General features: G+C 65.6%; 107 protein-coding genes and 1 pseudogene (2 of these 108 only partly in view). 48 read left to right on the top strand and 60 right to left on the bottom strand.

What is annotated here, in order from left to right; genetic code table 11:
• Positions 1-1,641: the 5' portion of an LGFP repeat-containing protein gene (locus OG976_RS23760; protein WP_328354520.1), read on the bottom strand. It extends 432 nt beyond the left edge of the window; only the first 1,641 of its 2,073 coding nucleotides appear in the window; it begins with the start codon at positions 1,639-1,641; its stop codon lies beyond the left edge, outside the window.
• 172 nt (positions 1,642-1,813) lie between these two features.
• Positions 1,814-2,974, bottom strand: coding sequence for an acyl-CoA dehydrogenase family protein (locus OG976_RS23755; protein WP_328354517.1), 1,161 nt, complete (start codon positions 2,972-2,974; stop codon positions 1,814-1,816).
• A gap of 170 nt (positions 2,975-3,144) precedes the next feature.
• Between OG976_RS23755 and OG976_RS23750 the strand changes: the two genes are divergently transcribed.
• Positions 3,145-4,347: a phosphorylase family protein gene (locus tag OG976_RS23750; RefSeq protein ID WP_328354515.1), complete on the top strand. Its 1,203-nt coding sequence runs from the start codon at positions 3,145-3,147 to the stop codon at positions 4,345-4,347.
• Between the two features lie 27 nt (positions 4,348-4,374).
• Complete coding sequence (locus OG976_RS23745; RefSeq protein WP_328354512.1) at positions 4,375-6,657, top strand: molybdopterin guanine dinucleotide-containing S/N-oxide reductase; 2,283 nt, start codon at positions 4,375-4,377, stop codon at positions 6,655-6,657.
• A 1-nt stretch (position 6,658) separates the two neighbouring features.
• Here the strand turns inward: OG976_RS23745 and hflX are convergent, their stop codons facing one another.
• The 5 genes from hflX to OG976_RS23720 all read right to left on the bottom strand — a co-directional run bounded on the left by hflX (position 6,659) and on the right by OG976_RS23720 (position 11,561).
• On the bottom strand, positions 6,659-8,062 hold the full coding sequence (hflX, locus tag OG976_RS23740; protein ID WP_328354510.1) for a GTPase HflX: 1,404 nt from the start codon (positions 8,060-8,062) through the stop codon (positions 6,659-6,661).
• A 63-nt stretch (positions 8,063-8,125) separates the two neighbouring features.
• Positions 8,126-9,031, bottom strand: a complete 906-nt coding sequence (dapF, locus tag OG976_RS23735) for a diaminopimelate epimerase (RefSeq protein ID WP_328363948.1) — start codon at positions 9,029-9,031, stop codon at positions 8,126-8,128.
• Positions 9,032-9,038: 7 nt separating this feature from the next.
• Entirely contained in the window at positions 9,039-9,965 is a 927-nt protein-coding gene (gene miaA, locus OG976_RS23730) for a tRNA (adenosine(37)-N6)-dimethylallyltransferase MiaA (protein ID WP_328363946.1), read from the bottom strand.
• Positions 9,965-10,657, bottom strand: a complete 693-nt coding sequence (locus OG976_RS23725) for a hypothetical protein (RefSeq protein ID WP_328354508.1) — start codon at positions 10,655-10,657, stop codon at positions 9,965-9,967. The genes miaA and OG976_RS23725 overlap by 1 nt, the downstream gene beginning before the upstream one ends.
• A 10-nt stretch (positions 10,658-10,667) precedes the next feature.
• Positions 10,668-11,561, bottom strand: a complete 894-nt coding sequence (locus OG976_RS23720; RefSeq protein WP_328354506.1) for a DMT family transporter — start codon at positions 11,559-11,561, stop codon at positions 10,668-10,670.
• Between the two features lie 220 nt (positions 11,562-11,781).
• Between OG976_RS23720 and OG976_RS23715 the strand changes: the two genes are divergently transcribed.
• Positions 11,782-13,107: a DUF349 domain-containing protein gene (locus OG976_RS23715; RefSeq protein ID WP_328354504.1), complete on the top strand. Its 1,326-nt coding sequence runs from the start codon at positions 11,782-11,784 to the stop codon at positions 13,105-13,107.
• Here OG976_RS23715 and OG976_RS23710 read toward each other — a convergent pair.
• Positions 13,104-13,703: an Rv2732c family membrane protein gene (locus tag OG976_RS23710; protein ID WP_442930378.1), complete on the bottom strand. Its 600-nt coding sequence runs from the start codon at positions 13,701-13,703 to the stop codon at positions 13,104-13,106. The two genes, OG976_RS23715 and OG976_RS23710, sit on opposite strands and share 4 nt — an antisense overlap.
• Positions 13,700-15,268 (bottom strand): tRNA (N6-isopentenyl adenosine(37)-C2)-methylthiotransferase MiaB, encoded by a 1,569-nt coding sequence (gene miaB, locus OG976_RS23705; RefSeq protein ID WP_442930377.1) that lies wholly within the window; start codon positions 15,266-15,268, stop codon positions 13,700-13,702. The genes OG976_RS23710 and miaB overlap by 4 nt, the downstream gene beginning before the upstream one ends.
• A gap of 111 nt (positions 15,269-15,379) precedes the next feature.
• Here miaB and OG976_RS23700 point away from each other — a divergent pair, with 111 nt between their 5' ends.
• Genes OG976_RS23700 through OG976_RS23680 form a run of 5 tightly spaced genes read left to right on the top strand, consistent with a single transcriptional unit; the run spans position 15,380 to position 20,577 of the window.
• Positions 15,380-16,108, top strand: a complete 729-nt coding sequence (locus tag OG976_RS23700; protein ID WP_328363944.1) for an amino acid ABC transporter ATP-binding protein — start codon at positions 15,380-15,382, stop codon at positions 16,106-16,108.
• Between the two features lie 19 nt (positions 16,109-16,127).
• The gene (locus OG976_RS23695; RefSeq protein ID WP_328354496.1) at positions 16,128-16,943 is read left to right on the top strand and encodes a glutamate ABC transporter substrate-binding protein; all 816 of its coding nucleotides are present in this window, start codon (positions 16,128-16,130) and stop codon (positions 16,941-16,943) included.
• A gap of 13 nt (positions 16,944-16,956) precedes the next feature.
• The gene (locus OG976_RS23690) at positions 16,957-17,637 is read left to right on the top strand and encodes an amino acid ABC transporter permease (protein ID WP_328354494.1); all 681 of its coding nucleotides are present in this window, start codon (positions 16,957-16,959) and stop codon (positions 17,635-17,637) included.
• A complete protein-coding gene (locus tag OG976_RS23685) occupies positions 17,634-18,497 on the top strand; it encodes an amino acid ABC transporter permease (protein ID WP_328354491.1) in 864 nt (287 codons plus the stop codon). The genes OG976_RS23690 and OG976_RS23685 overlap by 4 nt, the downstream gene beginning before the upstream one ends.
• Positions 18,498-18,546: 49 nt before the next feature.
• Entirely contained in the window at positions 18,547-20,577 is a 2,031-nt protein-coding gene (locus OG976_RS23680; protein WP_328354488.1) for a 4-alpha-glucanotransferase, read from the top strand.
• A 40-nt stretch (positions 20,578-20,617) separates the two neighbouring features.
• On the opposite strand, the gene OG976_RS23675 is transcribed toward OG976_RS23680, so the two are convergent.
• Complete coding sequence (locus OG976_RS23675; RefSeq protein ID WP_328354486.1) at positions 20,618-21,895, bottom strand: alpha/beta fold hydrolase; 1,278 nt, start codon at positions 21,893-21,895, stop codon at positions 20,618-20,620.
• A gap of 60 nt (positions 21,896-21,955) precedes the next feature.
• Positions 21,956-22,780, bottom strand: coding sequence for an LLM class F420-dependent oxidoreductase (locus OG976_RS23670; RefSeq protein ID WP_328354483.1), 825 nt, complete (start codon positions 22,778-22,780; stop codon positions 21,956-21,958).
• 95 nt (positions 22,781-22,875) lie between these two features.
• On the opposite strand from OG976_RS23670, the gene OG976_RS23665 reads away from it, so the two are divergent.
• Positions 22,876-23,307: a DUF4189 domain-containing protein gene (locus OG976_RS23665; protein ID WP_328354480.1), complete on the top strand. Its 432-nt coding sequence runs from the start codon at positions 22,876-22,878 to the stop codon at positions 23,305-23,307.
• A 50-nt stretch (positions 23,308-23,357) separates the two neighbouring features.
• Entirely contained in the window at positions 23,358-23,588 is a 231-nt protein-coding gene (locus OG976_RS23660; protein ID WP_328354478.1) for a hypothetical protein, read from the top strand.
• Between the two features lie 23 nt (positions 23,589-23,611).
• On the opposite strand, the gene recX is transcribed toward OG976_RS23660, so the two are convergent.
• The 4 genes from recX to OG976_RS23640 all read right to left on the bottom strand — a co-directional run bounded on the left by recX (position 23,612) and on the right by OG976_RS23640 (position 26,689).
• Entirely contained in the window at positions 23,612-24,130 is a 519-nt protein-coding gene (gene recX / locus OG976_RS23655) for a recombination regulator RecX (RefSeq protein WP_328363942.1), read from the bottom strand.
• Positions 24,099-25,151: a recombinase RecA gene (gene recA / locus OG976_RS23650; protein WP_328354475.1), complete on the bottom strand. Its 1,053-nt coding sequence runs from the start codon at positions 25,149-25,151 to the stop codon at positions 24,099-24,101. The genes recX and recA overlap by 32 nt, the downstream gene beginning before the upstream one ends.
• A 167-nt stretch (positions 25,152-25,318) precedes the next feature.
• A complete protein-coding gene (locus OG976_RS23645) occupies positions 25,319-25,513 on the bottom strand; it encodes a DUF3046 domain-containing protein (protein ID WP_328354472.1) in 195 nt (64 codons plus the stop codon).
• 9 nt (positions 25,514-25,522) lie between these two features.
• The gene (locus tag OG976_RS23640) at positions 25,523-26,689 is read right to left on the bottom strand and encodes a glycosyltransferase (protein ID WP_328354470.1); all 1,167 of its coding nucleotides are present in this window, start codon (positions 26,687-26,689) and stop codon (positions 25,523-25,525) included.
• 41 nt (positions 26,690-26,730) lie between these two features.
• Between OG976_RS23640 and OG976_RS23635 the strand changes: the two genes are divergently transcribed.
• Positions 26,731-27,174 (top strand): limonene-1,2-epoxide hydrolase family protein, encoded by a 444-nt coding sequence (locus tag OG976_RS23635; RefSeq protein ID WP_328354467.1) that lies wholly within the window; start codon positions 26,731-26,733, stop codon positions 27,172-27,174.
• Here OG976_RS23635 and pspM read toward each other — a convergent pair.
• From pspM to pgsA, 4 genes are all read right to left on the bottom strand, one after another.
• Positions 27,171-28,001, bottom strand: a complete 831-nt coding sequence (gene pspM, locus OG976_RS23630) for a phage shock envelope stress response protein PspM (RefSeq protein ID WP_328354464.1) — start codon at positions 27,999-28,001, stop codon at positions 27,171-27,173. The genes OG976_RS23635 and pspM overlap by 4 nt on opposite strands.
• Positions 28,002-28,016: 15 nt before the next feature.
• Positions 28,017-28,829 carry a phage shock protein PspA gene (pspA, locus tag OG976_RS23625; RefSeq protein ID WP_328354462.1) on the bottom strand — a complete coding sequence of 271 codons (813 nt, stop codon included), beginning with the start codon at positions 28,827-28,829 and terminating at the stop codon, positions 28,017-28,019.
• Positions 28,830-28,935: 106 nt separating this feature from the next.
• Positions 28,936-29,268 carry a transcriptional regulator ClgR gene (gene clgR / locus OG976_RS23620; protein ID WP_328363940.1) on the bottom strand — a complete coding sequence of 111 codons (333 nt, stop codon included), beginning with the start codon at positions 29,266-29,268 and terminating at the stop codon, positions 28,936-28,938.
• 106 nt (positions 29,269-29,374) lie between these two features.
• Positions 29,375-29,980 carry a CDP-diacylglycerol--glycerol-3-phosphate 3-phosphatidyltransferase gene (pgsA, locus tag OG976_RS23615; RefSeq protein ID WP_328354459.1) on the bottom strand — a complete coding sequence of 202 codons (606 nt, stop codon included), beginning with the start codon at positions 29,978-29,980 and terminating at the stop codon, positions 29,375-29,377.
• Between the two features lie 85 nt (positions 29,981-30,065).
• On the opposite strand from pgsA, the gene OG976_RS23610 reads away from it, so the two are divergent.
• On the top strand, positions 30,066-30,560 hold the full coding sequence (locus OG976_RS23610; RefSeq protein ID WP_328363938.1) for an amino-acid N-acetyltransferase: 495 nt from the start codon (positions 30,066-30,068) through the stop codon (positions 30,558-30,560).
• A gap of 120 nt (positions 30,561-30,680) precedes the next feature.
• The gene (locus OG976_RS23605) at positions 30,681-31,529 is read left to right on the top strand and encodes an endonuclease domain-containing protein (RefSeq protein ID WP_328363936.1); all 849 of its coding nucleotides are present in this window, start codon (positions 30,681-30,683) and stop codon (positions 31,527-31,529) included.
• Positions 31,530-31,587: 58 nt separating this feature from the next.
• Here OG976_RS23605 and OG976_RS23600 read toward each other — a convergent pair whose 3' ends face one another.
• Entirely contained in the window at positions 31,588-34,113 is a 2,526-nt protein-coding gene (locus tag OG976_RS23600) for an FtsK/SpoIIIE family DNA translocase (protein ID WP_328354456.1), read from the bottom strand.
• Between the two features lie 202 nt (positions 34,114-34,315).
• Between OG976_RS23600 and OG976_RS23595 the strand changes: the two genes are divergently transcribed.
• Positions 34,316-34,630 carry a putative quinol monooxygenase gene (locus OG976_RS23595; RefSeq protein WP_328354453.1) on the top strand — a complete coding sequence of 105 codons (315 nt, stop codon included), beginning with the start codon at positions 34,316-34,318 and terminating at the stop codon, positions 34,628-34,630.
• 2 nt (positions 34,631-34,632) lie between these two features.
• Positions 34,633-35,448: a mycofactocin-coupled SDR family oxidoreductase gene (locus OG976_RS23590; RefSeq protein ID WP_328354450.1), complete on the top strand. Its 816-nt coding sequence runs from the start codon at positions 34,633-34,635 to the stop codon at positions 35,446-35,448.
• On the opposite strand, the gene OG976_RS23585 is transcribed toward OG976_RS23590, so the two are convergent.
• Positions 35,445-36,983, bottom strand: coding sequence for a hypothetical protein (locus tag OG976_RS23585; protein ID WP_328354447.1), 1,539 nt, complete (start codon positions 36,981-36,983; stop codon positions 35,445-35,447). The two genes, OG976_RS23590 and OG976_RS23585, sit on opposite strands and share 4 nt — an antisense overlap.
• 22 nt (positions 36,984-37,005) lie before the next feature.
• Between OG976_RS23585 and OG976_RS23580 the strand changes: the two genes are divergently transcribed.
• The 3 genes from OG976_RS23580 to OG976_RS23570 are packed head-to-tail and all read left to right on the top strand — an operon-like array spanning position 37,006 to position 39,454.
• Positions 37,006-37,545 carry a dimethylamine monooxygenase subunit DmmA family protein gene (locus OG976_RS23580; RefSeq protein WP_328354444.1) on the top strand — a complete coding sequence of 180 codons (540 nt, stop codon included), beginning with the start codon at positions 37,006-37,008 and terminating at the stop codon, positions 37,543-37,545.
• A complete protein-coding gene (locus OG976_RS23575) occupies positions 37,542-38,468 on the top strand; it encodes a PDR/VanB family oxidoreductase (protein WP_328354441.1) in 927 nt (308 codons plus the stop codon). The genes OG976_RS23580 and OG976_RS23575 overlap by 4 nt, the downstream gene beginning before the upstream one ends.
• A gap of 26 nt (positions 38,469-38,494) precedes the next feature.
• A complete protein-coding gene (locus OG976_RS23570) occupies positions 38,495-39,454 on the top strand; it encodes a heme-dependent oxidative N-demethylase family protein (RefSeq protein WP_328363934.1) in 960 nt (319 codons plus the stop codon).
• Here the strand turns inward: OG976_RS23570 and OG976_RS23565 are convergent.
• The 3 genes from OG976_RS23565 to thyX are packed head-to-tail and all read right to left on the bottom strand — an operon-like array spanning position 39,441 to position 42,808.
• Complete coding sequence (locus OG976_RS23565; protein WP_328354438.1) at positions 39,441-41,120, bottom strand: ribonuclease J; 1,680 nt, start codon at positions 41,118-41,120, stop codon at positions 39,441-39,443. The genes OG976_RS23570 and OG976_RS23565 overlap by 14 nt on opposite strands.
• Before the next feature lie 7 nt (positions 41,121-41,127).
• Entirely contained in the window at positions 41,128-42,030 is a 903-nt protein-coding gene (gene dapA / locus OG976_RS23560) for a 4-hydroxy-tetrahydrodipicolinate synthase (RefSeq protein ID WP_328354435.1), read from the bottom strand.
• 25 nt (positions 42,031-42,055) lie between these two features.
• Complete coding sequence (gene thyX, locus OG976_RS23555) at positions 42,056-42,808, bottom strand: FAD-dependent thymidylate synthase (RefSeq protein ID WP_328354432.1); 753 nt, start codon at positions 42,806-42,808, stop codon at positions 42,056-42,058.
• A gap of 73 nt (positions 42,809-42,881) precedes the next feature.
• On the opposite strand from thyX, the gene OG976_RS23550 reads away from it, so the two are divergent.
• The 4 genes from OG976_RS23550 to OG976_RS23535 all read left to right on the top strand — a co-directional run bounded on the left by OG976_RS23550 (position 42,882) and on the right by OG976_RS23535 (position 46,087).
• Positions 42,882-43,133, top strand: coding sequence for a hypothetical protein (locus OG976_RS23550; RefSeq protein WP_328354429.1), 252 nt, complete (start codon positions 42,882-42,884; stop codon positions 43,131-43,133).
• 86 nt (positions 43,134-43,219) lie between these two features.
• On the top strand, positions 43,220-44,128 hold the full coding sequence (locus OG976_RS23545) for a MetQ/NlpA family ABC transporter substrate-binding protein (protein WP_328354426.1): 909 nt from the start codon (positions 43,220-43,222) through the stop codon (positions 44,126-44,128).
• On the top strand, positions 44,125-45,462 hold the full coding sequence (locus OG976_RS23540) for an LLM class flavin-dependent oxidoreductase (RefSeq protein WP_328354423.1): 1,338 nt from the start codon (positions 44,125-44,127) through the stop codon (positions 45,460-45,462). The genes OG976_RS23545 and OG976_RS23540 overlap by 4 nt, the downstream gene beginning before the upstream one ends.
• A gap of 43 nt (positions 45,463-45,505) precedes the next feature.
• Complete coding sequence (locus OG976_RS23535; RefSeq protein ID WP_328354421.1) at positions 45,506-46,087, top strand: nucleoside deaminase; 582 nt, start codon at positions 45,506-45,508, stop codon at positions 46,085-46,087.
• Here the strand turns inward: OG976_RS23535 and OG976_RS23530 are convergent.
• The 3 genes from OG976_RS23530 to OG976_RS23520 are packed head-to-tail and all read right to left on the bottom strand — an operon-like array spanning position 46,084 to position 48,568.
• Positions 46,084-47,292, bottom strand: coding sequence for a winged helix-turn-helix domain-containing protein (locus tag OG976_RS23530; protein WP_328354418.1), 1,209 nt, complete (start codon positions 47,290-47,292; stop codon positions 46,084-46,086). The genes OG976_RS23535 and OG976_RS23530 overlap by 4 nt on opposite strands.
• Positions 47,289-47,771, bottom strand: a complete 483-nt coding sequence (locus OG976_RS23525) for a dihydrofolate reductase (RefSeq protein ID WP_328354415.1) — start codon at positions 47,769-47,771, stop codon at positions 47,289-47,291. The genes OG976_RS23530 and OG976_RS23525 overlap by 4 nt, the downstream gene beginning before the upstream one ends.
• Positions 47,768-48,568 (bottom strand): thymidylate synthase, encoded by an 801-nt coding sequence (locus OG976_RS23520; RefSeq protein WP_328363932.1) that lies wholly within the window; start codon positions 48,566-48,568, stop codon positions 47,768-47,770. Before OG976_RS23520 ends, OG976_RS23525 begins: the two co-directional genes overlap by 4 nt.
• Before the next feature lie 55 nt (positions 48,569-48,623).
• Between OG976_RS23520 and OG976_RS23515 the strand changes: the two genes are divergently transcribed.
• Positions 48,624-49,364, top strand: a complete 741-nt coding sequence (locus tag OG976_RS23515) for a dienelactone hydrolase family protein (RefSeq protein WP_328354412.1) — start codon at positions 48,624-48,626, stop codon at positions 49,362-49,364.
• Here OG976_RS23515 and OG976_RS23510 read toward each other — a convergent pair.
• On the bottom strand, positions 49,353-49,805 hold the full coding sequence (locus OG976_RS23510; RefSeq protein ID WP_328354409.1) for a hypothetical protein: 453 nt from the start codon (positions 49,803-49,805) through the stop codon (positions 49,353-49,355). The two genes, OG976_RS23515 and OG976_RS23510, sit on opposite strands and share 12 nt — an antisense overlap.
• Before the next feature lie 388 nt (positions 49,806-50,193).
• On the opposite strand from OG976_RS23510, the gene OG976_RS23505 reads away from it, so the two are divergent.
• A complete protein-coding gene (locus OG976_RS23505; protein WP_328354406.1) occupies positions 50,194-50,601 on the top strand; it encodes a hypothetical protein in 408 nt (135 codons plus the stop codon).
• Positions 50,602-50,697: 96 nt separating this feature from the next.
• Here OG976_RS23505 and OG976_RS23500 read toward each other — a convergent pair whose 3' ends face one another.
• The 4 genes from OG976_RS23500 to OG976_RS23485 form a co-directional block, all read right to left on the bottom strand.
• Positions 50,698-51,369 (bottom strand): helix-turn-helix transcriptional regulator, encoded by a 672-nt coding sequence (locus OG976_RS23500; protein ID WP_328354403.1) that lies wholly within the window; start codon positions 51,367-51,369, stop codon positions 50,698-50,700.
• Positions 51,366-53,366, bottom strand: a complete 2,001-nt coding sequence (locus tag OG976_RS23495; RefSeq protein ID WP_328354400.1) for an ATP-binding protein — start codon at positions 53,364-53,366, stop codon at positions 51,366-51,368. Before OG976_RS23495 ends, OG976_RS23500 begins: the two co-directional genes overlap by 4 nt.
• Before the next feature lie 502 nt (positions 53,367-53,868).
• The gene (locus OG976_RS23490) at positions 53,869-54,537 is read right to left on the bottom strand and encodes a response regulator transcription factor (RefSeq protein WP_328354397.1); all 669 of its coding nucleotides are present in this window, start codon (positions 54,535-54,537) and stop codon (positions 53,869-53,871) included.
• On the bottom strand, positions 54,521-56,773 hold the full coding sequence (locus tag OG976_RS23485) for a sensor histidine kinase (RefSeq protein ID WP_328354394.1): 2,253 nt from the start codon (positions 56,771-56,773) through the stop codon (positions 54,521-54,523). Before OG976_RS23485 ends, OG976_RS23490 begins: the two co-directional genes overlap by 17 nt.
• Before the next feature lie 498 nt (positions 56,774-57,271).
• Between OG976_RS23485 and OG976_RS23480 the strand changes: the two genes are divergently transcribed.
• A complete protein-coding gene (locus OG976_RS23480) occupies positions 57,272-57,952 on the top strand; it encodes a response regulator transcription factor (protein ID WP_328354392.1) in 681 nt (226 codons plus the stop codon).
• Positions 57,953-57,955: 3 nt separating this feature from the next.
• Here the strand turns inward: OG976_RS23480 and OG976_RS23475 are convergent, their stop codons facing one another.
• From OG976_RS23475 to OG976_RS23465, 3 genes are all read right to left on the bottom strand, one after another.
• Complete coding sequence (locus OG976_RS23475) at positions 57,956-60,169, bottom strand: hypothetical protein (protein ID WP_328354389.1); 2,214 nt, start codon at positions 60,167-60,169, stop codon at positions 57,956-57,958.
• Positions 60,170-60,281: 112 nt separating this feature from the next.
• Positions 60,282-60,512 carry a hypothetical protein gene (locus tag OG976_RS23470; protein ID WP_328354386.1) on the bottom strand — a complete coding sequence of 77 codons (231 nt, stop codon included), beginning with the start codon at positions 60,510-60,512 and terminating at the stop codon, positions 60,282-60,284.
• A 651-nt stretch (positions 60,513-61,163) separates the two neighbouring features.
• A complete protein-coding gene (locus OG976_RS23465) occupies positions 61,164-61,298 on the bottom strand; it encodes a hypothetical protein (protein WP_328354383.1) in 135 nt (44 codons plus the stop codon).
• Here OG976_RS23465 and OG976_RS23460 point away from each other — a divergent pair.
• From OG976_RS23460 to OG976_RS23435, 6 genes are all read left to right on the top strand, one after another.
• Positions 61,297-61,743, top strand: coding sequence for an RDD family protein (locus tag OG976_RS23460; RefSeq protein ID WP_328354380.1), 447 nt, complete (start codon positions 61,297-61,299; stop codon positions 61,741-61,743). The two genes, OG976_RS23465 and OG976_RS23460, sit on opposite strands and share 2 nt — an antisense overlap.
• A 77-nt stretch (positions 61,744-61,820) precedes the next feature.
• Positions 61,821-66,200 (top strand): FtsK/SpoIIIE domain-containing protein, encoded by a 4,380-nt coding sequence (locus OG976_RS23455; RefSeq protein ID WP_328354377.1) that lies wholly within the window; start codon positions 61,821-61,823, stop codon positions 66,198-66,200.
• A gap of 21 nt (positions 66,201-66,221) precedes the next feature.
• Complete coding sequence (locus OG976_RS23450; protein ID WP_328354375.1) at positions 66,222-67,238, top strand: WXG100 family type VII secretion target; 1,017 nt, start codon at positions 66,222-66,224, stop codon at positions 67,236-67,238.
• Positions 67,213-68,151, top strand: coding sequence for a DUF6777 domain-containing protein (locus OG976_RS23445; RefSeq protein WP_328354372.1), 939 nt, complete (start codon positions 67,213-67,215; stop codon positions 68,149-68,151). The genes OG976_RS23450 and OG976_RS23445 overlap by 26 nt, the downstream gene beginning before the upstream one ends.
• Before the next feature lie 135 nt (positions 68,152-68,286).
• Positions 68,287-68,550 (top strand): WXG100 family type VII secretion target, encoded by a 264-nt coding sequence (locus OG976_RS23440; RefSeq protein ID WP_328354369.1) that lies wholly within the window; start codon positions 68,287-68,289, stop codon positions 68,548-68,550.
• A gap of 78 nt (positions 68,551-68,628) precedes the next feature.
• Entirely contained in the window at positions 68,629-69,450 is an 822-nt protein-coding gene (locus OG976_RS23435) for a CHAP domain-containing protein (protein WP_328354366.1), read from the top strand.
• Here the strand turns inward: OG976_RS23435 and OG976_RS23430 are convergent.
• Positions 69,447-70,778 carry a hypothetical protein gene (locus OG976_RS23430; RefSeq protein ID WP_328354363.1) on the bottom strand — a complete coding sequence of 444 codons (1,332 nt, stop codon included), beginning with the start codon at positions 70,776-70,778 and terminating at the stop codon, positions 69,447-69,449. The genes OG976_RS23435 and OG976_RS23430 overlap by 4 nt on opposite strands.
• A 369-nt stretch (positions 70,779-71,147) precedes the next feature.
• Between OG976_RS23430 and OG976_RS23425 the strand changes: the two genes are divergently transcribed.
• The 3 genes from OG976_RS23425 (at position 71,148) to OG976_RS23415 (ending at position 75,315) form a co-directional block, all read left to right on the top strand.
• Positions 71,148-73,019 carry a DUF7937 domain-containing protein gene (locus OG976_RS23425; protein ID WP_328354360.1) on the top strand — a complete coding sequence of 624 codons (1,872 nt, stop codon included), beginning with the start codon at positions 71,148-71,150 and terminating at the stop codon, positions 73,017-73,019.
• Positions 73,020-73,816: 797 nt separating this feature from the next.
• Positions 73,817-74,584: an FHA domain-containing protein gene (locus OG976_RS23420; protein WP_328354357.1), complete on the top strand. Its 768-nt coding sequence runs from the start codon at positions 73,817-73,819 to the stop codon at positions 74,582-74,584.
• Positions 74,585-74,829: 245 nt separating this feature from the next.
• Positions 74,830-75,315 carry a hypothetical protein gene (locus OG976_RS23415; protein WP_328354354.1) on the top strand — a complete coding sequence of 162 codons (486 nt, stop codon included), beginning with the start codon at positions 74,830-74,832 and terminating at the stop codon, positions 75,313-75,315.
• An 83-nt stretch (positions 75,316-75,398) separates the two neighbouring features.
• On the opposite strand, the gene OG976_RS23410 is transcribed toward OG976_RS23415, so the two are convergent.
• Together OG976_RS23410 and OG976_RS23405 are read right to left on the bottom strand one after the other, a co-directional pair.
• The gene (locus OG976_RS23410) at positions 75,399-76,229 is read right to left on the bottom strand and encodes a M14 family zinc carboxypeptidase (RefSeq protein WP_328354351.1); all 831 of its coding nucleotides are present in this window, start codon (positions 76,227-76,229) and stop codon (positions 75,399-75,401) included.
• Between the two features lie 7 nt (positions 76,230-76,236).
• Positions 76,237-77,868 carry a hypothetical protein gene (locus OG976_RS23405; protein ID WP_328354348.1) on the bottom strand — a complete coding sequence of 544 codons (1,632 nt, stop codon included), beginning with the start codon at positions 77,866-77,868 and terminating at the stop codon, positions 76,237-76,239.
• 327 nt (positions 77,869-78,195) lie between these two features.
• Between OG976_RS23405 and OG976_RS23400 the strand changes: the two genes are divergently transcribed.
• Positions 78,196-79,872, top strand: a complete 1,677-nt coding sequence (locus OG976_RS23400) for a vWA domain-containing protein (protein ID WP_328354345.1) — start codon at positions 78,196-78,198, stop codon at positions 79,870-79,872.
• A gap of 233 nt (positions 79,873-80,105) precedes the next feature.
• On the opposite strand, the gene OG976_RS23395 is transcribed toward OG976_RS23400, so the two are convergent.
• Complete coding sequence (locus OG976_RS23395; protein WP_328354342.1) at positions 80,106-81,908, bottom strand: vWA domain-containing protein; 1,803 nt, start codon at positions 81,906-81,908, stop codon at positions 80,106-80,108.
• Between the two features lie 117 nt (positions 81,909-82,025).
• Positions 82,026-82,520 (bottom strand): hypothetical protein, encoded by a 495-nt coding sequence (locus tag OG976_RS23390; protein ID WP_328354339.1) that lies wholly within the window; start codon positions 82,518-82,520, stop codon positions 82,026-82,028.
• 595 nt (positions 82,521-83,115) lie between these two features.
• Between OG976_RS23390 and OG976_RS23385 the strand changes: the two genes are divergently transcribed.
• The 3 genes from OG976_RS23385 (at position 83,116) to OG976_RS23375 (ending at position 85,399) form a co-directional block, all read left to right on the top strand.
• Complete coding sequence (locus tag OG976_RS23385; RefSeq protein ID WP_328354336.1) at positions 83,116-83,871, top strand: hypothetical protein; 756 nt, start codon at positions 83,116-83,118, stop codon at positions 83,869-83,871.
• 350 nt (positions 83,872-84,221) lie between these two features.
• On the top strand, positions 84,222-84,581 hold the full coding sequence (locus OG976_RS23380; RefSeq protein ID WP_328354333.1) for a hypothetical protein: 360 nt from the start codon (positions 84,222-84,224) through the stop codon (positions 84,579-84,581).
• A 59-nt stretch (positions 84,582-84,640) separates the two neighbouring features.
• Entirely contained in the window at positions 84,641-85,399 is a 759-nt protein-coding gene (locus OG976_RS23375; protein ID WP_442930564.1) for an Rv3717 family N-acetylmuramoyl-L-alanine amidase, read from the top strand.
• Between the two features lie 5 nt (positions 85,400-85,404).
• Here the strand turns inward: OG976_RS23375 and OG976_RS23370 are convergent, their stop codons facing one another.
• The 8 genes from OG976_RS23370 to OG976_RS23335 form a co-directional block, all read right to left on the bottom strand.
• A complete protein-coding gene (locus OG976_RS23370) occupies positions 85,405-85,962 on the bottom strand; it encodes a DUF4190 domain-containing protein (protein WP_328354330.1) in 558 nt (185 codons plus the stop codon).
• Positions 85,963-86,132: 170 nt separating this feature from the next.
• Positions 86,133-86,636 carry a DUF4190 domain-containing protein gene (locus OG976_RS23365; protein WP_328354328.1) on the bottom strand — a complete coding sequence of 168 codons (504 nt, stop codon included), beginning with the start codon at positions 86,634-86,636 and terminating at the stop codon, positions 86,133-86,135.
• 56 nt (positions 86,637-86,692) lie between these two features.
• Positions 86,693-87,526, bottom strand: coding sequence for a hypothetical protein (locus tag OG976_RS23360; RefSeq protein ID WP_328354325.1), 834 nt, complete (start codon positions 87,524-87,526; stop codon positions 86,693-86,695).
• Between the two features lie 162 nt (positions 87,527-87,688).
• A complete protein-coding gene (locus tag OG976_RS23355; protein ID WP_328354323.1) occupies positions 87,689-88,567 on the bottom strand; it encodes a hypothetical protein in 879 nt (292 codons plus the stop codon).
• 67 nt (positions 88,568-88,634) lie between these two features.
• Complete coding sequence (locus OG976_RS23350) at positions 88,635-90,212, bottom strand: hypothetical protein (protein WP_328354321.1); 1,578 nt, start codon at positions 90,210-90,212, stop codon at positions 88,635-88,637.
• 60 nt (positions 90,213-90,272) lie between these two features.
• On the bottom strand, positions 90,273-91,379 hold the full coding sequence (locus OG976_RS23345; protein ID WP_328354319.1) for a PP2C family serine/threonine-protein phosphatase: 1,107 nt from the start codon (positions 91,377-91,379) through the stop codon (positions 90,273-90,275).
• Entirely contained in the window at positions 91,376-92,077 is a 702-nt protein-coding gene (locus OG976_RS23340; RefSeq protein ID WP_328354316.1) for a vWA domain-containing protein, read from the bottom strand. Before OG976_RS23340 ends, OG976_RS23345 begins: the two co-directional genes overlap by 4 nt.
• A gap of 180 nt (positions 92,078-92,257) precedes the next feature.
• A complete protein-coding gene (locus OG976_RS23335; protein WP_328354313.1) occupies positions 92,258-92,800 on the bottom strand; it encodes a hypothetical protein in 543 nt (180 codons plus the stop codon).
• Between the two features lie 496 nt (positions 92,801-93,296).
• Between OG976_RS23335 and OG976_RS23330 the strand changes: the two genes are divergently transcribed.
• The 6 genes and pseudogenes from OG976_RS23330 (at position 93,297) to OG976_RS23305 (ending at position 102,423) form a co-directional block, all read left to right on the top strand.
• The gene (locus OG976_RS23330) at positions 93,297-95,783 is read left to right on the top strand and encodes an outer membrane protein assembly factor BamB family protein (RefSeq protein WP_328354310.1); all 2,487 of its coding nucleotides are present in this window, start codon (positions 93,297-93,299) and stop codon (positions 95,781-95,783) included.
• A 76-nt stretch (positions 95,784-95,859) separates the two neighbouring features.
• Complete coding sequence (locus OG976_RS23325) at positions 95,860-97,596, top strand: hypothetical protein (protein WP_442930376.1); 1,737 nt, start codon at positions 95,860-95,862, stop codon at positions 97,594-97,596.
• A gap of 112 nt (positions 97,597-97,708) precedes the next feature.
• Entirely contained in the window at positions 97,709-99,331 is a 1,623-nt protein-coding gene (locus OG976_RS23320) for a hypothetical protein (protein WP_328354304.1), read from the top strand.
• 397 nt (positions 99,332-99,728) lie between these two features.
• Positions 99,729-100,241: a peptidoglycan recognition protein family protein gene (locus tag OG976_RS23315; RefSeq protein ID WP_328354301.1), complete on the top strand. Its 513-nt coding sequence runs from the start codon at positions 99,729-99,731 to the stop codon at positions 100,239-100,241.
• Positions 100,242-100,293: 52 nt separating this feature from the next.
• A pseudogene (locus OG976_RS23310) lies at positions 100,294-101,040 on the top strand (protein kinase domain-containing protein); the annotation flags it as partial.
• Positions 101,041-101,193: 153 nt separating this feature from the next.
• A complete protein-coding gene (locus OG976_RS23305) occupies positions 101,194-102,423 on the top strand; it encodes a glycoside hydrolase family 3 N-terminal domain-containing protein (protein ID WP_442930563.1) in 1,230 nt (409 codons plus the stop codon).
• Between the two features lie 97 nt (positions 102,424-102,520).
• On the opposite strand, the gene OG976_RS23300 is transcribed toward OG976_RS23305, so the two are convergent.
• Positions 102,521-103,567 carry a hypothetical protein gene (locus OG976_RS23300; protein WP_328354298.1) on the bottom strand — a complete coding sequence of 349 codons (1,047 nt, stop codon included), beginning with the start codon at positions 103,565-103,567 and terminating at the stop codon, positions 102,521-102,523.
• A 182-nt stretch (positions 103,568-103,749) separates the two neighbouring features.
• Positions 103,750-104,202, bottom strand: coding sequence for a flavodoxin family protein (locus OG976_RS23295; protein WP_328354295.1), 453 nt, complete (start codon positions 104,200-104,202; stop codon positions 103,750-103,752).
• Between the two features lie 355 nt (positions 104,203-104,557).
• Here OG976_RS23295 and OG976_RS23290 point away from each other — a divergent pair, with 355 nt between their 5' ends.
• Positions 104,558-104,986, top strand: a complete 429-nt coding sequence (locus OG976_RS23290; RefSeq protein WP_328354292.1) for an Ltp family lipoprotein — start codon at positions 104,558-104,560, stop codon at positions 104,984-104,986.
• A gap of 177 nt (positions 104,987-105,163) precedes the next feature.
• On the opposite strand, the gene OG976_RS23285 is transcribed toward OG976_RS23290, so the two are convergent.
• The 3 genes from OG976_RS23285 to dapB are packed head-to-tail and all read right to left on the bottom strand — an operon-like array spanning position 105,164 to position 106,781.
• Positions 105,164-105,553, bottom strand: a complete 390-nt coding sequence (locus tag OG976_RS23285; RefSeq protein WP_328354289.1) for a PPOX class F420-dependent oxidoreductase — start codon at positions 105,551-105,553, stop codon at positions 105,164-105,166.
• A 38-nt stretch (positions 105,554-105,591) separates the two neighbouring features.
• On the bottom strand, positions 105,592-106,011 hold the full coding sequence (locus OG976_RS23280; protein ID WP_328363926.1) for a hypothetical protein: 420 nt from the start codon (positions 106,009-106,011) through the stop codon (positions 105,592-105,594).
• Positions 106,012-106,046: 35 nt separating this feature from the next.
• Positions 106,047-106,781: a 4-hydroxy-tetrahydrodipicolinate reductase gene (gene dapB / locus OG976_RS23275; protein ID WP_328354286.1), complete on the bottom strand. Its 735-nt coding sequence runs from the start codon at positions 106,779-106,781 to the stop codon at positions 106,047-106,049.
• A gap of 36 nt (positions 106,782-106,817) precedes the next feature.
• Here dapB and OG976_RS23270 point away from each other — a divergent pair, with 36 nt between their 5' ends.
• Together OG976_RS23270 and OG976_RS23265 are read left to right on the top strand one after the other, a co-directional pair.
• Complete coding sequence (locus tag OG976_RS23270; RefSeq protein WP_328354283.1) at positions 106,818-107,774, top strand: haloalkane dehalogenase; 957 nt, start codon at positions 106,818-106,820, stop codon at positions 107,772-107,774.
• A gap of 45 nt (positions 107,775-107,819) precedes the next feature.
• A complete protein-coding gene (locus OG976_RS23265; protein ID WP_328354280.1) occupies positions 107,820-108,791 on the top strand; it encodes a PE-PPE domain-containing protein in 972 nt (323 codons plus the stop codon).
• Here OG976_RS23265 and OG976_RS23260 read toward each other — a convergent pair.
• Positions 108,768-109,280, bottom strand: a complete 513-nt coding sequence (locus OG976_RS23260; RefSeq protein WP_328354278.1) for an Lrp/AsnC family transcriptional regulator — start codon at positions 109,278-109,280, stop codon at positions 108,768-108,770. The genes OG976_RS23265 and OG976_RS23260 overlap by 24 nt on opposite strands.
• Before the next feature lie 95 nt (positions 109,281-109,375).
• Here OG976_RS23260 and ald point away from each other — a divergent pair, with 95 nt between their 5' ends.
• Entirely contained in the window at positions 109,376-110,491 is a 1,116-nt protein-coding gene (gene ald / locus OG976_RS23255) for an alanine dehydrogenase (protein WP_328354276.1), read from the top strand.
• Positions 110,492-110,573: 82 nt separating this feature from the next.
• On the opposite strand, the gene OG976_RS23250 is transcribed toward ald, so the two are convergent.
• The 6 genes from OG976_RS23250 to OG976_RS23225 all read right to left on the bottom strand — a co-directional run.
• Complete coding sequence (locus OG976_RS23250; protein ID WP_328354274.1) at positions 110,574-111,374, bottom strand: VOC family protein; 801 nt, start codon at positions 111,372-111,374, stop codon at positions 110,574-110,576.
• Between the two features lie 74 nt (positions 111,375-111,448).
• Positions 111,449-111,838 carry a YchJ family protein gene (locus OG976_RS23245; protein ID WP_328354271.1) on the bottom strand — a complete coding sequence of 130 codons (390 nt, stop codon included), beginning with the start codon at positions 111,836-111,838 and terminating at the stop codon, positions 111,449-111,451.
• Between the two features lie 10 nt (positions 111,839-111,848).
• Positions 111,849-112,739 carry a class A beta-lactamase gene (gene bla / locus OG976_RS23240; RefSeq protein ID WP_328354268.1) on the bottom strand — a complete coding sequence of 297 codons (891 nt, stop codon included), beginning with the start codon at positions 112,737-112,739 and terminating at the stop codon, positions 111,849-111,851.
• A 17-nt stretch (positions 112,740-112,756) separates the two neighbouring features.
• The gene (locus OG976_RS23235) at positions 112,757-113,782 is read right to left on the bottom strand and encodes a nitronate monooxygenase (RefSeq protein ID WP_328354265.1); all 1,026 of its coding nucleotides are present in this window, start codon (positions 113,780-113,782) and stop codon (positions 112,757-112,759) included.
• Between the two features lie 3 nt (positions 113,783-113,785).
• Complete coding sequence (locus tag OG976_RS23230) at positions 113,786-115,126, bottom strand: M16 family metallopeptidase (RefSeq protein WP_328354262.1); 1,341 nt, start codon at positions 115,124-115,126, stop codon at positions 113,786-113,788.
• Positions 115,104-115,343, bottom strand: the 3' portion of a protein-coding gene (locus tag OG976_RS23225) for a polyribonucleotide nucleotidyltransferase (protein ID WP_328354259.1). 2,010 nt of this gene lie beyond the right edge of the window; the window shows 240 of its 2,250 coding nt (coding positions 2,011-2,250); its start codon lies beyond the right edge, outside the window; the stop codon is at positions 115,104-115,106. The genes OG976_RS23230 and OG976_RS23225 overlap by 23 nt, the downstream gene beginning before the upstream one ends.

Genomic DNA, 115,343 nt, shown 5'->3' with positions numbered 1-115,343 from the left:
CGGGTGTGCGTCGCTCGCCTCGGTGTCGGGTTCAGGCTCGGCCGGAATCCGGGTCGGCGTGGTGTCGATGGAGTCCTGGTCGCCGTCGAACACGTCGTCAGGACCGGGCATGGTCTGGGTTCCCAGACCAGCGGAGGACCAGTTGAACCCGGAGGAACTCGGAACCTCAGCCAGGCCGCCGTCGGGATAGGAGGAGTACCGCGACGATTCCGAGTCGCCGGGCCAGCGATCGTCCTCGTCGTACTCGGAATCCTCGAAGTCGTCGTCGTCCTCGACGTTGGCGGCGCGGCGGCGTTGCAGCCACAGCAGACCCATGGCGAGCACGCCGATCAGCAGCACTGCCGGGATGATCACCAGCAGCCACCACCAGTGCCAGGTGAACGACTTGCCGGGCTTGCCGTCCGCGCCCGGCGCACCGGGCGTCTGCGGGGCGGTCGCCACGGGCACCTCGAGGCCCGACAACTGCCCGGCCAACTCCGGCGGCTTGGTAGTGAAGGCATTGGTGGCTTTATTAAAGGAGATCTCGCCACCACTGAACTTCTGGGTAACCGTGTCGCCGTCGGCGCTCTGCTCGCCGGTGGGCACGCCGAGCGAGCCCGTCGCGCCGCCGAGTTTGGCCCAGGCCGCGTTGATCGCACCGCGGACCACGATCGCGCCGTTGTCCGGCGTCCAGAAGATCACCGGCTTGTCCGCTGCGCTGAACGTGCTCACCCGGCTGTTGGGTGCGCCGCCGTCAGCCTCGGTGCCGGTCGGCAGACCGAGGTCACCGGTCGGGCCACCGGCCGACTCGTACTTCGACAGGATCGCGCCGGTCACCGCGTGGGCGCCGGTCGCCGGCGAGTAGAAGATCTTGCCGCCGGCGTAATCCTGCGCGGCGCCGTCGCTGCCGACGGTGTACTGCGCACCTTGCCGTGCGCCCAGCACACCGGAGATACCCCCGGCTTCCCGCCAGGCCTGGTTGATCAGCGTCGTCGGATCCGACGGGACCTCGACACCGGCGAGGTTCGCGGCCAGGTCAGGCGGGTCAGTGGTGAACACCTTGGAGGCGTCGTTGTAGGACACCGTGCCGCCGGTGAACGTCTGGGTGACAACGTCGCCGTCATAGGTTTCGTCGCCGGTGGGAGCGCCCAATGTGCCACCGGAACCGCCGAGCTTGTCCCACGCGGCATTGATGGCGCCACGCACAACCCATGCGCCGGTGTCTGCCGTCCAGAAGATCGCAGGCTTGTCGCTGGCGCTGAACGTGCTGACCCTGCTGTCCGGGCCGAGCAGGCCGGCCACCTCGTCGATGGTCGGGAAGCCGAGGTCGCCGTCGGCGGGGCCGCCGAGTGCCTGGTACTTGTCCAGGATCGCGCCGAAGAGAAGGTGAGCGCCGGTAGCCGGGGTGAAGAAGATCTTGCCGCCGGTGAAGTTCTGCGCGAATCCATCGCCGACCGGGTAGACGTCGCCGTCCTTGCCACCCACCGGCGACCCGTCTCCGCCGGCGGCCTGCCACGCCTGATCGATGGCCGCGTTGGCGGCATCGCTTTCCGGTGATGCCACCACTGCAGGAGCAACCAGCAGCGCCGCCGCAGCCGTCGCGACCACGCCAAGCGCTAGTCGCCCGACGCCTCTGCTGAGACGACTTCCAAGCCAGGTCATGTAACTCCCCTGCGTTCCGATCACGATTCCTCTAGTTATAGTCCGCGTCAACTCTGCGTCAGCAGAACACGACACGCGGCTATATCCGAGATACGGCACGCAGAAACCCCGGAAAACGGCACTAAGTCGTGACAAAACTGCAGTACGCGGCTACCGGAGCGGACGGCCGGGCCTAGACGCCCAGGCTGCGCCCGATGATCTCCTTCATGATCTCGGTCGTCCCGCCGTAGATGGTCTGCACGCGGGCGTCCAGGTAGGCGCGGGCCACGTTGTACTCGCGCATGTAGCCGTACCCGCCGTGCAGCTGAAGGCAGCGGTCGATGATCTTGACCTGGGCTTCCGTGGTCCACCACTTGGCCATCGCGGCCTGCTCGGCGGTCAGCTTCTCGTCGAGGTGCAGCCGGATGAACTCGTCGACCATGATCCGCACCGCCGTGGCCTCGGTGGCCAGCTCAGCCAGCAGAAAGCGGCTGTTCTGGAACGACCCGATCGGCTTGCCGAACGCCTTGCGCTCCTTGGTGTACTGGATGGTCTCGGCCAGCACGGCCTCGATGGCGGACGCGGCCATGATGGCGATCGAGATCCGCTCCTGCGGCAGGTTCTCCATCAGATAGATGAAGCCCTTCCCTTCTTCGCCGAGCAGGTTCTCCACCGGCACCTTCACATCGGTGAACGACAGCTCGGCAGTGTCCTGGGCGTCGAGGCCGACCTTGTCGAGGTGACGGCCGCGCTCGAAACCCTCCATGCCGCGCTCGACGACGAGCAGCGAGAAGCCCAGCGCACCCTTCTCGGGATCGGTCTGGGCCACCACGATGACCAGGTCGGAGTTGATGCCGTTGGTGATGAAGGTCTTCGACCCGTTGAGGATGTAGTGATCACCCTCTTTGACCGCGCGGGTCTTGATGCCCTGCAGGTCACTGCCGGTACCCGGCTCGGTCATGGCGATCGCCGTGATGAGCTCACCGGTGCAGAACTTCGGCAGCCAGCGCTGCTTCTGCTCCTCGGTGGTCAGGCGCAGCAGATACGGCGCGACGACGTCGTTGTGCAGCGAGAAGCCCAGTCCGCTGTAGCGGCCGGCGACCGTCTCCTCCACGACGATGGTGTTGTACCGGAAGTCGTCGTTGCCACCGCCGCCGTACTCCTCCGGCACCGCCATGCCCAGGAAGCCCTGCTTGCCGGCCTCCAGCCACACCCCGCGGTCGACGATCTTGTCCTTCTCCCACTGGTCGTGGTACGGCGCGACGTGGCGCTCGAGGAAGGCCCGGTAGGACTCGCGGAACAGCTCGTGCTCCGGCTCGAACAGCGTCCGGTCGTACTTGACGGCAGTGCTCATGGGTATACCTCCGGGGAATCGGTGTAATCGCTGGGCGTGCTTGCCACGAGAATAGACCAACCGAGTAGTTGGTCGAGAATCGGCCGGACGGGCGCGCTCCCCCGTTCACTCGGAGTTCGAACACCGGCGGTGTGACGCCGTTATCGTGTCGCCAAGTCGGGATGGTGGGCATGTGGACAACGGTTCAATCGAATAAGCGCCGCTGGTTGTGGGTTGTCGCACTGGCAGCCGGTGTGGGTGCGGGACTGCTGGCGTGGCCGGCCGCTGCCGTCGCCGAGACGGCGAGTTCGTCCGCATCGGCCCACCACGCCTCCAGCGGCCAGGTGCAGCGCCGCCCCGCCCGAACCAAGCCCGCGCCGGTCGCTCGTCCGGTCACCGCCAGTGCCGGGCACTCGGCGCGGCGCGCACCGACACCGGCGGTCAACGACCCGGGCACCGTCGACAACGCCGGCCCAGCGGGCCTGCCCGAGAAGCGGACGTTGATCCTGTCGGCGTTTCCCGCCGAGACCGACGCAATCCTGGCACGGACGACCCTGGACCCCGGCCCGTCGGTGGTCGTCGACGGGGCGCACTTCTATCTCGGCGACATGGGCGGCAAGAAAGTCATCGTCGCGATGACCGGTATCGGAATGGTGAATGCAACCCGCACCACCACAACGGCTTTCGAGCATTTCACCGCCGAAACGGGCACGACGATCGGCGCGGTGGTGTTCTCCGGTGTCGCGGGTGGTTTCGCAGGCACACAGATCGGTTCGGTGACCGTACCCGCCCGGTGGACCGCCGATGACGGAGCCACCTGGCACCCGGTGGACTCCGGATTGCTGGCCGCCGCCGGTGCGGTCTCGGTCGACCTGATGAGTACGGACAGTATTGGCGATCCGGCATGCCTGTGTAGCGGTCTGACGTCGGGCCTGCGGATCGACCTGGGCCGCGAGCCGACTGTGGTGGTCGGGGGCGACGGCTCCAGTGACGATAACAATGGCGGCACCGCCTTCCCGGCGATTCCATTGGGGGGTGCGGTTTTCGGACCTCAGCCCTGTGCAGCGCCGGACTACTCACCGCTGTCGACCGGCAACTTCGCCAGCGCAATCGGGCCATTTCTGGTCCGCGGCCTGCTCAACAACATCACCGGACTGCTGACCAACACCAACCCGCCTGTCGACGCAGTCGACCAGGAAACGGCCGCGGCACATCGGGTGGCCGACGCCTATGGTGTGCCGTTCCTCGGTATTCGCGGGATCTCCGACGGCGCCGGGGATCCGCTGAACCTGCCGGGAATTCCGTTCCTGCAGTTCTTCGTCTACCGCCAGATCGCCGCCGACAATGCCGCGATCGTCACGGAAGCTCTGCTGGGGAACTGGGCGGGCGCGTAGGCAGGGCGCCCGCTTACACTTTCAGCCATGGGCCGAGCCCCCACGAGTCTTACGCACTGGGGTGCGTTCAGCGCCAGTGTCGCCGATGGCGAGATCACCTCGGTGTCGGCCATTCCCGGGGACAGCGACCCTTCTCCCCTACTGGGCAACATTCCCGGGTCTGTGCGCCACCCGTCGCGCATCACCACACCGGCGGTGCGGCGCGGATGGCTGCGCGACGGACCCGGCCCCACGGCGGCACGCGGCGCCGACGAGTTCGTCGCCGTCGGCTGGGACGAACTGACCGAGCTGCTGGCTGCCGAGTTGCGCCGTGTCGTGGACACCTACGGCAACGAGGCGATCTACGGCGGGTCCTACGGCTGGGCCAGCGCGGGCCGGTTTCACCACGCGCAGAGCCAGGTACACCGGTTCCTGAAAATGCTTGGCGGCTACACCTTCTCCCGGCACTCCTACAGTCTGGGCGCCACCGGGGTGATCATGCCGCGGGTGGTGGGCACCCACGACGACCTGTTCAAGCGCTCGACGCAGTGGACCGTGATCGCCGAGCACACCGAGCTTCTGGTGTGCTTCGGCGGGGTCAACCTGAAGAACACCGGGATCAATCACGGTGGCACCACCGATCATCCGGCGCGCGCCGCACTGAACCGGTTCCGGGACAAGGGCGGCGCCATCGTCTCGATCAGCCCACTGCGTTCCGATGTCGACGGCGACTGTCAGTGGCTGCCGGCCACGCCCGGCACCGACGTCGCGATCATGCTGGCGCTGGCCCATGTGCTGGCCACTGAAGGCCTGGCCGACCGCGACTTCCTCGACACTTACTGCACCGGCTACGACCGCTTCGAGCGATACCTGCTGGGCACCGACGACGGCGTACCCAAATCACCGCAGTGGGCCGCACCGATCTGCGGCCTGGATGCCGAAACCCTGACGGCACTGGCCCGCCGGATGGCCAGGCAGCGCACCATCGTCACCGTCAGCTGGTCACTGCAGCGCCTGCGCCACGGCGAGCAGGCCCCGTGGATGGGTGTGACACTGGCGGCGATGCTCGGCCAGATCGGGCTTGCCGGAGGCGGATTCGGGCACGGCTATGGATCGATGAACGAGCCGGGGCTGCCGCCGCTACGCTTCCGATTGCCCTCGCTGCCGCAGGGCCACAACCCGGTGCAGACGTTCATCCCTGTCGCGGCGATCAGCGACATGCTGCTGCACCCCGGTGAGACCTTCACTTACAACGGGCTGACCCTGACCTACCCCGACATCAAGTGCGTGTACTGGGCCGGCGGCAATCCCTTTCACCACCACCAGAACCTGCCGCGGCTGCGCCGCGCGCTGGGCCGGGTGGACACCGTGGTGGTGCACGACCCGTACTGGACGCCGATGGCCCGCCACGCCGACATCGTGGTTCCCTCCACGACCGCCTTCGAGCGCGACGACTTCTCCGGTTCGCGCAACGACCCGCTGCTGGTGGCCATGCCGGCGCTCACCGCGCCGTACGCCGACGCCCGCGACGACTACACCACCTTCGCCGAACTGGCGCAGCGCCTGGGATTCGGTGAGCGGTTCACCGAAGGCCGCACCGCGCGCCAATGGCTGGCGCAAATGTACGAAATCTGGTCAGCGGAAATCGATTTCGCGGTTCCCGACTTCGACCAGTTCTGGGCCGACGGGTTCGTGCGGCTACCTGTCGAGGACGGCCTGACGCTGCTCGCCGACTTCCGCTCCGACCCGCAACGCCACCGGCTGGCGACCCCGAGCGGGCGCATCGAGATCTTCTCGGAGAAGATCGAGGGCTTCGGCTATCCGGACTGCGCGGGGCACCCACGCTGGTACGAGCCCACCGAGTGGCTCGGCGGTGAGCGCGCGCGTCGCTATCCGCTGCATCTGATCGCCAATCAGCCTGCCAGCAGGCTGCACGGCCAGCTCGACGCCGGCGCCACCAGCGCGGCCACGAAAATACAAGGGCGCGAGCCGATCCGGATGCATCCCGCGGACGCCTCCGAGCGCGACCTCGCCGACGGCGACGTGGTGCGGGTGTTCAACGACCGCGGCGCCTGCCTGGCGGGCGTGGTCGTCGACGAGGGCTTGCACCCTCAGGTGGTGCAGTTGTCGACCGGCGCCTGGTACGACCCGCTGGACCCGGCCGACCCGGATTCGATGTGCGTGCACGGGAATCCGAATGTGCTGACCGATGACATCGGAACGTCGTCACTGGCCCGTGGCTGCACCGGGGCAGCGGTGCTCGTCGACGTGGAGAAGTTCACCGGGGTGCTGCCGCCGGTTCGGGCGCATCAACCACCGGTGATCCGGTGACCTAGGTCGCGTACTGCCGAAGCCCGGCGGCCAGCGCCGCCGGCACCCGGGCCTTCAGGCGTGTGCCGGACTCGGTGTGTTCGGTCGCGTCGACGTGGCCGTCGTTATGCAGGCGTGCAACCAGATCACCGCGGTCGTAGGGAATCGTCACGTCGACGGTGATCTCGCGCGGCTCGACCAGTTCACCGAGCCGGGTGCGCAACCGATCGACACCCTCACCGGTGTGCGCGGAGACGAACATCGCACCCGGTAGCGCACGGCGAAGCTGGGCCAGGGTCAGATCCGCGGCGGCATCGATCTTGTTGACTACCAACAGTTCCGGTGCCGGAGCGGCGTGATGGTCGTTCTGGACTTCGCGGACAACCTGGCGGACCGCTTCGATCTGGGCCATCGGGTTGCTGTCGGAGCCGTCGACGACATGCACCAGCAGGTCGGCGTCAACGACCTCCTCCAGGGTGGAGCGGAACGCCTCGACGAGCTGGGTGGGCAGGTGGCGCACGAAGCCGACGGTGTCGGTCACGGTGAACTGCCGGCCGTCGTCGAATTCACCACGGCGCGTGGTGGGTTCGAGGGTGGCGAACAGCGCGTTCTGCACCAGGACACCGGCGCCGGTCAGCGCGTTGAGCAGGCTGGACTTGCCGGCGTTGGTGTAGCCGACGATGGCGATCGACGGCACGTCGCTGTGCAGCCGCCTGCTGCGCTGGGTGTCGCGGATCTGCTTCATGTCCTTGATCTCACGGCGCAGCTTCGACATTCGCTCGCGAATACGACGCCGGTCGGTTTCGATCTTCGTCTCACCGGGTCCGCGGGTGCCCACACCGCCGCCACTGCCGCCCGCGCCACCGCCCTGCCGTGACATCGACTCACCCCAGCCGCGCAGACGCGGCAGCATGTACTCCATCTGGGCGAAGGCAACCTGCGCCTTGCCCTCCCGGCTGGTCGCGTGCTGGGCGAAGATGTCCAGGATCAGTGCGGTGCGGTCGATGACCTTGACCTTGACGACCTTTTCCAGCGCGTTGAGCTGTGCGGGGCTCAGCTCACCGTCGCAGATGACGGTGTCGGCACCAGTGGCGATGACGACCTGGCGCAGCTCTTGGGCCTTGCCCGAGCCGATGTAGGTGGACGGGTCCGGCTTGGAGCGGCGCTGAATCATTCCTTCGAGCACCTCCGAGCCGGCCGTCTCGGCCAGTGCCGCCAGTTCGGCCAGGCTCGCGTCGGCGTCGGCGGCGCTGCCGTCGGTCCAGACCCCGACCAGCACGACCCGTTCGAGTCGCAGCTGCCGGTATTCGACCTCGGAAACGTCGGTGAGTTCGGTGGACAGCCCGGCAACGCGCCGCAGTGCGGCGCGGTCCTCGAGTGCGAGTTCGCCGAGACTCGGCTCGGCAGAGGGATCAGATGTGGTCATAACTGGTACCGATCGTGTCACGCCCACACAACGTCGCGCACCTCAATAACGTGCCCAGCGCGCTCAGAGCTGCGCCGCCCACCACGCGTCGGCCACTTCACCGTGGGCCACCAGCACCGACGGGCCGCGCAGGAAGCTGGTGGTGTCGGTGACTTCCACGCTGACCTCGCCGCCGGGAACCCGAACCCGCAGCACACCGGTCGGCGCACCCAGGTGGTCCAGCGCCGCGACTGCGGCGGCGACCGTGCCGGTGCCACAGGAGCGGGTCTCGCCGACCCCGCGCTCGTGCACCCGCATCGACACCGCGCCGTCGGCCGGCGGGCCGGAGCGCAGCGACTCGGGAATGAGGGTGGGCGGTGTCAGCACCTCGATGTTGACGCCCTCGGGGAATTGACCGTGGTCGAACTGCACGGGCGCGGCGACGTCCAGGGCGGCCAGCTCGGCCTCGGTGAGATCCGGGTCCAGGCAGGCCAGATGGGGGTTGCCGACGTCGACTCCGACACCGGTGAAGGTCCGGCCGCCGACGGTCGCGGTTCCGACACCGAGCCGGTTGACCTTGCCCATCTCGACGGTGACCTCGGCGTCAACGGCATCGGCGCGGTGCACGACCACCGGACGCGGACCGGCCAGCGATCCGACGACGAACTCGTCGCGCGCCTCGAACCCGCCGGCCCGCAGGTAGTGAGCGAACACCCGCACTCCGTTGCCGCACATCTGGGCGAACGAGCCGTCGGCATTGCGGTAGTCCATGTACCAATCGCCGGCCTCGACACCGTCGGGCAGCCGATCGAGCACGCCGGCGGCCACCACGGCCCCGGCGGTGGTGACCCGCAGCACGCCGTCGGCGCCCAGACCGCGGCGCCGGTCGCACAGCGCGGCGACCACGGCAGGTGCCAGGTCCAGGCGTGCGTCGAGGTCGGGCAGCAGCACGAAGTCGTTCTGCGTACCGTGCCCCTTGGCGAATGTCACCACGCGTTCAGGATACGTCGCGCCACTGGGCGATCACCTCGTCGGCGAGCCCGGGCGCCGACCCGTCGAGCCAGCGGATCCGGTGGTCGCGACGAAACCACGACCGCTGACGACGCACGTAGCGGCGGGTTCCGATGAAGGTCAGCTCACGGGCTTGCGCGATGTGTTCGGCGGCACCTCCGGCGTCCAGCGCGGCGATCACCTGCGCATAGCCCAGGGCCCTGGCCGCGGTGACGCCGTCGCGGAGCCCATGCTCCAGCAGCGAGCTGACCTCCTCGACCAGACCGGCGTCGAACATCGCGTCGGTGCGCTGCGCCAGCCGCTCATCGAGAACCGCAGTGTCCCAATCCAATCCGACGATCATCGTGTTCCAGCGCGCCGCACCGATCCGCGGCGCGGAGGCGGCAAACGGCTGGCCGGTCAGTTCGACGACTTCCAACGCCCGCACGATCCGGCGCCCGTCGGTGGCCAGGATCGCCGCCGCGGCCGCCGGGTCACGCTCAGCGAGTTCGGTGTGTAGCGCGGCCACCCCGACCTGGGCAAGCCGTTGCTCCCAGCGCGCCCGCACCTGCGGGTCGGTGGCCGGGAACGCCCAGTCGTCGAGCAGCGACTGGATGTACATCATCGAGCCGCCGACGATCACCGGCACCGCGCCGCGGTTCACGATGGCCTCGACATCGGCGACCGCAGCCTGCTGGTAGCGCGCGACGGTCGCGGTCTGGGTGACGTCGAGGACGTCGAGTTGGTGATGCGGGACGCCGTGGCGTTCGGCGACGCTGAGCTTGGCGGTGCCGATGTCCATCCCGCGGTACTGCTGCATCGCGTCGGCGTTGACGATCTCGACGCGGATCTGCCCGGCGAGCCGTTCGGCGACCTGCAACGCCAGCTGCGACTTTCCGGTGCCGGTCGGACCGATGACGGCGATCGGTCTGATCACTCGGTCATGGTCCAGACGCCAGCGAAGTACCCCACGCCATACGGCGCGCCGCGCACCAGTTCACGGGCCGAGCGTGGCCCGGGCCCGGCCAACCCGGCCAGGACCTGATAGGCCACCCGTCCGACGATGCTGTCGGGTAACTCCGCGAGCGCAAGGGTGTCACCGGTGGCCAGGGCGTCGTCGAGGGCAGCCTGGACCGGCTCGGCGTCCGGGTCGTAGCCGCCGGGGGCCGGCGGCGTGAGTGTGTTGGCGCCGTCGGCGACCACCAGCACCCCGACCGGACCCTCGACGGCGTCGAGTTCAGCGCGCAGCGACCGGCCCGCCGTGAGCGCGGCCGCGACGTCCAGGTCGGCGGCGTAGACGCGCACGTCGGCGCGGGCGGCGGGATTGACCTGCCCACGCAACCAGCCGGCGAACAGCGCGCACAGCGGCAGTGCACTGACCGTGTGCGGCGCATCCGGTGACAGCGCGACCGGGACGTCGACGCCGTACCCGGCGAATGTGCCGGAGGTGTCCGGCTCGATGACCGCGCCGACCGGGGCGACGCCGATCACGAACCACCGGTCGGGCAGTTCGGCGGCCGCGGCCAGAGCGGCGTCACGGAAGGCGGTGACCTCCGCGGCAGCCGCGCCGGCAAGCTGGGGAACCAGAACCGGCGCGGACGGGGTCACTGCGATGGCCGTCAACACGCCACACACGCTAGCGTCCCGCGTCTGCGCCAGGTGCCGCCGCGGGCTGTCCCGAGACGACCTCGCCGCGGGCCAGCGCCACTGTGGCCGCCACCATCACCACCACGGCGGCGATCAGGACCAGCCAGCCGGCCTCGCCGGGCCGCAACGTCTCGCCCAGGACGAAGACACCCAGGATCGAACCCACCATCGGCTCACTGACCGTCACCGCGGGCAGTGAAGCTGCCAGCGACCCGGCCCGGAAGGCCGACTGTTGCAGGGCAGTTGCCGCGACGGCCACCACCGCCCACGGATACAGCTCGGGAGTTTTCAGCACCGCCCAGATCCCGTCGGCCAACCGGTCCACGACACCCTTGGTGAGCACCGCGAACAGGCCCCACAGTGAGCCGGAGACCACGCCCAGCAGCGCCGCAGCGGCCGACCTCCCGGCCAGCACCCGCGCACCCACCAGGCATAGCGCCAGCACCGGGCCCAGCGTGGCGATCACCCACGCCCACAGCTCCCAGCCCGCCCGCGACTGGCCCTCGGTGGGGTTGCCGACGGTCACGATGACGGCCACGGCACCGGCCAGCAGCACCGCCCAGATCCACTGCCAGCGGGTCACGGCGCGACCGGCGTAGCGGGCGCTGATCGGCAGCGCGAATAGCAGCGAGGTCACCATCAGGGCCTGAACCAGCAGCACCGAGCCGAACCCGAGCGCGGCGGCCTGGAACACGAAGCCGCCCCCGGCGACCAGGCTGCCCAGCCACCACTTCCAGTCCTTGAGCAGATGCAGGAACAGCGCGACGTGGCCGACGGGCTCGTCGGTGACGGTCTGGGCCGAGCGCTGCTGGATGACGTCGCCTATCGCGATGCACAACGCCGCGCACAGGGCGAAAATGGTGGCGATTTCTGCCTTGCCCATGGTCTCTCCCCGGTCGTCGGAGAAGCCAGACTGCCCGGCCGCAGCGCCGGCGTGCAAGCGGGACCGGCGAACCCGGGGGCAAGTCAGGGACCGACCTGGTTCAATACCTTCGAGGAAGGCTGGCCTGAAAGTGGCCGGCCTTTCGTCCAGGCAGCATTGGCGCCGCGTCGCGCGGCAGGTGCGCGGGAACTACCGCGCGGAGGGTAGGTAACGCGAGCTCATGACGATCGACGAACCCCACGGCGGCGAAACTCCCAAGCCGGTTCCCCGACCGGGTCCTGCCCGGCCGGTGCCCCGCCCGCACCCGCCGGCCACCGCCGTAGTCGCACCGCCGACCAGTGACCCGCACCGGTTCGGCCGCGTTGACGACGACGGAACCGTCTGGCTGATCACCTCCGCCGGTGAACGGACCATCGGGTCCTGGCAGGCCGGCGACACCGAGGCCGCCTACGCCCATTTCGGGCGGCGTTTCGAGGACCTGGCCACCGAGGTCACCCTGATGGAGACTCGGCTGGCCTCCGGGACCGGCGACGCCCGCAAGATCAAGGCCGCCGCTGCCGCCCTGGCCGAAACACTGCCTACCGCAAGCGTTCTCGGTGACATCGACGCACTGGCCGATCGGCTGGGCGCGATCCGCGACCACGCTGAGGAGACCGCCGCGGCCGACCGGGCGCGGCGCGACGAGCACCGCGCCGCGCAAGCCGCCCGCAAAGAGGCCCTGGCCGCCGAGGCCGAGGAACTGGCCAACAACTCCACCCAGTGGAAGGCGGCAGGCGATCGGATGCGCGCGATCCTCGACGAGTGGCGCACCATCACCGGTCTGGACCGCAAGACCGACGACGCCCTGTGGAAGCGGTACTCGGCGGCCCGCGAGACGTTCAACCGGCGGCGGGGTTCGCACTTCGCCGAACTCGACCGTGAACGCGCCGGAGCCAAGCAGGCCAAGGAGAAGCTGTGTGAGCGGGCTGAGGAGCTGTCGGATTCCACCGACTGGGCCGCCACCGCGGCGGCGTTCCGCGACCTGCTGACGCAGTGGAAGGCGGCGGGCCGAGCGGCCAAGGACGTCGATGACACCCTGTGGCACCGGTTCAAGTCCGCACAGGACACCTTCTTCTCCGCGCGCAACGCCATCAGCGCCGAACGAGACGCCGAGTTCACGGCCAACGCCACCGCCAAGGAGGCGCTGCTGGCCGAGGCGGAAAAGCTCGACGTCTCCAACGTGGAGGCGGCGCGCTCCGCGCTGCGCACGATCACCGACAAATGGGACGCCATCGGCAAGGTGCCCCGGGAGCGACAGGCCGACCTGGAGCGACGGCTGCGCGCGGTGGAGAAGAAGTTCCGCGATGCCGCGGACTCGGGATGGACCGACCCGCAGGCTCAGGCCCGCGCCGAGCAGTTCCGGGCCCGCGTCGAGCAGTTCGAGAAGCAGGCCGAGAAGGCCGAGGCGGCCGGGCGCACCAAGGAGGCCGCCGAGGCCAGGGCCAGCGCCGAGCAGTGGCGGCAATGGGCTGAAGCCGCGGTCGAGGCGTTGGGCAAGAAGCGCTAAGACGCGCCGGTTTCGGTGGGCGGCGGCGGTTGATCCCCGCGTTCGCGGCGGTCGACGTCGTCGAGCAGTGACCGGGACTGGCGTTCGGCGGCTTCGCGGCGGCGCTGGTCCTCGGCGGCGAGCTGGACCGCGGTGCGGGTCCACACCACCCGGGCCCAGTGAAACGCCAACAGGATCACGGTGATCCACCCGAGGACCAGACCGATACCCGGGCCGGGGTGACCATGGGTGGCAGTCTGGCGCGACCACACCGCAAGCATCCCGAGGGCACTGGCCAGACCGCAGCCGATCAGGGCGAACCAGGCCAATACCCACCGTCGGGTGAGCAGCGCCAGCATGGAGAAGCCGACGCCGAAAACCAGTGCGAGCCAGGTGAATATCCGCGACGGCAGGGCGATGCCGACACTGATGGCCTTGTCGTTGCCGACCAGGACGTCGAGCCCGCGGGCGCCACCGGTGTGCGGCAGGATCAGCGACACCAACAGGACGAACACCAGGATCGCCACGACCAGGGCGCGGGCTCCGGGCTGGATCTCGCCGGCTACCTTGCGCTCGGCGGCCTCGATCTCGTCGCGGTAGGACTCGAAGTCGTTCATTGCCCACATCCCGTCGGTTCGCCCGCGGCCGGTCTGCCCACCGAGGGCAGGCCCAACCCGGTGGTGCGCGGTCGCTGGCCCGCGGCATGTGCGTCCCCGGCGCGGGTGCGCCGGTAGCTGAGCAGCGGCGCGTCGGCGATCAGGTGGTGCGGAGCCGCGCCGGTGACGGTGGTGGTGAGGATGTCTCCCGGGCGTACCTGCGTGTCCCCTGGGCTGAAGTGCACCAGCCGGCCGTCGCGGGCCCGGCCGCTCATTCGTGCGGTGCTGGCGTCCTTGCGGCCCTCGCCGGTGGCCACCAGGAGCTCCACCTCCGCACCGATCTGGGCGGCGTTCTCCTCGAAGGAGATCTGCTCCTGCAGTTCGATCAGCCGCTCATACCGTTCTTGCACAACGGCTTTGGGCAACTGTCCGTCGAGTTCGGCGGCCGGGGTACCGGGCCGCTTGGAGTACTGGAAGGTGAATGCCGCCGCGAAGCGGGCGGCGCGCACCACCTCGAGGGTGGCGGCGAAGTCGTCCTCGGTCTCGCCGGGGAAGCCGACGATGATGTCGGTGGTGATCGCGGCGTGCGGCATGGCCGCCCGGACGCGCTCGATGATGCCCAGGTACTTCTCGGCGCGATACGAGCGGCGCATCGCCCGCAGAACCCGGTCCGAGCCGGACTGCAGCGGCATGTGCAGCGCGGGGCAGACGTTGGGGGTCTGTGCCATCGCCTCGATGACGTCGTCGGTGAACTCGGCCGGGTGCGGCGAGGTGAAGCGGACCCGCTCGAGCCCGTCGATGTCACCGCAGCTGCGCAGCAGCGCGGCAAACGCGCCGCGGTCGCGGGGGGTGTCCGACAGTGCCATCGGCGACTCGCGCAAGCGCTCGCCGGCGGCGAACGACACCCCGTAGGCGTTGACGTTCTGGCCGAGCAGGGTCACCTCGAGCACGCCCTGGTCGACCAGCGAGCGCACCTCGGCCAGGATATCGGTGGGGCGACGGTCCACCTCCTTGCCGCGCAGCGCGGGCACGATGCAGAAGGTGCAGGTGTTGTTGCAGCCGACCGAGATGGAAACCCAAGCTGCATAAGCTGATTCGCGGGCAGCGGGCAATGTCGAGGGGAATTCCCGCAGCGACTCGGCGATCTCGACCTGGGCTTCGCGGTTGTGCCGGGCCCGATCGAGCAGCGCCGGCAGCGACCCGATGTTGTGGGTGCCGAACACCACGTCGACCCACGGGGCCTTCTTGAGCAGGCCCTCACGGTCCTTCTGGGCCAGGCAGCCACCAACGGCGATCTGCATGTCCGGGTCGGCCTGCTTGCGCGGTGCCAGGTGGCTGATGTTGCCGTAGAGCTTGTTGTCGGCGTTCTCCCGCACCGCGCAGGTGTTGAACACCACGACGTCGGCGTCTTCGCCCTCGGCGGCGCGGCGATAGCCGGCGGCCTCCAGCAGACCGGCCAACCGTTCGGAGTCGTGGACGTTCATCTGGCAGCCGTAGGTGCGCACCTGGTAGCTGCGTCCGGCCGACGAGCGGGCAGGATCGCCCGCTGCAGAGCCCTGGGTCAGCACCGATGTCACGAACCTCATCGTACGGAGCAGGTGGTGGCGTGGAGAAATCGCTTGAATCCGCCAACGGCGGGCAAACTGAGGGTTACCTGGGTATGGTCTGAATGTATGGGACGCAACGGCGAGCAGCCGATGATCTCGATCAAGGGCGTCAACAAGCATTTCGGTGACCTGCACGTACTCAAAGACATCAACCTCGAGGTCGACCGCGGCCAGGTCATCGTGGTGCTGGGGCCGTCGGGATCCGGTAAATCCACGTTGTGCCGCACCATCAATCGCCTCGAAACCATCGACACCGGCACCATCGCCATCGACGGTGAGGAACTTCCCGCCGAGGGACGCAAGCTGGCCGCGCTGCGCTCCGACGTCGGCATGGTTTTTCAGTCCTTCAACCTGTTCGCCCACAAGACGATCGTGGACAACGTCAGCCTGGCACCGCTGAAGGTCCGCAAAGTCGGCAAGGACAAGGCGCGCGAGAGTGCGATGGCCCTGCTGGAACGTGTCGGCGTGGCCAATCAGGCCGACAAATACCCGGCTCAGCTCTCCGGCGGTCAGCAGCAGCGGGTGGCGATTGCCCGCTCGCTGGCGATGAACCCGAAGGTGATCCTGTTCGACGAACCCACCAGTGCCCTGGACCCCGAGATGGTCAACGAGGTGCTGGAGGTGATGACCTCGCTGGCCGCCGACGGTATGACGATGGTGGTGGTCACCCACGAGATGGGCTTCGCCAGGCGGGCCGCCAACCGGGTGGTGTTCATGGCCGACGGCGCCATCGTCGAGGACGCCGTGCCCGATGAGTTCTTCGATAGTCCGCGCTCGGAACGGGCGAAAGATTTTCTCGGCAAGATCCTCAACCACTAAGGCGAAAGGAACACCCGATATGCGTTCCACCTCATGGCGTCTCATCGGTGCGGCCGTACTGGCCGTCGCGCTACCGTTTGCCGCGACCGCATGCGGCGGTGGCGGCGGCGGTGACGACAAGATCGTCATCGGCACGAAGTTCGACCAGCCGGGGCTGGGTCAGAAGAACCCCGACGGCACGCTGAGCGGCTTCGACGTCGACGTCGCCAAGTACGTCGCCAAGGAACTCGGCTACCCCGAGGACAAGATCGAGTGGAAGGAATCGCCGTCCGCGCAGCGCGAGACCCTGATCCAGAACGACCAGGTGAAGTTCATCGTCGCGACGTACTCGATCACCGACTCCCGCAAGGAGAAGGTCAGCTTCGCCGGGCCGTATCTACTCACCGGGCAGAGTCTGCTGGTCAAGGCCGACAACAGTGACATCACCGGTCCCGAGTCCCTGCAGAACGGCAAGAAGCTGTGCTCGGTCAGCGGGTCGACGCCGGCCCAGCGGATCAAGGACAAGTACCCGGGCGTGCAGCTGCAGCAGTACGACACCTACTCCGCCTGCGTGGAGGCCCTCAAGAACGGCGCGATCGACGCCGTGACCACCGACGAGGTGATCCTGGCCGGCTACGCCGCGCAGACGCCGGGGGCGTTCAAGATCGTCGGCAAGCCGTTCTCCGAGGAGCGCTACGGCATCGGGCTGAAGAAGGGTGACACCGCGTTGTGCACCAAGATCACCGACGCGCTCAAGAAGATGGAAGCCGACGGCGCCTGGAAGGCGGCGTTCGACAAGAACCTCGGCCCGGCCGGCATCGCCACGCCGGCGCCGCCCGTGCCGGACGCCTGCTGAGACTAGCGACAGCGTGGAGGTCTTCAGCGAGTATCGCCCCCAGATCTTCGAGGCGTTCTGGACCACCATCCAGCTGACGGTGTTCTCGGCGGTCGGCGCGCTGATCCTCGGTACGGTGCTGGCCGCGATGCGGCTGGCTCCGGTGCCGATGCTCAACTGGCTGGGTACGTCCTACGTCAACGTGGTTCGCAATACGCCGCTGACGCTGATCATCCTGTTCTGTTCCTTCGGTCTGGCGCAGACCCTGGGCATCACACTGGTCGACCCGAAGTCGCTGACCTCGATCGAGGACAGCAACTTTCGGCTGGCGGTGCTCGGGCTGACGGTCTACACCGCCTCGTTCGTCTGTGAGACGGTGCGCTCCGGGGTCAACACTGTGCCGCTGGGCCAGGCCGAAGCCGCCCGATCGCTGGGCTTCACGTTCGGGCAGAACCTGCGAATAATCCTGCTGCCACAGGCATTTCGTTCAGTGCTGATTCCGCTGGGCTCAGTGCTGATCGCGTTGACGAAGAACACCACGATCGCGTCGGCGATCGGAGTGGCCGAGGCGGCGCTGCTCATGAAGGAGATGATCGAGAACACCGCGGCGCTGCTGACGGTGGGCTCGATCTTCGCGTTGGGCTTCGTCGTCCTGACGTTGCCGACGGGGCTGTTGTTCGGCTGGCTCGGCAAGCGCCTGGCAGTGTCCAGATGAGCACAGCCTCAATTCTTTTCGACGCACCGGGACCCCGCGCGCGGATCCGCAACCGGATCATCTCGGGCGTCACGATCCTGATCGTCGCACTCGTGGCGTGGGTGGTGATCGCCAGGCTGGCCAGCAGGGGGCAGCTGACCGCGGCCAAGTGGGAGCCGTTCCTGACGGCCAACCTCTGGAAAACCTATGTGCTGCCGGGCATCGAGGGCACGCTCATCGCGGCGGGGCTGTCGATCGTGCTGGCGGTCGTCCTCGGTTTCGCACTCGGCGTGGGCAGGATGTCGCGCATCGGCGCGGTCAGCTGGGCATGTGCGGTCATCGTGGAGTTCTTCCGCGCCGTTCCGGTGCTGATCATGATGATCTTCGCGTACTTCCTGTTCGCTCTCTACGACACCTTCCCGTCCAAGCACCTGGCCCTGGCCGGTGTGGTGACCGGCTTGACCCTCTACAACGGGGCAGTCATCGCCGAGATCGTCCGTTCCGGTGTCGCTTCGCTTCCCCGCGGCCAGGGCGAGGCGGCCGCGTCGCTGGGCCTGACGTGGGGTCAGACCATGCGCTCGATCCTGTTGCCGCAGGCGGTCACCGCGATGCTGCCGGTGCTGGTTTCCCAGCTGGTGGTGGTGCTCAAGGACACCGCGATCGGCTACCAGATCACCTACGTCGAGATGGTGCGCCAGGGCACGGTAGTCGGATCGTCGTACGGCAATTACGTGCCCGCACTGATCGTCATCGCCGTGCTGATGATCAGCGCGAACTTCGCACTGTCGGCGGCTGCGACCCGGCTCGAACGGCGGCTGCGCCGCTCCAAGCGCGGGCCCGCGCCGATGCATGCGCAAGCCGAACTGGAGCCTGGCGACTGACGGTGGCGCCCGGGCGTGTGAAGGATGACGCCCGGGGTATAGGAACAGGATGCTTCCGCGCCCGAAACCGGTGCCCGAGGATCTGCGCCGGCTGGCCGCCGCACACGGGGTCGCCACGTCCTACCGCAACGAACGACGCGAGACGGTGCAGGTCGACGCCGATGTGGTGACCCGGGTGCTGGGCCTGCTCGACGTCGATGCCGGTACCGAAGCCGCCCGGCGCGTTGAGCTGGATACGCTGGCGCAGCATGCCGATGCGGGTGCGCTGGCACCGACCATCGCGGTGCGGGCGGACGGGCAGGCGCGGTCGCTACCGGGGGCAGCGCTGTTGGTCGACGAGGACGGCGAGCAGACCGAGGTGCGCGACGAGTTTCCCGCCGGGATGGCGACCGGGTGGTATCACCTGCACACCCGTGACGGGCAGCAGTCCACCGTGGTCGTGGCTCCCCCGCAGGTGCCGGTGGCCCCGGCGACCTGGGGATGGATGCTGCAGCTCTATGCGATGCGGTCGGCGAAGTCGTGGGGTATCGGCGACTGGGGCGACCTTCGTGAATTCATCGACTGGACCGCCGCCGAACACGGTGCGGGCGCTGTTCTGCTGAATCCACTGCACGCGCCCGGCCCGACCCATCCGGTGCAGCCCTCCCCCTACACCCCGTCGAGCCGCCGATTCGCCAACCCGCTGGCGTTGCGCATCGAAGACCTCGACGTCTACCGGCATGCCACCCCGGATAGTCGCGCGGAAGTCGACGCGCTACGGGTGTCGGCGACAACCCCCCGGATCGACCACGATCTGGTGTGGTCGGCCAAACGCGCTGCGTTGGAGATCCTTTGGCGTGACGAGGGCCGGCCGGACCCGCTGGATGACTCACCGGGTGGCGCGGGACTGGCCGATTGGGCCACCTACTGTGCACTCGCCGAACGTCACGGCGGGCGCTGGTCGCGCTGGCCGGTGCCGCTGCGCGACGCAGCGGGCGCGGCCGTGGCGGCGGCCCGGCGAGAGTTGGCTCCCCGGATCGCCTTTCACGCCTGGGTGCAGTCCCAGTGCGCCGAACAGCTCAGGGCGGTGCGGGACACCGCGCGAGACACCGGGATGGCGCTCGGGGTGCTGCACGACCTGCCCGTCGGAGTCGATGCCGACGGGGCCGATGCGTGGGCGCTGTCCGACGTGTTGGCCACCGGGGTGAGTGTCGGTGCGCCGCCGGACAACTTCACCCCGCCCGGCCAGGACTGGGGACTGCCGCCGTGGCGACCGGACCGGCTGGCCGCCACCGGCTACGGCGCGCTGCGGGAGATGTTGCGTGCCATCCTTTCCCACGCCGACGGTGTGCGGATCGACCACGTGGCCGGGCTGTGGCGGCTGTGGTGGATCCCGCCGGGCGATACCCCGGACCGGGGTACCTACGTGCACTACGACGCCGAGGTGATGCTCGCGGTGCTGGCGCTGGAGGCGCAGCGCGCCGGTGCGGTCGTCGTCGGTGAGGATCTGGGCACGGTGGAGCCGGAGGTGACCGAGGCGCTGGCGGCCAACGGGATGCTGGGGTCGGCGGTCTCCTGGTTTGTGCGCGACGAGTCCGACCCGGAGCAACCGTTGTTGCCGTCGGCGAAGTGGCCCGCGCGCGCCGCGGCGAGTCTGTCCACCCACGACCTGCCCACCGCGTCGGGATTCCTCAAGGGCGAACATGTGCGCGCGCGGGCAGAGCTGGGACTGCTCGACGACGTCGCGGCCGAGCAGCGATCAGCCGCGAGTCAGCGTGCGGAGTGGGTCGCGCTGTTGTGTTCCGAGGGGCTGCTGGCCTCAGCCGAGTCCGACGACGCCGCGATCGTGGTCGCGATGCATCGCTTCCTGGCGTCGACTCCAAGCCGGGTGAAGTTCGTCTCACCCTACGACGTGATCGGTGAAGCACGCCAGCCCAACCTGCCCGGCACCATCGACGAGTACCCGAACTGGCGGCTGCCGTTGCCGCAGACCTTCGAGCAGCTGCGCGCCGACCGCAGGGTCGCCGAGATCACGGCGGTATTTCGGGCTCACGCGCACACCGGTGAGACCGGCGAGGGTCGGCCCATCCCAGGGTTCTGACAGTCGGCCAATTCGGTTGGCTGCCATCCCCGCTGCATGTTCAGTGGCCCGGCGGACTGGTCCACGGATCCGCAGGCGAGCGCCATGGTGGCGACTCCAGGGGCTGGCCGGTGATGAACTCCGTGATCAGACGGGTGAACAGCGCCGGCTGATCGTCGGCAATTCCATGTCCTGCATTGCCGACGGGAACGAGCACTGCTCCAGGGATGGCGTCGACGTAGCGTCGCGTGACCGGCCAGCGGACGAAATCACATTGTGCCGCCATGATGAGTGCTGGGACATGCACCTGCGCTAGAGCGGGCCGGGGGTCAGCGGCGGTGCCGAAATCCGCGACGAGCATCTGATTGCTGTAGAAGCCCTGCAGGTTACGGTGAGCCGGGGCCCGGGGCAGGCCAGAACACGCGGTCGCGCTGCGCCCGGTCAGGGCCACTGCCCGCATCCAGCTGTCAGCTTCTCGGTCCGGTACGAAGGCGTGGGCCGCGTTGGGGCTGACTCCAAGCAGAAGACTTTGCAGCAGAGTTCGGGTTCGTCCCGTGAGTTTTTCGTACTCGCGCCGGTCCGCAGCGTCGCGTGTCGGCCACGGTTCGCCGACGTCCTCGTCGAGCCCACCCCAGATCGTGCCGGGCGTGACGAAGACCGCCCGCTCGACGCGATCGGGGTGACGCGCCACGTACTGGGCGAGCAACGAGCCGCCCCAGGACCGTCCTATCAAGATCATCTTCGTGGCGCCGATCGCGCGTCGCACCTGATCGAGGTTGTCCACAGCCTGCTCGACGGTGTAGTGGGTGACGTCACGCAATCGGGAGGAACGGCCCGCTCCGAGTTGGTCGTAGGAGTAGACGTCGTAGCCGTGTGCAGCCAGTTCCACACTGCCCATTGGCAACCCCTCACCGGGCGTCCCCGGGCCACCGTGCAGGAAAACGACAGGTGCATGCCTGCCGGACGTGGGGGCCGCCGACAGGTGGTAGTAAGCAAGCCGGCCGTCGGGAATCGACCAGTATTGGACTCCCGGCGGATCGGGCTCGACCGGCATCGACGGGAATCTGTCGAAGATGGTGCACTGAGCGGTGATCGCCGCGATCATCGCCAGGCCGAGGCAGAGACAAAGGGTCGATCGCCACGTGCCATTGAGCCGGAGGATCTTGCCAACCGCGAGGATGGTCACCAGGCCGCCCGCAACAAGTGCGAGGAAGCCTGCGCCGACGAAAACCCAAGGCGCCGTGACGAGACGGGCGGCGAGCAGCAGAACGACAAGTCCGAGCACGAATGCCACGATCACGCCGGCTACGACCACCGCGACTGCGATAACCACCCGCATCGCAGAACGCCCCGATTGAGCGCTAACCGCCACGTCGACGTCCTCTGGATTCCGCTGCCGCTAACGCAGCTGTGCGCACCGCTTCAGCAGCTCGACCGACGGCGGCTGGTAGAACGACAGCACGGCGTGCTGGCAGCCGAGTTCCTCGTAGTGCGAAAGTAAGTCGAGTTGGCTGTCGACCTGCTCGGGTTCACGCGGATGCAGGAACAGCTGAACCGAGCGACGGACCTCGGCGGGGTCGCGGCCGACCTCGGCGCACGCTTCGGACAGCCGGCCGCTGGCCTCGCCCCACTCCTGCGGGCCCTGATGACTGGGCATGTTCCACTCGTCGGCGTGCCGGGCGATGACGCGCAACATCTTGGGCTGTGACCCGCCGATGATGATCGGTGGATGCGGACGCTGAAGTGGTTTGGGTTCGCAGATCGCGTCGGCGAGGGTGTAGAAGCGGCCCTCGAAGGTGACCGACTCCTCGGTCCACAGCCGGCGGATGACCGTCAGCGCTTCATCGAGCATCGCGACACGCGTTCCGGGACTGGGAAAATCGATGCCGTAGCCGCGGTGCTCGGCCTCATGCCAGCCCGCACCGATGCCGAAATCCAGCCTGCCGCCGCTGATGTGGTCGACGGTGACTGCCATCTTGGCCAGGATCGCCGGGTTGCGGTACGTCACACCGGTCACCATGCAGCCGATTCGGGCGTGGCGTGTCACCACCGCCATCGCGGCCAGCGTCGTCCACCCCTCATGCGTCGGTTTGGTGTTCTCGACCAGACCGTAGAAGTGGTCGTAGTTCCACACCGCCTCGAAGCCGAGTTCGTCGGCGCTCCGCCAGAACTGTTCGAGTTCGGGGTAGTCGAAGGTGGGTGCGAGCTTGACCGAGATCCGCATTCACGAAAGCCTACGGGTGCGGTCCGAATTCGCGATAGGCACCCAGACTCGCGGCTACAGTGACAGTTCATCCGCTGGACGAAGACAGGACCCGAATGGCCCTCAATCGCAAGACATCTACGATCTTCGCCATCGGCGCCGTCGTGGCCACGCTATCGGTCGGTACGGCGTGGGCTGGCGGCCCGGACGGCGCCGTCGAGCAGGTCGGCGACATCTCGCAGGCCGTCGGCTCAGGTGTACTCAACGGTGCGCTGACCGGCTTTTCGGCCAGTGGGCCCACCAACGAGTCAGCGTCAGCGGCGGTGATCGCAGCCTGCCAGCAGTCCGGTGCCCAGGAGTGCAGCCGCGACGAGGTCACCAACGACAGCCTGTGCGTGGTCTCCGTCGGTTCGGACGACACCGGAGTGGTGTCCGGTGGCGCCGGGCCTACCGTGGAGGCCGCGCGTGACGACGCCTTCGCGCACGCTGCGCAGGCAAATGCCAGCTTCGACCCGGGTGCCCGGATTCTCGTATCGGCCTGCCCATGACGAGATCGGCTGCGACCCCAGAACCGATGCCCCGCGAGAGGAATTTCCGCATGACCGTACGAGGGAAGAGCCCGCTGCTGATGGCGGCGATCGTTATCGCGTCGCTGGTTTCGGCGCCCGTCGCCGATGCCCGGCAGACCTGTCACGATGCGGGCAGTCACGTCAGGTGCGAGACCAGTGGCAGCGTGTCGATCAAGGCGGTGCCCCAGACCCGCGCCCCGCACGTCGGAGAGATCACGCCCACCCGGGACAACCGTCGCGGCCTGGTCCTGAGCTGGTGAGGCGATTCGCCCTGCCGGCGTGATCAGACCCGGCGGCGCTCCCGCTCTGCGGCCAGCCCGTCCCTGACCACCGCAACCGCCATGTTCTGGCTGTAGCCGCGCCGGGCCAGCATGCCGACGAGTCGTCGGATCACCTTGGTGTCGTCGGTGTCGGAGAGAGCCTCCCGGCGCAGCTTGCGCTCCACCAACTCCTCGGCCAGCCGCCGCTCGGTGTCGGCGTCGATATCCGCGAGCGCGGTGGCGATGACATCGTCATCGACACCCTTGGTACGCAGCTCAGAAGCTAAGGCGCGCTTACCTTTTCCGGATCGCACCCGCCTGGACCGCACCCACTGCTCGGCGAAGTCGGCGTCATCGATCAGCCCGACAGCGGCCAACCGGTCGAGCACCGACTCGGAGACATCCTCGGGATAGCCTCGCTTGGTCAGCTGGCCGGCCAGCTCGGAACGCGTCCGCGACCGCACAGTGAGCAGACGCAGGCACAACGCGTGCGCCTGCTCACCGCGCTTGTCAGAAGTCGACTGGGGCGGGCAGAACGTCATCGACGGCGGCGCCATCGGTGATCACCGCACCGATACCGAGCTTTTCTTTGATCTTCTTCTCGATCTCGTTGCCCACGTTGGGGTTCTCGATGAGGAAGTTGCGGGCGTTCTCCTTGCCCTGGCCCAACTGCTCACCCTCGTAGGTGAACCACGACCCGGACTTGCGGATGAAGCCCTGATCGACGCCCATGTCGATGAGCGAACCCTCACGGCTGATGCCCTTGCCGTAGAGGATGTCGAACTCGGCCTGCTTGAACGGCGGGGACACCTTGTTCTTGACCACTTTGCAGCGGGTGCGGTTGCCCACCGCGTCGGTGCCGTCCTTGAGCGTCTCGATGCGGCGCACGTCCAGACGCACGGAGGCGTAGAACTTCAATGCCTTACCACCCGTTGTGGTTTCGGGCGAGCCGAACATCACGCCGATCTTCTCGCGCAGCTGGTTGATGAAGATCGCGGTGGTGCCCGAGTTGCTCAGGGCGCCGGTGATCTTGCGCAGCGCCTGGCTCATCAACCGGGCCTGCAGGCCGACGTGGCTGTCCCCCATCTCGCCCTCGATCTCGGCGCGGGGCACCAGAGCGGCCACCGAGTCGATGACGATGATGTCGATGGCGCCCGAGCGGATCAGCATGTCGGCGATCTCGAGCGCCTGCTCACCGGTGTCGGGCTGGCTGACCAGCAGCGAGTCGGTGTCCACGCCGAGGTTGGCGGCGTACTCGGGATCCAGGGCGTGCTCGGCGTCGATGAACGCCGCGATGCCGCCGGCCGCCTGGGCGTTGGCCACCGCGTGCAGTGCGACGGTGGTCTTACCCGAGGATTCCGGGCCGTAGATCTCGATGATGCGGCCGCGAGGCAGGCCGCCGATGCCCAGCGCCACATCCAGGGCGATGGAGCCGGTCGGGATGACTGAGATCGGCTGACGGACCTCGTCACCGAGGCGCATCACCGAGCCTTTGCCGTGATTCTTCTCGATCTGCGCGAGCGCGAGTTCAAGGGCTTTCTCGCGATCAGGGGCTTGCGCCATGGGGGGCTCCGTTCTCTCCGGTGTTCGGTTGACCGGTGTTGGTCAGTTGGCCGTGACGCTAGGACAAGGCACCGACAAAACTGGGACGGTCGAACTCCGATCACAATAACGAACATGTGTTCGAGGGCAAGTGAGGCACGCCGCGTGTCGCGATGAACAGGTCGGCGTCACCACTGGTCGCGGGGCACGTCGAAATCGGCGCACAGCGCCCGCCAGATCTCGCGGGGCTCCACACCGGCCTCGAGAGCCTGCTCGGCGGTCCGCCCGCCCAGTTTGGTCAGCACGTGGTCCACCACCAGGGAGGAGCCGCGAACCGAGCCGAACTGCGCCTCGACGAGTTCGTTGAATTCCGTCAGCCGCACGCCATCAACTTACCCAGCCACCGATTCGTGGCACACCCGTACCGGATCGGCGACCCCTGTGATGCTCTCCCCCGCCCGCCTGGCCGCGTCCCGATAGCGCGACGAGGACAGCACCTCGCCAAGCTCGGCGACCAGCGATTCGGCGGTCAGTGGCCGGATCAGCCGGGCACTGCCTTGGCGCACAACACGATTGGCCAGCTCCCACTGATCGCCACCGCCGGGCACAACCACCATCGGAACTTCGGCCATCAATGTCTTGGACAGCATGCCGTGGCCTCCCCCGCAGACCACCACATCGGCGTGGCTGAGCAGCTCGTCCTGGCGGCCCAGGCCCACGCTCGCCCACGGCGGCACCTCAACGTCCCCGCCGGCCAGCCTCGAGATCACCACCCGCGACCCGGCGGGCAGCGTCTGCCCGGGGATCAGGTGCCCCAGCGCCAGCTCGGCCAGCCCTTCGGCACCGGTGGTGGCCGTCGAGGGGGCCACGACGATCACCGGCCCGGCACCGGGCGGGATCGGCAGCACGGCCGAGGTGGGTTCGACATGCAGTGGACCGACGACGACGGCGTTGGCCGGCCAGTCCGGTCGCGGCACCTCCAGTGCCGGCAAGGTGGCGATCAGGCGACGCAGCGGACCCGGATCACCGGCCGGTAGCCCGATCGCGACCCGGGCGGCGCCACGCTGGCGCTCGCCGTCACGCAACGACCTGGCCGTCAGCGCGCGCATGATCGTGTCGCGCACCCGCCCACGCAGGCCGGTGCCGGGAGCCAGGCCGCTGCCGATGGGCGGAAGCCCCCGCGACGGCAGGTAGAGCGGATGCGGGCTGAGCTCGACCCAGGGGATGCCCATGAGCTCGGCGGCCATCCCCCCGCACGCGGTGATCGCATCGGAGACCACCAGATCGGGCCGGTGCTGCTGCAACACCGGCACGTTGAGGACGGCCATCCGGGCGGCCCGGTGGTGAATCTTGGCACCGGCGTCGTTGTCGTCGTCGCCTTCGACGGGATCCAGACCGGCGAGCTCGACCGCCTCCACTCCGGCGGCCCGGGCAACCTCGAGGCGCTCGGTTCCGGTGAGCAGAACGGCCTGGTCACCGGCGGCGGCGAACCGCAGACACAGCGCGATCGCGGGAAACGCGTGGCCCGGATCGGGGCCTGCCACCACCGCCACTCGCATCGGCCTACCCTGCCACAGCCGGCACGCCTACCCTGGCCTACATGACCGAGCAGACCGCGAACGTGAGCACCGACGTCGACAACGCCCATACCGTCGAGGTCTTCCTGGCCGCCCTCGAGGACAAGGATCTCGACACCGCGGGCGCCCAACTCGACGCCAACCTGGTCTACGAGAACGTCGGCTTCCCCACCATCCACGGCCGCGCCCGCGCCATCAAGCTGTTCCGGGGCATGCAGCGTCCGTTCCTGGGCTTCGAGGTCAAGATCCACCGGATCGCTGTCAACGGCGCGTCAGTGCTCACCGAGCGCACCGACGTGCTGGTTGTGGGGCCGGTGCGGCTGCAGTTCTGGGTGTGCGGCGTGTTCGAGGTCCACAACGGCCGGATCACGCTGTGGCGGGACTACTTCGACATGTTCGACTTCACCAAGGCATTCGCCCGCGGCATCCTCGGGGCGGTCGTGCCGTCCCTGCGCCCGCGCCTCTAGGCCCGGCGCAGCTGGCCGAGTTCGTCGAAGGCCTGCGACCAGCCGAGCAGCCGATCGGTGGCGCCCGACAGCTCGGTGCGGTAGCGCTGCGCCGACATCGGCGAACTCGACAGTGAACCGGAGTTCGCCGCGGAGACCAGTTGAGCTGCAGCGGTCACCATCTCGTTGTACTGCCGCACCCCGGTATTGAGCTGGGCGGTGAACGCGTTGATGGTCGGCGCCAGATACTGCCGTGAATTCGGCGTCTCGAGCGCGGCACGTTCCATCGACACCACCTCGGCCGCGGTGGCGGCCATGGTCGCCGCACTGTGGTTGGCCGCTGCGGTCAGCTCACGAATCTCCTCCGGCGGCAACATGTTTCCGCGTTGCAGAACACCGAGCAGGGAATGCAGGCCGCGCTCCGAGGCGCCCAGCGCCGACATCGAGGGCCGCGCCGCCGAGCCGTGCGGCGGCATCCGGCGGCCGCTGAGCGCACGTTGCGGCGGCAACGGCTCACCGCGCAGGAACCGGTAGCGCAACAGGAACAGGGTGGCCGGCACCGCGGCGCCCGCAGCGATCACCCCGGTGATCAGCAGCGCCCACACCGGGGTGTTCCACGTCGCCAGCAAGCCGGTGACGAAGATCCACAGTGCCGTGGCGAAGGAGAAGAAGACACCGAAGCGCAACGCCCACCGCCGCTTGCGCAGCAACCGGGCACGGGGATCAGCGGCGGCGCTGAGTTTCTGCGCTGCCACGTCGGCGTACTCGCTGGCGGTGTCGATCCCCCGCTGCAGCGTGGAATGCCACTGCCGCGAGAAAAAGCCCGGCTTGTCGGGTGTGACCGCCATCGAGAAGTTCGCCTCCTACTGTCCGAGGGGTTTTTCGGGTTCGGGGGTGCTGGCCGGGGTGGCCGGTGCGGCGGAGACCCCGGACGCGCCCGCAGTCGGCAAAGCGTCGCCGCGCATGGACGCCCGGATCTGCTCGAGCCGGGAATGGCCGGCCATCTGCACGCTGGCCTGCTGGACTTCCAGCATCCGGCCCTGCACGGAGTTCTGGGCCAGTTCGGCCTCGCCCATCGCGTTGGCGTAGCGACGTTCGATCTTGTCGCGCACCTCGTCGAGGCTGGGGGTGTTGCCGGGGGCGGCGATCTCGCTCATCGACCGCAGCGAGGCACTGACCTGCTCCTGCATCTTGGCCTGCTCGAGCTGGCTGAGCAGCTTGGTGCGCTCGGCGATCTTGGTCTGCAGCATCATCGCGTTCTGCTCGACGGCCTTCTTGGCCTGGGCAGCTGCCTGCAGCGCCTGGTCGTGCAGGGTCTTGAGGTCCTCGACGCTCTGCTCGGCGGTGACCAGCTGCGCCGCGAACGCCTCGGCGGCGTTGGTGTACTCGGTGGCCTTGGCGGCGTCACCGGCGGCGACGGCCTGGTCGGCCAGGGTCAGGGCCTGGCGGACGTTGACCTGAAGCTTCTCGATGTCGGCGAGCTGGCGGTTGAGCCGCATCTCGAGCTGACGCTGGTTGCCGATCACCTGGGCGGCCTGCTGGGTCAGCGCCTGGTGGGTGCGTTGCGCCTCCTCGATGGCCTGCTGGATCTGCACCTTGGGATCGGCATACTCGTCAACCTTGGAGTTGAAGAGCGCCATCAGGTACTTCCATGCCTTGACGAACGGATTGGCCATCAGTAGCTCCGCCTTCGTAGTGAGTGCCGCATTCGGTGATCGTTGCCCAATTTATCGGTTCGCGATGTCCGACCACACCCTTACGGCATGTCGGCAGGTCAACAGGTCAGGCAACAGCCATTGCAACGGTGTGCGGAATGACCACCTTGGTCGCCATGTCGACGACGGGCTCGTTCGGCACGGCGGTCAGCGTGGCGATCCGCTCGCGGACGGCCATCTTCTGTCCGGCGTCGGTCAAGACCTGCGACAGCGGGACATCGAGCGCGGTGCAGATGGCACCCAGCAGCTCGCTGGAGGCCTCTTTGCGACCACGCTCAACCTCGGAGAGATAGCCGAGGCTGACTCGCGCTGTATCGGAGACCTCACGAAGAGTGCGTCCCTGCGAGGTCCGGGCATCGCGAAGCACGTCACCGACGACCTCGCGCAGCAATACCGCCATCAGGCTGTCCTCCTCCATCAGTAGCAGCCACCACTGAAACGTCAGGAAGGTCCCGTTTGGTTCCCGATGGCTCCCAATGGCGCTGAACTGACCGTTGCCGGCCAGTTCACTGGCCTGCGGATCGGGTCCGCGAGTCCCGCACCGCCGAGACGACGTAGTCGATGCCGGTGGCCACGGTCAGCACGATCGCCGCCCACATCACCACCCAGGCCACGGTCAGCCACGCGGCCGACCAGTTGTGCAGCGGCAGCACGAACAACCCGATCGCGACCGCCTGGACCAGGGTCTTCAGCTTGCCGCCGCGGCTGGCCGGGATCACCCCGCGGCGTAGCACCGCGAAACGCAGCAGGGTGATTCCGATCTCACGGGCCAGGATCACGATGGTCACCCACCATGGGAGGTCGCCGAGCATCGACAGCCCGATCAGCGCGGCGCCGATGAGCATCTTGTCGGCGATCGGATCAGCCAGTTTGCCGAATTCGGTGACCAGGCCGTAGGCGCGGGCCAGTGAACCGTCGAGCCGATCGGTGATCACAGCGACCGCGAAAATCGCGAAGGCGGTTATCCGGCTGGCTGATTCGTGCCCGTCGCCGGCGAACAGGAAGAGCAGGAAGACCGGGACCAGGACCAGCCTGATACCAGTGAGGAAGTTGGCGAGGTTGGCGACTCGTACACGCGGGACCGCTGGACCGCTTGGGGTTTGTCCCGACACGGGAATCACAATATCGGTTGGCAGTCGGGCGCTCCGCGCCCGATACTCTGCACCCGTGAGCGAGTGGCCCGAACAGACCAGCACCATCGGTGTGGTGGTGCGCCGTGCCCGCACCTCAGACGTCCCCGACATCAAGCGCCTCGTCGATACCTATGCCGGCAAGATCCTGCTGGAGAAGAACCTCGTGACGCTGTACGAGGCGGTCCAGGAGTTCTGGGTCGCCGAGCTCGGCGGAGAGGTCGTCGGCTGCGGCGCCCTGCACGTGCTGTGGGCCGATCTGGGCGAGGTCCGCACGGTCGCCGTGGACCCCAAGGTCAAGGGCACCGGGGTGGGTCACGCGATCGTGCTGCGTCTGCTCGAGGTTGCCAGGGAACTCGAGCTGCAGCGGCTGTTCGTTCTGACCTTCGAGACCGAGTTCTTCGGGCGGCACGGTTTCAGCGAGATCGAGGGCACGCCCGTCACTGCCGAGGTCTACGAAGAGATGTGCCGCTCGTATGACATCGGTGTCGCCGAGTTCCTCGACCTGAGCTATGTGAAGCCGAACATCCTCGGCAACACCCGGATGCTGTTGATCCTCTGACCGCGTTGAGTGAGCGCCGGCGCAGCGATCGGTGACGCTTTCGCAGCCTTCAACGCTCAATGAGTGAGGTTGTGGATAGCCGACAGCGGGCACGTGAGTCGGCTGGCAGCGTTGGGCACCATGACGCGGGTGTTCGTCGGCAGCGAGGCGTTGGCGGCTGGGCGGGTGAACCGCTATCAGCTCGCGAACACCCATCAGCGCCTGTTCCCTGATGTTTACGCGCCGCGCGGAGCCCTGACACTTCTGGACCGCACCGAAGCGGCCTGGCTGTGGTCGGGGCGGCAGGCGACGGTCACCGGCCGCGCGGCAGCGGTGCTGCACGGTGCGCGATGGGTCGATCCTGACATTCCGATCGAGCTCAACTTCACCAACAATCGTTGCCCTCGCGGGATTGTCACCCGCCGCGAGACACTGCTGGCCTCCGAGCTCACGCACCGCGGCGGCTTACCCGTCACAACGATCACCCGAACGGCATTCGATCTCGCGCGGCGGGCTACCGGCCGCCGCGGCATCGCGGACCTGGACGCGCTGGCCAACGCAACCCGCTTCCGGGACAGCGATGTCCTCGAGATCGCTGATGCGCACCCCCATCTACGAGGTGTCCGGCGAGTGCCTTCCGTGCTGTCGGCCGTCGACGCCGGCGCGCAGTCACCACAGGAGACGTACCTGCGGCTCCATCTCGTCAACGCCGGCTTCCCGCGGCCTACAACACAGATCCCCGTCGCGCGACCGTGCGGTCGCCGATACTTTCTGGACATGGGGTGGCCAGACATCAAGGTGGCTGTCGAGTACGACGGTGAGCACCACCGCACCAGTCGGACCGCCTACACCATCGATGTGGAGCGACAGGACTACCTGATCTCACTTGGCTGGATCGTGGTGCGCGTGCTGGCCGACCACCGCCGTGCAGACGTCATCAGCCGCGTGCAGCGGGCGTGGGAAGCCCGGTCGACCAGAGCCGCAAGTTGATTGAGCGCTCACGTGGCATTCCTGACTGCAATATGCGACGTGAGCGCTCAATCAACCGCTAGAACTCGTCGTCCGCATCGGCGCCGTTGGCGTCGGACCCGCCGCGGATCAGCGCCAGCGTCCCGGCCAGTTCGTCGGGCTTGACCAGCACCTCGCGCGCCTTCGAGCCCTCGGAGGGCCCGACGATCTGACGGGTTTCCATCAGGTCCATCAGGCGGCCCGCCTTGGCGAAGCCGACCCGCAGCTTGCGCTGCAGCATCGAGGTGGAACCGAACTGGCTGGACACCACGAGTTCGACGGCCTGCAGGAAGACGTCCATGTCGTCGCCGATGTCGGGATCGACGTCGCTGCGCTCGCCGGACGGTTTGGCGGCGGTGACGCCGTCGGTGTACTCCGGTTCGGCCTGATCCTTGCAGGCCTGTACGACGGCCTGGATCTCCTCGTCACTGATGTAGGCACCCTGCAACCGAATCGGCTTGCTGGTCCCCATCGGCAGGAACAATCCGTCGCCCATGCCGATCAGCTTCTCCGCGCCCGGCTGGTCGAGGATCACGCGGCTGTCGGTGAGTGACGAGGTGGCGAAGGACAACCGGGACGGCACGTTGGTCTTGATCAGGCCGGTGACGACGTCGACCGAGGGGCGCTGGGTGGCCAGCACCAGGTGAATGCCTGCCGCACGGGCCTTTTGGGTGATACGCACGATGGCGTCCTCGACGTCGCGCGGTGCGGTCATCATCAGGTCGGCCAACTCGTCGACGATCGCGATGATGTACGGGTAGGGCTTGTACACGCGCTGGCTGCCCAGCGGTGTGGTGATCTCACCGGAGCGGACCTTGGCGTTGAAGTCGTCGATGTGACGCACCCGCGAGGCCTGCATGTCCTGGTAGCGCTGTTCCATCTCCTCGACCAGCCAGGCCAGCGCCGCGGCAGCCTTCTTGGGCTGGGTGATGATCGGGGTGATCAGATGCGGAATGCCTTCGTACGGCGTGAGTTCCACCATCTTGGGGTCGATGAGGATCATCCGCACCTCATCGGGGGTGGCCCGCGCCAGCAGTGAGACGAGCATCGAGTTGACGAAGCTGGACTTGCCCGACCCGGTGGAGCCGGCGACCAGCAGGTGCGGCATCTTGGCCAGGTTGGCCGAGATGAAGTCGCCCTCGATGTCCTTGCCCAGCCCGATGACCAGTGGGTGGTGATCGCGACGGGTGGACGGCGCGGTCAGGACGTCGGCCAGGCGCACCATCTCCCGGTCGGTGTTGGGAACCTCGATGCCGACGGCAGACTTGCCGGGGATCGGGGCGAGCATCCGGACGCTCTCAGTGGCCACCGCGTAGGCGATATTGCGTTGCAGCGCAGTGATTTTCTCGACCTTCACACCCGGGCCGAGTTCGACCTCGTAGCGGGTGACGGTCGGTCCCCTGGTGCAGCCGGTGACAGCGGCGTCGACCTTGAACTGTTGCAGCACCGAGGTGATGGAGTCGGCCATCTGATCGTTGGCCGCGGTGCGCCGCTTAGGCGGGTCGCCCGCGACCAGCAGGTCCAGCGGGGGCAGATGGTAGGGCCCCTCGACGACCCGGTCCAGCGCCTTGGTGTCCTGCTTGGGGGTCTCCTCTTTGGGGGCCTCTAACTCCTTGAGGGCGGCCGGCTTCTTACGGCGTGCCTTCGCGGGCTCGGGGACGGTCGGGGCGTCGTCGTCGAGCGGGTAGTTGTCGTACGGCGTGCCAGCCGGCGTGGGGGTTCCCGGCCACGACGCCGCCTCGTCCTCGTAGGAACGGGGGTCGTCGTAGTAGCCGTCGGAGAAGTCGTCGGGCTCGGCCAGCTGAGCCGCCTGCGGCTCGTCATCGTCGTACTCGTCGTCGTCGTAGTGCGCCCGCGTGCTGAACATGGCGTACAACGTCTCGGGAAGTTCGCGGATGGTGGTGCCCGAGAGCAGCAGTACGCCGAACAGCGCGGCCATGATCAGCAGCGGGGTGGCGATCCACGGCGTGACACCGTCGGACAGCGGTCCCCCGATGGCGAACCCGATGAATCCACCGGCATGCTGGCGGGCCGCCGGGTCCAGCGGCGCCCCCGACCACATATGCCACAGCCCGAGCACCGGCAAGGTGATCATGGCGACGCCCAGGATCAGCCGCGGCCGTGCCTCCGGGTTGGGTTCGGTGCGCATCAGAAGCACGGCGATGACGGCGAACGCCAGCGGCAGCAGGACCACCGCGCCGCCGACAAAGGTCCGCAGCACGGAGTCGATCCACGCGCCGACCGGGCGCGCGGCGTCGAACCAGGAACTGGCGGCGACGACGACGGCGACGGCCAGCAGGCCCAGCGCGATGCCGTCGCGGCGGTGGTGCGGTTCGATGTCGCGGGCACGGCCTACCGAGCGTGCAGTCGAGCCGGCACCCTTGGCCACCATCAGCCAGGTGGCGCGGGCGGCCCGGCCGCTGGCGGCCGCGGCGGAGGCCACCGGCGATGCGGTGCGCTTCTTGGCGGGGGGCTTACGCCGGGGCGCGGCCGGTTTTGCCGGTCGCGAAGCACCCTTTGACCTGGTCGTTCGCGCGCCAGAGCGAGCGGCCGTCTTGTTCGCCATGTCCGCAAGACTAGTCGCATCTGCCCCATCTGCACCATCCGCAACACGAATTTCACGGCGGCTGTTGCCAACCTGCGACCAAGCGCGATTTCGGTGCGCTTGTCGCCGCTCAGCGGTCACAAGCGCACCGGAATCACCAGCGATATGAAGCACGTCTAATGTAAGCGGCGTCACAGCCCATCTCAGCGAGGAGCGCCCCCCGATGCCCGTGGTCGTCATTGCCAGTTTCACCGCCAAGCCCGAGTCTGTGGACGCCGTGCGCGAATCCTGCAAGAAGGCCATTGCCGCAGTCCACGACGAGCCCGGCTGCCAGCTGTACTCCCTGCACGAGACCGACCGGACATTCGTGTTCGTCGAGCAGTGGGCCGACGAGGAAGCACTCAAGACGCACGGCACCGCACCCGCCATCGGCGCCCTGTTCGGCGAGATCGGCGAACACCTCGACGGCGCCCCCGACATCAAGATGCTCACGCCCGTGGTCGCCGGCGACCCGGCCAAGGGTCAGCTGCGGGCCTGATCATGGGTGAACTCGACGGCAAGGTCGCGTTCATCACCGGTGCGGCCCGCGGCCAGGGCCGCGCGCATGCGGTGAAGCTGGCCTCCGAAGGCGCCAGCATCATCGCGGTCGACCTGTGCGACCAGATCGCCAGCGTGCCCTACCCGCTGGCCACCCCGGAGGACATGGCCGCGACGGTCAAACTCGTCGAGGACACCGGAGCGCGCATCGTCGCCCGCGAAGCCGACGTCCGCGACCGGGCCGCGCTCAAGGCCGCTCTCAAGGAGGGCATCGCCGAACTGGGCCGCCTGGACATCGTGATCGCCAACGCCGGGATCGCCCCGATGGCCGACGACGGCGCGTGGCAGGACGTCATCGACGTGAACCTGACCGGCGTCTATCACACCGTCGACGTGGCGATGCGTCCGCTGATCAAGCAGGGCGAGGGCGGGTCGATCGTGCTGACCAGCTCGGTGGCCGGACTGGTGGGCATCGGCGCACCGGTCGCCGGGTCGCTGGGCTACACGGTGGCCAAGCACGGCGTGGTCGGCCTGATGCGGGCGTACGCCAATTTCCTTGCGGCATTCAATATCCGGGTCAACTCGGTGCATCCGGCCGGGGTGAACACCCCGATGATCGACAACGAGTTCACCCGCTCCTGGCTGGACGGACTGGCCCAACAGAACTTCGGCGGGCCGGATATGAGCAACGCGTTGCCGGTGCAGACCCTGGAGCCGGAGGACATCGCCAACGCGGTGTTCTTCCTGGTCTCAGAGGCCGGGCGCTACATCACCGGTGTCACGCTGCCGGTGGACGCGGGCTACGTCAACAAGCGCTAGGCGAAGGCGAACAGGCCGTCGCCCACCCGTACCGGCACACCAATGATGTCCTGGGACAACGCTTTCGCCATCACGTCCTGGTCATGGCTGCGCGCGACGGTGCGCCGTCCGTCGGCCAGATCGACCACGACGATGGCCCGCTCGGGCTGCCCGGACTCGAACACCACGGTGTAGGCCACGATCAGCCCGTCCCCCGCCGCGTCGACGACGACGGGGATCCCGGGCTCGGCCTCGGCGACGGCGTCGGTGACGTCGACGGTCTCGAACGGCGCAGACCCCGGCGCCGCGGCGATCACCAACGCCCCCTGCTTGCTGTAAAGCCCACTGACACAACTGATCAGCGCGGTCCGGGTGTCGGGCGCACCGAGCCGGTCAGCGGCGGCGGCAATCGCATGCAACACGTAGCTGTTGAGCGGACCACCGGCGAACGACATGCCGCCGGTCAGCGTCAGATCCCGCCCGGGCGGCACACGCAACGCCTCCGCACCGATGAGCACCGGCGCCGGGAAAGCCGAATACAGGTCAAGCAGGTCAATCTGCGAGGTGTCCAGGCCGGTGCGGTGGGCGATCTCCTCGGCGATGATCCGCATGGACGCCGGCTGACTGAGCCGGGTTCGTCCCGACACCGGAACGACGTGGTTGGACTCCACTGCAATCACCGGGTAGCGCCGTGCGCTGCGCGGCACCCCGAGTTCGTCGGCGTAGCCCTCGGTGGTGATCAGCAGCGCGCAACCCTGGTCGACGGTCCAGGTGGTCACCATCAGCTTCGGGTACGGAAAGGCGACCATCGGATTGGCCGGCGACGGGTCGCGCAGCTCAGCGGCAGGGTAAGCCCTGCGGCGTACCGCGTGCGGGTTGCCCGCCGCGATCGCGGCGAACCGGGCGTACAGCTGGGCGAGATGATCGCGGTGATCCTCCACACTCACGCCGTGCCGGCTGCGCCAGAAGCTGTCGATCAGGGCGTAGTAGGCGGGGGTGGCCGCCAGCCCGGCGGCGGTCTCGGCCGGGTGGCTCATGGCCTCGTCGAAGGCGGGCGAACGCAGCGACTCGTCGGGCGCCACACCCTCGTCCTGGGTGGTGACGGCGGCCTCCTGCCCTGCCGCGGCCGACCGGACCTTGCGGTAGTGCGCCTCGGCACCCACCACCAGGGCCAGCCGGTGAGCGCCCGATTGGACGGCGCGGCAGGCCTCACCGACCAAGGTGTGCTGCATGACGCCGATGTGGGCGAGCACGGTGTGCGCACCCGCGGCGCCGATCCGGTCGGCCACCAGGCGGCCCGGGTCGGCGTAGCGAGTCAGTCCGGCGGTGGCGCCGATCCAGTCCACCGCGGCGCCCGGGATGTCCCCGAGCGCACACAGAGCCGCCTCGGCCATCAACTCTGCGGCTTCCTTACCGTCGCGGGGATCGGCGTCGCGCCGGCTCACCTCCTGCCAGCCGATCAGCACGGGTGTCGACGGGTCAGCGGGCATGACGAGCTTTCTACCACCCGGGCTGCGCGCTGCCCGCCCGCCGTAGGACAGGCGCTGAGAGCCCACCCGCGGATAGGATCGCGGGGCGATGAGTCCTCACCTGGCCCTGACCAGCGTCCCGCCGTGGGCCGTCGAGGAAGTTCGTCCGCCTGCCGACTTGTCCGGGCGGTCGTGGACGGTGCTCGCGATCGGATCCGACGCCGAGGACATCGCCCACCAGTGGGCCGCACAGGTCAGCTCTCACCTCCCCGGCGCTGCACTGCGGATCCATCACGTCGGCGACGCCGAGGCAGCGTGTACGGCACTGGCGGCCGACGTGGCCGACGCGGTGGTCGGTTGGCGCCTGCTGCTGGCCGGTCCCGCGCACGCGTGCCTGCGGGTGCGCTCGCTGGCCATCCAACTCGGCGTCGGTGATGACGAGATGACCATCGCCTCCACCGAGGTCAGCACCCGCACGGTGTACTGCGCGCACTGCCGGCACGTCAGCGCCGCCGAGATCGAGTTGACCGGCGAGCTGGCGTGCGAAGGCTGTGGCCGCCAGCTGTTCGTCCACTATCACGTGTCGCGGCGACTGGGCGCGCATCTCGGCTTCGCGACTCACGCCGACCGTCAGGACGGCACCCCGTGACGACACTGAGCGTGCACGTCGTCGGCATCGACGACGACGTGCCCGGAATCCGGACTCTCACGCTGGCCCGCCACGACCGGGGGCCGTTGCCGCCGTTCACCCCCGGCAGCCACATCGTCATCGAGTACGTCGGCGGCGCGAACGCCTACTCGCTGACCGGTGACACCGCCGCACCCCGCGAGTACGTCGTGTCGGTGCTGGAATGCCCGCAGGGTCGGGGCGGCTCCCGCTGGATCCACACACTTCGCCTCGGCGACACTCTCGAAATCCGTGAACCGCGTAGCGCGTTCGCACCGGTGCTCGGCGCCCGCCGCCATCTGTTGATCGCCGCCGGGATCGGCATCACACCGATGGTGTCGCACCTGCGCAGCGCCCGGCGGTGGGGCCGCGATGCGCACCTTCTCTACATCCACCGTGAAGGCCGCGGCGCCTACGTAGAGGACATCAAGTCGCTGACCGACAACGCGCGATTCTTCACCGACCGGTCGGTGTTCCTCGCCGAACTGACGGCCACGCTGAGTGATTCGCCACTGGGCACCCACGCCTACGTCTGCGGGCCGGCGACGTTCATCGACGACGTGGTGAGCACAGCGGCCGGACTCGGCTGGCCGCCCAGCCGCATCCATGTCGAACACTTCGGTGGAGACCTGGCTCCGGGTGAGCCCTTCGAGGCCGAATTGGTCAGTAATGGAGCCACTTTCGTCGTCGACTCTGGGGTATCGCTGCTCGAGGCGCTGGAGGCACAGGGGTTGGCGGTACCGAACATGTGCCGTCAGGGGGTTTGCGGGGAATGCCGGGTGGGGGTGCGCTCCGGTGCACTGCTGCACCGCGACCTGTATCTGAGCGAGGCCGAGAAGGAAGCGGGTAACGCGATGATGGCCTGCGTATCGAGGGCGTCTGGCCGCGTGGAGGTGGAGCTGTGAGCACGCCGGTGTCCGCCCCCGATCTGATGGCGTCGTTCCCGTTCCCGTATTCCGGTGACGTCTACCGGTACAGCACCAACCTCGAACCGGCCGGCACCGCGGTGAGAACCCTTGCCGGACAGTGGGGTCAGCAGGTCATCCACATCGACAGCGAATACCACCATGAGCTGGCCGAGCGGAAACGCATCCTGGCGACCGACCCCACCCGGCATGCCGCGCTGCCGCACATGCGGGTGGCGTGCTGGGACACCATGCTGGTTCTGATGACCGAACTGGCCACCGGCTATCCCGAATCCATGTCCCTGAGCCGCGATGGCGAGGTGTGGCATTGGCGCAACGAATTGCTGGGCATTGCCCAGGATTTCGTGATCGGTGACGAGTCCAGCCTGCCGTGCGAGCCGCTGGCCTACATCGCCGGGCAGGTTCAGGACGACATCGTTCTGCTCGACCAGCGCGACGGCGACCTGTTCGCCGATGCCGGTGTGGTGACCTTCGCCGCGGGCTGGTCGTTCGGCTTCAACGTCGGCATGACGTTCCTCGAGATTCACGGTCCGGTGCCGCGTCTGCGGGAATCCGGCGTGATCACCCGGGCCCGGGAATTCCTGATGCGGTTGCAGCCCAACCAGATCTACCGGCGGACCAACTGGTCGATGACGGTCGGCCGAACGCTGGACGTGTCCACCGAGACGATGCCCGAGTGGCTGCCCGACAAAGGTGAACTCGACGCCGTCAGCGATGAGGAGTTCGGCCGGCTGGTGCATCTGCGGGTCGAGGTCCAACACCTGATCCGGCTGGCCGAATCCGGTGCCATCTGCTTCCTGATCCGCAGCTACATGCTGCCGCTGGCCGACATCGCGACCGTCGAGGACTGGCGGAGCCGCATGGCGTCGGTGCTGGCCGAATTGCCCGAGGACATGGCCGATTACAAGGGCATCCTCGCCTACCGTGACCGTGCGGTGAGCTGGCTGCGGTCTAGACCTCGATGACGGTCGGCACAATCATGGGCTGGCGACGGTAGGTCTCCCCCACCCACTTGCCCACGGTGCGGCGCACTGCCTGCGCGATGCGCACCGGATCGGTGACGTTGTCGGCGGCAAGCGCTTCCAGTGCAGCGTCGATCTTGAGCGCCACCGGGTCGAGTGCCTTGGGATCCTCCGAGAAACCCCGGGAATGCAGTTGCGGCGGGGCGGCGACCCGGCCGGTGCCGCGGCGCAGCACCAGGGTGATCGCCACGAAACCCGAACTCAGGGTCAGCCGCTCGCCGAGCGTCGCATCGCCGACGTCGCCGGTGACGAGGCCGTCGACGAACATCTTGCCCACCGGCACCGCCCCGGCGATGCTGGCCACCCCGGACATCAGATCGACGCTGACACCGTTCTCGGTCAACAGGATCCGGTCTTCGGGGACGCCGGTGCCGGCAGCCAGCTTGGCGTTGGCCCGCAACATACGCCAGGTGCCGTGCACCGGCATCACGTTGCGCGGACGGACACCGTTGTAGAGGAACAGCAGCTCACCGGAGTAGGCGTGGCCCGAGACATGCACCCGCACTTGCTGATTGGTGACGACTCGCGCGCCGATCTTGGCCAGGCCGTCCATGACACCGTAGATCGCCTCCTCGTTGCCGGGAATCAGCGAGGACGACATGATGATCAGATCATCGGAGGTGACGGTGATGCTGCGGTGCTCGCCGCGCGACATCCGCGACAGCGCCGCCATCGGCTCGCCCTGAGTGCCGGTGGTGACCAGCACGACCTGGCCGGGCAGCATCTCCTCGGCGGCGCCGATGTCGACGACGTCGCGGTCCTCGATGTGCAGGAATCCCAGTTCCTTGGCGATGCCCATGTTGCGCACCATCGAGCGGCCGACGAAGGACACCTTGCGGCCCAATGCGACGGCGGCGTCGATGACCTGCTGGACCCGGTCGACGTTCGAGGCGAAGCAGGCCACGATCACCCGCTGTCCCTCCGCGCCGCGGATGAGCCGGTGCAGGGTAGGCCCGACCTCGCTCTCCGACGGCCCCACGCCGGGCAGCTCGGAGTTGGTCGAGTCGCACAGGAACAGGTCGACCCCGGCGTCACCGAGCCGCGACATGCCGGGCAGGTCGGTGGGCCGGCCGTCGAGTGGTAGCTGGTCGAGTTTGATGTCGCCGGTGTGCAGCACGGTTCCGGCGCCGGTGTGGATGGCGATGGCCAGCGCGTCCGGGATCGAGTGGTTGACCGCGAAGTACTGGCATTCGAAGACGCCGTGGGTGCTGCGGGTGCCCTCGGAGACTTCGACGAACACCGGGTTGATGCGGTGTTCCCGGCATTTCGCGGCGACCAGGGCGAGGGTGAACTTCGATCCCACGATGGGGATGTCGGCACGGAGCTTGAGCAGGAACGGGATCGCGCCGATGTGATCCTCATGGGCGTGGGTGAGCACCAACGCTTCGATGTCGTCGAGGCGGTGCTCGATGAGCCGGATGTCAGGCAGGATCAGGTCCACACCCGGCTCGTCATGGTTGGGGAACAGCGCCCCGCAGTCGACGATCAGCAACCGGCCCAGGTGCTCGAAAACCATCATGTTGCGCCCGATTTCGCCGACCCCGCCCAGCGGAGTGACGCGCAGCGCACCCGGGGCCAACGGTCCGGGGGGTGTCAGTTCGGCGTTCATGCGCAGCTCATCGCAGGACCGCCGCGGCACGCATGTCGGCAGCCAGCTCGTCGAGTTCCGCGGCGGTGGCCGGCATCTGGGGCAACCGAGGATCACCGGCGTCGAAACCCTGCAACTTCAGCCCGGCTTTGGACAGCGTCACACCGCCGAGGCGGCTCTGCGCGTCGTTGAGCGGTCCCAGGTTCACCGCGATCTTGCGCGCGGTGGCGATGTCACCGGAGTTGAAGGCGCTCAACATGTCCCGCAACTGCCCAGCTGCCAGGTGCCCCCAGACGCTGATGAATCCCACCGCCCCCATCGCCAGCCACGGCAGGTTCAGCGCGTCGTCGCCGGAGTAGTAGGCCAGCCCGGTCTCGGCCATGATCGCCGCGGCGCCGGGCAGATCTGCCTTGGCATCTTTGACCGCGACGATGTTGGGGTGCTGCGCGACCGTGCGCATGGTGTCCCACGCGATCGGCACCACCGAGCGCGGCGGGATGTCGTAGAGGATCACCGGAAGGTCGGTGGCGTCGGCGACGGTGGTGAAGTGCGCGACCAGACCCGACTGCGGGGGGCGCGAGTAGTACGGGGTGACGACCAGCAGGCCGTGTGCGCCGGCAGCGGCGGCCGCCTTGGCCAGATGCACGCTGTGAGCGGTGTCATAGGTGCCGACACCGGCGATGATCCGGGCTCGGTCACCGACGGCCTCGACCACGGCCCGCAGGAGCGAGGTCTTCTCGTCGTCGGTGGTGGTCGGCGACTCGCCGGTGGTGCCGGAGATCACCAGACCGTCGCAACCCGCGTCGACCAGCCGGGTGGCCAGCTGGCCTGCGGCGTCGGTGTCCAGGGAGCCGTCGGGCTTGAACGGAGTCGCCATCGCGGTCAGAACCGTGCCCAACCGGGCGCTGGCGTCGAATCCGCTGATGCTCACGGGCGTCTAGATTACCCGGTCGAGCTCAGACCTCCGTCGCCAGCGGCGACGTCGCCACCTCGGTGCCGTCCGCCAGCTCGGCGATCTCGAAATCGGCGAACACCGACGGCGCGACCTGCGTCAGCGCCCGCAGGCAGGCGATCGCCAGGCGGCGGATCTCCACGTCGGCGTGCTCGCTGGCCCGCATCGCGATGAAATGCCGCCAGGCGCGGTAGTTGCCGGTGACCACGATGCGGGTCTCGGTGTCGTTGGGCAGGACGGCGCGGGCGGCCTGGCGGGCCTGCTTGCGGCGCAGCACGGCGTTGGGCTGGTCGGCGAACTTCGCTTCCAGCCTGGCCAGCAGTTCGACGTACGCCGCCCGGCTGGCGTCGGCGGCCTCGAGCAGGATCTGCTGGAGTTCGGGATCGTCTTCCAGACCGGGCGGGACGACGACCTGGGCCTCGTTCTCGGGCACGTAGCGCTGGGACAGCTGCGAGTAGCTCAGGTGGCGGTGCCGGATCAGTTCGTGGGTGCACGAGCGGGAGATGCCGGTGATGTAGAAGCTCACCGAGGCGTGTTCGAGCACCGAGAAGTGGCCGACGTCGATGATGTGCTTGAGGTAGGCGGTGTTGGTGGCGGTGCGCGGGTTGGGTTTGGACCAGCTCTGGTAGCAGGCCCGGCCGGCGAACTCCAGGAGTGCCTGGCCGCCATCGGCGTCGGTGCTCCAGGGCACGTCGGGAGGTGCCAAGAACTCGGTCTTGGCGATCAGTTGCACGCGCAGCGGCGCCGTCTCGGCCACCGAAGAACAGTAGCGCTGAGGGGGGATGGCAGGTGAACTGACAGGCGCGGGGCGCGCTCGTAGACTCAGACGCGTGTCCACACTCGCGGATCTGGAGGCGCGCGTCGCCGCGCTCGAGGCCTCGCAGGCCGACTATCGCGCCGTGCTCGCGGCAGTCAATGCGCTGGGGGCGAATCAACGCGAGATGGCGGGCACCCTCGTTGAACACGGGGTGCGACTGACCTCGCTTGAATCGAAGCTGGACGACACCAACACCCGAGTCCGCTCACTGGAGGACACCACGTTCGAGATCAAGGAACTTCTGATCCGCGCGCTCGAGCGCTAGCTGGCCGGTTTTGCGATCATCGCGAGTCGATCGCGGTGAGCGCAAACCTGGGCAACCAGCCCGTTGTGCAGCAGTCTTCTCGAAGTATGAGCATCGACGAGTCGGTCGCGGCCACGCCGCACGGTTTCACCCTCAAACAACGCAGACGCTGGCCGTATCTGGTCGCCGCGATCATCGTGATCGCCGCAGCGGCAATCTATTTCATCGTGCAGCGTTCCGGTGGCACTACATCGGCCAATGAGACCGCGGGCGCCACAGTCGACGTCGTCTACCTGGACTCCAACCCGGCAGAGAAGGCGATCATCGAGTACATCGCCGCCAACGTCGCCCCCGACTACAACGTCAAGGTGGGCGCGGTCGGACTCGGTGACAGCACGCAGATCAACCAGGCCATCAGCGACGGCCGCTACGCGGGCACCATCTTCCAGCACCGGCACTGGCTGCAGCAGGTGCTCGACGCCAACCCGAGCTTCAAGGAACAGGCCGCCACCGGACCGTTCTTCCACTGGGTGTTCGGCATCTGGTCGGACAAATACAAGACGCCCCAGGAACTTCCGGACGGGGCGACGGTGTCGCTGCTGGCCGATCCGGCCAATAATGCCCAGGGCATCTGGTATCTGGCGCAGGCCGGGCTGATCACGCTGCGCCCGGACGCCGACATCACCGCATTGACCACCAAGGACATCGTCACCAACCCGAAGAACCTCACGTTCACCCTGCTCGACTTCGGGGCCCAACCGCGCGCGCTACCCGACCTCGATGCCGTCGTCGGCTATGCGGAGTCGTTCCTGGCCGCCGGGGTGAGCGAGGACAAGCTGATCTTCGCACCGAAGTCACCCGACGAGTTCGCCTCGGTGCTCACCGTCGGCAGCAACTACATCGACACCGAGAACGTGCAGAACCTCATCAAGGCGTTCAAGGACCCGCGGGTCCAGGAGTTCATCGCCACCGATCCCGAGGTAAAGAAGCTTGCACTCCCAGGTAATCCGGGGTGAGCGCGCGCCAACTTCACCTGGGGGTCAACGTTCTGTCCGACGGGATGCACCCGGCGGCCTGGCAGTACCCGGGAGCGGATCCGAACTGGTTCACCGATCTGTCGTTCTGGACCAACCTGGCGCGCATCTCCGAGCGCGGGACGCTGGATGCGTTGTTCTTGGCCGACAGTCCGTCACTGTTCCAGGATCCGACGCAGCCGTTGGTGGCTCCACCACTGGCACTGGACCCGCTGGTCCTGCTGTCGGCGCTGGCGTCGGCCACCACGCATCTGGGGTTGATCGCGACGGTGTCGACGTCGTTCGAGGAGCCCTACAACGTGGCCCGGCGGTTCGCGTCGCTCGACCATCTCAGCGGTGGCCGGGTGGCCTGGAACGTGGTGACCAGTAGTGACCCGTACGCGTGGAACAACTTCGGCGGCGGCGCACAGCCCGATCGTGGGCAGCGGTACCGCCGTGCCGCCGAGTTCATCGATGTGGTTCGGGCGCTGTGGGATTCGTGGGACGACGACGCCGTGCTCGCCGACAAGTCAACCGGGGCGTTCAGCCGCCCGGGCGCGATCCACACCATCGACCACCGCGGCGAGTTCTTCTCCGTCGACGGTCCGCTGACCTTGCCCCGGCCCCCGCAGGGGCACCCGGTGCTGTTCCAGGCGGGCGGCTCGTCGGGCGGACTGGATCTGGCGGCCCGCTACGCCGACGGGGTGTTCGCGGCCCAGGCCTCACTGCCGGACGCACTGGGCAACGCCGACGAGTTGCGTTCCCGTACCGCCACTTACGGGCGTCCGCGCGATGCCGTCCGGATCATGCCGGGGCTGTCGTTCGTGCTGGGCAGCACCGAGGCCGAAGCCCGACGCCGCAACGACGAACTCAACGAGCTGGCCGGCGAGCGTCGGCTGGCACATCTGGCCGGCCAGTTGTCGGTGGACCCGTCGGAGTTGTCGTGGGACAAGCCGCTGCCGCAGTGGCTGTTGGACGGCGCCGTCACCGACACCGGGTCACAGGGGGCCCGCGACATCGTGGTGAACCTGGCGCGGCGGGAACATCTGACGGTGCGCGAACTGCTGGACCGGGTGATCACCTGGCACCGGCTGGTGGTCGGCGGACCCGAACAGATCGCCGACGCGATCGAGGAGTGGTTCGTGGCGGGTGCTGTCGACGGGTTCAACCTGATGCCCGACGTGTTCCCGTCCGGTCTGGAATTGTTCGTCGACCACGTCATCCCGATCCTTCGCGAGCGTGGACTGTTCCGGCGCGAGTACACGACGTCGACCTTGCGGGGGCACCTCGGGCTCCCGCGGGTGCCGGACCGCAGGGTGGTCGCCCAGGCGGGGTGAGCGTCCGACGCGCGGTCGCGGGGTGCGCGCGTTAGCGTTGGCCATGTCGACGATCGCACCGCGCCTGCTGGATGTGTTAGAGCAGGAGATTCTGCCGCTGACCGATCGTGGCGTGGCGGCGGGCAATAAGGTGTTCGGCGCGGCGATCCTGCGCAAGGACGACCTGTCTGTGGTCGTCGCCGAGACCAACGGCGAGACCGAGAACCCGTTGTGGCACGGCGAAGTTCACACCCTCAAGCGGTTCTACGAGCTGCCGGAGCGGCCCGGGTCCGACGAGCTGATCTTCCTGTCCACCCATGAGCCGTGCACCATGTGCATGTCGGCGATCACCTGGGCGGGCTTCGACAACTTCTACTACTTCTTCAGCCACGAGGACTCCCGGGACAGTTTCGCCATCCCGCACGACCTGAAGATCCTGTCCGAGGTGTTCGGCCTGCAACCCGGCGGGTACCGGCGCAGCAACGCGTTCTGGACCGCGTATTCGATTCCGGCACTCGCAGACTCCGAACCCGAGCCGTTGCGCTCGCAGCTGCAGGCTCAGCAGCAGCGCATCAGGGAGTGCTATGACGTGCTGTCGGCGCGGTACCAGGAATCCAAGGGCGACAACGATATTCCGCTGAGCTAGACCAGTCTACGCAGCGGCGCAGCCAGCTCGCCTCGCGCGCCGACGCTGATCGCCGGCAACCCCAGCCAGCCGGCCATCGACTGCAGCTCGGCGCCCAGGGCAGGCGCTACCCGCGACGCCTCGGCCCCGGGTTCGGCGAACGCCCCGATCACGTTGAGCACACCCGCGTTCCGGTCGGCCTTGAGATCGACCCGGCCCACCAGCCGACCGTCGAGCAGGAATGGCCACACGTAGTACCCGTACTGCCGCTTGGGCTCTGGGACGTAGATCTCGATGCGGTAGTGGAAGCCGAACAATCGCTCCACTCGCGGCCGGAAGAAGATCAGCGGGTCGAACGGGCACAGCAGTGCGGTACCGCGGTCGGCGCGCGGCACGGACAGCCCGGCCCGTAGATAGCCCGGCGCCGGCCAGCCGGCCACCTCGACCGGCTCCAGCTCCCCCTCGGCGATCAGAGCGGCGACCGCAGGCTTGCTCTGCTTCGGGTTCAGCCGGAAGTAGTCGCGGATGTCGGCTTCGGTACCCACGCCCAGGGCGGTGGCCGCCCGCAGCACCAACTCCCGCACCGCCTCGTCGTCGTCGACCTCACGGGCCAGCACATGCGGGGGTAACACCCGTTCGGTGAGGTCGTAGTGGCGGGCGAATCCCACCCGCGTGGCCGTCGTCAGGGCCCCCGACGACCAGAGCGCCTCGGCCACCCATTTGGTGTCGCTGCGGTCCCACCACGGTCCCTTGCGGCCGCGCTGCTCGCTGTTGAGGTGCGCCTCGATCTGCCCGGCCGTGCTCGGCCCGTGCTCGGCGACGGCGGCCAGGATGTCCTCGGCCAGCCGCGGGTTCTTCTTGACGATCTCGGTACCCCACCGGCCGTGGCTGTACTCGCGCATCCGCCACCGCATCAGCGGCCAGTCCTCGACGGCCATCAGCGCGGCCTCGTGCGCCCAGTACTCGACCAACAAGCGGGGTGAACGTGCGCTGTGGCTCCAGGCCGCCTTGTCCAGGACGTCGCGGTCGTAGGGACCGAGCCGGCTGAACACCGGTGCGTAATGGGCGCGTACCGCCACCGACACCGAGTCGAGTTGCAGCACCTGGATGCGTGAGATGAGCCGACGCAGATGGGCGCGGGTGACGGGCCCGCTCGGCTTCGGTTCGGCCAAGCCCTGGGCGGCAATCGCGATCCGGCGGGCCTGGTCGGTGGTCAGCCGGGTCATGCCCGCAGGAAGTGGTGGAACCGGTAGCGCAGACCCGAGCTGCTGTCCTGCCAGTCCCCCGACGTGCCGACCCAAGATTCGTCGAGCATCGGGGCCAGCGCGTCGTCGTCTTCGAGGCGCAGGTCGATCTCGACCTCGGTCACCTCGCAGCGGGTCGCCAGCGGCAGCGCGAGACGGTAGATCTCCGACCCGCCGATCACCCACGTATCGTCCCCGGCCACTGCCTCTTCGAGGTCGCCCACCACCGTCGCTCCGTGCGCCATGTAGTCAGCTTGCCGGGTGAGTACGACATTTCTGCGTCCCGGCAGCGGGCGCACCTTGGCCGGCAGTGATTCCCAGGTGCGACGGCCCATCACCACGGTGTGGCCCAGGGTGAGGTCCTTGAACCGGGCGAGGTCTTCGGGCAGGTGCCAGGGAATGCCCCCGTCGCGGCCGATGACCCCGGAACTCGACTGCGCCCAGATCAGGCCAAGGCTCATACGGCGACCGGCGCCTTGATCGCCGGGTGCGGGTCGTAGTTGCGGATCTCGATGTCGTCGTAGGTGTAGTTGAAGAGCGAATCACGCGGCGCGAGAAAGAGTTCCGGATACGGTCGGGGGTCACGGCTGAGCTGCTCGGTGACCTGCTCGATGTGGTTGTCGTAGATGTGGCAGTCCCCACCGGTCCAGATGAACTCCCCCAACTCCAGGCCGGCCTGGGCAGCCATCATGTGGGTGAGCAGCGCGTAGCTGGCGATGTTGAACGGCACACCGAGGAACAGGTCGGCGCTGCGCTGGTAGAGCTGGCAGCTCAGCTTGCCGTCGGCGACGTAGAACTGGAACAGCGCGTGACACGGCGCCAGCGCCATCTGCGGGATCTCGCCGACATTCCACGCCGAGACGATGTTGCGGCGGCTGTCCGGATCGGTGCGCAGCAGTTCCAGCGCGTTGCTGATCTGGTCGATGTGTTCACCCGACGGGGTCGGCCACGACCGCCACTGCACGCCGTAAACGGGTCCGAGATCGCCTGTGTCAGAAGCCCATTCGTCCCAGATGGTCACGCCGTGCTGCTGAAGCCACGCAACATTGGAGTCCCCGCGCAGGAACCACAGCAGCTCGTAGACCACCGACTTCAGGTGCACCTTCTTGGTGGTGATCAACGGGAAGCCGGCGGAAAGGTCGTAGCGCAGCTGGTGGCCGAACAGGCTGCGGGTGCCGGTGCCGGTGCGGTCGGCTTTGGGTGTCCCCTGCTCGAGAACGAGTCGCAGCAGGTCCTCGTACGGCGTGGGGACTGGCACTGAGATCGGCACGCCGATCAGCTTACGTCCGCAGCGCTGGAGTAGAAACGATGCCATGCCGACCATCTCTGACACCGTCACCACCGCCGACGGCACCTGCCCCGTCACCGTGGCCATCCCCGACGGATCTGGCCCCTGGCCCGCCGTCATCATGTACCCCGACGCCGGCGGAGTCCGGTCAGCCTTTCGTGACATGGCGGCCCGGCTGGCCGGGCTGGGCTATGTGGTGCTGCTGCCCGACGTGTACTACCGCCACGGCCAGTGGGCGCCGTTCGACATGAAGAACGTCTTCACCGACGCCGGCGAACGGCAACGGCTGTTCGCGATGCTCGGCAGCATCACCCCGGACGCGATGGAGTCCGACGCCCGCGCCTTCTTCGACTACCTGGCGGCACGTCCCGAGGTCAGCGGCGAGACGTTCGGCACCACCGGCTACTGCATGGGCGGGCGGACGTCGCTGATCGTGGCAGGCCGGGTGCCCGAGCGGGTGGCGGCAGCGATGTCGTTCCACGGCGGCGGGCTGGCCTCCGAGGACGACGGCAGCCCGCACCTGCTGGCCGACAAGATCCGCGCCGCGGTCTATGTGGGTGGGGCGGCGGACGACGCGTCGTTCACCGAAGACCATGCCGAGGCGCTCGACAAGGCGCTGACCGACGCCGGGGTCGAGCACACCATCGTGTGGTACCCGGCGCTACACGGGTTCGCGGTGACCGACAACGCGCCCTACGACGAGGCGTCCGCCGAGAAGCACTGGGCCGCAATGACGGAGTTCTTCGGGGCGCACCTAGCTCGGTGAGCTCTTCTTGCGCAGACTGCGCAGCGCGCCCATCAGACCGCGGGTGGCGTAGAAGAACACCAGCACCGACAGCAGGATCAGGAAGATGAACGTCGGCAGCCAGTTGGTCCGGCTGTGCGGAACGTTCCACCAGACGATGGTGAACAGCACCGCACAGACGAACACCACGATGTCGCGCCAGTTGCCCTTGTAGGAGGCGGCGACGTCGAGGAGTTCGCGGCTCTTCTCGGTGCTGACGATCACGTCCTGGATGCGACGGTCGATGCTGGCCTTGAGCGCGGCCCGAAGTTCGACGTCCTCGGGCGGCAGCTTGTCCAGCAACTCGAGGTCGGACTTGATCATGCCGCGGACGTCCGGGCCTTTCATGGTCCCGGCGGCGATACCCAGCAGCGCGCCACCGGCGATCGGGGCAGCGCCCAGCGCGAGGTCAGCGATTCCCATGTCAGCCCTTCCATTCGCCCTGCTCCCCAGAGGGTAGTGCGCGGGTGGACCAGTGTTTGAGGCACGGCGAGAATGGCCGCGGTTCTCCTGCTCACAGACATGCTCAGCGCGCTGGAGTGCCCGTACCGAGCCCGCCGATTCCTGCCAGCTCGTTTCAGCTGACGCTCGACGGGCGGAAGCGCGTCACATCATCACGCGGCGCAGCGAATCCATCCCACTCGCCAGCCACCAAACACGGGCACACCACAGCAAAGCAACAAAACGACACCTTGTGCACCGTTCGGATGACATTCCGATACGCCGTTCGTACTATTTGCCCAGCTAGAGCTGGCGCATCGGCGCTTGCCCTGGAAACCTCCAGTCTGACAGTCAGCACTAGGAGGAACTCATGGCAAACATCATCAACGCTCTGCGCATCCGCTCGGTCGCCGTGGGCATCATCGGCGGCGCGGGCGTCGCCGTCGCGATCTTCGGAGCCGGATCGGCCCACGCCGATGGGTTGACCACCAACGCGGGGTCCGTAGACGCCGACGGCACCCAAGGCTCCTGGGCGCCTGCCGTCACCGGTTCGCAACGTCCGACGCAAGGCATCCAGTTTGTTAGTCGCACATTTGAAAACGGTGGCTGCGAGATCGAGTTGGGCCGTCAGCATTGCCACACCTCGGCGTTGTGGTCGAACGCCAGTAACGACGCTGACAGTGCGCTCGGCGCAGACGCTATGCAAGCCGCCGCAGTGCGCGGTCCTCACATCTCAGCTACGCCTGGCTCGAAAGCGTCGGTGCCGCGAGGCTACTGATGAAAGCCACGTGAGCGCGCGGTGGCTGTCGGGGGTTTCCGATCACGACCGGAAACCCCCGACACCGTTGCGGTAACAACCCGACGTAGCCAAGGCTCACAGATCATCGACGACGATGATCCCGTCTTGTATCGCCCGGGCCACCAACGCCGATTTGGTCGACGCCGGCCTCCCCACGGCCGCGTACTTAGCCCGGATTCTCTGCAGATGTGTCCGGACTGTCGTCGGGGCAATGTGCAGCTTCTCAGCCACCAGCTCTTTACTCTCCGTCTGGAACCAAGCGACGAGGACTTCCCGTTCTCGCGCTGCCAATTTCGGCCTTCCGACGTTGACATCATTGACCATCGCACCCGCCATCTGGGGACCGACGTAGGGCTCGTCCGTCCACGCCGCCCGCAGCGCGTCGATGAGATGACGCTTGCCTTCGGATTTGACGAGATAGGTCACTGCACCAAGCTCGAGGCACCGCAGAATGATCTCGTCGGCCAATAGATGGGAATACACGACTACGCGGTAGCCGGCATCGACTGTGCGTTGCAGACCTTCGAAATCCGCACGTCTACTGTGCAACTCCAGGTCGAAAACCACGACGGTATGGCCAGCTCCGGCTGAGCGCTCAGCCAGGAACGCGTCTGCCGAGAAGTAGCCTCCGACAAACTTGATAGGTGGATCGGCCTGCGCGCACCACACTTTCACCGCCTCGTGGATGGCTTCGTGATCATCGATCACGGCCACAGAGACCATCGATGCACCGTCCGGCGAGCTCATGATTGCCACGTAGTGATCGGAACGCGGCAGGTAACCCATCGACTCCCTGACGAGTCCAACACCTCGACGTCGTCTCGGAAGCGTTGTCGATCGGGGCCTGTGCATGTTCCGTCGGACAACACGCTGCCGGTCAGGGTTGCTCCCGCTGCCGTCACGACGACGCGAGCATAAGTTCGAGCGTCGGCGAGCGCGGCGCCTATTGCGTCGACAAGCCGCCCCGCATCTGCCGCACTGAGGTCACCAGCTCTCGGGTCGATGCGGGTGGTCACGTCCACCCCGCGTTCAGCTGCTGCGTTGATGACCGCGCGAAGAGGGTCGAGCTGTGCCTGGGTTCCAGCCCGGGCCTCGTCAAACATTCGGCGCAACCGCAGATTCTCAAGAGCAGCTCGCCGCCTCAGATCCTCGGTGATCGGCTCCCCCCCGGCCAGCTCCGCGAGTACGGGCAGCAGCCTCTGCGTCGTGGCCGCGTAGCCCGCCCCGTAGTGGGCACGCAAAGCTTCCGCCACTTTGTGTTCGACCACAAGGCGGTCGCGAGAAGCGTTCTCTTCGTGCGCTTTACGTGCAGCCTTTTCAGCAACCGCGTTGAATACCGCCAGACCGATCTGAGGAACTAAGAAACTTGCCGCACCGGTTACGATCGCGGCGAGTATCTGCGTTGTCGGTACACGGAGCAGGTCCACCGCTGCCGGAACCACCCAGCAGAGCAGCACGACGCTGATCGAACGCGATAGCGGCAAGTTGATCAGCAGAGGCACCAACGAGAACCCGACAGCGGCGACGGTCCACTGGGCTTCGGTGCGAAGCATGGAGTCGGACAGCAGGAGCGGCTGGCACAGTGCGACAAAGCCCAGAATCACTGCCGCGGCCCGTGCGGGTGCCCATCGTCGCAAGATCAGACCCGGCACTGCCGCCACGGCGCACAGCCCGGTGAGTACCGCCAAGACCGACTGCATCGCGGGATGCACGCCGGACGCGACTCCCCATGGCGCCATGGTCAAGACACTTGACAGTGCATACCCGGTGAGGATGAGTCCGCAAATGACACGGATGCGGGCGATGAGCCGCTCTGAGTCATCGATCGCCTCGCCGACGGGTGCCGCCCCGTTGTCTGGGTGCCAACTGAGTTCCACTGTTGTCCCACGACCTGGTACCGAGTCGATCGAGCCGCGCCCGCCCGCGCGCTTCATTCGGCCGATAATCGATTCGGCGACGCCGTAGCCTGGGGTCCATTCCGCCGGATCGGCACCTGCGCCATCGTCGCGCACCGTGATCGCGGTGCTGGTCACTTCGATAATCGCCTGACGTGCGCCGGCATGACGGTCAACGTTGTTCAAGGCTTCTCGGACCGCTGACTCCACTGCACACGCGAGGCGTCCATCGAGCCACAATCGCGACAATCCAGAGAGGCGAGTCGGCGTCGACACGTGTCTTACCGCGTTGCGCAGGATGTCAACGATCTCGACACGCGGAACTGTCTGATCGAGCGGCTGCTGAAGTATCTCTAGGTCACGCGCGGCTTGCGCGGCCAATCTGTCCCTCGGAGGGCTGTCGACCTCGCTGGCCAAGAGTAGCGTCGCCGCCGCCGTGTCATGTAGTACAGCCAGTTGCTCGCGCTCGAAGGCAAGACGCCGGGCCGCAACGCTATTGGCAATCTCTGCATCCACCCGATCCCGGTGGGCCGCAACGATTGCAGCCGCCATCCGCCCGATCGCCCAGCGGATCAGCAGTGCCAGCGCGACACTTGCCACCAAGTCATAAATCTCCGGGGAGCCGAGCAGTTGGCGCCAGTCGTCGGGCTCGGCGCCGCGGTAGGTATACAGACCTATGAGGGCGACAGCGACCGGGACCGACAGTCGCGCCGGCAGCTCGACAGCAGCCGTGGCGACCACGATCGTCACGACTGCATAAGCCGGACTGGTCGATGAACCGATGTTCTCTGCGTTTGCTACAACTGGACTTACCAGTGCCACCAGGGCGGCCCAGGCGTAGTCGGCCACCAAGTAGATGCCAAGGGGCGAGCGAGTTGCCAGCCGTACGAGGGCCCAACATCCCAGCCCAAGCATCACGTAACGATCGGCGACTCCATCCGCCCGGGACTCCATCTGCGATGCCACCGCAGCCAGGGCATAGACCAGACTTCTGGCAGCAAGGCAGAGGCTTGATGTCTGCAGCAGGAGGCGGCGATGTAGTGAGATGACTCGTTCAGCTGAGCTCATGTGCTGAATCGGCAGGCAGCTCTGCGCCGTGCCACTCCCCTCCCCTAACCGAACCAATCAGACCATATGTCGGTATTGCTGGAATATAGACCGAATCGGAATTGCCGACAACGTAGGTTTGCCAGAATTCGCCGTTTGTCATCCGTTCGTACGACATCAGAAACGGCCGGGTACTCGGCAATCGAGTCGACGGTCCGCAGTGCGAATTGGAATCACGTCACGCAAAAGCCGCAGGGCGCCGCACTGGTCCCGGTCCCTCGCCGACGGGAACAGCCGACCTGTGTCAAAGTTCGTCGATGCTGATGATGCCGTCTTGGACGGCTCGAGCGACCAGGGCCGCCTTGGTGGGGGCGGGCCGTCCAACGGCGGCGTACTTCGCACGCACACGCTGCAAGTAGGTCTTCACCGAGCCTGGTGCGATGAAGAGTTGCTGTCCTACAAGGTCTTTACTCTCGGTGCGAAACCAGGCCAGCAGCACCTCCTTCTCGCGATCGGTCAACGCCGGCCTACCGACGCGGCGATCATTGCCGATTGCACTAGCCATTCGTGGTCCGACGTATGGAGTGTCCGTAGCGGCAGCGCGGATCGCCTCCACCAGGTGCTCCTTGCCCTCCGGCTTTGCGATGTAGGTGTTGGCGCCCAACTCCAGGCTCCGCAATATGGCCTCGTCGTGCTCAATGTGGGAGAAGACGATGACCCGGTGGCCGGCGGTTGCGATCTCCTCGACTGCGGCGAAGTCAGGCCGCCGACTCTTCAGTTCTAGGTCCAACAACACGACGTCGGGGCTGACAGAGCGGTCCCGTTGGTCAGCGACAAAGTCTTTCGCCGTGGTGTATGCCGCCAGGAGGTGCAGCGGCGGCCTTGCTTCGTCACACCACGTTCGTATCCCGGCGTGGATCGCGTCATGATCGTCGATCACCACAACGCGAATCGGGTCAGCCGGCGAGGACATGGCTTGAGGCTCCTTCTGATATGAGGACGTGGCGGGCCAACACCCACACCGAATCGTCGCCTTCGACGACATCGAGGGTGACGACGGGATGATCGCTGAGCTCGGGAACGGAGGTTAACCCGTGGCACACAACGCTGACTGAGACCTCCTTCGGCGAGCAGGTCACGACGATCCGCGCCGATTCGGTCGTCCTTTCCATTACGTCGGCGATCGGCCGGAGCACCGCATCTACGTTCACCGGCGCGAGGTCAGGCAGCTCACCTGCCAGATCGACGGTGACAGCGACGTGACGGCCTTCGGCCGCATCGACAAGAGGGCGTACCGCCTGCATGAACGGGTGCTCAAAGGTAGCTGCCTGGTCGAAGAGGATGCGCATTCGCCGCGACTGGGTACGAGCGCGGGCTTGCAGCTGATCATCCACAGGCGTGCCATTACTGAGGGCTTGCAGTAGAGGAACAACGTTGTCTACGAGCTGGGCGTAGCGGCGCTGATACTCGGCCCGAAGAGCGCGTTCAACCAGTTCCCGCAACGCTATTCGCTTGTGGGTATGCACCTCTTCTTGCGCGCTCACTGCGGCTGCGCGCATCAGACCGTTGAAGATCAGAGCGAACAACTGCACACCCAGGATGCTGGCGGTGCCGAGTCCAATGTTGACCAGCGTCGCGGAGTTGGGTTGGCAGGCGAACTCGACGACAGCGCCCACAATCCAGAAGATGATCAATACCGCCGCCCCGCTCGGGGTTCGCAGCCCGAGGAGCAGCGGAAGCAGGCACCACCCGATCGCATTCTGAGTCCAATGTGCATATCCCCCAACCATCTCTGAATCCAGCAATAGAGGCTGCACCACCACCACGGCGAGTAAGACCGCCGCAGCCCACCACACGGGTCGCATCCGGCCGCGTCGGATTCCAGGGATGGCCGTCAACGTGCTCCCCGCGGCCAGGAGAACCAGCACCATGTTGAATAGTCTGTGTGGTCCGCTAGCGACTGCATGAGGTGTCGATACCGCCAGATTGGCCAGTGCATAGGCGGTCAACGCCAGCCCGTAACGCCCGCGAAGCTTCTCGATGAATCCGTCTTGGTCAGCAGGCAGATCCGTTGAAGCCGCTGGTTCTGCTGTGCGCCAGCGCAGTTCGACAGTCGTTCCAGCCCCTGGCGCGGAGGTGACCGACGCGGACCCGCCTGACCGCCGCATACGAGCCAAGACGGAGTCGTTTACGCCATGCCCCAAACGCGGCATCTCTGGGTCGAACCCGATCCCGTTGTCGGCCAATGTAACGGCAAAGTCAGTGATGGTAATAACCAGTTCTGTTGCCTGGGAGTGACGATCGACGTTGTTCATGGCCTCGCGCGCCGCGGAAACGACAGCCTTGGCGGTCTCTCCGTCGACCCAGAGGCGTTCTCGCCCTTCGAAACGAGACGGTGTATTGATATGTTCCGCGCAATCCCTCAGAGCGACCACTAACTCGGTGCGTGTGGGCAGCGGTTCCCACGGACTCTCCTCCAAAAGATGAAGATCACGCCGAGCTTGCGCGGCCAGTCGCTGAGGCGGCAGTTTGCCGCCCTGTCCAACGATGAGCAATGTTGATGCGGCGGTGTCGTGCAGCAACGCCAACTGCTCGCGCTCGTACTCGCGAACAGCCTCGATCACATGCTGGCTGGACTCAGCGTCTGCGCGCGCCGCCCTGGTGCGGTCGATTGTCGTTGCGATGCGCAGAAGCATGAACCGCAGGAGAGCAGCCGTTATCCATTGCAGAGCAAAGTAATAGAGTGCCGCCACGGGTAGCAGATGCTTCCACCCCAGAATCTCGGCACTGCCGAAGGCATATGCGGCGGCGATTCCTGCAGCCATCGGCAGGCTCACCGTCATCGGCATCGAGACAGCCAGACTGACCACTGCCGTCCCCGCGATCGCCTGTGGCGCAGTGTTGAATGTGTAGAAGTCTGGATCAGCGACCAATGCAGGTAGCCCCAAGGACACAGCCAGGACGAATACGTAGTCAACGGCGAGGAACTCCCAGCGCCTCGATCGGGTGAGGATGCGGTACGCCGACCAAGCCGCCAGGCAGGCCAGCAACACCTTGCCGTGGCCTTGCGCCTGCGATCCAGGGTCTGCCAGAGAGACCACAGCGACCAGAAGACCTACGCAGTTTCGCATTAACAACCCGACCGTTTCGGCGGGGCGCAGCATGTGGCGGCGCGAAGCATCAAGATCTCGAGCGGGGAAGTCCATCATGTCGTCATTCCCCGGTTAACTGGACACAGAACCGACACGGCGATTTAACGACAACGCATTGCGTGGCACACAGGCCTACGGCCACTTTGCTCATTAACTCCACCCATAGGGGTCCTTACTTCGACGTCTTTCGCGGATGCGCCATTTGATTCTGGCGGATTCACGTCAGCGCGCGCGCCACCTTCGAGCCCATTTTGCACCCAATATGCAATCTTGGCGAATCCCTGAGCCCGACAACGACTCTTGATCAGGCATCTTTACGTATACGTTAATTAAATCACCGAAACTTCGCTGGTTGGACGAAAAAGGAGCGACTCCAAGTAGCGCAGGCACTTATATTTTCGTTCGCGTGTCATACGTTCGGACGACACAAATTCGGAAATCGACGCAACCGATATCGGAACAGGTCGCACGACAGTGTGCGAATGCGCTTAAATGCAGTCCTAACCGGCACCACAGAAGTCATTCCGTCCATCGGCGGAGGGGGAAGGCAACGCTATGGCGTCAACCGAGGGTCGCGCCGATCCGGTGATGGTTGCGATAATCGACGACCACGACGTAGTGCACGCAGGCATCGAGGCTTGGTGCAGTCAGGCAGACCCGCAGATCAGCGTCGTGGGCAAATATTCCAACCCGCGGGAGTTCCTGGCTGCCTACGATGACGCGTGCACCGGAGTGGACGTCATTCTTCTTGACCTCCAGATCGACGGTCATCGTCCCGACTTCGAAGTGCTGCGACGACTATGCGAGTCGGGCCAGCGGGTGATCGTATATTCCCATCTAGCCGCCGACGAAGTGATCTTGACATGCCTCGAACTGGGTGCGACTAGCTACTTGACGAAATCCGAGGGTCAGCGGCATCTGATCGAGGCAATTCACTCCGCGCACACCGGAACGCCATATGTGGGGCCACGGATGGGGAAGGCGCTGGTGAATGACACAACCCTTGGTCGGCTGAAATTGTCCGACCGGGAAAAGGAAGTGCTCATTGCCTGGTTCCAGACAGAGAGCAAAGATCTCGTGGGCAAGCGCCTCTATATCGCACCCACGACAGTGCGTACGCATCTGCAGCGGGCTCGTGCGAAATACGCAAGCGTGGGACGCCCGGCCCCGACAAAGTCCGCATTACTAGCTCGCGCGATTGAAGATGGGATTCTCAGCCTCAACGATCTCTACTGACGCCTAGGGCGTTGGCGCAACACTGGTCGAAGGTGCAGCGGACTGCCCGCCGCCGCCGAACGAAGGCAGGTCGAGTTTCGGCAACTCGATCTTGGGCAGGTCGATCTTGGGAAGCTGCGGGGCCGGGGGTGCGGCCGGCGCCTCGGAAACGGGGGCCGGAGCGGGAGCGGGAGCAGGAGCTGGTGCCGGAGCAGGTGCTGGTGCGGGAGCAGGTGCTGGAGCAGGTGCTGGTGCGGGAGCAGGTGCTGGTGCGGGAGCAGGTGCCGGAGCAGGTGCTGGTGCGGGAGCCGGAGCAGGTGCAGGAGCGGGAGCAGGTGCCGGCGCCTGTTTGGGAGTGGGCAGCGCGGACGTCGACGACGGTACATCAGGTTGGGGGTCTGTCGCTCTCGGCTTTGGACCACCCGTAGCTCCGCCACCATCCGACGGTGATTTCTCCACCGGAACGGGCGCCGTACTCGACTTGGTATCCGGCACCGCCGGCGTACTCGACTTGGTATCCGGCACCGCCGGCGTACTCGACTTGGTCTCCGGCACCACTGCAGTACCCGACTTCGTCTCCGTGCCCGACTTCGTATCCGTACCCGACTTCGTCTCCGGCACCGGCGCAGTACCCGACTTCGTATCCGTACCTTGCGGTGCGTCGGCAGTCTGCGGCTTGCCGTCCGTACCCGGAACCGTCGCAGTACCCGACTTCGTCTCCGGCACCGGCGCAGTACCCGACTTCGTATCCGTACCTTGCGGTGCGTCGGCAGTCTGCGGCTTGCCGTCCGTACCCGGAACCGTCGCAGTACCCGACTTGGTATCCGTGCCTTGGGGTGCGTCGGTGGTCCGCGGCCGCTTGTCCACCGGCGACCCTGGGATGGGCCAATTGAAGACGAATGTGGGCTGGATGTTGGGCAGTTGGAACCCCGATATCGGGAATGCTGACTGATCGGGCGCTGGAGCTGGCTGGTCACCAATTGGCGGTGCGGGATCGACCGCAGCCTGCGCGGGCGCAGGGACATTGCCGCCGTTGCCGTTGGAGGCGGCACCCCCACCAGAGCTTTGGGGGCCAGACGGGTCCGTCACGGACACCTCGGTGACCTGAGGCAGGCTATCCGGCAGCCCAGTCGTGGGTTGCCAGCCCCCATTCTCGTCTGTGGGAACCGGAAAGTACTTGTTCTCCACCGGCTTGGACGGCGCCGGGAGCGGTGTCTCCGCCGCGGTCGGTCGGACAGCGATGGCAACAGTGACGGCCAACGCCGAGAAGCCGACAACGACGATCGAAGCAATGGCGCCGCCCAGCAGTACCAGCCGCGGCCGGCTGCTCGCGTCATCATCCTCTTCGGCGTCGTATTGCCCCAGTCGGCTCAGTGGAGACAGCTTGCTCTGCAGCGGTAGCGGATCCTCGGTGTAGTCGGTGCCGGGTGGCAGCGGAATGGAAGCGGAACTGTCATCAGCGAGTGAGTAGGCCAGCTGGGGGCCTAGTTGTGGGCTCAGGGCTGTCGGCGCTAGCGGCCCGGTCGAGGCAGCCATTTCGGGGCCGAAATCTGTCGAGACAAGACTCGGCGCAAGGTACTCATCACGTTGTGCCTGCGGCACGCTCGCAATGGCTGCACCCTCGGCGATGGCGTACGCGGGATCAGCCGGAGTGTGCACCGGTACCGGCGCAGTGGCATAGATCTGGTCGGCGTCGAGTTCGGCTCTGGGTTCCGAGGTGACCAGGTACAGCTGTCGAACCCCCATCGGTTCGTGACTCAGCCGGCTCATCAGGGTTTGGCAGGCGGCGGTGGCCCCGCCCTTGGTGACCGACTCCGCGGAGATGACCGCGGTGGAGGCCGGATCAGCGCCGACGAGGGAAAGCGCGGCGGTGTCCTCATCGACCAGCAGCAGCAGTGCGGTGCTGTCGTCTCCGGCCCCCCTGGCACGCTCGCGCACCAACGCGGTGGCTGCCTCGGACGACGCCACCAACGTGACGTCCCCGACTCCCACGTCGCACAATGCACCTTGCAACGCTCTGGCGCTCTGCCCACTCCAGCACACGCCGGTGCCGAGCAGGTGGTGTCCATCTGCGGCCAACGCCTTGCCGGTCCCGATGACCGTGGTCGCAATGTCCCCAATGGGGTCCGAGGTGAGATCCAGTGCGAACCGATCCAGCACCGTGTCCGGACTCGATGCCTCTAGGAGCGCCAAGCGCGCCTGGGCACCGCTGACCGACACCCCCAGAACAAGTTCCATCGCATAAACCCCTCGGCTAACTCACCGCGTGCACAGCGCAGCCACAATGACCGCCATCATGACACCGCGACAAGAGGACAGGTATCAGTCGTTCGGATGACGACGACAAGGCTTAGGCAGTACCGAAAGTAACCGCAGCAGAGCTCGACGACAGGTAAGCGGCGAGTGCTACCACCACGATCGCCAAGGCGACATAGATGCAGCTGATCACCAGAGCTGCGCGCGCCAGGCCTGCTCCGCCCTGCTGAGATTTCCGGATGCGGGAACCGGCCAGGGCGGCCATGGGAATCGTCAGCCAGAACAACACGGAGCCAAAGGCGACCGACAGTGCGAATGCGACCATCGCAAGTCGGTTCACCATCGACCGCGGCGCACTCGGGACATGCGTTGCAGGACTTCCCCGATGAGGTGGGCCGGCGGGAAGCACTGGCGGCGAGACCGCCTGGCTCACAGGCGGACTACCTGAGGTGTAACCGGCACCGAATCGACTCGGCGGCAAAGTAGGGTTAGTCACCGACTGACCTATTCCAGTTCAGATGGCCAATGCTCCCTGACGCTGCCACAGGGCCCTCCTTAGCCATCTCGGCCGGCTCCTCGCGCGGGGTCAATCGTCGCGACCGATCCAAGACTGCGGCAATCGTACGTTCGACCGACAACGAATCGGTGCACCTGCTGGGGGCCAGCGTTACAGTGTGCGCGGCGCGGTGAATCTCGCAGCAGGAAGCCACGGGTTCGCTCATGATCAGATCGAGAGGACGCGGCCGACAGCGACCGAATCGGCGCTCGGGTGTCGGCCGGCATCCACCAAAGGTATCCAGGCACCCCTCGCAAGATCGGAGACGTTGCAGCCGGATGGAGCGGACGTAATGCCAGGACAGCCGACCGGGGTGGAAGCTGCGTGCGCCCAGTGCGGCTCGACCTTGCGGGCCAATGCTCCCTATTGCGCTGCCTGCGGGGCAGTAATCACCAATCGCCAACCGCACCAATCAGTCTCCTACAGTGCGACCGCGCCCACCGCCGCTTCGGTACACACCTCGATCACGACACCCGTAGCAGGGACCGCTCCCGCGGTCATCGAGGCCAGCGGTGCGGTGCGGTGTTGCGCCATGATGTTGGATCTGGCGGTCATGGTGAGTCCTGCCCTGCCACTGACCGCCGCTGCAGCGGTACTCGCCTGCGCGGAGGTGGTCTATTTCGTGGTGCCGGTAGCAGTGGTGGCGGTCTGGCTGTGGATGCAGATCTGGCAAGGCTTCACCGGGCTGACTTTCGGTAAGGCGATGCTGGGCCTTCGGCTGATACGCGGCAGCGATCATCGGCCTCCCGGATTCACCGCGTGCATGCTGCGCAGCGGGATCTTCGCGGCCACTGCAGGGATGGCCGCACTACCGGTCGTGACAGGTTCGACGCCGCACCACGGTTGGCATGATTCAGTGAGCAGGTTGCGCGTCATCGACGTGACGCTGGGCGCCAACCCGCTGGGCGCACCGCAACAAACGACTCTGCGGGTGACCACACACCGAGGCCTGAACAAAGTCGCCTCCCCCGTTCCGTTGGCTGCCCAGGGAAGGCGCTAGTGCACCTGAAATTCGTTCTGCGGCGCGACGACGGCACGCAGGCTCAAGTCGCCGTCACCGCCGACGCCACCGCATCGGTGTCCGACCTTGCCACCGCCCTTGCCACGGGCGACCCCGATCGTCAGAGCGTTCAGCCCCCGAGCGCGCTGACCCTCAAACTCGAGCACACTGCATTCGACACCGGGACAGCCGGCCGGCTGCTTGAACCCACTCGCAGCCTGATCGAATCCGGGATCCGCTCTGGCTCTACGGTCAGTATTGCCAAGGCCGGCGTCGTAGCACAACGGACTCGGCGCGGCCGCTCGGTTGCGGTATTGCGGGTCCTTCAAGGCCCGGACGCCGGGCGTGAATTCTCGCTTGCTCCTGGAAATTCCGTCATCGGTACCAATCTGACCAGCGACGTGATGCTGACCGATCCGGGGATAGCCGGCGTGCACGCCGCAGTCGTCGTCGGGGAGAGCATCGAAATCTCCAACCTGGCCGGGCCGACCGGCGTGCTGGTGGGCGGGCAGGCCGTCCAACGAGCGGTGGTCGGCGTCAACGACGTGATCCAATTAGCGGGTACGTCCGTGGCGATCCTGCCAACCGTTCGGCCCGGCGCCGCCCAAACCGACAGTGTCGCGATCGAATTCAACCGATCCCCGCGAGTCGTCCCGCAATTTGCCGAGCGCGTCTTCAAGGCGCCGCGCCCACCACAGCGGCCCGAGCCCGCACACCTTCCGGTCTTGTCGATGTTGGCGCCTTTAGTGCTCGGACTCGGGCTGCTGCTGGTGAGTCGCAACCTGCTCTCGATACTGTTCGTCGCGCTGAGTCCCCTGTTGATGGTCGGCATGTACATCGACACTCGGTGGCAAACCCGCAAGAAACGTCGCCAGGAAGTCGCCCGATTTGCCGATTCATTGCGGCACTTAGCTTCTGATCTCACTAGTGTTCAGCGGGTCGAGCGGGCCGTGCGCTGCGCAGAGACGCCGGCACTTGCCGAGGTCGCCGAGGCCATCCACCGGCTCGGACCGCTCCTGTGGACCCACCGGCCTGAGCATCGCGAGTTTCTGTCCATCCGGCTCGGACTGGGTGACGCGCCATCGCGGTGCCGGATCGAGACGTCTGGCGAGTACGACGCCGAACCCGAATACGTCCAGCAGATCACGGAATTGACTGAGCAGTTCAGTCTCATCAGCGATGTACCTGTGGTGGCCGATCTCCGCGAGTGCGGCTCGCTGGGCGTCTGCGGCCCGCGCACAGTCGTCGACGGTGTAGCGCGCGGCATTCTGATGCAACTGATCGGGCTGCACTCCCCTGCCGATCTGACAGTGACGGCATTCTGTTCGCCGACGTCGAGAACGTCGTGGGAGTGGCTGGAATGGCTGCCGCACACGGGGTCGCTGCTCAGCCCGCTGGAAGGCCTCCATCTCACCGATAGCGCCAATGGTGGTCAAGCGCTCCTGGCCAGGCTGGAGGACCTGGTCAAGAAACGTACGGCGGAGAGCCAGGACCGTGGGGATCATTCTTACGGGGCGATCACGGAGCAGTTGGGGTTGGGCGCCGAGACCCGTGCGCCGCTGGTACTGCCCGCAGTCGTGGTGCTGGTCGATGACACCGCTCCGATTGACCGCGCGCGCCTCACCCGTCTTGCCGAGCGCGGTGCTGATGCCGGTGTCCACGTCATCTGGGTTGCCACCCAGGTCGCCAACGTACCTTCGGCATGCCGCACGTTCGTCCTGATCGAGAACGAGACATCAGGCTCAACGGTCGGAGAGGTGCGGCACGGACGGCACACCTATCCGGTTGCCTGCGAAGGTATCGACGTCGCCGACGCCAAGCAGATTGCCTTGCTGCTCGCACCGGTCGCCGATGTCGGTGCCGCTGTCGACGACGCCACCGACCTACCGAGATCGGTCAACTATCTGAGCTTATCCGGCACAGCGCTGGCCGCCGAACCAGCCAGTGTGGCACGCCAGTGGCTCGCCAATGATTCGGTGACCAATCGCGGCGGACAGCCCGCCCTGCGCAGCGCGCGGACCGGGACACTGCGGGCGTTGGTGGGCTCCACCGGCATCCAAGACTTTCACCTCGACCTGCGTGAGCATGGCCCACACGCACTCGTCGGCGGCACGACCGGGTCCGGTAAGAGCGAGTTTCTGCAGACCTGGGTGCTGGGCATGGCAACGGCACACAGCCCCGACCGGGTCAACTTCCTCTTCGTCGACTACAAGGGTGGAACCGCCTTCGCTGACTGTGTGGACCTGCCTCACGCGGTCGGTTTGGTGACCGACCTCTCGCCGCACCTGGTGCGCCGGGCACTGACCTCATTGGGCGCCGAAATCAGGCGACGAGAGCGGCTGCTCAACCTTAAGCGTGCCAAAGACCTTGTGTCGCTGGAGCGAAGTGGGGATCCTGACACACCGCCGAGCCTGGTGATCATCGTCGACGAGTTCGCCGCACTTGCCACCGAGGTGCCCGAATTCGTCGACGGCGTCATCGACGTCGCGCAACGCGGACGTTCGCTCGGTTTGCATCTGATACTTGCCACTCAGCGTCCCGCAGGTGTGATCCGTGACAATCTCCGCGCCAACACCAACCTGCGGATCGCCCTGCGGCTGAACGACGTTGACGACTCGTTAGACGTCATCGACGACCCGCTGGCCGCGCACTTTCCGCCTGAGATCCCCGGCCGCGTCGCCGCCAAGACTGGACCGGGTAGGTTGACGACGTTCCAAGCCGGTTACGTCGGCGGTTGGTCCGGCGACCAGCCGGATCGCGCACCGATCGACATATCGGAGTTCGTCTTCGGGCGCCGTCGACCCTGGAATACCGATGGCGCCAAGGGGTCGCTACCGACGAGCGGAGTTCCCACCGATATCGCCCGAATGGTGGCGACGACTCGGGCGGCCGCCACACACTTGCGCCTTCCCGTCCCCCGGCGGCCGTGGCTGCCGCCGCTGCAGCCGGTCTATGCCCTAGAGTCGATGACTTCGGATGTCAGCGAAGGGAAGCTGGTCGTCGGTCGTACAGACTCCCCGGCGGATCAGACTCAGCCCATCGGAATGTTCTCGCCCGACGATGACGGCAACATGGCTGTGCTGGGCACCGGTGGATCGGGCAAGTCGACTGTCCTGTGCACGTTGGCAATTGCTGCTGCTCTGTCACCGGATGAGGGGCCGACGCACGTCTACGGGGTGGATTTCGCATCCGGCAGTATGCGGATCCTCGAGCCGCTACCCCATGTCGCAGCAGTGGTCGGGGGTGAAGACGAGGAGCGTCTGGGGCGGCTGCTTCGCCGCCTGTCGGCGGTCCTCGATGAGCGGTCGCGATCCTTCACGTCGGTTAACGCGGCGACCATCACCGACTACCGACGCGCGACGGGACGCCCGGAACCGCGCATCCTATTGTTAATAGACGGCATCGCGGCGTTCCGGGAAGCCTATGAGCATCTGGCTCAGTCGCCGATATTCCCTATGTTCACCCAGTTGGCATCCGACGGCCGCCGCCTTGGCATTCACGTCGTGATGACCGCCGACCGTCCTGGGGCACTGTCGATCTCGCTCGCGGCGAACATCCAGCGCAGGTTGGTTCTGCGCCTAGCGGCCGACGACGACTACAGCATTGCAGGGGTACCGAAGGATATCTTGTCGGCGGCGTCACCTCGTGGTCGCGGAATCATGGACGGCCAGGAAGTCCAAGTCGCGATCCTCGGCGGAGACGCCAACGTCGCCGTCCAAGCGCGCGCTGTCGAGCTCCTGGCCGACCAGATGCGTGAGGCTGGCTACCCAGAAGCTGAACAGATACAGCGCCTCGCCGAGCACATTGATCTCGCCGCTCTTCCGGCCCACACCGAGAACAACAGTCCGGCAATAGGAATCGCCGATGAATCGCTGGCTCCGGTAGGCATTGCACCCCGAGGGGTGTTCATGGTGACCGGGCCTCCCGGGAGTGGCCGCAGCACCGCGCTGTTGACTTTGGCGCAGGCTGTGCGGCGCAGCAGCCCATCCGCCCAGATCGTGCATCTGGCCCCCACGAACAGCAACATCGGGAACATGGCGGTATGGAGCCGATCGGCAGTCGGGACCGACGCGGTGTGGCACGCGGCCGAGGACCTGATCGCATCGGCAATGGAGGCGTCGTCGTCACCGCCGATGGTCGTCATCGAATCAGTCACCGAGTTCAGCGGAACCGATGTTGAGTCGGTGATGGGCCGACTGATCAAGACGCTGGCCGACGCGTCGGCGTTCGTGGTCGGCGAGGCGGAGGTGTCGACCTGGTCGCAGGCATGGCAGTTGGGTCAACCGTTCAAGTCGCCGCGGCGCGGATTGATTCTGGCGCCCAGCGCGGGCGACTCCGACACCCTGCTGAGCACATCCATCGGGCCCGTTCGGCGCCACGAATTTCCACCAGGTCGTGGTGTACTCATCGAGAAGGGCAAAGGCACATGGCTGCAGTTGGCACAACCCTCCATCTAGCTGAGCAGCGAAAGTAGCTGAGTGGCAGTGGGATACAACGGTGCCGATGTCGACCAACTCCGGGAGGCCGCCGCACAGTTCGAGCGGATGGCCAGCTCAGTGGAGGCCACGACCCGATCTCTGAGCAGTTTGGTCGACAGCGCCGACCAGTGGTCGGGTGCCGACGGTGACCGCTTCCGAGCCGCGTGGAAGGACCGATCAGTCCACTCCTTGCGGGCCGCGGCGGCGGCGTTGCGTCAAGGTGCGATCGATCTTCGCCGCAATGCCGATGGACAAGAAGGGGTCAGTTCCACGGGGGGAGCCAATGCCCCTGCCAACAGTGCCCAACTGTTTGAGCACATCAGAAACAGCGAGCGTGATTCTGATGGGGTGCGGATTGAGAAGGTGCTCGGCGCCGATGGCGCCACTCGACTCATCGTGTACTTGAAGGGCCAGGACTCCACGGACAATCGCACCCTGGCTCGAAACGCTCCGTTACTGGCCGGATACGTCGATGCGCACGTCACAGGAATGATCGACGAAGCCCTCAAGGCCTGTCCCGGCGGGACCGATACTGACATCATGCTGGTCGGGTATAGCCAGGGCGGCATGGACGCCCAGAACATCGCGGCATCCGGCCGGTACCACGTGACCACGTTGCTTACCTACGGGTCACCACTGGTGCAGTCAGACATCCCCGGCGTGGAAGCTGTGCACCTCCGGGCGGATGGAGATGCGGTTCCCGCCGTCGGCGGTTTGATCAGAGAGGTTGAAAAGGCAGCATTGAACTCCGGTTCGGCAGGCCCAATCTTTTCTGGCAACCTGGTGATTCAGATGGCTGCCAACGCTGCCGTCGATGCGGTCACCGGGCAGTCAGCAGCCACCGCGCATCAATTCGAAGCCGACCCGGGCCTGTCAGATCGCAGCCCACTCAACGTTCACATCCATGGCTATCCGGAAGTCGCACTGAGCTTCGACAATTCCACCGACCCGCGTTGGGCGGCCGCCAAGGCAAGTATGGAGAAGTTCCAGGGTGTCATCGTCACCTCCACCGAGTAGCGCCCCAGGGACCGGCTGGAACGACCCCAACCAGCCGTCGGCCACCGACCCACGCGCCAGAGGCGTCCTCACTGCGGCAGCGGTGGCTCTCACAGTAATCGTCTTGACCGCCCTGACGACGGTGGTGCTGACGACACGCCATCGATCCGGGGCGACGAGGGCGTCTGCCGACGCGGGGGTATTGCAGTTCTTGCCTGCCAATACCGCGGGGCCGCAATCGTTCACCGCTTCTGTAGTGGTCTCCTCGGCGCTACCGGCCGCCGGAGCCCCGATAAACAGCGCCGGATCAGCCCACCAGGGTCCGGTATCCGTCGAACGCGGCGTGCGATTGGTATCCGGCACGCAGCCTGGCCTGTTCGCAACAATCGGAACTGAGATCCCCTGCGACGCGGCGGCCATGGCGAATGACTTGGATTCCCATCCCAACGCAGCCCACGCCTGGGCCGCTGCACTCGGCCTGAAGCCCCAACAGATTCCGTACTACCTCAACACGCTGACCCCGGTGATCCTGGCGGCCGACACGTGGGTCACCTCGCACCGTCTCGCCGGTGACAAGGCGATGCCGTTCCAGACGGTGCTCCAGGCCGGTGACGCGATCTTGGTGGACCCTGTCGGCGTTCCACGGGTGCACTGCGGCGGTGGTAGCCCGCTACGGCCTCCTGCTGACTCCAACATCACCACGCTGGAGGCCACCAATGATGATCCTTGGCCTGGATACTCGCCGCACACAGTGGTGGCCGTCGCTTATGCCGTAGCCAAGCTAGTCACGCCAGTGAACGACTTCGTCCTTGTTGATCTGAACTCGGGAGAGGCCGTGACGCGCAAGGCCGGCGGAACGATCAGTCTGGGGCCGCCGTCGACCGCGGTTGGTGCGCTACCCGACCCGGTGGCGACCAACATGCCACCACGATGACACCCGGTGGTGTCGATCGTTCGGATGAACCGGCACATTTCCCCTCGGCCACGGGCCCATGTCTGGAATACAGTTGGTCCAGCGCTTCAGCAAACGATTAACCAGATCACTCAGGAGGTAATACCGATGGCACGTATGGGAATGGACGTCGAGCAAGTCGAACAGTCCGGACGTCAGCTCAAGAGCCATGCTGCCTCGATCGGCAATCTTGTGTCACAGCTCGACAAGCTGGTGCAGGGTTTGACCGGAGTCTGGGATGGCCCCGACGCACAACGTTTCGTCAATGAGTGGTGGCCGCAACATCGGCGCTCACTGACCGCGGCTCAGCAGGAGATCGATGGGCTTGGTCAGTCCGCGCTCAACAACGCCTCCGAGCAGCGGAACGTTTCGGGTCGCTGAGTCACGCGGCAGGGCGATCTAATCGCCCTGCACTGTGCGGAAAATGTTGTCGCAGAAAGGGTCCTCTTAATGGCGCGCATGGGCATGGACGTCGATCAGGTCGAACAGACCGGGCGTCAACTCAAACAACACGCCGCATCCATCGACACGCTGGTTTCCCAGCTGGATAAGGTCGTCAATGCGCTTCCCGCGGTGTGGCAGGGACCTGACGCCCAGCGATTCGTCAGCGAGTGGTGGCCGCAGCACCGCCAGTCATTGACATCGGCCCAGTCACATATCGAAGGGCTGGGCCAGTCTGCACTCAACAATGTCTCCGAGCAGCGCCAGGCAAGCGCCAGTAGTGGTTCGGGCGGGACTGCAGCAGCGTCTTCAACCGCGTCAGCGACCGCATCAACTGTCGCTGCAGCGGCTCACGCCACTACCGCCGACGGCGCTGTGTCAGCGGCGCAGTCGGCTGCGGCAGACAGGTTCGTGGACCAGTGGCAGGGCAAGTTCATTGACCCGGATCACAGCTACGGTGCGCAATGTTTCGATGTATTCCGGCAGTACAGCAATCAGGTGGTGGGCGCTACGCCCGGAATTGCCACCGATAGTGTTGCGGCGTCGGACATCTACAACCATTACGACACCAATGGTGTCTCTCAGTACTACGACCGTATCCCTTACGGCCAGGGACAACCCCACGCCGGTGACATCGTCGTCTACGGTCAGGGCCAGTACGGGCACGTCGCACTCGTGACCGGTGTTGACGGCAACAAGTACTCGGTGCTCGAGCAGAACTACACCTGGCAGGACGGAATCTCCGGAAACGACCCTGCTGCCGTTCACACCTATGCGTTCAGCGACAAGAACAATGGCCAGATTTTGGGATACCTACGCCCCAAAAGTGTGAAGGCCTAGCGACACTGCCTCGAAATCGGTTGTCGGGCAGGGGTTGACGATAGATCGTCATAGCCATGGCCGGAACTGCGGAATGTCGTTGCCCCAGTCAAGAGGGCCCAGATGATGTAGGCGGACAACGCAACTACGATGGCCACGGTCACCGCCAGCAGAGCGAGAATGGCCTTGTGTTTCGGGGCCAAAGCCGTGCGATGGGATCGGGTGGCCCGCGAGCCCGCGGGTCCGGCTTGCGCTGAGACCGACACGGCTCTCGACGGCCCAGTTCGGAGGGAACCTTGCGAGTTCTGCGGTATGAAATTCGGACCGGTCGGATTCTGCCGTTGCCGGCGGGCTTGTCTTTCGTCGTCAATAAGGCACCACGGACACACAGGCGAGGTTGCCGGATGCTGGTGGTCGGGGTTTCGGCCGCAGCGGGTGAGGCGAATGCGCCCTAATGCGGCCCGCCATTCCCAAGCCGCGGGTCGAAGGCCGGGTTCCTGCGCTCCTGCCGTGAATGCTCGGGTGAACAGCTGCTGGATCTCATCGGGCAGGAACGTCACCGACGGTGCCAGCGGGTGGGTGTGCAACCGGGAATTCGGGCCGCCGGCCCAGTCTCCGGTTCGGGCCAACGTGGGCGCGTCCGGTTGGTGCCCGGGGCCGCGCCACTCCCCCCGCATGAATGGATGATTGCCCTCCATCAGGAGTTGATGGATGTGCACCGCAAGCGAAAAGAGGTCGGCGGTCTGCTGTCGCGCCTGCACACGCAGGTCGACCCCCATCAACTCGGGCGCGGTGAACTCCGGACGCCCAACCGCACAGAGGTAGCGCTGGCCGGCTCGGTCGCTGAACTGCATCGAATCGCAGTCCACGAGCGTCACTTCGGTGGTGTCGGCCACCAGGATGTTGCGTTCTTGGAAGTCGCCGATCACCGCGTCGACGCGGTGCACTACTTCGACTGCCAAGCACAGGTTCGCTGCCACGTTCACCAGGTGACCCCACGTGACGTGGCGAGTCCACTGTGGTGCCTTGGGAAGTGGATCTCGTCGGTTCGAGGGGTTACTGATGGTGTGCAGCTCGACCGATGTGGTCGTGTCGATGCGCGGCATGACGTAGCCGACGGCGCCTGAGGCGTCGAACAAAACATGCAGCGGCCAGGTCAGGACCACCAGTCCGTCAGGCTGCATCGCCCCCGCCGGCGGCGACTGAACCATCGCAGCCACTTTGGCGAGCTTGCCCTCAAGCCCGGTGAGCGTGGGATGAAAGATCTTCGCCGCCCAGTCAGGTCGGCCGGCCAGTGCGAAGATGGTCCCTTCGCCGGTCGCCCCAGACAGGGGCGACCCCAACAGCACTGGCTGACCTGTGTCGAGTTGGAGCGAGGCAGCTCCGGCACCCCCCACCATCACCTGCGGGTACCGGTCCAGTTGACGACGTGACGGCATTCCGATGCCCAAAAGTCCGCAGCTGTTCGCGCGGGGAGCGTCATGGGCGATACCTCTTCTGCCAACAGTGGATCAACGAATATTCTCACCACCTCGGTGACAGGCCTCCGAGAGGCCCCTTCTGCCGCGCAGCCAACACGTTGTTACCCCCTCGCGACGACGATCGTCGTTCGAACGGAGGACATCCCGATGGAAGCCGCCGACCTAGAATGCGCACCAGACCATCCGGCCAACAGCAACTCTGGGCCGTGCCGATCTCAGACATCCAGGGGGTTCGCGGTGAGTGACAACCCGTACACCAGACACCGAGCGCCCCTTGCCGACAACACGCATGGGGCAGCCGAAATGGATCCCGGATCGGGAATAGAAGCCGACAACGCCGTCCGCCGGGCCAACGTGACCCGTGACGCGGCTTCTGGCGTGCTGCTGGTAGTCGCGTTGATCTTGCCCTGGAGCCTGAGCTTCGGAAGCGGAGTGCCCGGCGGCAACGGCTGGATCTACCTCGCGGTCATCCTGGCGACCCTACTGGCCGGGGGCGCTCTGACTGTCACCCATCGCGGAGCGCAGGTGCTCTTTGGCGATCGTTTCACTGCCGCACAGACAGATCGGGCACGGTTGATACTCAACCTTCCCTACCTCCTCGTGGTCACGGGGTTTGTGGTTTACGCGATCGTCCAGGCGGTCCGTTACAGCGGTACCGCGGAGGTGCCACCCGGCGTCGGGCCGGGGGCATGGACGGGGTTGGCCGGCAGTCTGCTTGCCGCTCAGCCGGTCTTGACCGATGCACGCTCAGTCCCTGAGCGCTTGGGGCGGTGGGTGGGGATCACCCGCATCCTCGGACTCGCTGCGATCACACTGGCCACCCTCGCCACGCTGTTCAACCTCTACCAACGCATCCGCTCGGTGGTTCCACACCTCGGCGATCCGGTCACCGGTGGCCAGAGCGCAACCGTACTCGCCACCACGATCATCTACGGGGCGGTCGCACTGCTCCCCGTACTGATCGCCTCGCGCTGGCTACTCGACAGTGAGCACGCCAGCCGCCTGACCACGGTCGTGTTGGGCGGCGCCACCGTCGCGGGCGGTGTCCTGGTGTGGGGTGCGGAGATTGGCCGGAAGATCGACTCGTTCCATGGCATCGCACAGACCACCTCGACCACATCGGTCGGGTTCGAAGGCTACGTGACATGGGTGGCCGCCGCGGCGATCCTTGCACCAAGCGCGTTGCTGTTGCATCACTCCGTCGAGGCAGCACCGGCCGCGGCCTGGCGAAAGGTGGCCCGAAACTGCCTGCTCCTGATCGCCGTGTGGAGCGGCGGATCTGTTGCGCTGCGCATCACGGACCTGTTCGTCGCAGCCAACCTGCACATTCGGTACTCGATGTACGACACCGTTGTGTTGATGGTCATCGACGCGATCTGTGCAGTCGCGGCACTGTGGTTGCGCATGAACCTGGTCAACAGCACGTTACGCAGAAGCGTGATTGTGATGACATCGGGATCCGTTCTTGCACTGACATTTTCCCGCATTGTTCTCGGTGTCGTTCTTGCGCCGCGGATGGACTACGGACCGACGTACCGACCGCCCTACAACCCCGTTTACGGCAACGACCTGGCACATCAGATCACCAGCAGCTTTGATGTGTTGGTCTGCGTGCTGTCGTTCGTGGTGCTAGGGGTGGTGATCACAGGAGCCCGGAACCTCGGACGACGGCTAGACCCAGCGTTGGCAAATGGCGATATTCCCGCGCCGCAGCATGATTGGCAGCCTGCACCCTCGACCGGACCATCGCCCCAACTAGTCCGACACGCGCCCGGGGTTGGCTCGCACATACTGGCCTCGGCACCCGCAAGCGCATCGCCGGTGGCTGGTTCTCACACCACGGCCAGGATCTTCCGCCCCTCCGATGGCGCCTTGGCGTCAGGTCGACCCGACTCTCCGCTTGCACACCCGACGCCACCCGCGCCACCAAAGATTGCCCGGCCGGCCCCTCCGGCGACAGCACCTTCCTCCGGGACAGTCGCCGCTGGTGGCGGCACCGAGGACAGCACGACAAGACCAACCGTTGCTCAGATCCTGGCGGAATCCAGCAAGAGGTTTGCCGCAGGTACAACCTATAACGGCGATAAGCGGACGGATCCGCCTGACTGAACTGCCGAGACCCCTGAGATTGTTTCCAGCACAGCGCTTTTCAAGATGATTAACGCGCCCAAAAAGGCTGGACCGAGACCTGGGAGCCACAACGAAGAAGCGTTCACAAAGATGGGGGGTGTTGTACCAAAGACGCGATCGGGCCGTGCCGCACTTGTTCTTCCTGTCGCCGCCAGCATCATCCCAACTAGCGCCTGCTCGACAGGCCCACTATCGACGAAGTCTCAAACGTCCGCCGCCATCGCTAACACACGGACTACTACCACCACAATCACTACAAGCAGCGCCTAAACATACCCGCGGTGGGATGGACGCCGGACGCCGCCTGGCGACCAGACAGTTCTTGGCCACCGACACAGCCTGGATGGCAATTCTGGGTAGCGTGACGGACCCGCATCGAACAGTAGTGTCGTCCGTTCGTACTAATAAGACCTGGCTGGCCAACAGATGGACGGTGGCGATGCTAGACCGTTCTCGTGACCAACGACTTGCCCCCCAGCAGGTTCGGTGCAGGCTACACAGTGGGCGGCCAGCCAGCGACTCCTCCAGCTCAGGGGCAGTCACCACAGCGATCCGAGTATCTTGCAACGCCGACACCAGCGCATGCTTCTCCGCCAAATCATCCTGCTGCAGCCCCTAATCCGATGTTGCCTGGCGGAGTGCCGCCGTCTGGCTACCCCTTATCAGGCCGAGAGCACCCCGGCGGTTACCCACCGGCACAGCCCGCCGACTTCGTTGGGAGGTTGCGATCAAACAAGCTCCTCCTCCACCTGGCAGCGGGCACAGTTGGTGGCGCAGTGGGTGCGTTACTTGCCGAAGTGATCGGCCAAGAGCCAACCCGGGGTGCATTCACGGCGGTGATGGAGACGGGATTCTGGTCGTGCATATTCACCAGCGTCATCGCTACCGCACTCTTTGTCTCTGATAAGTGGCATCAGCGAAAGGATCTACAGCCTCGCCGCCTAGCCCTGATCTGGCTCTACGGGGCTGGCGCGGGCTTTGTGGCGGGGGCTGTGGCCCAGACTGTGTTCACTCTCGACATCGGCAGTTTTGAGTTCAAGAACTATGTGCTGCGGACTTTCTGCTGGGGAATCGCGGGCGCACTAATCGGCTGTTTGCTTTCTCGTACCGTGCCCAATCTCAGCATGCCGAAAGGGACACTTGCCGGCTTCGTCGGCGGCTGCCTTGGCGGCATCGGCTTTGTTCTTGTCTCCAACCAGTTGCCTGACATGTGGGGACGACTCGTGGGCGTTGGCGCCCTGGGCTTCGCGCTGGGACTCGCAATGTTTCTGGTAGAAAGCATCTTCCGCGAAGCGAGCCTGGAGATCATCTGGGCTCCGAACGAAACGACGCGGGTAACGATCGGGGCTGAACCCATCTCGATCGGCGGAGATCGAGAAGATGACGTAGTCGTTCGCGGGTTACCGCCAGGCGTCTCATCGATCGTGCTCAACAATGGCCGGATCGAACATATCGAGAACCACACAGCCAACCGAACGACACTAACCGACGGCAGCCAATTGCAAATCGGCCCGATACATCTGATTGTCCATGCGCGCCGCTAATGAGCCTCGCAGGTTGGCCGTGGTACCGGACCCATTCATGTTGGCAACACGACGTGGGTCCCGGACAGTGCTGATGAACCACGTCGGTATGAAAACACGGTGGTCGGCAATTCGAGCCCATCCTTGCGAGCCTCCTCGATACAACTACAGGGCCAGACGACTGCTTGTCCGCCATTCGTATGAATCCACCTTTGGACTGCCGATTTGGGAGTTCACAACCTCGAGTACGGCGATAGAGTCCGCCTATGCAGCAGGATCGGCACGATACGCAGTCGCGGGGACCTGATCGGGGCAGCCACACTCCACCACGGGCAATAACAGCAGGACTTGCCTTAGTCCTCCTCGGGTGCGGCGTCCCAGCACCGGCCCATGCCGACCCGACCGGTCTGCAGTTGTCGATCTACGTCCAGCGTGGATTTGCATACGGCACCGAGATCGGCCCCGACCATTTCCAGCTCGGTCGCACCGCGAATGGACGTTGGTCAGCCGACCTCGGACTGAGCTGGAATACCTCTGACGGCTCGATCATTTGGGGGCATGAGTCCTCAACCGTGCTCGACGGCAACGGGAACAGCGTCTATTCCGCGAGTCAGAGCGTCAACGGATTCTCCGAGAGCGGTCACTGGAAGTTCTCGATCAAAGCACCGGGTCAGTACACCTACGTCGTCGACGTAGACACCAAGCAGGGTCAACATCTTCACGGCGAGCAACCATTCACGGTCGATCCGTAATCCGGAACTGGTCGTGGCAGCCCTTCTCGCTCCTCTTATAGGGCCGTAGGCCGAGGGCCGCCACGACTACACCGACTGAAGCATCAGGACGCTAGGCCTGAGATGACCTCAAGCAGCGCTGCGTGAATCTGGTCCCACACGTCTTTGGGATCTGCACCCTTAAGCACTTCAACGGTCAGGATCGGTATTCCGCGATCGCGGCCGACGTATGAGCCCAACGATCCCGGTGTAGGGGCAAACGCACTTGATTCCTCTACTCGCAAGCCGCTAAGCGCTGAAAACCTCTCCGCCAGTTGGCGAGCTGGGCCATCGAAGTTGAGGAACTGCCGTCCCTGCCAAGAGTGTGCGACGACTACCAGATCTGGATGGAGTCGGGCGACGGTGTCGTAGACCGCCCGCGATTCAGGTTGGCTCAATGGTTGTGACCCGTACGCAGCATTGGAAGTATCGAAGTTCGTCGCGGGGAAGTTCCGGTTGATGTCAACGCGGTTGGCGTTGGTCCTGGTGTGTGCAGCTCTCCCGTCAGGGTTCGCGTCTTCGAGGATGGTCAACGTGACCGCGTCAGTCAATCCTGCCTCGATGAAAGCTCTAGGCAGTTGCGCTGTCGAGTAGGCGCCTTCAGCCTCGTCCCCGTGAATACCACCGATGAAGAGCACGCGCCGGGGTCCATCACCGATGGTTCGCGCCCGAATGGGGCGACCTTGCACCGACGTAGCAATCACTTGCCAATCGCTGATGGCTGCGGTTACCGATGAGGTCTGCACAGCTACCGACGATGCGCCAGTGTTGACCGTTACGACCGCGGCGGGATCGACAGAATCTGCCGGGGCCGTTGAACTACAGGCAGATAGCCCAAACTGAGCCGCCAACAACACAACAGCGGCAGCCAGCAGAGACGAGACCGACCTCAACATCTGAACCTCAGCACGGCGGTATCGCGGCCGCATTGACATTCAGGTATACCGAGTTCACGTAAGCACCGTTGTCCAGCCGATACCAGATGGCGCTGGTGCCGTGGCCCGCACTGGAGCGAGTGTCACCAGACTGTTGGCAGGCAACGGTTACCGTCGCGCCATCGCGCAGATCGTCCGGGTAAAGCCGTGGCGCAGCGGTATAGGGCGCAGTCCGCTGTTTGACGCCGCAGCTCCCCCCTTCGTCGCACGTACCGACGATCACTCCGATCGCCGGTTGCGGCGCAGATTGGGTGCTGATCCCAGGAAGTGGGCTCGAGACCTTGCTGGTGTACGGCGCTGGCCAGCCGTCGGTGGGCGCCGGGTTCTCCGGACTCACGACGACGGTCATGGTTGGACCCGCGGTTGGCGTGGTGTTGAGGTTGGTGATGAGTGCAATGAGGGCGATCACGACCACCAACGTGCCCAATACCGCGGCGGCGATCACCCCGCCCCGCCGAGACCCCCCAGCAGCAGTAGTACTCGAGACGGGCTGCGACCGCGGCAACGACCCCGAAGGACCCACCGGCGCGGCAACTTTAAACACACTCTGCTGCGCACCCCCAGCCCGCCGCGCAGCACGCTCATCCTCAATCCGACACCACGGACACCACTCCGTCTCCACCGGAACCTGATGACCCCGCCCACACGAACGCACCACCAAGCCCTGCAACACCGCCCGCCACTCCGCCGCCGACGGACGCACAGAAGGATCAACCACCCCCTCGGTAAACGCCCGCACAAACAACCGCTGCACACCTTCAGGCAAAAAATCCACCGGCGGCGCCAACGGATGAGTCCCCAACAACGACCCCGGCCCCCCAGCCCAAAACCCCAACCGCGCCAAACTCAACGCATCCGGCTGATCACCACTGCCCGACCACACCCCCCGCAAGAACGGATGATTCCCGCCCATCAACAACACATGGATATGCACCGCCAACGCAAACAAATCCGAGGCCTTCCCCCGCGGCGTCGACGACAAATCCACCCCCGCCAACTCCGGCGCCAAAAACTCCGGCCGCCCCACCCCACACAGAAACGTCTGCCCCCCACCATCGGTGAACTGCATCGAATCGCAATCCACCAACGTCACCCGCGTGGTGTCGTTCACCAGAATGTTGCGCTCCTGGAAATCCCCCACCACCGCATCCACCCGATGCACCACATCCACCGCTAAGCACAAATTCGCCGCCACATTCACCAAATGCACCCACGACGCATGCACCGTCCACCCCGGCGCACCCGGCAACGGATTCACCCGATTCGACGGATTCGACAACGTATGAATCTCCACCGCATCGGCAGTATCAACCCGAGCCATCACATACCCCACCGGCCCACCATCAGCCCCCACCACCACATGCAACGGCCACGTCAACACCACAAACCCATCGGACTGCACCGCCCCCACAGGCACCGACCCCACCATCGCCGACACCTTCGCCAACTTCACATCCCGATCCCGCAAATCAGAATGAAAAACCTTCACCACCCACCCCGACCGGCCCACCACCTCATAAACCACCCCCTCCCCAGCCCGCGCCAACACCGCACCCAACACCACCGACGACCCACCCACCACACCCAACACCACACTCACCACACACCCCCACGACAGCAGCTCAAGGTGAACGGCCTGGGAGAGGCGATAGTCAGAACGCTCGGCGGCATGAGATCAGTGATTCTTCTTGTCATTTGGGCGATGTTGGGTGGTGTGGGTGGGGTTTGGGTCTGGGTGTAGGAGTATCGCACTGACCGGCGTTGCGCTCTGTCGGTCGTTCGTCTGACATGGAGTGGTTGGAGTGTGGTGGTCAGGCTATTCGGCCTGTTTGGCGGGTGTGATGTCGGTAGCATCCTTTGTGCCACAGGGTGATCGGTCCCGCTGTTGCGTGGTGGGCGCGGGGTGTTGGGAAGGTGTGGTGCGTTGATGTCGATGCGGTTTAATGTGCCGCCGAATTGGCCGGTGCCGCCGGGGTGGTCACCAGGGCCGGGGCGTCGGGTTGATCCGTCGTGGCCGGCGCCGCCGGCGGGTTGGCAGTTCTGGATCGTCGAGGACGACGGCCCGCCAGCTTTCCCGGGACCGGTCGCCGGGGTCGAGGTAGCGGGCACTGAATACCCTGGCGCACCAACGGGTTGGACACCGGCTGCTGAGCCGCCCGGCTGGCGTAGTGGGCGGCGGTGGCCGCTGTCGGCGACGACTACTGCCGCAGCAGCACTGGTGATGGCCCTGGCGGTGGGTATCACCACCTGGGCCCTCACCAGCAAGCCCGCAGCCCAGCCCGGCGCCTCACCGACGACCGTGCCGGTGATAGTCAGTGTGCCCACGATCGTGATCCTCGACGGGTCGGGATCAATGAATCAGAACGACGCCCCGGGACCGCGGATCGAGGCCGCCAAAGCCGCCGCCGCCGCCCTCATCGACGCCCTGCCCGCCGATGCCACCATCGGACTGGACACCTACGGCACCTCCACCGGATCCAGCCCCGCCGAGCACGACATCGGCTGCCGCGACGTAACCACCCTGATCCCCCTTGGTGCCCTCGACCGCGAGGCCATCCACGCCAGCATCACCTCACTGCAGGCCTCGGGCTACACCCCGATCAGCCTGGCCCTGCACCACGCCGGCACCGAACTACCCGCCGACAACTCCCCACAGGCCATCGTGCTGGTCTCTGACGGTGAAGACACCTGCGACTCCGACCCGTGTCAGACCGCTGCCCAACTCAAAACCAGCCACCCCAACCTGACCATCTCCACCGTCGGGTTCAAAACCGACGGCCCCACCGCCGAACAACTACGCTGCATCGCCACCACCACCGGCGGACTATTCGTCCCCGCCACCAACGCCGCCCAACTCAGCACCCGGCTGATCGCCACCCAAAACCTCAACGCCGCCAACACCTCCCTAACCCCCACCGGCCTAGGCGACATCGAACTCGGCACCACCGTGACCGACATCCGCGCCACACACCCCGACTTTCCCAACACCACCACCACCGACACCACCACCATCACCTGGCGCGACTGCGACTACACCTTCACCAACAACACCCTGACCACCATCACCCCCCACAACGGCGGACGCACCATCGACGGCCTCACCCCCGGCACACCCCTCACCACAGCAATCGACCTCTACGGCCAACCCCTGGCCACCACACCCAACAACGACAACACCACCACGGTCATCTTCGACGCCGACCCCAACACCGACCACGCCTACCGCATCACCATCAACGGAACCAACACCACCAACACCAGCACCATCACCTCCATCACCCTCTGCAACTGCAAACCCCACGAAGCACTCCTCGACGCCATCTATCAAGCCGTCAAACTTCAGGACCCCTACCTGTTCGAAGACGACGGGACCCCGCTGTTCAACATCATCAAAGTCACTGAACCGCAACAGGGTTGGTACGTCGCATGGATCAAACGCTCGGACATGGAGCTTGAAACGGCACGACTCGCCCTGCGAGAGAATTCTCCACTGAACGGCCACCTGACCGTCGAGACTGGTCCCGGAACATCGTTCCCCCCGCCCTCGGCGCCGACGCCTGATCCGCTTCCAAAGGCGGTTCGTGTCGAACTCAACGGGAGCTAGATCTCCTGGGTGGTGAGGTTTGGCGCTCGCACTACGATGTGTGGGACCTTGGTGCCCTGCTGTCTGGTCAGCGGAGGGTAGCGCCTTCTCGTCGAGCCAGAACTGCCATCCTTGTGGGGCCGGTGGTCACGTGCTGTCAGGCTGCCAGTCCGGCGGTGGGGACCAGCCGTCCACAACTGGCCAACCCGGCGGCGGGTTAAACCAGCGTGGCATGACAGTGTTCGCGTATCGGGCTAGCCAACGCACAACTCCCAGCCGGAGGGAAGGCCGATGCTCGGGGGATCCGACACACCGTAGTTGATCGAGAAGCTGATCAATTGCCCCGAGGTGTCGTTCACGTTTACCGCATCAGTGCCCTGGCCCCCGATTGCGCCCGCCTCGATGGTGTAGTCCGGGCCCGAGTACGCCGCTCGGATCTGGTCGGGCGTGGAACCGCTGCCGACGCCTCGGTCGGTCATTGTTCCCGGGGGAGTGATGATTCTGACGACACGATCAGTCCTGCGATCGAAGGTGATGCTCGTCGAATCGGCAGTTGTCAGGTTACAGCCGTGCTGGTCCACTTCCTGCGGTTGACCACCGATCGCCGCGAGAACGTCCTCCCTCCTCATTCCGATCTTGATAGGCCCATACCCGCCGAACGTCGCCACCGGAGGTCCTGTTACGTGGGGTGTGCAGTGGCATAACGATATTCGGGTGATAGTGCCGGTGTTTGGTGGGCTGTAGTTGTCGACGGCGATGCGGTAGAGCGTGCCTTCGTTCTGGTCGGCGGTGAAGGTAAGCCACAGAAAGCCGGCGTTGTTGTCGGGTTCTCCTAGGGGTTGGCCGTAGAGGTCGATTGCTGTGGTGAGGGGTGTGCCGGGGGTGAGGCCGTCGATGGTGCGTCCGCCGTTGTGGGGGGTGATGGTGGTCAGGGTGTTGTTGGTGAAGGTGTAGTCGCAGTCGCGCCAGGTGATGGTGGTGGTGTCGGTGGTGGTGGTGTTGGGAAAGTCGGGGTGTGTGGCGCGGATGTCGGTCACGGTGGTGCCGAGTTCGATGTCGCCTAGGCCGGTGGGGGTTAGGGAGGTGTTGGCGGCGTTGAGGTTTTGGGTGGCGATCAGCCGGGTGCTGAGTTGGGCGGCGTTGGTGGCGGGGACGAATAGTCCGCCGGTGGTGGTGGCGATGCAGCGTAGTTGTTCGGCGGTGGGGCCGTCGGTTTTGAACCCGACGGTGGAGATGGTCAGGTTGGGGTGGCTGGTTTTGAGTTGGGCAGCGGTCTGACACGGGTCGGAGTCGCAGGTGTCTTCACCGTCAGAGACCAGCACGATGGCCTGTGGGGAGTTGTCGGCGGGTAGTTCGGTGCCGGCGTGGTGCAGGGCCAGGCTGATCGGGGTGTAGCCCGAGGCCTGCAGTGAGGTGATGCTGGCGTGGATGGCCTCGCGGTCGAGGGCACCAAGGGGGATCAGGGTGGTTACGTCGCGGCAGCCGATGTCGTGCTCGGCGGGGCTGGATCCGGTGGAGGTGCCGTAGGTGTCCAGTCCGATGGTGGCATCGGCGGGCAGGGCGTCGATGAGGGCGGCGGCGGCGGCTTTGGCGGCCTCGATCCGCGGTCCCGGGGCGTCGTTCTGATTCATTGATCCCGACCCGTCGAGGATCACGATCGTGGGCACACTGACTATCACCGGCACGGTCGTCGGTGAGGCGCCGGGCTGGGCTGCGGGCTTGCTGGTGAGGGCCCAGGTGGTGATACCCACCGCCAGGGCCATCACCAGTGCTGCTGCGGCAGTAGTCGTCGCCGACAGCGGCCACCGCCGCCCACTACGCCAGCCGGGCGGCTCAGCAGCCGGTGTCCAACCCGTTGGTGCGCCAGGGTATTCAGTGCCCGCTACCTCGACCCCGGCGACCGGTCCCGGGAAAGCTGGCGGGCCGTCGTCCTCGACGATCCAGAACTGCCAACCCGCCGGCGGCGCCGGCCACGACGGATCAACCCGACGCCCCGGCCCTGGTGACCACCCCGGCGGCACCGGCCAATTCGGCGGCACATTAAACCGCATCGACATCAACGCACCACACCTTCCCAACACCCCGCGCCCACCACACCGATAACATCAAACAACCCGAGCCAACTCCTGCCCAGCGGACATGACCACGGCCTTCGCAGTAGTCGAGCTTCGACCTCACAGTGATCGGCTGACTCCCGCACGGCCACCTCTGAACAAGCGCTCAGATCCCCAGCAGAGGAGGCATCCGAGGACCAGAACACCGATATCGATGCTCCAGACTGCCAACCAGTTCAGGGGCCCACCGGAATGATGCTCGTAAAACCACACAACGAGCACCACTAGGCCGCCGGTGGGCGCGAGGCCGAGCACCCAGCCGACGCCCCGCCTGCGCGCTATGCCCCAAGCCGCCACGACCAACACGAGGGATGCGTAGGAACAGCGGAAGGCCCAGACCCACCAACTACTCCCGTCGCCAACTGAATAGACCGCAAACGGCACGCGATCCAACAGCACAGCGAGTACCGCGGTGGTCACCGCTGCCGCGCGTCGCGCTCCCGGCCATGACCAGAACGCGACGATCACGACGAAGTAGAGTTCGAGCAGCAATATGACGGCCCACGACAGCCAGAAGGACGCTTCGGCGCCATAGCTGACAAAGTAGGCGGGCAACGTTGGTATCACCAAAGTCGCACTGACGGCCCCCTGAACTTCAGGTGCAAGACTGCGCAAACCGGACAACGAACCCGCTTGCGGTTCACTCTGATACGGATGCCGGCCGGGTGGACTGGCGTGGGATCCAGACGGCGTTGCATGCCCCGAAGGAGCCGGCCTCGGCCAGGCCTGCCCAGTTGTCGGCACCGGCGCGCCGGTGTATCCGCGGGCGACTTCATCCTCCACCCAGAATTGCCACCCGGCCGGAGCGGGTGGCCAAGAGGAATCAGGGCGCCAGCCCGCAGAGGGTTGCCAATTCGGTTCAGGCACTGCCCATCCTGGCGGCGGATTGAAGCGTCTCGCCATCGCTGGAATCCCTCCGTGTCCGACGCGCACGCCGTTTGCACCGTGACTCGAGTACACGCTCAACGGCCCGTACCAGCCTCGCCCCCATCTCATCAGCGGTCGACGCTCACCGCTGTCATACGAACGGCTGATTCAGTCAAACTAACCAGGCCTAGACGTAACGAACAGACAACAATGCGCAGATACGCCAGCAGGTGTCATGCCCTCGACGCCAGTCTGCAAACCAGCCACTCCAGAAGGCGGGGCCATGAACCGGCTATCCAGGATCACCGTTATTGCTGCAGTTGCTGCACTGGCATCGTTTCCGTTGGCTACCCCTTCGCCGGCGGGCGCTGACGCAGGCGCCACCGTCAAGGCCAAGACCCAGCGCATGACCCAGGCGAACCTGACCTCACAGCAGGATGGGTGGTACAACGCGGGTGACCGGATCACTCTGGTGTGTTCTAGCCGCGGGCAGGCCGTGAAGGGCTTCTTTAGTTTCAATATTCCTAACGGCGGCTGGGATAACTTGTGGTACAAGACATCTGATGGTCATTTCGTCGCCGACGTGGACATCGAGACCGGAACCCTGGATGTGATCGCACCCGATTGCAGTGCTGCTGGCACCAGCGCCCCAGCACCGGCCCCCAGCCCTGACCGAGCCAGCCAGGCACTCGCCTGGGCACGGGCTCAGATGGCGAGCAACCCCAACAATCCGGTGCAGTGCGAGGCGTTCGTCGAACAGGCCTACAACCATTCATTCCGCTACCCCTCTGCCATCGCCGCTTTCAATGACCTCAACGCCAAGGGACAGATTCACACCAACACCGACGGCATCCCCGCCGGTGCATTGGTATTCAGTAGCGATCCGGCATTCGATTACGGATACGGCCACGTCATGCTTAGCCAGGGCGACGGCACCTATCTGACCGCGAACTTCTACAAGGCCCCGAAGATCCGCGTGGTGCCCTTGAATTCCGGTGATCCCAAAGCGAAGTTCCTCGGCTGGGCATACGCACCCTAGTCATGGAGTTGATCGGAAGCGCGATGACCCCCATCTCAAATCTGCTATCGGTCAATCCATCTCACCGAACCAACAACCGACTATCCCAAAGAATCGCTAGGCCACCACATACAGAGGAGCAAGTAGTGCGAGTCGAACGAATGATGCAGGCTGGTCTGCTGACAACTGTCTTTGTCGCGAGTTGCAGTGCCGGAGATCCGTCTGCCCAACAGTCCCCCTCCTTCTCTTCTCCAACGGTGCTAAGCACTCAATCAACCGTAACCTCGGTTGTCACGGTCACTTCACCAACCTCGAGCACAACGACCCCCACAAGCACGACATCGACTGTTTCGAAGTCCGCAATCGATTCGGTGGAGGTCGAGGTGGTCGGCATCTTCTGTATGAACAAGGTAGGTAACGACCTCTACCAACTCGAACCCGACAGCAGCTGTTCGCGCGGTGCAAATTTTGAATTGCAATGGACTTCGAGTGGCGCGAAAGGCGACGTCCGCTCCGATGACTGCCAAGTGGTCATCGATGTCAGTGGCCCTAATGACCTGAATCAGCGAGTACGCAGCGGCGCCTGTTCAGGGCAAAGCCCTGACTCGGACGCCATTCACATCCAGCATGTGCCAGGCATTTACACCATCAACGCGTCGATCACGTCGTCCGATGGCGGTGCGCCACTGACTGCGAGCAGAACGATCAACATTCTCGCGCACGGAAGCTGAGGCTTACGGTACCTACAATCGAGTTGGCCACTGTTGTGGTCAGATAGTCTGATTGAGTGCTGACTGCTCGATCCGCTGCTCGCTTGGTCGCAACTGCCCTGCTGTGCACAGTATGTGGCCTGCTCCCGTTTGCACCGAGCGCTCGAGCCGACGACGATCTGAGTGGCAGAATTGTGTTTCTCGATCCCGGTCACAGTGGCCTTTACGACACCTCGATGACACGTCCGGTGCCTAACGGACGAGGTGGCACCAAGGACTGCCAAACCAGCGGCACCACAACCGATGACGGCTATCCCGAACATGCCTTTAACTGGGCCGTGGTTCTCGAGACCCAACGTCTTCTGAATGAACGGGGCGTTCGCACAGTGCTTTCGCGCACCGACGACAGCTCGCTCGGTCCCTGTGTGGATCAACGCGCCGCTGCCGCGAATACGTTGCACCCCGACGCGGTCATCAGCATTCATGCCGATGGCGGCCCAGCTTCCGGGACTGGATTCCACGTTAACTACTCTGCGCCTCCATTGAACGATGCCCAAGCGGGGCCGGCGCTGCGCCTGGCGACCACCATGCGTGACTCGCTTGAGAAGTCAGGTCTACCGCCGGCCAACTACATTGGCGCAGATGGCCTCTTCGGCCGAAGCGACCTAGCAGGACTGAATCTCGCGCAGTATCCAGCGATCCTCGTCGAGCTTGGCAATATGCGCAACGCCAACGACGCCGCCCAGATGGAAACGGGGAGCGGCCGTACAAACTATGCCGCAGCCGTTGCTGACGGAATCGAGGCGTATCTCGGGACCACTACCTCTGGATCGCGCTGACGCCCTCAAAGCCGGGCTAGCTGGTCAGCGGGCAACGTCAAAGTCCAGACCGGCATCGTCGTGTAGTTATTGGACTCATCGACGGCTGAACTGAGTGCGCTGAGGAACATGCCGAATACGACGAACCACAGGACGACGATTGCCGTGAAGATGTAGCCGATAACCAGACCCGCGATCGCCAAGCCCTTCCCGTCTTCACCTGTGCTCTTAATCTGGGATAGCGCGATGTGACCGAAGATGATGCCAAGGGGAGCCAGGACAAGAGACGACGCCAACGCCGCGATCGCCATTGCATTGGTCCGCCGAACCACCACCGGATAGGCGAAGGCAAGCGGCTGAGCGGGATACACGCCGGGTTGAGGAACCGGCTCAGGGTAGCTCACCCTTCCGGGTGGCTCGGTGGGTAGCGGAAAGTACCCAGGATCAGGCGAACCATAGCCGGTCGAGGCCGCATAAGTCGGCGCCGGCGATTCAGGCGGGCCGACTGTGTAGCCGGCACCGAAGCGGCTGGGCGGAAGTGCCGGCCCCTGATTGCCGGTTGAACCAGCTTCGTGATCGGTCATCGAGCATCCATCTCAGTACCAAGGCCCTACAGGCCAATTCTGGGCGTAGCGGACCACTCGAACAATAAGGCGTTGGAATGCAACCCACGCCGTGATTGAGCACAGAGTGGACGGCGAATCAGTCACGTCGCCGCTCACCGGCATACTTCTTACGTCCTCATTGCCGGCGATCATCCAATCAACATCAGTGCGGGCACTACGTAGATCAGCACCCCAATCCCAACGAGGATGTAACCGATAACCAGCCCTGCAATCGCTAAACCTTTGCCGTCCTCTCCGGAGCGACTGATCTGCGACAGAGCGACGTGCCCGAAGATGACGCCGAGCACACTGAGGCACAGCAGGGAACAGACAAACGACGCGACGGCCATCGAGTTGGTACTACGGACGACGACCGGGACCACGTAACCGACCGAAATGGGCTGGGTGGGATAGATGACTGGTTGAGGTGCAGCGTCGGGATAGCGAATGAAGCTGCCCGAATCGGAGGGTGGCGGTGGTGGGTAACGGGTCTCGGCCGAGCTGTACGGATTTGGCGGTCCGTAGCGCTGATGGCCCGGAGACAAGGCTGCGGGCTCTGCGTTCTCACCACCCACCGTGTAGCCAGCGCCGAACCGACTGGGCGGCAGTGTCGGACCGTCGTCGTTGGCTGGCCCCCAACCCTGATCCGTCATGGGGCCTCCCTTCTCGCCTTGTGCTCGGTCTCAAATTTGATCGACGCGTCTCATAGCTATGGCTGTGAGAGTTTCTGTATCCCTCGATGCACCTGGATTCCGGTGTAGACCAGGAACGCCACTGCTGCCAGGTCGACGAGAAGCACCAACACCAAGAGTGGGGCGGGGTCAATCCCTAAGTAGGGGGCGAGGCTACTCGTGACGCTGAGTGCCCAGAGAGTCGTCAAGACGCGCCCAACCATCACCACCGCGCCGACAAGGCATATTCCGAACTCGAGAAACTGATGCGCTAACCGAGTCCCGAGCGCGAAGTACAGATATCCGATGGCTGCCCAAAGCGCGAGAATCATGACGGTCGAGAAGAACGTCGAGGGAATGAGCGCTAGAAGGAAACTGAGGAACACGCCGCCGCCAAAGGTAGCGTAGACGAACGTGTCCGGGGACCCACCACGGAGGTTGTGAAACCACGGCTGGCGGAACAGCTCTCCGCGGACCCCTCGTTCCATCAAACGGATGACGAACGAATCTCCCTTCGTTGGGAGCGAATACGACGAGTAGGACGGGAGACCTGTCGACGCAGGTGGTTTCGCAATCGGATAACTAGTTGCGGACGGGTAGTTGACGATGGGTGGGATTGCACCCGGATACGACACCGCCGAAGGTGGTGCGGGGTTGGGCTGGCTTTGGCCGAAATGCTGTTGGGCCTGGCGCTGATAATCGGCATGCGGTTGGCCGCCTGGTACACCGGGGGTCGACTGACCCCACCCCGTGACCGGCATGGACTGCTGATTCGGCAGCGCGGGACCCGCCGGCCCGCCTATGTTCGTTGCCGGATTGGGGCGGGGTTTCGCGTAGCTGTCGCCCCATGTGGGTTCGTCGCCGTCAGCCATTCCGAAACCTTTCGCTGTCATACCGCGTGCAGTCCAACAATCTCACTGCGACCTTTCTAACCGTAAGTCATGCGCCCCGACCGTGCGAGAGCCTCAATATCAGTCGTTCGACCGACAAGGGAGATGGATACCCACGGCGCGCCGTCGGCAATTCCCAGCTCATCAACTGCCACAACGTCCCCCACCGATCTCACCGAGATGTTCCTGAAGCCACGCCGCCATCCGATTCAGCACGGCGGTGCCGTCGCCGAAACCCCCGGAGTCTGGGACCGCAGCCAACGCGACCACAGTGTGACCTTCTGGAGTGTCGACGATCCCGTACTGGCGCACCAGGTAGAGACCATCAGTGCCGGGCCCCCAACCACCCTTGAACCTACTTCCGTCGATCGTGCCCAGTCCCCAACGTTGCCCGGACACCACTTCACCCATCAGGTCCAAGACAGGAGCATCCCGGGGGTCACACGCCGCGCGCGCAAGAAAACGGACCTGGTCGCTCAGCGGCCACAGTGTTTGACCAAAGGCCGAGAACCCCGGTCGCGTGACCTCGCTAGGGACCAAAGGTGTGGGATCCCCGGCTTCGGCCAAAATGCTCTGCACCTTGTCCGCAGCACCCTGGTGGGCACCAAGTTCGTCCCACATGGACTGGGCGGCGCCGTTGTCTGAGGCGGTGATTGCGGAACGCATCGCGCCGCTCACAGACTGGGTGCCATCTTGGCGCAACAACGCAAGTGCGAGTGGCACTTTGATGGTTGACCAGGCTGGTCCGGACGACCATGTCCCCAGCGTCGTGACTCTTCCCTCGGCGCCCACTGGGGCGTATGCCAAGCCGATGTCGGCACTCAGACCGGTGCTCAGTTCCGCAAAGGCCGCACTCAGATCGACAGCATCGGACGACTGGGACGGGACCGCCGATGGCGTGAATTGTGATGTCTGCTCAGCAGTCGGGGTAGGAGCGCGGGGGTCGGCCGCCGCGCGATCGGTACCGAGGCGGTGCATGAACCACGGCACGCCTGCGATCAAGAGTGCCAGCACGGCTGCCACCGAAATCACTGCTCTAGCAGTGCTTGCCGTTGCGGAACGGGGCACGCGATGGCGCCGCCTCGCGTCCTTAGTAGACATAGACGACAGCGTTGTTGCCGCCGCGACACGTCAGTACCTGTTCCACGGCACATGACATCGCGTAGTCCTGATGGGTAACCGGACTGTAGACCTGAAGGACGGCCGGAAACTGGAGGTTGCTTTGGTTGACGGCGGTTTGGACGTTCACGGCAAACGGGCACGATGTGAGGTCACTGCCTGCCGCAGCATAGGTATACCGGCCACCCCCTGGACCACCGCATGGCCTCGCACCGGGTGGCGGGTAGGCGCGGGCAGTCACAGTCGCTGTGGCGGTTGGTGTGTAGCTGCTGGTATCTGTGGTTATCGTCGATCCAGCGGGCGTCGTGTGCGCGGGCGTGGTGTTGAGGTTGGTGATGAGTGCAATGAGGGCGATCACGACCACCAACGTGCCCAATACCGCGGCGGCGATCACCCCGCCCCGCCGAGACCCCCCAGCAGCAGTAGTACTCGAGACGGGCTGCGACCGCGGCAACGACCCCGAAGGACCCACCGGCGCGGCAACTTTAAACACACTCTGCTGCGCACCCCCAGCCCGCCGCGCAGCACGCTCATCCTCAATCCGACACCACGGACACCACTCCGTCTCCACCGGAACCTGATGACCCCGCCCACACGAACGCACCACCAAGCCCTGCAACACCGCCCGCCACTCCGCCGCCGACGGACGCACAGAAGGATCAACCACCCCCTCGGTAAACGCCCGCACAAACAACCGCTGCACACCTTCAGGCAGAAAATCCACCGGCGGCGCCAACGGATGAGTCCCCAACAACGACCCCGGCCCCCCAGCCCAAAACCCCAACCGCGCCAAACTCAACGCATCCGGCTGATCACCACTGCCCGACCACACCCCCCGCAAGAACGGATGATTCCCGCCCATCAACAACACATGGATATGCACCGCCAACGCAAACAAATCCGAGGCCTTCCCCCGCGGCGTCGACGACAAATCCACCCCCGCCAACTCCGGCGCCAAAAACTCCGGCCGCCCCACCCCACACAGAAACGTCTGCCCCCCACCATCGGTGAACTGCATCGAATCGCAATCCACCAACGTCACCCGCGTGGTGTCGTTCACCAGAATGTTGCGCTCCTGGAAATCCCCCACCACCGCATCCACCCGATGCACCACATCCACCGCTAAGCACAAATTCGCCGCCACATTCACCAAATGCACCCACGACGCATGCACCGTCCACCCCGGCGCACCCGGCAACGGATTCACCCGATTCGACGGATTCGACAACGTATGAATCTCCACCGCATCGGCAGTATCAACCCGAGCCATCACATACCCCACCGGCCCACCATCAGCCCCCACCACCACATGCAACGGCCACGTCAACACCACAAACCCATCGGACTGCACCGCCCCCACAGGCACCGACCCCACCATCGCCGACACCTTCGCCAACTTCACATCCCGATCCCGCAAATCAGAATGAAAAACCTTCACCACCCACCCCGACCGGCCCACCACCTCATAAACCACCCCCTCCCCAGCCCGCGCCAACACCGCACCCAACACCACCGACGACCCACCCACCACACCCAACACCACACTCACCACACACCCCCCGCAGAACGAGGTAGACGGGGGGTCATCGCGGCACCTCGAAATATGTTGTCACTGTTGGGCTTTTCGTCGCCGAGTCTGCCACCGCCGGTTACGCCGACTGTCATCGTCATGGCTGATTGGCTCATTTTGCGAGTCACCGGCGTTCTCGTCGGCCGGGGGCATCGTTGTGTCTCGGCTTGGGGGAAGCGGATTTTGGCCATCGACGAACTCACCACGCTCGACAATGCTGACGGAATCAGGCGGAGGTACCGGCTTTCGTGCTCTGGTCACCACAGCACCGTTGCGGGGAGCCGCGGTCGGCAGCATCGGCGGCGGAGCGGAACTGACGACCGTCTTCTGCACCGGCCTGGCCGACGGATGGAACTCGTCATTGACCCATTCCAGTGCGGCCAGCACCATCGTTTTGTCGTCGCCGGTCTGATCGTCCTCGATGCCACGCAGGAGGGCGGCGAAATCGGCAGCACTTGCGCCGGACCGCACGTGTTGCCAGGAGCCTGCGAAGAAAGGTTCGTACGGCTTACCGGTCACGATATTGGTGATCTTGTAGGTCATCCCGTCGGTGCTGAGCGCGAACGCAGTGAGACCCTCGCGCGCCATGGTGCGGAAGGACTCTTCGAAGGCACCGTCGGATTGGACGAACCAGGTCGCGTTGGCGTACTCGCTCTTCTCCTCGATCAGATGAGTGTCGATACCAGAACCGCTTTCCGAGGCGATGACGCCGTCACCGATCTGGCCGAACAGTGCCAGCGAGGGTGTAGCCACGGCGACGCACAGCGTCGTCGCCAGCTGATTCAGGGGCACACCGAGGGCGTCGGCTTGCTTTCGCACAGCCTCCAGAGCGCCCTCGAACAGCCAGCGCATGATGGGAGCAGCGTCGTCGGCAGATGCACCTCGGAAACTTCGCAGAAATGCCGGTGCCATCGTCTGGTGCAGAACACTCTGGCAGGCAGCGTAGGACCCCCACGCAGACGTACCGCTGACCGAGCCTGCACCATCGGCGACAACGGCGACCACGAAGTCCTCCGTTGCCCCATAGCCAAAGGCGTCGTCGCATCCCAGGCCGCGTCGTAGATGCTCAGATCCGGTTACCGATGCACCACACGCCGTCCACTGCCAGTACCCCGGCTCACTGCGGTCTGAACGGGACGCACTCACACGCTCGACCAGCCGGTCAAGGGTGGCAGTTTGATCTGCTCACCCATGCCCGCCAGTGCCTCGTCGCTTCGGGCGAACTCGGTGGAATTGGATACGTTGCTCAGCGACGCCGACAACCACTCGAACAGTTCCTCATACCGCAGACCATCCAGTGGCGCCGGACCACGTTGCACCGACACCCGGCTCAATTGTTGCCAGTCGACGTGCGGACCCGCACCCACGGCGAAAACCGTGACGCCCCGGGCCATCTCGGTGGCATTCAGGCGAGCCACCGCCTCATCGAGGCCGTCGAAGTTGGCCTGGCCGTCGGTAAGCAAAAGGATCCACGGCCGGTAGTACTGCAATCCGGCGGCTTTGTAGGCGTACTTGCGCTCTTCGATAATGTCTAGAGCTAGGTGGATGCCGGCTGCCATATTGGTTCGGCCAGAGGCCGTGAAACGGGTGGGCTGCAAGCCACGGGCTTCCTGCATTGGTACCAGCACGGTGGCGACGGTGCCGAATGTTACGACCGCCACTTCAACCCTCTTGCTGGCCAGTGGATCGTTGTTGAGGTAGTGAGTGAATGCGGCGTAGCCGCGCTCGAGTGCTTCAATCGGGGCGCCCTGCATCGAACCTGACACATCGGCGAGCACGACGCAGGCGACCCGCGGGTCAGGATTCTCATCGTTCAGTTCGACTGCCCAGCCACCCTGAGTCAAGCGAATCCCTCCCAACTGTGAGTGTCAGCGGCGGGCCCTCGCGCCGTTGCGGTTCCACGCCTTGCTGTGATGAACAAATCCGGATTGTTTCACGGCAACCCTGTTCCGAACTGTCCTCCGTTCGACGTACATGCCACGGAATCCGGGTGCCGTCGTCGCCAGAAACCGCGACGTGACGACCTAGTACGTCGGGGACCCGTAAACGGCTGGCGCCCGCGCGGCTTCGCACCACCTCCGAGTCGCCGCCGCCAGAGCAAGGATCATCGTCAACAGTGGGACACCGACCGTCAGCGCCAAATTGAGCACGATCGTAGGGCCCTGTCGAGTGAACATCGAATCCCACGAGCTACCCATCGACATGCCGCCGAAGGACGTCGTGAACCAGCCCCATATCAACGCCCAGGTGATAACCACATCCGCGATCGCGATCAAGCAACCAACAGTGATGAGCCCGCGCCCGCCAAGCCCTCTATTCAGCAGCTTGATCGCACCACCGAGTAGTGCGAGGGTGCCGACGGCGGACACGATTCCGGCGGCCAAGGCCATATTGCGCGAATCCTTCGCCCAGCCGCTCCCAACTGACATCTGTGACAAGGCGTCAGCGGTGGCGAGATAGGCGTAGGTCACCCAGCCGCGATAGACCGCTATCAACAAAGCGAGCACACCGGCAGCGATCCCCGTGCCACCACTTGCCTGCGGGGCTGCACTCGCGTACGAGGCCACAGGACCTCCGTACTGGGTTGGTGACTGGTACGTCGGTGGAGGATTTTGCGGGGCGGGTTGTGCCACCGGACTCTGATACGCGGGAGACGAGTAAGCGGGGCTGGCAGGCACCGGCGCGGGAGCAGCCGAGCCGCCGTAGGTGTATCCCGCTCCGAACTTGCTCGGGGGCAGATTGTCAGCCACCTGAAGGGTCTAACACGGCCCCGATACCCACGCCGGGCCCACAGGCTTAATTCGTACGAACGGTCGACAAAGCTCGGTCGCCTTCGCGACATTCGGTCGGCGGCCCGGCGTCGGCGGGAACGATTGTCATCCGAACGGATGAATTTCGCCGATCCCAGGCCGCTGACGGGCTTATCAAGCTCAGACCGGAACATTCGTGATGCAAATTTCAGCTGGCATGCCAAACTCTGTCGAGTGATACGTGGGAGCTGTCCGCCGCCCACGGATGCAGAGCGACAACAGATTCCAGAGCTAGAGGGCGGGAGGATCGTCAATGGCAGCGGCGCGGTTCAATCCCCCACCGAACTGGCCGGTGCAGCCGGGTTGGGCACCACCTCACGACTGGCAACCGGACCCTCATTGGCCACCTGCACCGATCGGCTGGCAGTTCTGGGTCGATGACAACTCTGAACATTCCACCGACGCCGTGGGGACATGCGAGACGTCGATGCCTGCAGCGGCGTCCATGTCACGGAAGAGATGGCTCGTCTACGCGGCAGTAACAGTAGCGATCGCTCTGGTTGGCGGAACGGTCGTAGCCTTTACGAGGTGGAATGACGCACCCGAGACAAGCGAACTTCCCAGCGGCATGGTGGCATTCACGTATCCGACCGAGCCAGATTTCACTTGGAAGGTCACAGCCAAAGACACGAAACCGGATGCAGCCGACATCTTTTCGGCGCCGATACACAATCTCGGGCCTGCAACTGGCGCCATCATCGCCGGTGACCACGTGATCGTGCGGCCATGGTCGACAAGTTCATCATTTGACACGACGTCGTTGATGTCCTTGAGCTTGATCGACGGACACACCGAATGGTCGAGAACCACCAACTCTGCGCTTGTGTGCGGTACCAGGACGATGGGCGCAATGCTGCCGTGCCTGACAGATCACGAGGGCACCAATAGGACCGGATTGGAGTTCATCGATACTGCGAACGGCAAAACCATCGCCAAGGGCGTACTCCCGTTCAACGCCAGCCTGATCGAATCCGACGGCAGCAATGTGTATACAGCGGGAATTGACCTTGAAGCGAGGGCCTTCACCGTGGCGAAGGGCTCTCTGGACAACCCCGCGGGCTCCTGGAAGACCACCATTCCGGCCGGGAACTGCAGTGGCTACGCACTTGGTGACAGCTGGGACTTCGGGGTAGCGAACGGGTTGGTGTGGGGTTTCCTCGGCGGGGAGGCTTCGGCGGTGCTGCGGGCTGCCGATGGCAGCGCACTCTTCGACCACGCCGTCGCCGACGCATGGATTGCGGCCGGACCGGCAGTCGTAACGCGACGCTGCGAGCAGGGTGTCGACGACAGTTCCTGGCAGACCGATGTGACGGACGCTGACGGTCAGCGTTTGTTCACTACCAAGTCACTGCTGCAGCAGCCTCACCTGGCTGTATACCGTGGCACGGCAGCGCCGCTTCTGAACCAGTCGGGTGATGCGTTCAACGCACGAAACGGTCAAAGACTCTGGCACGCTGAACTTCCCACACAGGGGCCTTTCTGGCCTCTGATCGTCGGCCAGGTAGTAATGTGGCCGGGCGATGATGAGCTCATCGCGTATGACGTGCAGTCTGGTCAGCGATTGTGGCGGCGGGGCGGTGCCGCCCAGAGCTACTGGCGAAGCGCTATGGGCGCCCTCACTGACGGAGTGAGGATCTTTCTTCCGAGCGGGACGGGGGGCATCGACGCGCTGACGATCGCCGACGGCACACAAGCCTGGAGCATGTCCACCCCAACCGATAGCACAGAACCTCCAGCGATATACGGGACCCCAAGGGGAATTGTGGTGGTCACCGGCCCGAGTATCGGACTGCTGCCAGCGACCGGACCGCCGGCATCGGTACCATCCATCGACGCGACCGACGACTCCCGACGAGCAGGCAGTGGGACGAAACTCGTCACCAAGTGTGGTAGCCCACCTGAGTTCGTGCCGCAGACGATCCGCGTCGAGTCGGGGGAACTCGTCATCACCACAAAGATCGTCGCCAAGTGCCCGGGTGGAGATGTGCTGTCAGCCAACCAGACCCGCATCACAGTCACGTCTGTCGGACAGAACATCGCTTCGGGCATATTTGACCTGTCGGCGACTCCGATCGTCATCGACCCTGGCAATGGAGCTTCTGACGATCCATCCGTGACTCATGACTTCCGTTTCCCAATCGGAACGTTCTGGCGCCTGCCCGTTTCCATCGGTGAGGTGCCGACCGGCGGCGCCACACAACAAGGTCAGGTCGACCTCAACGCCAACTCTCTCCTCATTGACTGCCAGCAAGACGGGACTACAGAGTCCTCAGCCCCGAGCGAAAATGCTGTCGCTGCGGTATCAGAGTCGAGCGTAGCTGCCGGCCCTGCGAATCCGAAGACCGGCGATGGAGAGTCAGCGAGCCTCGATGCACTTCGCGCGATCGCCAACGCCGACCATCCTTTCGTCGCGGCGAATCTCGCGGATCGTTGGGTGCCTCAGCTCAGTTCCAAGCGTCCAGGCCTGGTCGCCGACGGAATCACCTGGAACAACTCAGAGACGCTGCGCGAACATTTGGAGCTGAGATTGAGGTATCCCGAGGTGCGCCTATTGTGGTCTGGGGATTGGTCCACCTTTTCGGCACCCGACTTCTGGATCACGATCGCCGGTGTGACGTTTCCCGACGCAGGTGGTGCTCTCGCGTGGTGCCGAGGCCATAACCTGGATCGGGACCATTGTTACGCCAAGCTGGTCAGTACGTCGCATCCCATCGATGACAGCACGGCGTTCAACAATTGAAGACCCTCAACGATTCCCAGCGTCTCCCCTCCGCAAGGCGGGGTCCATGCGTGCTGAGGTTTGTAGGTAGGTGCTGATGGATGAATTGTGGCTTGCTGGTGGCGGTTTGGCTGCCGATGGCCCAAACCGGGTAGGGGTTCGACTAGGGGTGGTCATTGCCCGCGCCGGCGAAGGCACCATCTCCGAGATCGTCGGCCATCCGCAATGGGTGGCCAAAGTGTTCCACGACGACCTCAAAGACCGCGCCCTCAAATGCGCCAAAGTCGCCGCCATGGTCGACTCACCCCCATCCGGAGCAGTGCAATCCGACGGATTCGCCGTCCTGACCTGGCCACTACACACGCTGGTCGGCCCCACCGGACCCGTCGGCTACGTCATGCACCGCATCGACACCGCCAACGCCGTCGAAATCCACACCATCAGCAACCCCTCCAACCGCGCCAAACCCCTACCCGCAGCACCACAATGGACCCCCCACGTCACCTGGCTACACCTGGTCAACGTCGCCGCCAACCTCTGCCTGGCCGTCGAAGTGGTCCACCGAGTCGACGCCGTCATCGGCGACTTCCAAGAACGCAACATCCTGGTCAACGACACCACCCGAGTCACCCTCGTCGACTGCGACTCCATGCAATTCACCGACACCACCGGACACCAATACCTCTGCGGCGTCGGCCGCCCCGAATTCACCGCCCCAGAACTCGCCGGCCTCAACCTCGCCACCACCGCCCGCCACAAACCCTCAGACCTGTTCGCACTGGCCGTCCACATCCACCTGCTCCTGATGGCCGGCAACCACCCCTTCCTACGCGGCACCTGGACCGGCCACGGCGAACAACCCGACGCGATGAGCCTGGCCAAATCCGGATGGTGGGCAGGCGGACCCGGCTCACCACTACACACCCACCCCGTCGCCCCACCACCACAATTCCTACCCGACAACATCCAACGACTCTTCCACCGCGCCTTCACCACCGGAGCACACGACCCCGCCACCCGACCCACCGCCCACGAATGGCGCACCGCACTCCAAGGCCTACAAATCCGCACCTGCCCCCACGGACACCAAGTCCCCGTCGAAACCGAACAATGCCCCTGGTGCCACATCGACACCCAACGCACCGCCCGCAAAACCCAACACACCTACACCACAACACCCCAACCCAACCAAACCGTCTACCCCATACCAACCCCACACACCCCCAGCACCCCACCCACAACCACAACCACAACCACAACCCCACGCAACACCACCAAATACATCCTCGCCGGCGCCGCCATCCTCGCCATCCTCATCACCACCATCGCCCTCACCACCAACCGCACCACCACCACAACAACCGCCACCACCATCATCACCGCCACCGCAACAGCCACCGCAACAGCGGTCGTCACCGCCACCCCGACAACCACCACCCCACCCCTCAATGAGTCGACGGCATTCGACCGGCTGCGCGAAATCGCAGACAACGACCGCAGTTTCGTCGCGGCGAATCTTGCAGACCGATGGGTGCCTCAGCTCAGTTCCAAACGACCGGGTGTTGTCGACCAAGGGGTGACTTGGAACAACGTGCTGACCTTGCAAGAGCACATGCGTCTACGTCAGCAGTACGACGCCAAACTGTTGTGGTCCGGCAATTGGTCCACATTTGACGACCCCGACTGGTGGGTGACGGTCGCCGGTGTGACATTTCCCGACGCTGGTGGGGCGTTGGCGTGGTGCCGTGATCACGGATACGACCGCAACCATTGTTACGCCAAGCTGGTCAGTACGTCGCATCCCATCGACGGCAGCTCGGCGTTCAACAACTGATCGGATGGTTTTGAAATCTTGAATGGCGAGGTAGGTGCTGATGGATGAGTTGTGGCTTGCTGGTGGCGGTTTGGCTGCCGATGGCCCAAACCGGGTAGGGGTTCGACTAGGGGTGGTCATTGCCCGCGCCGGCGAAGGCACCATCTCCGAGATCGTCGGCCATCCGCAATGGGTGGCCAAAGTGTTCCACGACGACCTCAAAGACCGCGCCCTCAAATGCGCCAAAGTCGCCGCCATGGTCGACTCACCCCCATCCGGAGCAGTGCAATCCGACGGATTCGCCGTCCTGACCTGGCCACTACACACGCTGGTCGGCCCCACCGGACCCGTCGGCTACGTCATGCACCGCATCGACACCGCCAACGCCGTCGAAATCCACACCATCAGCAACCCCTCCAACCGCGCCAAACCCCTACCCGCAGCACCACAATGGACCCCCCACGTCACCTGGCTACACCTGGTCAACGTCGCCGCCAACCTCTGCCTGGCCGTCGAAGTGGTCCACCGAGTCGACGCCGTCATCGGCGACTTCCAAGAACGCAACATCCTGGTCAACGACACCACCCGAGTCACCCTCGTCGACTGCGACTCCATGCAATTCACCGACACCACCGGACACCAATACCTCTGCGGCGTCGGCCGCCCCGAATTCACCGCCCCAGAACTCGCCGGCCTCAACCTCGCCACCACCGCCCGCCACAAACCCTCAGACCTGTTCGCACTGTCCGTCCACATCCACCTGCTCCTGATGGCCGGCAACCACCCCTTCCTACGCGGCACCTGGACCGGCCACGGCGAACAACCCGACGCGATGAGCCTGGCCAAATCCGGATGGTGGGCAGGCGGACCCGGCTCACCACTACACACCCACCCCGTCGCCCCACCACCACAATTCCTACCCGACAACATCCAACGACTCTTCCACCGCGCCTTCACCACCGGAGCACACGACCCCGCCACCCGACCCACCGCCCACGAATGGCGCACCGCACTCCAAGGCCTACAAATCCGCACCTGCCCCCACGGACACCAAGTCCCCGTCGAAACCGAACAATGCCCCTGGTGCCACATCGACACCCAACGCACCGCCCGCAAAACCCAACACACCTACACCACAACACCCCAACCCAACCAAACCGTCTACCCCATACCAACCCCACACACCCCCAGCACCCCACCCACAACCACAACCACAACCACAACCCCACGCAACACCACCAAATACATCCTCGCCGGCGCCGCCATCCTCGCCATCCTCATCACCACCATCGCCCTCACCACCAACCGCACCACCACCACAACAACCGCCACCACCATCATCACCGCCACCGCAACAGCCACCGCAACAGCCGACTGGGAAGCGACAACCACTACTGCAAGGGCAAGTGCACCAACGGTTTCACCGAACTCCCTCAATGTCAGCGTGCCTATGAGCCACCCACCTTGTGACGGCTTGGGGATCGTCGTACTCGCAAATGCGGTCACCCCCGGGCGGTACGACGCAGAGATCCAGCGCGCTCTCGACACATATCCGGGGTCGTCGTATCTCAGGACCGACGAGTCGTGTGCGTCACTTCGCAAACGCGACGACGCCGGCAACCCGATCTACGCGGTGTACCGCCCCGCCGGGCGAACTGTCGGTGACATCTGCGCCGCCGTGCGGGCAGCGGGCGGGAACGCCTACGGCAAATGGCTCGACATGACCACAGATCCGAAGTACATGATCCCGTGCTGAGACGTAAGGGTTGGGCCGCAATGATTTCCACGATCAACGACTCACATTGCTCCGCCGAGAAGGCCGAATCCGTATGGTGAGCGCCATGGATGGCGTGGCGCCCACACCGGCAATACCACGGGGCGACGGTATCGACCGCCGCAGCTTGTTCCGGCTGGCAGGTGCGGTCAGCCTCGCAACCGCCGTCGGTGCTTGCTCGGCCGAGCCTCGACAAGATCCCGGTTCACCGTCGGCAACGAGCCCGACAGAAGCGATGTCGGCATCAAGCAGTCCCCTACCCGCCCCGCCCGCAGGACCAACTCCCGCGCCAGTTTCCGAATCTGCTTCTGAGTTGTGCCGGCAGGCCTGGGGTGCTTTACCTGCCCGTCCCGGCGGCATACCCCAGACGCCCAGCAAGATGACGATTCATCACACAGCAGTGGTCCTCGGCGACAACAGCAACGCCCCGGGCCGCCTTCGCCAACATCAGCACTACCACCAGGACTCCAAGGGTTGGATCGACATCGCCTATCACATCAGCGTCGACCGAAATGGCAACATCTATCAGCTCCGCGACCCGCACCTCGTCGGTGACACCGCGACCAGCTACGACCCCACCGGGCACTTTCTCGTCGTCTGCGAAGGTAACTTCGATGAAGAGGAGGTGAGCGAAGCCCAGTTGCACGGTGCGGCGGTGGCTTTCGCCTGGGCTGCACAGCAGTTCGGCATCTCAACCGACACACTGGCCGGGCACCGGGATGTCAGCCACGACACCGCCTGTCCCGGCGCAACTCTCTACGACCACGTCACCTCAGGAGACCTCAAGCAACGAATAGGCACTCTGATGGCGGCCGGCCGAGTCGACCTCACGACGATCTGCGGACCCGAGGCTGCGGCCATCGTCGCCGACATCGAAGCAGGCCGGCGATGAACGCCACGAGTCGGAAACGAACCACATCGCTACTGAGGCCAACGTGGCACCAATGCAGCTGATACCGGGCGGGATGTTCGCCGGCTACCGAATAGTGCGCCACCTCGGATCAGGCCTTACCGGTGAGGTCTACCTCGCGGAGCATCCCAGCCTGACCACACCGGTGGCACTCACCATCATGCCTGGCCGCTTCCCCACCGACTCTGATCGCCAGGCGCGTTTCGGCCAGCGTCTAGGACGTATCGGGGCTCTCACTCACCCTCACATCGCCACCGTCCGGGACTGGGGCCACGAACCGCAAGCAGTGTGGTACGTCTCCGACTGGGTCGACGGTTCGAATGTGCAGCAGCTACTAGTGGATCGCTTCTCGGACGGCATACCCGCCAAGGCTGTACTCACCATCGCCGCTGCCATCGCCGACGCCCTGGACTACGCGCACAATGCCGGCGCGCTGCACCTTCAGGTAGAGCCCACCACCATTATGATTACCGGAGCTGATACACCGGATTTTCGGATCGTCCTCACCGACTTCGCGATTCGCAATATCCGCACCTCGGCGCTGACGGGGAACGCCTACACCGCACCCGAGCTTCGCAGCCGCGAACAACCCCTTGTCCGTAGTACGGATCAGTACGCTCTAGCCGCCACGGTCCTGCACATGCTTGTCGGGAACTCTCCCGGAATCGCTAGCGAATTTGATTCCGCTGGGAGACAAGCTCTGCAGTCAGCTCTCAACCTGGCATCGGTCCCGGCCGCCATGCGCTCGCCGTTGAGCAATGCCACGGCAACAGACCCCGAGCAGCGCTACTCGACATGCCGACAGTTCGTCGCCGATCTGTCAGCGAGCACTAGGGCCCCCAGTGCACCGCCCGTCTCACCTCCGACAACGGGAGCCGCCTCGATTCGGGCAGGTGCTCCGGCTCACGATGCTGAAGACGATCCACCGTCGTCGGTGGCTGCATCATCTCCTGCCGTGGCGTGGCGGCGGCCGGGCGTCCTCACGGCCGCCATCGCTGCAGTCGCCGTCTTGGTGGCGTCAGCCTCGGCGTTCTATCTCAGAACTGAGCAGCACGAGCCAGATAACACTGGCAAGCCGAGATCGTCATCGGTACCGCCGGCACCACCGCCGCAGACTGTCCCGGCGGCACCGTTGTCGCAATGCGCCCAAGCGGACGCAGCCGTGTCGCAACTGTCGCTGCGCGACAAGCTCGCGCAACTCCTGATGGTCGGTGTGACCGGGGCCGATGACGCGCGCGCGGTGGTCACCGACCAACACGTCGGCGGGATCTTCATCGGAAGCTGGACAGATCTGTCGATGCTGACCGACGGATCGCTGCAATCGATCGCAGCGGCGAGCGGACCCCTTCCTCTTGCTGTGAGCGTGGATGAAGAGGGCGGTCGGGTCGAGCGGCTGGCCAAGCTCATCGGCCACCAGCCGTCACCGCGCATTCTGGCCCAGACAAGCTCTCCTGCTGACGTTTACGAGATCGCGCTCGAACGTGGACGTCGTATACACGACTTGGGCATCACGGTCGACTTCGCACCCGTCGTCGATGTGACCGACGCGCCGAACGACTCCGTGATCGGCGACCGCTCATTCGGCTCCGATCCCCAACGCGTCGTGGAGTTCGCCCAGGCCTATGCCCGTGGACTGCGTGATGCGAACGTGTTGCCAGTGCTCAAGCACTTCCCGGGACACGGGCACGGTTCCGGAGATTCACATACCGGTCAGGTGCAGACGCCACCGCTATCGGAGCTCATGGACGACGACCTCATCCCCTACCGCTCGCTGACCACCGATGCACCCGTCGGTGTGATGGTCGGCCACCTGGAAGTACCGGAGTTGACCGGGACAGATCCGGCCAGCCTCAGCCCGGCGGCCTACGCCCTGTTGCGCTCGGGCGAATACGGTGGAACCCCATTCGACGCAATCGTTTTCACCGATGATCTGTCCAGCATGGCCGCCATCAAAGAGAGATACGGTGTTGCCGAGGCCGTGACGATGGCCCTGCGGGCGGGAGCCGACACGGCGCTGTGGATCACGACCGACCAGGTGCCAGCGGTACTGGATCGACTCGAAAGTGCCTACAACGCCGGAGACCTGACCCCGCAACGCGTCGACGACGCGCTGCGCCATGTCGTCGCCGCCAAGCATCCACGCGGCAACTGTGGTGCTCGATGATCGGGTCCGTACCTGCATGACAAACCGACCGCAATCCGCTCGGTGGCGAATTGCGGTCGGCTTTATCAGTACTCAGGCCCTCCGCTTGGGCGTGAACCTAGTCGTGTGCCTTGGCTCGTCCGCTGGAGCCGTGCGCCTTGCTGTGGTCAGCTCCGGCGCCGGCTGAGCTGTTTGCGGATTTCTTCTTGCCGGGCGTCGCGGCCTTGGCTGACGAGCCGGTACCGCCAGCATCCGCTTTCACCGGCGGCGTGGCAGAACCGTCATCGGCGGGCTCGGTGGCGTCGTCGGCGGCGCCGGCCTCAGTTGCGGACGCATCCGTCTGCGGGACTGCTTCGGTAGCCTCGCTGACCTGAGCTTGGGTGGTTGGCACGGGTTCGGCAGGAAGGGCACTGGCGACCGGGCTGTCAATTGCGCTGTCCCCGGGCGCTTCTGGCGCTGCCATGATGTGCGCAAGCCTGCCTGACCGCCCGGTGCTCGTACCGACAGGCTTGGGGCCGTCCGCATCGGTGGCATCCGCGCCGCCGCCAACCTTGGCCGCGGCAGGCGTCGCGGCCGCCGCGAACGGGATCCACCCTCCGTTGAGGAAGTAGTTGATCTCGGTCTGGACGAAGTACGACCACGACGTGACGATGCCGTCGAAGATGTGGCCGATGTAATACGGGTCAAAGCTGGCCAGAAATGCCGTTCCGCAGGTCAGCGGGTACCACACGATCGGCCATAGCGCGTAGTGGTAGATGAAGTAGACCTGATCGGCGATGATGTTGACAACAGGGATGTAGGAAGCCACCGTTACCGCCGTGTTGACCACGGTGGTGATGAACGGTTCCAGATCGTAGAAGACGTTGTTGACAAGACTCCAGGCGTCGCTCCAGCCCGGAATGTAGGCCATCAGCTGGACATCGCGTTGAGTCACCTCGATAGCGGTGCTGGCAACCGCGGCAACCGCGGCCGGAAGCTCGGTCCGGGCGGCGGTTGTACCGTCTGGAAACGCAGACACGATTCCGACAGAAGTAACCCCTGCGATCAACGCCGACCGCATGGAGACCTTCGATAGTGAGCGCAACCGCCCACCGAAGGCTTGGTGCTTTGCCGCGGCAACCTCAACTGTCATGTGCGCAAACCTTCCAATAATGCTGGGCCACACCGAGGTGTCCGGAACAATGTGGCGACGCTGTCGTCCCCGTACCCGGTTGTGAATGTGTTTTCTGACCGTAACGAATTGACGGCAACGAAGATGTCACCCAAACGTACGAAAGTTACGCACGGAAACTCGACGTGGATTGCGTGCAACAGCAAAGGCGGACCGGCGAGCGACCGGACGCGGGCCTACCCCATCAACTGAGCGGCCACCGTCGCACCCAGGTTCCAGCACGCCTCGAGGTCGGCCTTGGTCGGCTTACCGGAGACCACGACGGTCTGGGCGACCTTCTCCCAGCCCAGGCCGGTGGTGATGGCGTCGACACCGCGCTCCGCGCCTTCGGTGCCCTCGTTGCCGTGCAACCACAGCCCGAACGGCCGGCCCCGGGTGGCGTCCAGGCACGGGTAGTAGCAGACATCGAACGCATGCTTGAGCGCCCCGCTCATGTAGCCCAGGTTCGCCGGGGTGCCGAGCAGGTACCCGTCAGCCGAGAGCATCTCGGCCGGCGACACGGTCAGCGCGGGCCTGCGCACCACCTCGACGCCCTCGATGTCGGGGTCGGTCGCACCGGCCAGCACCGCCTCGAACATCTCCTGGCAGTGCGGTGACGGAGTGTGATGAATGATCAGTAGGAGTGGCACGTCGCATCTATTCGCTCGCCGAACGGCCGACCGGTCGACTGCTTGTGGGTCGAGGGCTGACCGTCCCAGAATCGCCGAGGTACACAATCGCCCAGATCGGCAGACGGCCCACTCCGCGGACCCCTTGCGTCATATCCGGTCCCCCTAATTAATCGTGACGACTCACGATGCCACACATGCCAGTTTCCGTCTGGGGCACTAAGCACAGTCAAACTCGCAGTTGTTGAACTACGCGAGTGCCTCGGAGGTCGAGCGTGACGGGTTGTCACTGATTTGAGGGCTGGCCAGGCAATACAGCGGTATGGTATGAAAACCTGCGAATGACGTCAGTGTCAATTAACCCTGGAAGGTCGAGTTGCTTCGCACGCTCATCGCCACAGCGGCCATAAGCGCATTGGGCTTCGGTTTGGTGCCGACGGCGTCGGCTGAACCTCAACGCTTGGGGCCTGCCCCTACTAGTCCGCACTTCGGTTTCGGACCTAGGCCACCCGCATCGCCACTCAGCCAACAAAACGCTGTCCAGAAGGCGAAGGACTACCTGAACTACTCAGCATTCTCGCGCACCGGCCTCATCGAGCAGCTCGAATACTCCGGGTTCTCAACCGACGACGCCACATACGCCGTTGACAGTCTCAACGTCGACTGGAACCAGCAGGCAGCGAAGAAGGCCAAGGACTACCTGAACTACTCAGCATTCTCGCGCAGCGGTCTCATCGACCAGCTCGAGTATTCCGGGTTCACCCCTAGCCAAGCCCTATTTGGCGTTACAGCGGTCGGGTACTAGTCAGGACGGGCAGTTTCCCGAGTCCGTGGCTACACAATCAACCCGCCTCAACTCACCGAGTGGCAACTGAGGTTCAGTACTGCTTGAGCGCGCCGCTCATGTAGCCGAGGGTAGCTGGGGTCCCAGCAGATACTCGTCAGCGGCCAGCATGTCAGCCGGCGAGCACCACTCAATTGGTCAGCCCTGCGCGACGATCCGTGCGGGACGCAAAGTGATGGCTACCCGGCCCTCGCGGGGCGCGGGGAAGGTTTCCGGATCTTGACCATAGTGGCGCACCACCCTCTCGAACAGATCGAGGTTGGGATCCTCGCCAATCTCGACCGTCCCGCGGATCTCCAGTGTCCGAAACGGGTTCTGCGGATCGATGATGAACAACGTCGCCTGCGGATGGGCGACGACGTTCTTGTACTTCTGCCGCGCCGTCACAAAGGACGTCTTCACGGTGTCGCCGTCGGCCACGAACCAGATCGCGGTCACCTGGGGCGTCCCGTCGGCGCCGACGGTGGAGAACGAGGCAACCAGCGGTGCGTCGATGAGGTCGCGATGAGATTCAGGTATGGACGTCATGCCCGGAATAAACCCGGTCATGAGAAAGCCATTCCGCCTCACGACTTTCCCGCCTGCATCGCGACAGCTTTGCGCATCGTCTCCCTGGCGCGGGTGCGATCGCCGGCATAGTCGTAGGCCCGCGCCAGCCGATACCACCGCTGCCAGTTGTCCGGGTCGGCCTCTACTTCCGCGCGCACGGTGTGGAACAGCGCGTCAGCGGCGTCGCGATCGATGCGCCCGCCCGGGCTTCGCGGCAGGTCGCTGACGTCGAGTTCCATCCCGTCTTCTTTGGCCAACGCGGCCAGCCGCTGGTGGGCGAAGCCGGCCCGCAGGGTGGCGATCATCGCCCACAGCCCGACGATCGGCAGCAGCAGCACCCCGATGCCCAGCGCGATCCCGGTGGCCTTACCGGTGCCGATCAGCACCACCCCGGTACGACCGAGCAGCACGAAGTACACCAGCAGGGCCACACACATCAGCCCGATCAGCAGCTGGATGCGCAGCGCGCGGTTCACAGGTCCAGCAGTGGTTCGATCCCGATGGTCAGCCCGGGGCGCTTGGCGATCTCGCGGACGGCGAGCAGGACGCCGGGTACGAACGAGGTGCGGTCCAGGCTGTCGTGGCGGATGGTCAGCGTCTCCCCCAGCGTGCCGAACAGCACTTCCTGATGGGCGACGAGTCCGGTCAACCGCACCGAGTGCACCCGGATGCCGTCGACGTCGGCGCCGCGGGCACCCTCCAGGCCCGTGCTCGTCGCATCGGGGTTGGGCGGCAAGTCTTTTCGCGCCTGCGCGATGAGCTTGGCGGTGCGCGTTGCGGTACCCGACGGCGCATCGGCCTTCTGCGGGTGGTGCAGTTCGATGACTTCCACCGATTCGAAGTACGGTGCGGCCTTCTGCGCGAAGTACATCGACAGCACCGCGCCGATGGCGAAGTTCGGGGCGATCAGCACCGCGCTGCCGGGTGTGGCGGCCAGCCAGGCCTGGACCTGTTCGATGCGCTCGTCGGTGAATCCGGTGGTGCCGACGACGGCGTGGATTCCGTTGTCGATGAGGAACTTCAGGTTGTCCATGACGACATCGGGGTGAGTGAAGTCGATGACCACCTCGGTGCCGCTGTCGGTCAGCAGGCTCAGGTCATCACCGGCGTCGACCTCCGCACTCAGCGTCAGATCGTCGGCGTCGCGCACCGCGCCGCACATCGTGGTGCCGACCTTGCCCTTGGCTCCCAGAACCCCAACTCGCATGGGCTCAGCCTAATCGCCGCAGGTTAGTGTGCGGGAATGCAGGTACTGCGCACTCCCGACGACCGGTTCGAGGGTCTCCCGGACTACCCGTTCGAGCCGAACTACCTCGACGTGCAGGCGCGCGGGCTGCCGCCGCTGCGCATGCACTACGTCGACGCCGGACCGGCCGACGCTCCGGTGGTGCTGCTGCTGCACGGCCAGCCCAGCTGGTCGTTCCTGTACCGCCACGTCATCAGCGCACTGACCGCGTCAGGCCTGCGGGTCATCGCACCCGACAACATCGGGTTCGGCCGCTCCGACAAGCCCGACGATCCGACCGCCTACACCTTCTCCCGGCACGTGTCCTGGGCGCGCGCCCTGGTGACCGGACTGGACCTGACCGACATCACGCTGGTGGTCCAGGATTGGGGCGGACCAATCGGTTTGAGTGTGCTGGCGCGTGAACCCGAGCGCTTCGCCCGCGTCCTGGCCACCAACACCATCCTGCACACCTGCGACCCGGCACTGGCCGGCAAGCTCGGCTGGGCACACCACGGTGTGGGCGCCGACCGGATGCTGTTGCAGGAGACGCTGCTGGACTACATCGCCCTGTATGCCCGCACCCCCGACATCGCCCCCAGCATGTTCATCGATGCGGTCGCAGGGCCGCTGAGTGCCGACGTGCTGGCCGGCTACGACGCGCCGTTCCCCGACCCCTCCTACAAGGCCGGCCTGCGCCAGCTGACCGCGCTGATTCCGCTGACCCGCAATGACCCGGGCGCGGCGATCGGCCGGGCGACGATGGCTGCACTGGCGCAGTGGGAAAAGCCTTTCCTGACAGCCTATTCCGACGGCGATCCGGCGACCCAGGGCTGGGAGCAGGTGTTCCGCGAGCATGTCCCGGGAGCGCGGGGACAACACCACACCACCATCGCCGGGGCGGGGCATTTCGTTCAGGAACAGCAGGGCACCGAGCTGGCCCGCATCGTCGCGGAGTTCGTCGCCCGATCCTGACCATTGCGGCCATCGCGGCGTTACTGTCGGCGAGGGGAGGTCGGGATGCGCAGACGAGCAGCACTGGCAACGATGATGAGTGCCGCACTGATCGCGGCGGCACCGCTGGGCCACGCGGCAACCGTCCTGACCCTCGAGGGCGGGATAGTCGGTATGCAGCACCTGCTGCACTTCACCCCGCTGCAGCTTCGCGGCGACCAGTGCACCTCCCCCAACCACTGCCAGCCCGTCGACTACTTCGCCTTCCCGGCCAACACCTTCACCGACCAGGGCGCGGCCAACGTGCGGGCGGCGATCGCGGCGCTTCCCGCCGACGAGCAGGTGGTGCTGTTCGGGCATAGCCAGGGCGGCCAGGTCATCTACTCCGACCTGCGGAACTGGGCTGCCGACCCGGCCAACGCCCCGGACCCGGCACGGGTGTCGTGGGTGTCGATCGGCAATCCGGAGAACCCCTACGGCGGCCGACGGGTCACCACCGAAGGCCCCGGGGCGCCGTGGCTGCCCATCGACACCGCCTACCAGGGCACCGAGGTGATCCGGCAGTACGACGGCTGGGCGGACTGGCCCGACGACACCACCAACCTGCTCGCGGTGGCCAACGCCGTCGTCGGGATGTTCACCACGCACACCGACTACTGGAAGGTCGACCTCAACGACCCCCGCAATGTCCGCTACACCCCTGAGGTGGGCGGACAACCCGGCAACGTCACCTACGTCTGGGTGCCCAACGACACCTTGCCGTTGGTGGCCTGGGCCGGGCCACTGGCGCCGGCCCTCGACAACGCACTGCGGCCGATCGTCGAGAAGGCCTACCACCGGCCCGTGGACATCCCCGACCCCACACCCGCGGCTACATCTACCTCCACGGCCGCCGCGCTACAGCACAAGGCGTCACCCGCCCGCGCGACGGGTTCGGCCAAGCGGGCGGCCGGCAGTAACGCCACGGCGACAAAGCGGGCCGAAAGCCGCCACAGCGTTACTGTCGGGCGTCATTCACAGCGGGGCGGCTCCGCGTAGGTGCTCGAAGATCAGCGAGGTCTGGGTGCCGGCCACATCGGCGTCGGCGTTGAGGTTCTCCACGACGAACGCGCGCAGGTCGTCGGTGTCACGGGCAGCCACGTGAATGATGAAATCGTCGGCCCCGGCCAGAAAGTAGACATCCATCACCTGGGGCTTGCGGCGGATGTGCTCGATGAACGTGCCGATCTTGCCGCGGGCGTTGGACTGCAGGCTCACCGAGACCATCGCCTGCAACGACAGCCCGATCGCGGCCGGATCGATGTCGGCATAGAAGCCTCGGATCACGCCGAGATCCTGCAGCCGGCGGACCCGGCCGTGGCAGGTCGACGGGGCGATGCCGACCGCGTCGGCCAGGGCACTGTTGGAGACCCGGGCATCGGCGTGCAGCAGCGCCAGGATGCGACGGTCCACGTCGTCGAGATCGGCCCGAACATCCTTCGGCGCAGACCCGGATCGAGCCGCCAATTTCGCAGATCCTTCAGCCATGCCATGACCTTATCGAATCTTTGTCATCCTGATTGAATAAAGTCCGCAGCTTCTTCACAATTCTTGTAAGCCCAAACCCCGATCAAGGAGCGATCATGCGTGTCGGCATCCCGACCGAGATCAAGAACAACGAGTACCGCGTCGCCATCACCCCGGCCGGTGTGTCCGAACTGGTCCGCCGCGGCCATGACGTCATGGTCCAGGCCGGTGCGGGCGACGGTTCGGCCATCCCCGACGGCGACTTCAAGGCCGCCGGTGCGCAGCTCGTCGCCAGCGCCGACGACGTGTGGGCCCAGGCCGACCTGCTGCTCAAGGTGAAGGAGCCCATCGAGCCGGAATACGCCCGGATGCGTAAGGGCCAGACCCTGTTCACCTACCTGCACCTGGCCGCTTCGCGCCCGTGTACCGACGCGCTGTTGGCGTCCGGCACCACCTCGATCGCCTATGAGACCGTGCAGACGGCCGACGGCGCGCTGCCGCTGCTCGCCCCCATGAGTGAGGTCGCCGGCCGGTTGTCCGCTCAGGTCGGTGCCTACCACCTGATGCGCACCCAGGGCGGGCGCGGCGTGCTGATGGGCGGTGTCCCCGGTGTCGCCCCGGCCCGCGTCGTGGTGATCGGCGGCGGGATGGCCGGCGACAACGCCGCAGCCGTCGCCTGGGGTATGGGCGCGCACGTCACGGTCTTCGACCTCAACGTCAACATCCTGCGCAAGATCGACGCCGAGTACGGCGGCGCCATCGAGACCCGCTATTCGTCGCGACTGGACCTCGAGGACGCCGTCAAGCAGGCCGACCTGGTGATCGGCGCCGTGCTGGTCCCCGGCGCCAAGGCGCCCAAGCTGGTCACCAATGAGACTGTGGCACAGATGAAGCCGGGTTCGGTTCTGGTCGACATCGCGATCGACCAGGGTGGCTGCTTCGAGGATTCCAAGCCCACCACGCACGACAACCCGACGTTCAACGTCCACAACTCGGTGTTCTACTGCGTCGCGAACATGCCCGGCGCGGTGCCGCGCACCTCGACCTACGCGCTGACCAACGCCACCATGCCGTACGTGCTCAAGCTGGCTGACAAGGGCTGGCAGGGCGCCTGCCTGGCCGATCAGGCGCTGGCCAAGGGCCTCTCGACCCACGAGGGTCAGTTGCTCAATGCCGAGGTCGCCCACGACCTCGAGCTGCCCTACACCGAACCGGCCGGCCTGCTGGCCTGAAACCTCATGTGAGCCAACAGCTCACCTCCACACAGCGGACCGGGACAGCTCCTCGAGCGTCCCGGTCCGTTGGTATTGGGGCTCAGCCCATGCCGGCGGGCGGATGACCGAGGCAGATCAGCGCACCCAGCGGATCCTTGATCGCCGCCAGGGTGCCGTAGGGCGTGTCCTCGACGGGCATCAGTAACTGCCCGCCGAGCCCCTCGACCTGCTTCACCGTCGCGGCCACGTCGTCGACGGTGACGTACACCTGCCAGAACGACGGAACCTCGTCGGGCATGAGCTTGACCGAATCCATGATTCCCGAATAGGCGCTCTCCCCGGCGAACACCTGGCCGTAGCGGTCGGGTCCGACGGCATCAGGGTCGCCACCCGTTCCGATCTCGTCGATGCGCGTATCCAGGACCGACCGGTAGAACTCCAGGGACGCCTCATAGTCCTTGCTCTGGCATTCGAACCAGTACGGCGCCCCGTGCACGCCCCACTCGGTGAACCCGGGATGGGTGCCGGGCTGCCAGAAGCCGATGACGGCACCCGCCGGGTCGACGACCACCATCATCGTGCCCAGATCGCCCACCGGCATGGGCGGCACCATCACCTTTCCGCCCGCGGCCTCCGCCGCAGCGACGGTGGCCTGGCTGTCGTTGGTGTGCAGGTACACCGACCAGATGTTCGCCGGACCGGCCTCCTCCATGTGCGGTGACAGCCCCGCGACCGGCTTACCGTTGAGGGTGAAGTTCTGGTAGCCGCCGAACTCCGGTTGCGGTGGGCCCTCCAGTTCCCAGCCGAAGATCTGGTGATAGAACTCCGCGGCACGTGCGGGGTCACTGCTCATCAGGTCGAACCAGATGGGAGCCCCGACCGGGGCGGTGTAATCACTCACGATGATCCTTTCAACGATGTGTTGACCCCTTGACTGACCACCGCGGCACCGAAAACTCATCGCGGCCGTGCCAGTCAGTCGACAAGATCTCCGTCGACGTAGAACCAGCGGCGGGCTCGCACGCTGAACCGGGACCGTTCATGCAGCGACCCGGTTCGGTCCTCGCTGCGGTAGTGGGCACGGAACTCGACCTCACCGCTCTGATCCTGCGCCTGCCCACCGACAGTGTCGAGAACCTGCAGCCCGGTCCAGGTCAGCCTGCCGTCCGGCGTCAGTGTGGCCGGCCGGGTGCGTGGGTGCCAGGTCTGCCAGACGTAGTCGAGATTGCCGACGGCATATGCGCTGTATCGGGCGCGCATCAACTGTTCGGCGGTCGCGGCCTGATGCTCGCCCCGGTGAAGTGCCAGACAGCAGTGGCCGAATGCGTTGCCTGACCCGCAGGGGCACGCGTCGGTCGGTTGCATACTCGTGCGTCTAACCCTGACCACGCAGAGTCGGCAGGGCCAACGTGGTCACGTCGGCGATGAGCTGCCGCAGCGGCTCGGCGTTGGCGTTGTCGGATCGGGTTCGCGTCATGACGGCCAGCAGAATGCGTTCGCCGTTGGGCCCGTAAACGATTCCGATGTCGTTGGTGCTGGCGTAGTCGCCGCTGCCGGTCTTGTCGGCCGACGTCCATCCCGGTTGCAGACCGGCCCTCATGCTGGAGGTGACGTTGGCGCGCATCCAGTCGTCCAACTGCCGGCGATGCGCCGGGTCGAGCACGTCACCGGTGAGCATCGCCCGGAATCCCCCGCCGAGCGCACGCGGTGTGCTGGTGTCACGCGGGTCGCCGGGCAGTGCGGAGTTCAATTCGGTCTCCCAGCGGTCCAGCCGGGTGCGGTCGTCGCCGATCGAGCGAGCGAAGCCGGTGATCGCCTGCGGTCCGCCGATGACCGTCAGCAGCATGTTGGCCGCGGTGTTGTCGCTGCGCTGCAGAACCGCCTGACACAGCTCGCCGAGTGTCAGGGTGGTGCCCGCCTTGGGCCCGGAGATCGGCGAATTGGGAAGCACTGCAACGGGATCGACCCGCAACGTGTCTGTCATCTGCAGTTCGCCGAGCTGCGCCTTCTGCAGTATCCGCGCGGCGAGGTAGGCCTTGAAGGTCGAGCACACGGCGAACGTGTCGTTGTCGCGGTGGGCCACCGTCTGGTTCGAGTCGAGATTGGCACCGTAGAGGCCGACGACCGCGTCGTGCCGCTTCTCCAGCATGCCGATGCGTTCGTCCAGCGGTGGCAGCGGCTCAGCGGGGTCGCTCAATCGTGGCGGTGTGTAGTCGGTGCGCCCGCATGCTGCGGCAGCGGTCACCGTCACCGTGGCCAGAAGCATGTGACGACGGGAGAGCCTCACCGGACCTCCCGGGTCATCGCCGCGACGATGTCGGCGGCACTGCCCGCTGTGGTGGCCCGCCACGCCGTGCCCGCCCACAAGTTGGTGCCGTGCGGATCGCCGGCGGCGACAGCGGCGCGGCGCATCGCGCCGGTCATCTGGTTGACGTCGGGATAACCCAGCGGCGCGACGGGGTCGAAGCGCTCGGTGAAGTCGTTGGCCAGACCGCGTGCGTACCGACCGGAGAACGCACACGTCACCACGGTGTGCGAGAACGCCGGATCCGATAGCGCCTGGCGGTGAACAGGATTGGTGCCGGCTTCATCCGAGCACAGGAACGCGGTTCCGGCCTGGGCGGCGGCCGCGCCCGCATCCAGGACGCGCCGCACGTCGGCGGCGGTGGCGATGCCGCCTGCGGCGATCACGGCGATGTCGTGGGCCGCACCGATCTGAGCCAGCAGCACATCCAGCGGGATCTCCCCCGGCCTGCGTGCCGGGTCGAATGTGCCGCGATGCCCACCGGCTTCGGGCCCCTGGACCACCAGGGCGTCGGCGCCGGCGGCCACCGCAATCCCGGCCTCCTCGACCGAGGTCACCGTCACCGTCGTCAACACGCCCCGATTACGCAGCCGGGCAAGGACTTCCGGTGCCGGGCAGCCGAACGTGAACGACACCACCTCCGGTGCGGTGTCGGCGACCACGTCGAGCTTGGCCTGCCAGGCGTCGTCATCGGCATGCGGGACGCCGAGTTCGGCGCCGTAGCGCGCAGCCAGCGGCGCCAGCAGCTCTCGGTAATGGTGCAGTGCCGCATCGGTCGCCACCGAGGGTTGCGGCACAAAGAGATTGACCCCGATCGGGCCGGTGCTCAACGAACGGGTCGCGGCGATCATCTCGGCGAACTTCTCCGCGGTGAGATATCCCGCCGCCAGGAAACCCAGCCCGCCCGCGTTCGACACCGCGGCCGCCAGCGCGGCAGTACCCGGACCGCCTGCCATCGGCGCTCCCACGAGGGGAACGGCCAGATCACGCAGGCTGAAGGTCAAGGGCTAGCCCGCAATCCGTCGAAGAGGTTGTGGCAGCGATCGTTTAGAGCGCACCGGTCCGAGCACCGCGGCACCGAACGGGTTGGTCAGCACCTCGCGGGCGACGGCGTTGACCTCGTCGAGGGTGACGGCGTTGATGTGGTCGAGGGTGCTGGTGACGCTGCGGTACCCGCCGTAGTTCAACTCGCTGCGGCCCAGCCGGTTCATCCGCGAGGCGGAATCCTCCAGGCCGAGCACCATTCCGCCGCGAATCGAGCCCTTGGCGATCCGGAGTTCGGCCTCGGTGAGGCCGTCGCGCGCCACGCTGTCGAGCACCTCGGTGGTCAACCGCACCACCTCGTCGAAACGCTCGGGCAGGCAGCCCGCGTACACCGACAGCGCACCGCTGTCACAGAAGGTGTCGATGGTCGAGTACACCGAGTACGCCAGCCCGCGGGTCTCACGGATCTCCTGGAACAGCCGCGAACTCAGGCCCCCGCCGAGTGCGGTGTTGAGCACCGACAGCGCCCAGCGGTGCCGCCAGTGCCGGCCGGGCACCCGTACTCCGAGCGACATGTGGGTCTGCTCGGCGTCGCGGTTGATCAGCACCAGGCTGGGCCGGCCGCTGAGCCGGCCGCTGCCGGTGCGCGGCGGCCGCGGCTTGCGGCCGCGAATCAGCTTGGGGCCGAAGTACTCCCGCACCAACCTGACGACCTCGTCGTGGTCGACGTTGCCGGCGACGGCCACCACCATGCGCTCCGGGGTATAGCGGCGGACGTGGAAGGAGTGCAGTTGCGAGCGGGTCATCGACGACACCGATTCGACGCTGCCGATCACCGGGCGCCCCACCGGGTGGTCGCCGAACATGGCCGACAGAAAGACATCTCCGAGGGCGTCCTCGGGGTCGTCGTCGCGCATGGCGATCTCTTCGAGCACTACGTCACGTTCGAGCTCGACGTCCCCGGCGGCGCAGCGCCCGTTGAGCACCACGTCGGCCACCAGGTCGATGGCCAGTTCGAGGTCCTCGTCGAGGACGTGCGCGTAATAGCAGGTGTGCTCTTTGGACGTGAACGCGTTCAGCTCACCGCCGACGGCATCGACGGATTGCGCGATGTCCACCGCGGTGCGCGTAGGGGTCGCCTTGAACAGCAGGTGTTCGAGGAAGTGCGCGGCGCCGGCCACGGTCGGGCCCTCGTCGCGCGAACCCACGTTGACCCAGACCCCGACCGATGCCGACCGCACCGAGGGGATGTACTCGGTGACGACGCGGAGACCACCGGCAAGGACGGTGCGCCGCACCGCAGCCGGCGCGTCAGAGACGCGCCGGCTGCGGCGTAAGGCGTTAGCTGCTGGCGGTTGCGGCATCGGCATCAACAGGAGCCGGTGCATCGTCGGGAGCCGCAGCCCCCTCTTCGTCGACCAGGATCAGCGAGATCTTGCCGCGGTTGTCGATGTCGGCGATCTCCACCCGGAGCTTGTCACCGAGCTTGACCACGTCCTCGACCTTGTTGATCCGCTTGCCGCGGCCCAGCTTCGAGATGTGCACCAGACCGTCGCGGCCGGGCAGCAGCGACACGAAGGC

The organism is Mycobacterium sp. NBC_00419, assembly GCF_036023875.1.
Taxonomy (GTDB): Bacteria; Actinomycetota; Actinomycetes; order Mycobacteriales; family Mycobacteriaceae; genus Mycobacterium.
This window is presented reverse-complemented; position numbering and strand designations above follow the sequence as displayed.

Coding starts and splice junctions, on each gene's coding strand:
- OG976_RS23755 (WP_328354517.1), bottom strand. CDS start 2,974: ATGAGCACTGCCGTCAAGTACGACCGGACGCTGTTCGAGCCGGAGCAC.
- OG976_RS23750 (WP_328354515.1), top strand. CDS start 3,145: ATGTGGACAACGGTTCAATCGAATAAGCGCCGCTGGTTGTGGGTTGTC.
- OG976_RS23745 (WP_328354512.1), top strand. CDS start 4,375: ATGGGCCGAGCCCCCACGAGTCTTACGCACTGGGGTGCGTTCAGCGCC.
- hflX (WP_328354510.1), bottom strand. CDS start 8,062: ATGACCACATCTGATCCCTCTGCCGAGCCGAGTCTCGGCGAACTCGCA.
- OG976_RS23720 (WP_328354506.1), bottom strand. CDS start 11,561: ATGGGCAAGGCAGAAATCGCCACCATTTTCGCCCTGTGCGCGGCGTTG.
- OG976_RS23715 (WP_328354504.1), top strand. CDS start 11,782: ATGACGATCGACGAACCCCACGGCGGCGAAACTCCCAAGCCGGTTCCC.
- OG976_RS23710 (WP_442930378.1), bottom strand. CDS start 13,703: ATGAACGACTTCGAGTCCTACCGCGACGAGATCGAGGCCGCCGAGCGC.
- miaB (WP_442930377.1), bottom strand. CDS start 15,268: ATGAGGTTCGTGACATCGGTGCTGACCCAGGGCTCTGCAGCGGGCGAT.
- OG976_RS23700 (WP_328363944.1), top strand. CDS start 15,380: ATGATCTCGATCAAGGGCGTCAACAAGCATTTCGGTGACCTGCACGTA.
- OG976_RS23695 (WP_328354496.1), top strand. CDS start 16,128: ATGCGTTCCACCTCATGGCGTCTCATCGGTGCGGCCGTACTGGCCGTC.
- OG976_RS23685 (WP_328354491.1), top strand. CDS start 17,634: ATGAGCACAGCCTCAATTCTTTTCGACGCACCGGGACCCCGCGCGCGG.
- OG976_RS23680 (WP_328354488.1), top strand. CDS start 18,547: ATGCTTCCGCGCCCGAAACCGGTGCCCGAGGATCTGCGCCGGCTGGCC.
- OG976_RS23675 (WP_328354486.1), bottom strand. CDS start 21,895: ATGCGGGTGGTTATCGCAGTCGCGGTGGTCGTAGCCGGCGTGATCGTG.
- OG976_RS23670 (WP_328354483.1), bottom strand. CDS start 22,780: ATGCGGATCTCGGTCAAGCTCGCACCCACCTTCGACTACCCCGAACTC.
- OG976_RS23665 (WP_328354480.1), top strand. CDS start 22,876: ATGGCCCTCAATCGCAAGACATCTACGATCTTCGCCATCGGCGCCGTC.
- OG976_RS23660 (WP_328354478.1), top strand. CDS start 23,358: ATGACCGTACGAGGGAAGAGCCCGCTGCTGATGGCGGCGATCGTTATC.
- recX (WP_328363942.1), bottom strand. CDS start 24,130: ATGACGTTCTGCCCGCCCCAGTCGACTTCTGACAAGCGCGGTGAGCAG.
- recA (WP_328354475.1), bottom strand. CDS start 25,151: ATGGCGCAAGCCCCTGATCGCGAGAAAGCCCTTGAACTCGCGCTCGCG.
- OG976_RS23640 (WP_328354470.1), bottom strand. CDS start 26,689: ATGCGAGTGGCGGTGGTGGCAGGCCCCGATCCGGGCCACGCGTTTCCC.
- OG976_RS23635 (WP_328354467.1), top strand. CDS start 26,731: ATGACCGAGCAGACCGCGAACGTGAGCACCGACGTCGACAACGCCCAT.
- pspM (WP_328354464.1), bottom strand. CDS start 28,001: ATGGCGGTCACACCCGACAAGCCGGGCTTTTTCTCGCGGCAGTGGCAT.
- pspA (WP_328354462.1), bottom strand. CDS start 28,829: ATGGCCAATCCGTTCGTCAAGGCATGGAAGTACCTGATGGCGCTCTTC.
- clgR (WP_328363940.1), bottom strand. CDS start 29,268: ATGGCGGTATTGCTGCGCGAGGTCGTCGGTGACGTGCTTCGCGATGCC.
- OG976_RS23605 (WP_328363936.1), top strand. CDS start 30,681: ATGACGCGGGTGTTCGTCGGCAGCGAGGCGTTGGCGGCTGGGCGGGTG.
- OG976_RS23600 (WP_328354456.1), bottom strand. CDS start 34,113: ATGGCGAACAAGACGGCCGCTCGCTCTGGCGCGCGAACGACCAGGTCA.
- OG976_RS23595 (WP_328354453.1), top strand. CDS start 34,316: ATGCCCGTGGTCGTCATTGCCAGTTTCACCGCCAAGCCCGAGTCTGTG.
- OG976_RS23590 (WP_328354450.1), top strand. CDS start 34,633: ATGGGTGAACTCGACGGCAAGGTCGCGTTCATCACCGGTGCGGCCCGC.
- OG976_RS23580 (WP_328354444.1), top strand. CDS start 37,006: ATGAGTCCTCACCTGGCCCTGACCAGCGTCCCGCCGTGGGCCGTCGAG.
- OG976_RS23570 (WP_328363934.1), top strand. CDS start 38,495: ATGGCGTCGTTCCCGTTCCCGTATTCCGGTGACGTCTACCGGTACAGC.
- OG976_RS23565 (WP_328354438.1), bottom strand. CDS start 41,120: ATGAACGCCGAACTGACACCCCCCGGACCGTTGGCCCCGGGTGCGCTG.
- OG976_RS23545 (WP_328354426.1), top strand. CDS start 43,220: ATGAGCATCGACGAGTCGGTCGCGGCCACGCCGCACGGTTTCACCCTC.
- OG976_RS23535 (WP_328354421.1), top strand. CDS start 45,506: ATGTCGACGATCGCACCGCGCCTGCTGGATGTGTTAGAGCAGGAGATT.
- OG976_RS23530 (WP_328354418.1), bottom strand. CDS start 47,292: ATGACCCGGCTGACCACCGACCAGGCCCGCCGGATCGCGATTGCCGCC.
- OG976_RS23525 (WP_328354415.1), bottom strand. CDS start 47,771: ATGAGCCTTGGCCTGATCTGGGCGCAGTCGAGTTCCGGGGTCATCGGC.
- OG976_RS23515 (WP_328354412.1), top strand. CDS start 48,624: ATGCCGACCATCTCTGACACCGTCACCACCGCCGACGGCACCTGCCCC.
- OG976_RS23510 (WP_328354409.1), bottom strand. CDS start 49,805: ATGGGAATCGCTGACCTCGCGCTGGGCGCTGCCCCGATCGCCGGTGGC.
- OG976_RS23505 (WP_328354406.1), top strand. CDS start 50,194: ATGGCAAACATCATCAACGCTCTGCGCATCCGCTCGGTCGCCGTGGGC.
- OG976_RS23500 (WP_328354403.1), bottom strand. CDS start 51,369: ATGAGCTCGCCGGACGGTGCATCGATGGTCTCTGTGGCCGTGATCGAT.
- OG976_RS23490 (WP_328354397.1), bottom strand. CDS start 54,537: ATGTCCTCGCCGGCTGACCCGATTCGCGTTGTGGTGATCGACGATCAT.
- OG976_RS23485 (WP_328354394.1), bottom strand. CDS start 56,773: ATGATGGACTTCCCCGCTCGAGATCTTGATGCTTCGCGCCGCCACATG.
- OG976_RS23480 (WP_328354392.1), top strand. CDS start 57,272: ATGGCGTCAACCGAGGGTCGCGCCGATCCGGTGATGGTTGCGATAATC.
- OG976_RS23475 (WP_328354389.1), bottom strand. CDS start 60,169: ATGGAACTTGTTCTGGGGGTGTCGGTCAGCGGTGCCCAGGCGCGCTTG.
- OG976_RS23470 (WP_328354386.1), bottom strand. CDS start 60,512: ATGGTCGCATTCGCACTGTCGGTCGCCTTTGGCTCCGTGTTGTTCTGG.
- OG976_RS23460 (WP_328354380.1), top strand. CDS start 61,297: ATGGTGAGTCCTGCCCTGCCACTGACCGCCGCTGCAGCGGTACTCGCC.
- OG976_RS23465 (WP_328354383.1), bottom strand. CDS start 61,298: ATGACCGCCAGATCCAACATCATGGCGCAACACCGCACCGCACCGCTG.
- OG976_RS23440 (WP_328354369.1), top strand. CDS start 68,287: ATGGGAATGGACGTCGAGCAAGTCGAACAGTCCGGACGTCAGCTCAAG.
- OG976_RS23435 (WP_328354366.1), top strand. CDS start 68,629: ATGGGCATGGACGTCGATCAGGTCGAACAGACCGGGCGTCAACTCAAA.
- OG976_RS23415 (WP_328354354.1), top strand. CDS start 74,830: ATGCAGCAGGATCGGCACGATACGCAGTCGCGGGGACCTGATCGGGGC.
- OG976_RS23410 (WP_328354351.1), bottom strand. CDS start 76,229: ATGTTGAGGTCGGTCTCGTCTCTGCTGGCTGCCGCTGTTGTGTTGTTG.
- OG976_RS23400 (WP_328354345.1), top strand. CDS start 78,196: ATGTCGATGCGGTTTAATGTGCCGCCGAATTGGCCGGTGCCGCCGGGG.
- OG976_RS23395 (WP_328354342.1), bottom strand. CDS start 81,908: ATGTCGATGCGGTTTAATGTGCCGCCGAATTGGCCGGTGCCGCCGGGG.
- OG976_RS23385 (WP_328354336.1), top strand. CDS start 83,116: ATGAACCGGCTATCCAGGATCACCGTTATTGCTGCAGTTGCTGCACTG.
- OG976_RS23370 (WP_328354330.1), bottom strand. CDS start 85,962: ATGACCGATCACGAAGCTGGTTCAACCGGCAATCAGGGGCCGGCACTT.
- OG976_RS23365 (WP_328354328.1), bottom strand. CDS start 86,636: ATGACGGATCAGGGTTGGGGGCCAGCCAACGACGACGGTCCGACACTG.
- OG976_RS23360 (WP_328354325.1), bottom strand. CDS start 87,526: ATGGCTGACGGCGACGAACCCACATGGGGCGACAGCTACGCGAAACCC.
- OG976_RS23330 (WP_328354310.1), top strand. CDS start 93,297: ATGGCAGCGGCGCGGTTCAATCCCCCACCGAACTGGCCGGTGCAGCCG.
- OG976_RS23325 (WP_442930376.1), top strand. CDS start 95,860: ATGGATGAATTGTGGCTTGCTGGTGGCGGTTTGGCTGCCGATGGCCCA.
- OG976_RS23315 (WP_328354301.1), top strand. CDS start 99,729: ATGACGATTCATCACACAGCAGTGGTCCTCGGCGACAACAGCAACGCC.
- OG976_RS23285 (WP_328354289.1), bottom strand. CDS start 105,553: ATGACGTCCATACCTGAATCTCATCGCGACCTCATCGACGCACCGCTG.
- OG976_RS23280 (WP_328363926.1), bottom strand. CDS start 106,011: ATGTGTGTGGCCCTGCTGGTGTACTTCGTGCTGCTCGGTCGTACCGGG.
- dapB (WP_328354286.1), bottom strand. CDS start 106,781: ATGCGAGTTGGGGTTCTGGGAGCCAAGGGCAAGGTCGGCACCACGATG.
- OG976_RS23270 (WP_328354283.1), top strand. CDS start 106,818: ATGCAGGTACTGCGCACTCCCGACGACCGGTTCGAGGGTCTCCCGGAC.
- OG976_RS23265 (WP_328354280.1), top strand. CDS start 107,820: ATGCGCAGACGAGCAGCACTGGCAACGATGATGAGTGCCGCACTGATC.
- OG976_RS23260 (WP_328354278.1), bottom strand. CDS start 109,280: ATGGCTGAAGGATCTGCGAAATTGGCGGCTCGATCCGGGTCTGCGCCG.
- ald (WP_328354276.1), top strand. CDS start 109,376: ATGCGTGTCGGCATCCCGACCGAGATCAAGAACAACGAGTACCGCGTC.
- OG976_RS23245 (WP_328354271.1), bottom strand. CDS start 111,838: ATGCAACCGACCGACGCGTGCCCCTGCGGGTCAGGCAACGCATTCGGC.
- bla (WP_328354268.1), bottom strand. CDS start 112,739: ATGCTTCTGGCCACGGTGACGGTGACCGCTGCCGCAGCATGCGGGCGC.
- OG976_RS23230 (WP_328354262.1), bottom strand. CDS start 115,126: ATGCCGCAACCGCCAGCAGCTAACGCCTTACGCCGCAGCCGGCGCGTC.